This is a genomic window from Campylobacter sp. LMG 17559 (assembly GCF_024723605.1).
Classification (GTDB): Bacteria; Campylobacterota; Campylobacteria; order Campylobacterales; family Campylobacteraceae; genus Campylobacter_D.
On record NZ_JANQCZ010000003.1, the window covers coordinates 57,672 to 148,156 of the forward strand.

Consider the following 90,485-nt stretch of genomic DNA (forward strand, 5'->3'; position numbering starts at 1 on the left):
TTTTTAAGTCTTTTTTCATTGAAATTTCTAAGCAAAAATAATGAAAAAATTTCCATTAAAGCAAATATTCCTTATTTTGCTTTGTGGTTTTTATTTGCTTGTGGTATTAGCTCACTTGAAATATTAAATACCGATTTTGCACTTAACTATATAAAACCAAGCATACAAACCATAGACACGCTTTTACTTTCTATGGCCATGGTAGCTTTGGGAGTGAATATCCATAAAAATATTTTAAAAAATGCAGGTTTTAAACCATTTTTGATGGCATTTTTTCTTTTTATATGGTTAATCTTTATATCAATTAGCTTAATTTTCCTATTAAATTTATAATATGTTTCATTATGAAACATATTATAGTATTTTATACTTTTTTATTAATTTAATATTTATTTTTTCTACTTTATATTTAAATAATATTATAATTATATTGTAATAAACATCCAAAAAGGAGCTAACATGTTTACGCCTAAAACTAAATGTGAATTAGTTGCTCTTGTTAGAGAAGAGCTTATTGCCTTAGATGAAATCGATGTAAGCTTAATTACGGATATGTCTTATTTATTCTATTATTCCACTAGAACTAACTTTGATGGTATAGAAAAATGGGATGTATCAAATGTTAAAGATATGTCTTATATGTTTTATTGCTGCAAAAGCTTTAATCATGATATTTCTAAATGGAATGTTAAAAATGTTGAAAACATGGAAGGAATGTTTTTTGATTGTGAATCTTTTGATCAAGACTTATCTTATTGGAATATGTCAAATGTAAAAGATACTAAATATATGTTTTGTAATTGTCTTAAATTTAACCATAAAGTAGAAAATTGGGATGTGCATAATGCCATTACAATGGCACATATGTTTGAAAATTGCAAACAATTTGATCAAGATTTGTCAAGATGGGATGTACATAATGCTAAAACAATGGCATTTTTATTGCATAATTGTACTAATTTTCATCATGATGTTAAAAAATTAGATATTAATAAAAATTGCAATATCCAAAAAATACTAGGACATGAAGAAATACAAAATAAATATGCTATAAAACATTAATCACAAGGTAAGCTATTGCTTACCTACTTGATTAATCCAAAGTCCCATAGCAATCACAACAATAACCTGCCCTAAAAATCCTTGAAATACGCTAAATAATCTTAGCAAAGAACTAACCGGCGTTACATCACCAAAGCCTATCGTTAGCATAGTAACTCCACTAAAATAATAACAATCAACCAAACCTTTTATTCTATTTTGAATTTGAGGTTTTAACTCATCATCTAAAGACCAAAAATTATGAATTCCTCTTATAGGGGTTTGAAATTGTACTTCTATGATTTTTTCTTGCAAATCCGCAATATCTAAATTTTCATTTTTTTGAGTAGCAATTAACATTCTATTGTAATTATCTACATCACAAGAAAAATAATACAAATTCCCATACGCAAACCATATCAAAACATAAGCATATAAAATAATAAAAAATTTTTCTTTAATATTAATCTTACTACTAAAAGCAGCCCAAATACTAATAAGCAAAAACATCATCAATGCTATAGCTACCATAATAGGAATAATATTTAAAATTAAAAATAAAATTTCAGAAGTAATTTTACCTGTTGCATAAATAGCAAGCTCATCAAATAAAAAACTACAAAATAAAGGCACTACAGCAAGCAAAGTCCAAACAAAAAGAAATCGTTTGGTACTTTTATGATAAATGCTAATATAGTGATTTAAAAGCCTATGATGTAACATTAGCGAATCAACAATAAAGGTTTTTTAGCCTTAGTTAAAATATCATTTGTCAAACTACCAAATAAAATACTTTTTAACCAGTGATGTGAATAAGCCCCCATGATCAATAAATCTATATCATTTTGCTCACCAAAATCAAATAAAGCTTGAGTAATCTCTCCACTTAAATGCTGAGTTTGTACATTTAAATTTGCTTCTTTAAAAATTTGACTTACTTGAGCTAATAACTCACAAGAAGATTTTTCATCTTTAGATACATTTACCACATAACGCTTTGCTTCTTTAAAAATAGGTCTTTTAATGGCTTGCTCTATGGCCTTTTTAGCCAAATTACTCCCATCATAAGCCATCATCACACTTTTAATCTCTTTAAAGGCAGAATTTACAAGCAAAATAGGCACATTTAAAGCTCTTACTAGTTCTTCTGTATGAATGCCTATTTTATTTTTCTTACCTCCGCCTTTTAAACCTGCTATGGCTAACCTTATTTGATCATTGTATTCTTTTAAAACCTCTTCTAAATCTCCATCTCTTTGCACACTAAAGCATTCTTTTACGCCTTGTTCTTTTGCATAAGCACAAAATTCTTCTAAAATTCTTTGCCCTTTTTTGCAAAGATTTTCATTTTTTTGGCTTTGCTCTTCTACCAAATCTTCAATCACACACCCACTAGCACCTATGCCAAAACTACAAGCTAATTCAGCATTAGTAAAATTTGGTTCTATAGTGTATAAAAACATTAAAGGTAAATCTAGCTTTTTAGCTAAATACACCCCATAATACAAACTTTCCCTACAAGGCTCTAAAACATCCACACAAACTAGAATTTTTTCCATTTAATATCCTTTTGTAGTATTAATCTTGTGCTTTTTGTGCTATTAAAACACCTTCTATAATTTTTTTAATATCCCCATCTAAGATATTATCAACTTGCGAAAAAGCTTCATTTGAGCGCGTGTCTTTAACCTGTTGATAAGGAAAAAGCACATAAGAGCGGATTTGATGCCCCCAGCCTATCTCACTTTTTTCGCTTGAATTTGCTTCATCTTGTTGTTTCATAAGTTCAAGCTCATAAAGGCGTGATTTTAACATTTTAAAGGCTGTGGCTTTGTTTTTGTGTTGGCTTCTATCGTTTTGACATTGCACTACTATACCACTTGGCATATGAGTTATACGCACTGCTGATTCAGTTTTATTAACATGCTGTCCGCCTGCCCCGCTTGCTCTATAATAATCAATCCTTATATCTTTTTCTTCAATTTCTATTTCTATATCATCATCAAGTTCAGGAGAAACCATCACACTAGAAAAACTCGTATGGCGACGCCCTGCACTATCAAATGGAGAAGTTCTTACTAAACGATGAATGCCATTTTCAGCTTTTAAATACCCATAAGCATTTTCACCTTTTACTAAAAAGCTAACATCTTTAAGCCCTGCTTCTTCGCCTTCTTGAAAGTCAAGTGTTTCTACTTTAAAACCTTCTCTTTCACAAAATCTCAAATACATCCTATAAAGCATGCTAGCCCAGTCATTACTCTCCGTTCCACCTGCTCCTGGGTGAATAGAAACTATGGCATTTTTACCATCATTTTCCCCACTTAAAAGCATAGAAATTTCAAGATTTACAATAAGATCTTCTAGCTTATTTGCATCTTCAAATAAAGCTTCTATGGTGTCTAAATCATTTTCACTATTAGCAAGATCAAAAAGCTCGCTTGCATCATTTAAAGCATTATTTGCATTTTCATAATTTTTAAGCAAATTTGAAATTTTAGTTTTTTCTTTACCTATAACGCCTGCTTGTTTTACATCACTCCAAAAAGAAGGGGAATTTTCTAAATTTTCTATTTCTTTTAATCTTACTTTTATCTCTTCAGGCTTAATGATAGAAGCGATATTTCCAACTTTGTTTTTTAATTTTTTTAAAAGTTCGCTGTATTCGTAATTATCCATAAAAATTTTCTTTCTAATTTTGATATAATTTAATCTTATAATTTTAGCAAAAAATAAAACATTTAAAGTGAGAAATATGCCAAAACTTTTTTTAATGTCTTTAGGTTGTAATAAAAATTTAGTTGATAGTGAAATCATGCTTGGAAGATTAAGTGATTATGAAATTTGTGATGAGCCAAACTTAGCTGATGTTTTGATTGTAAATACCTGTGGTTTTATAGATAGCGCTAAAAAAGAAAGCATAAATGCGATTTTAGACTTACACGAGCAAAGAAAAAAGGACTCGTTGCTGGTTGTAACAGGATGTTTAATGCAGCGCTACCGCGAAGAATTAATGAAAGAACTACCTGAAGTTGATCTTTTTACCGGTGTGGGAGATTATGAAAAAATTGATGAAATGATACTTAAAAAAACTAATCTATTTTCAAATTCTACTTACTTACAAGATAAAAATACTAATCGTGTGATCACAGGATCAAACTATCATGCTTTTATCAAAATAGCTGAAGGGTGTAATCAAAAATGTTCATTTTGCGCTATACCAAGTTTTAAAGGTAAACTTAAATCAAGAAGCTTAGAAAGTATTATAAATGAAGTAAAAGAACTTGTTAAAAAAGGCTATAAAGACTTTTCTTTTATCGCTCAAGATACAAGTTCGTATTTGTTTGATCAAGGTCAAAAAGATGGACTTTTAAAGTTTATTGAAGCTATAGAAAATATCCAAGGTGTAAAGGCTGCTAGAATTTTATATCTATATCCAACAAGCATTAATAAAGAAGTGATAGAAAAAATCATTCAATCAAAAGTTTTTGTAAATTATTTTGATATGCCTTTGCAACACATCAGTGATAATATGCTTAAAATCATGAAACGCGGAGCTAATAAAGCTAAATTAATCGAGCTTTTAAATTTAATGAAACAAGCTCCAAATTCATTTTTACGCACAGGTTTTATAGTAGGACACCCTGGAGAGAGCGATGAGGACTTTGAAGAATTATGCACTTTTATAAAAGAATTTGGTTTTGATAGAATTAGTGTTTTTGCTTATTCTAAAGAAGAAGATACCGCAGCTTTTGAAATGGAGCAAATTCCTAGTAAAATCATCAATACAAGATTAAAAGTGATAGAAAAAATCGTCGATGAATGCATAGAAAAAAGCTTTAATCAACAAGTTGGCAAAAAGACTTTAGCATTTTGTGAAGGCCAAAGCTCTGAAGGAGAATTTTTCATCGGCGCGAAAGATTTGCGTTGGGATAGAAATATTGATGGAGAAATTCTCATCAATGAAAGTGATTGTGGTGATTTAGAAATGGGTGAGCTTTATGAGTGTGAAATCACACAGAGCTTAGATAAAAAACTCATTGCAAAAGCTTTAAGAAAGCTTGATGATTGATAGCAAATATTTAAATCATTTAAAGCAAGGGAAAAATCTTTTAGCATTTTCTCATGGGAGTGATTCTAGTGCTTTATTTTTCATGCTTTTAGAAAAAAATATAGATTTTGATCTTGCTTTTATAAACTACAAAACTCGCAAAAATAGTGATAAAGAAGAACAAAGTGCCAAAGAATTAGCCAAGCATTTTCATAAAAAAATTTATATCAAAACCACACCCAAGATAACAAAAAATTTCGAAGCCCATGCAAGAGCTTTGCGTTATGAGTTTTTTGAAGAACTTTGCAAAAATCACTCTTATGATAATCTTTTACTAGCTCATCATTTAAATGATAAACTAGAATGGTTTTTAATGCAATTTTCTAAAGGTGCAGGGCTTAGAGAATTACTTGGTTTTAAAGATATTGAAAAAAGAAAATATTTTACCATCATAAGACCCTTGCTTGAAATTCCAAAAGAAAAAATTTTAAATTACTTAAAAGAAAACAATATCACTTATTTTCATGATGAGAGCAATGATGATGAAAAATATTTTAGAAATTTTATACGCAAAAATTTTGCTAATGAGTTTTTAAAGCTTTATCCAAATGGAGTAAAAAAGAGCTTTAAATACCTAGAAAAAGACTTAAAAGAAGAAAATATTTGTGAATTTAAAAATATTTACATTACTCATAAAGATGAAAGTTTAATCGCAAAATGCTTTAAAAAACTTGGAGTACTTTTAAGTGCCAAACAAAGACAAGAAGCATTAAAAGGTGATGGGGTGATTTCGCATAAAATAGGCATTGTTTATATACAAGAAAAAGTTTTGATTTTTCCTTTTGTAAGTTGTGAGAAAATGCCAAAAGAATTTAAAGAAATTTATAGAAAAGCAAAAATCCCTAAACTCTTAAGAGCATATTTATACACAAAAAATATTGATGTAAAAGAGCTTATGCAAGCTCTTTTATGATTTCTTCGAAAAGTTCTTTTGCCCTTGCTTCTAAAAAGTCTTTAAATTCAGCACTTGTAGCTTCGGTGCGCATGATAAGATATGGACTTGTGTTAGAAGCACGCAAAAGTGCCCAGCCTTCTTTAAAGGTGATTCTAACTCCGTCAATTTCATTACAATCAAGCACATTTTCAAAAGCATTTGCTTTTACTTTTTCTTTAAATTTTTCTATGATTTGAAATTTATTTTCCTCACTAACCTTAAGCTTAATCTCTTCACTTGCATAAAGTTTTGGTAACTCTTTAACTAATTTTTCTATATCAAAACCATTTACTAAAAGCTCTAAGGTTCTTAAAAATGCATAAATTCCATCATCATAACCAAAATATCTATCTTTAAAGAAAATATGCCCACTAAGCTCTGCTGCTATGTCGATATTTTGCTCTTTCATCATTTTTTTAATGTTAGAATGCCCGGTCTTACCCATCATGATAAAACCAAATTTAGCTACCTCATCAAAGAGGTTTTTAGAGCATTTTACTTCACCTAAAACTCTAGGATTTTTTATATTTTTAGCAAATAAATAGCAAAGCTCATCGCCCTTAAATACATAGTCTTTACTTGCGACTACTAAACGATCTCCATCTCCATCAAAAGCAAAGCCCATTTTTGCATTTTCATTTTCTTTTAGCGCAACTTGCAATGCGTGTAAATTTTCAAGCTCTGTTGGATCGGGCGCGTGGTTTGGGAAATTTCCATCAGGATTTTCAAATAAAATTTGTGCATTAAGATTTAATTTTTCCACCAAAGGCTTTATAATCACTCCAGTAGCTCCATTTGCACAATCAATAATGATTTTTTCTTTATAATCTTTAAGATGTGAAAAATGTTTAGCTAAAAAGTCTATATATAAGCTTTTAACATCATAATTTTCATATCTTAAATCATCATTGATTTCAAGTTCTAAATACTCTTGCACTTTTAAAGAAAGCTTTTTCAAATCAGCACCAAAAAAACTTTCTTTGTTAATCGTGATTTTAAAGCCATTGTATTCTTTTGGATTATGCGAGCCTGTTATCATGATATTTGCATCAAAAATATCATCAAAAAACAAGCTAAAATATCCCATAGGAGTTGGTGCTAAGCCTATATTAAAAACTTGCATATTAGCTTTATTTAAACCGCTAATTAAATAGTTAAAAAGTTCATTTGCACTATATCTTGCATCATAGCCCACACTTACTTTCTCACAACCTCTTGATTTCATTTCTAAACCCAAAGCATAACCTATAGCTTTTACACTTTTTTCATTTAACTCACTTGGGTAAAGCCCTCTTATATCATACTCTCTAAAAATCAAATCTAACATTTTAATCCTTTTGTCTTCTAAGTTCTAATTTTACTTGTTTTAAACTTTCTTCTATGTTTTCATTTTTGCTTGATAAACAAAGTTTAATTTCTAATTTTGCATTTTGCTCTTTCAATTCAAAACTATATTTTTGCATAAAATTTTCAAGCATTTGAAGCTTACTTTGCACAAAGGCCATGTTTTCATTTTCAAATACAATGATAAAATAATCCTTATCATCTTTAAAAACCCTAGCGTGTAAAGCTTTTTTTAAAATCCTAGCAAACTCATACATTACAAACTCGCCCATTTTTGAGCCTTTTTGATGATAAATTTCATTGATATTTTTTACTTCAATCAAGGCTAAATGAAAATTTTCAAGTCCTTGTGCATATCTTCTTAAGGCTTTTAAATTTGGCAAATTGGTTAAAGTGTCAAAAAAGGCTATTTTATAAGCTTTATATGCTAAAAATCCTATCAACACTAAAGAAGCAAATTCATAATAACCCAAATCAACACTATTGTAAAATAAAAACTGCACACTCAAGCCCATATAAGCTAGTAAAAAATGAAAATCATTATTTTTAAAATAAGAAAATAATAAAAATATCATTCCCACCCAAAACACACAAAAGCTTAACTCACTAATAGGCTTAAAAAATTGTGTTGAAAGGCCAAAAATCTCACTTGTAATGCTTGCATTAAAATTAGTACTTGTGCTAAGTATTAACGCTACAAAACCCATGAAGGCTAAATATGCAAATTTAATGAGATTAATTCTTTCAAACACAAGTTTGCTATCTTGTAAAAACACAAAAAGCACAAAAGAAAAAGGTAAAAATACCGAGATAAACAAATGCGCTTGATATTCACTTGCTACTAAAGATAAAGCCCTAGCACATAAAATTAATAAAAGTAAGAAAAAAATCTTATTTTGCTTAAAAAAATAAGCTAAAAATAAAGCTAAGATATTAAAAACCAAAGTCATACTAGGCAATGTTTTTAACAATAAATACGAAAAATCCAAAATAATAAACCTTTTTTTGTTAAAATTATAGCAAAAATATTTTAAGGATATTAATGGTAGAAGTAAAAAATCTCACTATGCGTTTTGCAAACCAACTTTTATTTGAAGATGTAAATTTAAAATTAAACCGTGGTGAAAGATATGGACTTATAGGCGCAAATGGCGCAGGAAAATCAACCTTTTTAAAAATTCTCTCAGGCGAAATAGAATCAAGCAGTGGAGAAATTTGTATAGATCCAAATTTAAAAATCGCTGTATTAGGACAAGATCAATTTGCTTTTGAAAACTACACTATCAAAGATGCGGTAATGTGTGCAAATAAAAGATTATATGATGCACTAAAAGAAAAAGAAAAACTTTATATGAGTGAAGAATTTACCGATGAAATCAATGATAGATTAAGCGAGCTTGAAATCATAACAGCAGAAGAAGATCCAAACTATGATTGTGAACTTAGATGTGAAAAAATTCTTAGTTCTTTAAATATTAAAGATTTTAATGCTCTTATGAGTACTTTGCAAAGTGCGGATAAATTTAAAGTTTTATTAGCACAAGTATTATTTTTAGGTGCTGATGTATTATTTTTAGATGAGCCTACAAATAACCTTGACTTAGAAGCTATTTCTTGGCTTGAAAATGAACTTTTAAGACATGAGGGAACTTTAGTAGTAATTAGCCATGATAGACATTTTCTAAATAAAGTTTGTACAAGAATTTTAGATGTGGATTTTAAACAAATACGCGATTTTGCTGGAAATTATGATGATTGGTACATGGCTTCAACCTTACTTGCTAAGCAAGCTGAACTCAAACGCGATAAAACCTTAAAAGAAAGAGAAGAATTAGAAAATTTCATACGCCGTTTTAGTGCTAATGCTTCAAAAGCTAAGCAAGCTACAAGCAGGGCTAAAGCTTTAGAAAAACTTGAACTTGAAGAGATTAAAACTTCAAGCAGGCGTGATCCTAGCATAGTTTTTAGAACAAATAGAGAAATAGGAAATGAAGTTTTAGAATTAAAAGGTATTAGCAAAGCTTATGATAAAACTTTATTTGAGAATTTAGAATTAAAATTAGAAAAAGGTGATAAAATAGCCTTAATTGGCGCAAATGGTGTTGGAAAAAGTACTTTAGCTAAAATCATCGCATCAAAATTAGAACCTGATAGTGGTCATATTCACCTTGGTGCTACCATAGAAATGGGATATTTTTCACAAGATACAACGAATTTAATTAATGAAGATTTGAAACTTTATGAATGGCTAATGAGTGAAAAATTCAAAGATTTAGACGAAATTCGCAAATGTCTTGGTAGAATGCTCTTTAGCGGAAGCGATCAAGAAAAAATGGCTTCTAGTTTAAGTGGGGGCGAAAAACACCGCTTAATGCTTTCAAAATTAATGTTAGAGCGTGGAAATTTCTTGCTTTTAGATGAACCGGATAATCATTTAGATCTTGAAAGTATCATTGCATTAGGTGAAGCTTTGTATAATTTCAAAGGTTGTGTGATATGCATAAGCCACGATAGAGAGCTAATTAGCGCTTTTGCTAATCGTATATGGTTTTTAGAAGATGGAAAATTAACAGACTTTAAAGGAAGTTATGACGAATTTTTAGGAGGTTTAGAATGAATTCGTTTAAGATAAAATATGCAGCTGGTTTTGGACATTTTACTCAAAATCACAGAGGCTTTGGCCCAACTATTTATGTAGAAGAAAGTATTGATTTTCAAAGTGAAAAAGATTATTTTGACTATGTTGAATTTTATGAAAAATTCAGCAAAGAAGATGATACTTATTTTCACATTTCATTTTTAGAAGATCGCCCTTTAACTTCTCAAGAATTAGAAAGTAGAAATGCTTATAGAAAACTAAGAGATGAGCGCTGCAATAAAGCTAGAGAAGAGTTTATCAAAAACAATGAAATAGAAGCTGAATACTACCCAACTCATGGTGATTAAGGAATGATTTTTGCTTGTTTTTTCCTTGTAATATTTTGAAAGGAGAAAACATGCAAGTTAACCATGATAATTTATCGGTTAAAGAGTATGGATATGGTCAAAGTAGTGCTTATAAAAGCACTCAAGGAGCTAATGAAGACTTTATGTCTTTACTTAGTCAAAACAATAGTGAAAATTTAAACGAGCAAAGCATAAAACTTGATGAGCTTTTTTCAAAAGCTATGAGTCAAGATCAATTTAGCACAGGAATTTTTAGCTCAAATATGTCAAATATTTATAATTATCGTTTTAGAGGACAAAACGAAACTTCTATGCAAGCTAATATAGAAGAAAAACAAGAGCCACAAAAAGATATGGTAAAAGATCTTTTAAGTTCTTTATAAAAATGAAGTAAGCAAACGCTTACTTCCAAACAAGGCCGCTAAATTCGAACTCTTTTGCAAATTTTTTAAATTCCTCTTCTTCTTTTGCATTAACGCTTAAAATCAACTCAACATTTTCTTGAAATTTTTTTTCATATGAAATGTTATTTTTATTTAAAAAATGCTCAAATCTTGCATAAAGATGAAAAGGAATGTTTAAAATTAAAATATTTTTAGCTTCAAATTCTAAAAGCGTTGCGTTTAAAATAGCTTCGTTTGTAGCTTCACTATAAGCTCTTACAAGACCACCTGCACCAAGTTTAATCCCTCCAAAATAACGCACCACAATCACCGCACAATTAACAAGCAAAGCCCCTCTTAAGACATTCAAACAAGGCATGGCAGAAGTTCCTTTTGGCTCACCATCATCGCTTTTATCTTCTATGATTTGATCAAATTCGTTTAAGTACCTATAAGCATATACAAAATGCACGGCTTTTAAATGCTCATTTCTTAGCTTTTGCATTAAAGTTTGAAAATCTTCAAAAGGACATAAAAAAGACAAAAAAGTTGATTTTTTGATTTCTATTTTTGCTTGATAAATTTGATCAATGGTTTTCATATTTTCCTTAATTTAGCTATAATATTTAAATAAAATTATAATCAAAACAACTTATAAAAATTTAAGGATAAACTATGCTTCAAACTTGTATTTTTCCTGCAGCAGGTTATGGTACTAGATTTTTACCTGCTACAAAAACTCTACCTAAAGAAATGCTACCTATACTAACTAAGCCTTTAATTCATTATGGTGTAGATGAGGCTTTAGAAGCTGGTATGGAAACTATGGGTTTTGTTACAGGGCGTGGAAAAAGAGCTTTAGAGGATTATTTTGATATTTCTTATGAACTTGAGCATCAAATTGCGGGTACTAAAAAAGAATATCTTTTAAGTGAAATAAGAACACTCATAGATCGCTGCACTTTTACTTTTACAAGACAAAATGAAATGAAAGGCTTAGGAGATGCAGTTTTAAAAGCAAAGCCTTTAGTGCAAGATGAAGCTTTTGGGGTAATTTTGGCAGATGATTTATGTGTAAATGAAGATGGAGTAAATGTCCTAGCTCAGATGGTAAAAATTTATGAAAAATACCGCTGCTCTGTTATAGCCGTAATGGAAGTTGAAGCTGATCAAGTTTCAAACTATGGGGTTATAGCTGGAAATGCTGTGGAAGAGGATTTAATCATGGTAAATTCTATGGTAGAAAAACCTGATCCAAAAGATGCTCCAAGTAACTTAGCTATCATAGGAAGATACATTTTAACACCTGATATTTTTGGCATTTTAGAAAATACTAAAGCAGGTAAAAATGGAGAAATTCAACTAACCGATGCTTTACTTTCACAAGCAACTAATAATATGGTTTTAGCTTATAAATTTAAAGGAAAAAGATTTGATTGTGGAAGCGTAGAAGGCTTTGTGGAAGCGACAAATTATTTTTATGAGAAAAGTAAAAATGCTAAATAATACTTTATTTTTTAAAACCCAAGATTTTAAAAAAATCACTGCTTATGCAAATAGAATGAATGATGAGTTAGAAAGTGGCGATATAGGGTATTATCACTTAGTAGATACAAGCTTTGATTTAATCAAAGAAAGTAAAGAATTTATCGCCACTAAAACTCATATAGAAAATATCGTTTTAGTAGGTATGGGTGGATCAAGTTGTGGGGTTAAAGCTTTAAAAGAGCTTTTATTTGATCAAGTAGAAGAAAAAAAACTTTTCATTATAGATAATACCTCCTCACATACTTTTACCCAAACTATGCAAAAAATAAATCCCCAAAAAACACTTTTCATCATAGCAAGTAAATCAGGTACAACTATAGAGGTAATTTCTTTATTTAAACTTATCATTGCTCATTTTGGTTTTAAAAATGAAAATTTACACGAAAACTTTGTGTTTATTACTGATTTTGAATCAAAACTTCACAAACTAGGAGAAGAATTAAACATAAAATGCTTTTTTATACCTAAAAATGTTGGAGGTAGATTTAGTGTTTTATCTGCCATTGGTATTGTTCCTTTGAGCTTTTGTGGCTATGATACTAAAGCCTTATTAGAAGGTGCAAAAGCTTGTTATGTGGATTTTTTTGAGAAAAAATGTGATCAAATTTTGCAAAAGGCTTATCATTATTGCACGCATAAAAGTGCACATATTAATGTGCTTTTTTCTTATGGAGATGCTTTTAAGGGCTTTAATGAATGGTATATTCAACTAATTGCCGAAAGCTTAGGTAAAAAACAAGGCTTTAAACGCATAGGTTTAACTCCTATTGCTTTAATTGGCGCTAGAGATCAGCATAGCTTTTTACAACTTATCATGGATGGACCCAAAGATAAAACTGTTACTTTTTTAAAAATCAAAGATAGTCAAAAATCTCCTAGTATCCCAAATATAAGCTTTAATCATTTACAAAATTGTGATTTTACTAATGAAGTTAATTTACATGATCTTTTAAACGCACAATGCGATGCAACTATGCATGCTTTGATTGCTGAAAATTTAAGTGTTGATGTCATAGAGCTTGAAAAATTAGATGCTTATCACTGTGGGTATTTGATGTATTATTATGAGTTATTTACTTCTGCATGTGGCATTATGCTTGGAATTAACACTTATGATCAACCTGGCGTAGAGGTGGGAAAATTAATACTCAAAAATATATTAAGTAAATAAATTTGCTTTATTGTAAAAAAAGAGTATAATGAAAATATAATAATTATTAACATTAAAATTTATTAGATAATAATAATTATTATCTAAGAATTTTATGTTATAATTTTAAAAATAAAAAAGGAGATAACATGTCAGTAACAAAACAATTATTACAATTACAAGCGGATGCTCATAGTTTATGGATTAAATTTCATAATTATCACTGGAATGTAAAAGGTTTACAATTTTTCTCAATTCACGAATATACAGAAAAAGCTTATGAAGAAATGGCAGAACTTTTTGATGATTGCGCTGAGAGAGCTTTACAGCTAGGAGAAAAAGCTATCGTTTGCTCAAAAACATTACTAGAAAATGCAAACGCACCTAAAGCTCAAAAAGATTGCTTTACTCCAGTAGAAGTTTTAGAGCTTATTAGAGAAGATTATAAATATCTTTTGGGTGAATTTAAAAAGCTAAATGAAGAAGCTGAAAAAGCAAGCGATACTACAACAGCAGCATTTGCTCAAGAAAATATTGCAAAGTATGAAAAAGTTCTTTGGATGCTTAATTCAACTATCCAAAATACTTGCTCTATGTAAGAATTTATAATGTTTTTTGACTTGCAAAGCTTTATTGCTTTAAGTCAAAAAACAAATTTAACCTCTCAAGAAAAACTACTCTTATTAAAACTCCATACTCATTTTAAAAAAAAATATCGATTTATTGCAAAAATTATATGATTATAGTTTAGTAGCTTATTGTACTAATGTATATTTAAATCAAAGCTTGAAAAAAGAAGGTTTGCAAAAACACAAAGCCATTATAAAAGCTTTAACCAATCCTTTTTATAAAAAAGAAAAAATCCCCGTAGGTGGTTTAAACAATGCATTTTTAGCTTTAAAATTTGTAAAAAATTATGAAATACTTGAACACATCAATGAAGCACACCCTCAATCTAAAATGGGTTTTAGAGCTAGTTTTATTTATGATAAAAAAAGAAAAAACTATATTTTAGCCTTTGCAGGGAGTGATTTAAATCCTTTGTGTTTTGATTTTAAAGATCTTTATAGTGGTTTTTTGATTTTACTTAACAAAACTCCAAAAGGTCAAATTCAATCCATGCAGTATTTTTATAATCAACTCAAACAAAAATACACCATTGATAAAAATCTCATCATCATAGGGCATTCTTTAGGAGGATATCTAGCTCAAACTTTTGCAAGAACCTTTCCTAGCGCGATAAAAGAAGTCTATGCCTTTCAAGCACCTGGTTTAAACCAAAACTTTCAAAATCATTCTTGTATAAATTTTCATATAAATACCACCCATAATTTAAATTTCAAAACTTACAAATGGTGGAATTTTAATTTTGTACAAAAGCTTTATAAAAAAGATAGCAAAGAGATTTTACTACACATAGGAAGTATTAAACATCACCCTAGTGTGTGTATTTATAAGCTACATGAATTATTTAAAATTCTTAACCCATAAGGGCTAAGAATTAATGTAAATCTTCATTAAGTTTTACAGCCTTTTTATTAAAAGCTGCTATCATCACTCCACTTTGAGAATCTTGTCTAAAATGCAAGCCATTTAATCCTGCTAATTCTAAACCTTTATATATATCTTTATCAAATTTAAAATCAGGATTGATTTTTTGAAGTTCTTCTTTATTTTTTAAAGCAAATTTAGTCCCTTCTAAAACAGCAATACCCGCATCAACGATACAATTATCTCCTAAAGGAATCCCCGTAACCGAATTTGCACCCAAAAGACAAGCTTTACCAATGCTAATAGCATTACCACTTGTACCACTTAAAACACCAAGTATAGAAGCACCGCCTCCTACATCGCTACCTTCGCCCACAACAGCTGAAGAACTAATACGTCCTTCTACCATACAAGCTCCAGTTGTACCTGCATTAAAATTCACATAAGCAGCCCCTGGCATTATAGTAGTGCCTGCAGCTAAAACCGCACCCATTCTTACTTTAGAACTTTCTAAAATTCTAGTATTATCCTCAGGAATAACATGAGCTAAAAATCTTGGAAATTTATCTACATAATCAATCCTTGGATACCTTCCACTCATTTTTAAATCAATCTCATTTTCTCTTAAAAAGTCTAAATCAATAGGCTTATTATCGCTCCATGCAACATTTGGTAAAATCCCAAAAGCACCTGTTAAATTTAAACTTCTTAAAGGTACTTTTTTATTGGAAAGCAAATAAAGTTTTAAATATACACTTTCTAAACTTTTTGGCGCTTCATCTTCAAAAATACAAACAAAAGAAAAAGCATTTTCTCTAAAATTTTCCTTGGCTGCTTTAATTGCTTCTATATTTTTATGACCTTGCTCTTGCAAAAATGGCGCAAAACATTCAAGCGTAAAATCCAAATCTTCTTTAATCAAAGTAGCCACAAACTCACTTTCATTAAAATCAACATCAACCCCTCTTCTAAAAAAAGCTTCAAACATAACAGCTGCAGCAGCATAGTTTTGCTCAAAATTAATCACACCAAAATTAGCTTGAAGTTTTTTACTAGGATCAACTTGACTTAGATCAAGCCTTGCTATAGCAAAAGCTTTAGGCTTTTTATAATTAATCCTTTGTTCGATTTGCTTGATTAAATTTAAAAATTCTTCTTTACTTTCTATTGGCATATTTTCTCCTTATTGCGAGCACGCACTTTTGCCATTCATTACAGGTTGAATAGCTGAATTATCTACTTTACCTTCTTGATTAACCTTTTCTATAAATTCCCAGATTTTTTCAGCAGCTTGCAAATATCTTTTTGAACTTACACTCTCAGGCATATAAAAACTTACAGGCTTACCACTATCTCCACCTTCTCTTACACTCATTTCGATAGGAATTTGAGCTAAAACTTCACATTTATAAGCTTTTGCCATTTCTTCTGTGGTGCCTTTACCAAAGATATCATATTCTTTGCCATTATCAGGACATAAAAAGCCACTCATATTTTCTATAATACCTGCAACAGGAATGTGTAATTTTTCAAACATATCTAGTGCTCTTTTACTATCATCCAAAGACACTACTTGAGGAGTACTTACACACACACCTGCACTCACTGGCACACTTTGAGCTAGGGTAATTTGTGCATCACCAGTTCCTGGAGGCATATCAAGCAATAATACATCAAGTTCAGGCCAAAGCACATCAGCCAAAAGTTGCTCAATTGCTTTCATAATCATAGAACCACGCCACATCAAACCTTTACCTTCTTCTATTAGTACACCCATACTCATCATATAAACCCCATGAGATAAAATAGGACGAATTTTTTGACCTACAATTTCAGGTTTGCTTTTACTCTCACCTAGCATTCTTGGTATATTTGGCCCATAAATATCCGCATCTAAAAGCCCTACTCTTTTACCCATTTTAGCTAAAGAAATCGCTAAATTTAAAGTTGTAGTACTTTTACCTACCCCACCTTTACCGCTTGAAATCATAAGGAAATTTTTAATTTGTGGAGCGATATTTTTGCCACTTCTTGAATTGCTTTTTTCTTCAGGAATTTTTGGTTGAATGATTTCTAAATTAAGCTCTAAATTTAAATCTTTTAAAGCATTTGCGATGTTTAGTCTAAGCTCTTGTGCGATTTGAGCATTAGCTGAAACAATTTCAACTACTATATGAGCTTGATTTTCGTTTGATTCAATTTTTTTTACAAAACCAAAACTAACTATATCTTTTTTAAAGCCTGGATATATAACTTGTTTTAGTCTTTCTTCGATTTTTTCCTTCAATTTTTCTCCTTGTTATTTAAAATGATTAATTCTACTAACATAAATATAAATTTTGGCTTTTATGGTGTATAATATCGTAACATTAATAAGAAATTAAGGTGTAACAAATGTTAGATATTTCCTTGATTATGCTATCTGCTGGAGAATCATCAAGATTTAATACTCCAGTAAAAAAGCAGTTTTTACGACTAGGCGAACAACCTTTATGGCTTTATGCTACTAAAAATTTAAGTTCTTTTTATCCTTTTAAACAAATAGTTGTTACTTCTAGTAATATTTCTTATATGAAAAAATTTGCCCCTGAATATAAATTTGTCCAAGGTGGTACAACTAGAGCACAATCTTTACTCAATGCTTTAAATATGGTTGAGAGTGAATATGTTTTAGTTAGTGATGTTGCAAGGGTTTTAATTCCTAAAAACCTTTTTAACAATATCATAGAAAATCATGACAAAGCTGATTGTATTACACCTGTTTTAAAAGTAAGTGATACTACAATTTATGCTCAAGAAGCTATCGATAGAGATAAAATCAAACTCATACAAACCCCTCAACTTTCACGCACGAGTATGCTAAAAAAAGCTTTAGAGCAAAGCTCAAATTTCACTGATGATAGCACAGCTATACAAGCTATTGGTGGTAAAATTTGGTATGTACAAGGTGATGAGTTAGCTAAAAAAATTACCTTTAAAGAAGATTTAAAAAGCTTAAATTTACCAAAACCATCTTGGGATATTTTTAATGGAAATGGCTTTGATGTACATGAATTTGGAGAGCAAAGAGCCTTGCTTTTGGGTGGAGTAAAAGTGCATGAAAACATGGGTTTAAAAGCTCATTCTGATGGAGATGTATTAGCTCATGCGCTAATTGATGCGCTTTTGGGTGCAGCAGGGCTTGGAGATATTGGCGAACTTTTCCCAGATAATGATATGCAGTACAAAAACGCCGATTCTATGTTTTTATTGCAAAATGCTTATACTTTGGTGCAAAATTATGGTTTTGAGCTTGTAAATGCTGATATTACCATCATAGCCCAAACACCTAAAATGAAAGATTTTAAAGAAGCTATTGCTTTTAATATCGCTAAAACATTAAAAACCACACCAAATAAAATCAATATCAAAGCTACCACTACAGAACATCTAGGTTTTGTAGGAAGGAAAGAAGGGATTGCTGTTTTAGCAAGTGTAAATTTAAAATATTTTGATTGGATGAAATTATGAAAGTTTTAATAGTAGAAAATGAATTTTATTTAGCCCAAAGCATAGGATCAAAGCTTAATTCTATAGGTTATGATTGTGATATTATCGCAAATGTTAATGAGCTGACTCATCATGATTATGAAATCATTTTGCTTTCTACTAGTATGGCTAATTTTGAACATATTATAGAAATTTTTAAGCATAAAATCATTATTTTACTCATATCTTACATAAGTTCGGATACTGTTTTAGCTCCTTTAAAATCTGGTGCTAGTGATTACATACAAAAACCTTTCATGATAGAAGAATTAATGCGCAAGATTAAGCATTTTCAAGAATTTAAAAAAATCACCATGCTAAATAGCACCTATCAAGCATATTTAAAACATAAATTTGAAACAGCAAAACTACCAACTTTTGATTATAAAAAATTCAAATTACCTTTGATTTTAAAAACTAATAATCAAATTTTTGCTGATCATTTTGTATTTAATTATACTAACGAACACAACATCGCAAATGTTTATATAGATCTTTCACACCAGCAAAATTTAGATAAAATTTTCAAAGACAATTCTTTGTATTATTTGGTTAATTTTCAAACCCTAAAGCCTTTAGAAAAAGAAAAGGTGTTAAACCTTGCTTTAAAAAAGGCTGTTATTATACATACAAGTACGAATATTGAGCATAGCAATTTTCAAATTTTAGAGCTAGGTGAAGATGAAAAAAGTTTTGAAAGTAATGGAATTTTAACCATTGATGATTATGTTAAGCATATTATCATTAGTTATCAAAATATCTTTCCTGATACGGATTTATCCAAAAAATTAGGAATTTCAAGAAAATCTTTATGGGAAAAAAGGAAAAAATATGGCATTACAAAGAAAAAATAGCATTATAATCTCAGAAGAAGAATACGAAGTTTTATGTTTCATTAAAGAAGGAATTTTTGGTTCTTTTACAAAATTGATGAACGAACAAGAAAGAGATGAATTTTTAAAAAATGAAGCAATAAACGGATATAAATTTCCCTATGCCTTAACTTTTGCTCCACATAATGAAAACAAAAAAATCATAGAAAATGCCAAAGTTAAAGACAAAATAGATTTTGTATGTAATGATCAAATAGTAGGCCACATCATCTTAGAAAGTAAATTTAAAAACGATAAAAACATTAATGATATTTTTACACCTAATACATGCTTGATTGATGATTTTGGAGAAATTTGCATTAGTGGTGAATTTGAAATTTATCACAATCGTATCAAGGCTATAAAAGAAGATTTTGAAAAAATCAAAAAAAGATTAAACCCTTCTAATATCACTGCTATTGTTTCAAGCTTTGATCCTTTTCATAGAGCGCATGAGAGAATTTTAAGATGGGCTATAGAGCAATCTGATCTAGTAATTATTTTCCTTATAGAATCTTACGAAAGTAATGGTTTAAATCTAAAACTTAAAAAGCGTTGCTTTGATGTTTTTGCGCAAAATTATTTACCAGCCTCTAGAGTTTTACTCATACCTTTACATAATATCAAAATTTTTGCCTCGCATTTAAATCCGGTGCTTGAGTGTGCTTTGGCTAAAAGTTTTGATTGTAATAAACTTTTTGTAGGACAAAATCACGCAGGGCTTGGAATGTATTTTAATCAAAACAGAGCTTTTACTGTGCTTGATGATTTTGCAAAAGATTATAATATAGAAGTAACTATACTTCCTGAATTTGTATTTTGTGATGAGTGTAAAATGATAGTAAGCACCAAATCATGTCCACATGGAGCTCATCACCATATGAAATATCATGGCGATTCTTTAAAAAATTTACTCAGACTTGGTATCATTCCACCAGCAGTTTTTATAAGAAGAGAAATTTCTGCTTTGATTTTATCAGAGCTTTTTCCAAATCGTTTCCATAATAAACAAAATATCTATAGCAATCTTTTCCCTACGCACGGTATTTTAGAATATAGAGGCGATAAAGAATTTTATGAGCAACTTATAAAACTCCATCAAATGTCATATATGGTGTAATCATGCAAAAATTATTTTTAACTTTTTTTTATTCAGGTAGTGTTAATAAAGCTCCAGGAACTTTTGGTACAATAGCAGCGCTAATCCCTGCTTTTTTTATTTTAAGGTATTTGGGTATAGGAACTTTGATCTTACTTGCAATTTTGCTTTTTTTAATCTCTATAAAAATCATCGATCAATACGAAAAACAAACAGGTAAACATGATGATAAGCATATTGTAATAGATGAAGTTGTAGGAGTGTTCTTAGCTTTGGCAATTTGCGGGCAAAGTGTTTTTACTTTTTTACTTTCTTTTGTTTTATTTAGATTTTTTGATATCACAAAACCTTCTATCATAGGTAAAATTGACAAAAAAACCAAAGGCGGTTTGGGTGTAATGCTAGATGATGTTTTAGCAGGAATTTTCGCAGGATTATTTAGTGCTGTGATTTATGGAATTTTACTTAAATTTGATCTTTTATGGTTTGATATAAGTATTATGGAGATATTTTAATTTATATTTATTGTTCTATGTTTTTAAGATTTGCTATGTAGTTTTTCTAAAATATAGCTCAAAATAATTACAACTACAACTATGCAAAAGATTAATTTTATAAGTGCAGAAGCAATTACACCAAACAAAGAATCAAGTTTTGATAAGTTTCCACCTGATTTATAATTAGCACTTTGAATAAAATCATTATAAATAAAAGAAAATAAGTCAATCTCGTAAATAAAATCCATATGATAAGTAAAAACAAAGAAGATCTCCATAACAATTCCAAACTGTTATAATTTATTTTTTATTTTTACATCTTTGTAGTTTAAACTTTGATAAATTTAATTTTTCAAGAGCTATTAACCTTTGTCTATTGTAAAAATTTCTAACCTCATCTTGCATATTTATTATATCTCTTATAACACGATTATCTTCCTCTAATATTTTATTTCTATATTCGAAAGCATTATAACTATCAGATAGTCTTTCTTGCATTAAATCCATTGGAGACTTTATATTATTTCTAAGAATATTATTATGCACTCTGTCTAAGTCAATTTGCTCTTGTTGATCTAAATTTTGCATAGTAATTTTATATTCTAATATAGCTACTACATAATTATTTTGCTCATTATTGCAATTATCTGCATACATTATAGATAAAAATAACATAAAAATTACTATTCTCATTATATTTCCTTGTTATATATTCTCTTTTTCAAAGAATATTGCCTTATCTAGCACTTGAAAAAACGAATGATAAATTTCTGGATCTTCTACCAGAGTTGGAACTTGCATATTAGATCCATATTGAGCATTAGCTCTAATAGTTGATTTTTTATCTCCTTTTTCTCTTACAACCAATGTTATACGCATTGTTGCACCTTTTGATAATTTCGTTGCAGTAACTGCTCCTGTTTGTAAATCCGCTTTATCAATTACAAAACCAAGATCTTGTAATGCAGAAACACCAGCTTTTGCAACAATTTTTTTAGGATAATCATATTCTTTTGTTTGATATGTTCTAACTTGAAGCTGCTGAGTATTTTCAATAACCATTTGTCTAGAATTCGTACCACACCCAACAAAATACAAAGCCATTATAAATAATAATATTTTTTTCATAGTTCATTTGCCTCCAAAAACACTGATTTCGATAATTTTTCATAAAATTGTTGGTAAATTTCTGGTTCTCTTATACTTCCAACTTCATTAACAGAGCCCTCTTGATTTCTCACAATTCTTTGCATTGTAAACCTTACAAAAGTCTTTTTGATTTTATTATTTGTAGAGATAACTACGCTTGCCTTAATTTCTTGCGTATGATCTGACTGTTTTGAAGCAGCCATAGCTGCACCCGGAGATAAAAGCGCCAAGACAACAATCCCAGCTTGAGTAGAAACTTCTCTAGCATCTCTTGTTTTAGATGCACTTACTATTCCAAAATCTCTATTAATTTCATCTATATTAAATCCAAGATCTTGCAATGTTGCAATACTAGATGATAAAATTTTACTTGTATCAACAGTATTAAAACTTTTAGTCTGCAATTGCCTTTCTTGTGCTGTAGATGTTTCAATCTTCATCATCTCTTTAACACTGGTTGTTGCACAACCGCTAAAAATAAGTAAAAAAATAGGTATTATAAACTTCATATTTATACCTTAAAAACTTGAAGTGCGGTATGCCACATCTCTAACTTTTTGGTTATTATCAAATTTTATAATAACAGTTAAAGTTCGTTGCGTACTAACGTTACTACCACTATTTCCAGCAACTCCAGCCAAAATAATACTTATACCGCCAGATGAATTTTGATAAGCTCTTTGGGTACTAATCTTATCATATACCCAGACTTCTCTTCTTTGCTCATCAGTTGATATAATATTTGGAGATCCCATTATTTCTATGATTTCAGATGAGCTCATACCAATTTTTATATCTTTTTGAGCTTTTGCTACTGTTATTTTTTCATCTACTTGCGGATTATATAAAGTTTTATTACATGCAGTGAATGATAAAGCAATAACAAAAAGAAATGAAACTTTATGCATTAAATCTCCTTTAATTTATCCTATAGGATATATTTAAAAAAATTATATCTTTGTAAAGTTTAATTTCATATTAATCCTATAGGATAAAAAATGGAAGAGGACTTTAGCAATTCTAGCGAAGAAGAAATTTTAAATTTTTATAAAAAAGTATCATCAAATATAAGAAATTTTAGAGAAAAAAAAGGAATTTCTCAGCTTGAGTTAGCCTTAGATATAGGTATAAAATCCGTTGCATTTTATTCAAATTGTGAGTGTAATCGATATGGTAAACATTTTAACTTAGAGCACTTATATAAAATTTCTAAAAGTTTAGAAATTCCATTAAAAGATTTATTAGAATAAATACTACAATGCCAAAGGAAAAACCTTTAGCATTATTTTATAAATCCACTTGCAAGCACTAAATCTTTATCGTAAAATACCGCCATTTGTCCGCTAGCAAGCCCATAAACAGGTTCTTGTAAGATGATTTTTGCACTCTTATCTTCATTAATCAAAACTTTACATGGGGTTGATCTTGATCTATAGCGTATTTTTACTTCACAATCTAACTCTTTAGCATCGATAAATAAATTAATATTATCAAGGTTAAATTCACTTATCTTAAGTTCTTCTTTTTTACCTACTATGATTTCATTTTTTTTAGGATCAATTTTTAATACAAAATGTGGCTCATGAGCCCCGCGTACCTCAAAACCTCTTCTTTTACCTATAGTATAGTGCATATAACCTTCATGTTTTCCTACTTCTTTTCCACTACTATCTCTTACAATACCTGGAATTTTAGTATCCATAAACTGATCTAAAACTTGCACATAAGTATCTTCCACAAAACAAATCTCAGAACTTTCCTTTTGTGTTGCAAAAGATTTTAAAACATCAATGGTTGAAGCAAATTTTTTCACATCTTCTTTTTTCATCTCTCCAAGAGGAAAAATCAAATATCCCAAAGCCTCTTTCTCTGCATTTGCTAGAAAATAGCTTTGATCCTTACTCTCATCAACTGCAGTTTTAATCAAACCATTTTCTATCCTTGCATAATGACCTGTGGCTAATTTTTCACAACCCAAACTCTTAGCAAATTCTAAAAGCTTGCCGAGCTTGATAAAGCGATTACACAAAGCACAAGGATTTGGCGTCTTTCCTTCTTTGTAGGTATTAACAAAAGGCATATAAACTTGATTTTTAAAATCTTCTTGTAAGTCTAAAATATGATATTTAATGTCTAAAAATTTAGCAACTTTTTCAACTTTTTGTATATTTTCTTCATGATAATTAGCTTTTCCATGAAGCTTCATATAACAACCTATAATCTCATGTCCTGCTTGTTTTAACTTATAAGCAGTTACAGTACTATCTACACCCCCACTCATTGCAACAAGAATTTTCATCTTTTTCCTTTATCATTCTTATAATTTCATCCAAATCATCACTTATACTATACTTTAACTCATCATTTTTAGATATAGTTCCAAGTCCTAGTAAAGAAGTTTTGATAAATTCATCAAGAGGTTGCCAAAATTTTTGCCCAACTAAAATAATAGGAACATCTTTTTTAAAACTAAGTTGTTTAAGAGTAAGAATTTCAAAAAATTCATCTAATGTTCCAAAGCCGCCTGGGAAAATCACAAAAGCTAGACTCTTTTGAATAAGAGCCATTTTGCGAATGGCTAAGCTCTTAAAAGTGATATTATACTCTAAAAAGTCATTTGCTTTTTGCTCAAATGGTAAATGTATATTAAATCCAAAAGATTTTAAGTGTAAAGTTTGACTTTGCATAGCCCCATAATTTGCAGCTTGCATAATACCACCGCCACCACCACTGATGATACTATAACCAAGATCTGCTAACTTTTGGGCTAATTTTGAAGCCAAAATACAATACTCATTATCTTCTTTTAAGCGTGCAGAACCAAAAAAAGTTATGCCTTTTTGAATTTTTTCTAATTCTTTAAGATGAGCAACGTCCTCAATAATACATTCTTTCATCTTAGTTGTTCTAATCTTTCTTTTTTAGAGCCTATCTCAGTAATTTGCACTCCAAAGTTTCCATCTACGATAACTACTTCCCCATAAGCGATTTTTTTATCACCTATTAAAATCTCTAAAGGATCGTTTGCTAATTGATCAAGCTCGATAACCGAACCTATATCCATGGTTAAAACATCTTTTAAAAGCATTTTTTTACTACCTATACGCACTCTTATAGGTAAGCGTACATCCATGATCAAACCGATATTTCTTAGCTCTTCTACATTAGCTAAGGCCTTATGATCTTGCGTATGATCTTCATTTGTTGCTACGATTTCTTCTAAGTCAGTTTTGGTTAAAATCTTATAAATTTTTTCATCAAAAACCAAAGAAATTTTTTCTTCTAAATCAGCTATTTTTACATTGTATAAATATAGCTTATGAAAACCACCAAGTTCTAAGCTATCTGCAACAAATTCACAATTTTCTAGACTAAACTCCATTTTTGGAATTTCTTTTTGCGCGCCTAAGGTTGTAGAAAATGCTGAGATGATATTTTGTATAGCTTCTTTGGCTGCATCCATTTCATCTTCATTTAGCTCACTGTTTTTGGAGATTTCTTCTTCTCCCATCATCCACTCACCAATTGCACTCATTAAAACTGCACTGGCTAGGATTTTGATTTTCATTTCATTATTAACACTAAAAGTAGCGCTAACTAATGGTGGAGTCATAGAATCTTGAGAATTTACATCATACTCATAATACTCACTAAATTCAGCACTTTTTCCTGTTAAACCTTCTATTGTACTTACACATTCATTGACGAATATGCCTAAAAAATCATTGATCATCGTCTTCCTCTTCTAGTTCTTCATTATCATCATACGAATTTGCTTTTGCTCTTCTTTCATCTTCATATTTTTCAAGCATTTCTTTAATCTCATCTTTATCAGTTTTGATAAGTTCTAAGATTTTAATTGACTTTCTAAATCTATGAAGCCCCACTTGAGCTAAAAATACTTCTTTTTTATCAATAGCCACTATAGCTTTATCATCTGCACTTCTATCAAGCTTTAAAATATCTCCTTGTTTTAAATCTAAAAATTCATTTACATTGATAAAAGTTTTACCAAGCATAGCTTCATAAATTACCTCAGCACGACCGATCAAGGTTTTAAGTTCTTTATTTCTTGATTTTTTAGCCGAAGTTTCACCCATCATAATATCACGATTTGCCAAACGACTCAAAATACTTTCCAAATGCACAACCGGATAGCAAATATTTACCATACCACTTGAATTTCCGATGATAATCTCCATTACCACCATGATAACAATTTCATTTTGAGAAACAATTTGCACAACATTTGGGCTTGATTCTTTTGCTTCAACACTTGGATAAATTTCAGTAACATTCATCCAGCTTTCTTTAAGTCTTTGCATAATAATACGCAAAATAGAATCAAGCAAATTAAGCTCGATTTCTGTAAGCTCTCTTAAGGTATCAAAACTCTCTCCTTGACCACCTAAAAGTCTATCTATCATAGGAAAAGCAATGCTTGGATTAATCTCTAAAACGCAGTTTCCATCTAAAGGTTTAATTGAAAAAACGTTAAAGCTTGTTGGCGAAGGCAAAGACATTAAAAACTCACCATAAGTCATTTGATCCACCGAGTGAAGTTTAATCTCAACTATACTTCTCATCATAGATGAAATTTGCGAAGCAAGATTTCTTGCTAATTTATCATGAATCCCTTTAATAGAACGAAGTTGTTCTTTAGAAACCCTGTTTGGACGCTTAAAATCATATACTACTATATCTCTTTTATCTTCTAGCTCTTCTAATTTCGAAGAAGCTGCACTTTCATCACTATCATCATCAACAACTTCTAAAAGAGCATCAATTTCTTCTTGGGAAAGTATCTCAGCCATTAAACTAGCCTTTCTCGAATCTTCTTAAGCAAACGCTTATGAATTTGTGAAATTCTTGACTCGCTAATCTCTAAAATCTCTGCGATTTCTTTTAAATTTAATTCTTCATAATAATAAAGCTGTATTACAAGCTTCTCTCTTTCTTTGAATTCTTCCAAAACTGCATTGATTTTTTCTATTAATTCTTCTTTTTCTATTTGTTCTATAATATTACTATCATTAAAGCAATTTAGCTGTTCATCCAAAGGCATAACAAGCGATATAGCATGAGCCGCTCTTGCTTCTTTTACCTTTTCTACTTCTAAATTTAGTCTTTGTGCTAAATACTCATCATCAGGCTCTTTTTCATTTTCTTGATAAAACTCATCTATGATAGCATCAATATCTTTGATAATTTTTCTATTGCTTCTACTCATTACATCAAGACTTCTTAGATAATCAAGCATAGCTCCATTTACTCTTTTTCTTGCAAAGCCCCAGAAATTATCATTTTGTTCTTTATCATAACGGCGTGAGAGTTTGATCATTTCCTCTACACCAATACTGATTAAATCATTTACATCAATACTTGCAGGCAAACGCTCTTTAAGCCTAAAAGCCATAGCTCTTAATGCTGGCATATAAGAGATGACTAAATCATCTTGTTCTTTTTTTAGCGTAGAAGCATAGGCATTATGCGGCTGCATGTTTTACTTTTCTTTTTGAAGAGCTTTCAAGCTTTTTAAGGTCTTCGCGCTCTTCTTGAAGTTTTTCAAGCAAGTAATCCATTTTCTTTTCTCTTGCGGCTAATTCTGCTATAAAACTATTGTTTTCATTTTCATATTTTTCTTTATTAAAGCTTCTACCGCTAATTTTATTAACATCTACAAAGATCATAATTACTATATGGATTAACACATAAAATACAAAAGTAATCAAACAAGTATATACAACTATCTCTACTGCATCTTCTATATTAACTATGGTAAACATTAATCCTATAAAAAAACCACAAACAGTAAAAAAAGCAACAAAATTCTCTGGTCTCATCTTTTTCCCTCAATCTAAAAACGATCCAAAAGCTTTTTGAAAAAACTCATAATGCTTTTATCTCCCACATTATTAAGCACTTTTTGTTCCAACCTATATAAAAGCTTAGAAGCTATGGTTTTTAGCTCATCACTTGCATTAGTGTTATCATCACTAAATAAAGTTCTTTTTTTAATACTAGAACTAATATCTTTACTTTGACCTAAAAATCCTAAAAATTCTAAATTTAAACTATGCTTAATGTTAATATCTGCTACTTTTTTAATATTATCAAAAATTCTTAAAGCCTCATTTTCGTTTTTAACAACATTAAACACCATTAATAAATTCTCTTTAGTTTTTGAAGTAGTTTTTATAGTAGCATAAGCATCGGTAATCGCAGCAGGATCAGGCACAGTGATGACAATAACCTCATCAGACATTTCTAAGAAATTTCCTATATTACCACCTATACCTGCTCCTGTATCAATGATTAAAAAGTCTAAATCATCTAAAATACTTGTTTGATTTAAAAATCTCTCATAAATGTTTTTATCATTATATTTTAAAATTTCATCGCCACTTTCACCTGGGATAAGCCATAAATTTGGCTTTACCTCTATTAAAATATCTTCTAGCGAGCATTCACCTTTTAAAACATGTAAAAGGTTTTTTTCCACACGCACATTTAAAATCACATCTAAATTTGCAAGCCCTATATCTGCATCAAAAAGCCCTACTTTATAACCATTTTTAGCTAGGATGTTGCCCAAATTTGCGCTAAAAGTACTTTTTCCAACCCCACCTTTACCGCTAGTAACTGCGATAAAATGAGTATGTTTTACATTTGAGTTTTCATTTTTCACTAGATCTTTTAATTTTTCTGCTTGATTACTCATTTTCATCCCTTCTAAAACCTTCTAACACACAACGCACTAAAAAGTCACTATTAGCCACTTCTATATCATCAGGCACTTCTTGACCTATGGAAAAAAAGCTCATCGGAGTGCTAGTTTCATAAAGTAAAGAAAATACATTTCCAAATACTTTTGTTTCATCAAATTTGGTAATGATTAAAGTGTCTATATTTAAAAATGAAAAATTATTATAAGTTTCTAATAAATCTTCATATTTTGTATTTGCTGAAAGTACCAAATTTACATCAATTTGCGCATTAGAATGCGATAAAAATTCTTTTGTTTTTTCAAGTTTTGCTTTATCATACTGTGAATTTCCGGTTGTATCTACTAAAATAACCTCACAAGTATTTAAACTTCTAATCGCATCATCTAAGTCATTTGGCTCTATACTATCAATAATAGGAAGCTTCATCATCTTAGCATATTGGAAAAGTTGCTCTACTGCACCTATTCTATAAGTATCAAGAGTTATAATACCGGTTTTATAGCGTCTATCTCCATAAGCATAGCGAAAAGCAAGTTTAGCTAAAGTAGTAGTTTTACCCACTCCTGTTGGACCTACTAACATCATGATTTTTTGCTTTTTAATTTCACTTTCTAAACGACATGGAAGCATATTACGCAAAAGTGAGTAAAAATATCTTTGCACTGCTTCTTGATTTGCTTTCATAGTGCTTGGCATATTTTCAATAGTCGCTTTCATAATCGCTTCTAAATGCGCTTCTTGCATGCCACTTGCCTTAGCTTGCTTATAAATACTTGCAAACTCAGGTGGTATAGCTAATTCTTTGCGTAAATCTGCCTTATCATCCCACATCATATCCACAAGCAAATTCATTTTATCATTAAGCTTATTCATTTGCTTTTCAAAGGCTTCAATTTTTTTATCATAATTTGGATTTGGCATAGAAAAATCTTGATAGTTTGAAACCTTGCTAATTTCTGAACTAACTTGAGAAAGTTTGTTTTTTAAATTTAAAAAATTATCATCTTTTTTGCTTGTATTTAAATAAGGATTAATAGGTTTTTGCTTAGCTTTTGAAGAAAAATCAAGCACTACATCTTCTTCTTTTTTTTCATCTTCAAATTTTGGAGCTTGAATTTTAGCCTCAGGAAAACTTGCTGTGTTTGGTTTTTTCTTTGGTGGCATAGGTAAATTATTTTGTTTTAAATGCTCTTCATAATCAGCTTCTTCAATCGCTACTATAACCTCATATAAAGGTTTTTGATTGATAGTTTTTGGACGAATTTGCTTATTAGTTACTATCAAAGCCTTATCGCCATAATCTTGCTTAACCTTAGGTATAATCTCATCTGTGCTTTCAACTGTAAAAGTATGAATCAATTGTCCCATATTTTTCCTTATCTTAACAAGCCCAAAGGCAAAGTTACGCTAATTCTGTCATTTACCCCCACATGAGGCACTGTGCAATACTCATCTTTACGCGCTTTTTTTGAAAAATACAACAAATCCAAATCAAGCGTTCTAGGAGCATTTTTAAAAGTTCTTTTTCTTTTGAATTTAAACTCATAAAAAAACAAAACTTTTAAAAGTGCTCTTGCGTGCAAACTTGTGCTTACAACCATCACTGCATTAGTAAAGTCTTTTTGCTCTTCAAAGCCAAAAGCTTTATTAATCAAAAATGGCGATGTTTGCAATACTTGCAAGCGTTTATCTTGCATTAAAAGCCTAAATAAACTCCGAAAGCGTTTTTTTTCATCTTCTATATTGCTTCCAAGTCCTATAATGGCTATGTATTTTCCTTTTTTATCTGCCTTTGAATAAAAAGGAAAAAAACGAATTTTTTCTAACCTTCTAGCTCCTTTAATCAGCAAATTATAACACCACTGCCTTTTCTTTATCAAGATAGACCATGTCTTCTATTCTAATACCAAGTTTATCTTTGATATAAATTCCAGGTTCAATGGTAAATACCATACCCTCTTTTAACTCATAATCACTTCTTGGACTAATGTTTGGTAACTCATGTATATCAAGCCCCACTCCATGCCCTAAGCTGTGAATAAATTCTTTTTCAAAACCTGCATTTTTAATCACTTCTCTTGCGATAAAATCAAGCTCACTTGCCATCATACCAACGCGTGCTCTTTCTATAGCTTGAAGCTGAGCTTGCTTGACCACTTCATAAATTTGCATAATTTCTTTATCTTTAAAATTTGGCTTATTTTTATCAAATACTATACCACTCTCATCAAAACAAGCCGTTCTTGTACGATCAGAACAATACCTTTGATAAACCACACCCGCATCAACTAATAACAAATCTCCATATTCTAAACATTTATCACTAGGTAAAGCGTGTGCTTTAGCCGCATTTTCATTAATAGCTACAATAGGTGAAAAAGAAAGTCCTAAAGCGCCTTTTTTTTGAAAAATTTCACATGCTTTAAAATGTAATTCTTTTTCACTTTTTCCATAACCTTCTTGGCTGATAAAATTAGCAAATTCTTCAAAACATTCTTTACCAAAATTTACAGCCTTTTGCAGAAGTTGCAATTCCTTGGCATTTTTTATAATGCGTTTGTTTTTACTCAAGTCTAATTTTTCTTCAAAAACGATATTTGCACTTTTACTAAGTTCTTTAAATTCAAAATAGCTAAAGTCTTTTGGGTCAAAACATATTTTATCAATTTCTGCTTTTTCTAAAAGCTCTCTAGCACTAGCAAAAAGATCTTGTGCTAAAACTACCTTAGCATTTTTTATCATTTCGCTAGCTTCAAAGCTATATCTTGCATCAGTGATGAAAAAAGCTTCATCTTCAAGTTTTAAAAACAAAGCATTATCGCAAGAATAGCCACACTCATAAAAAAGTGCATTTTCGTTTTTTAAGATAAAATTCATTGATTTGCTTGTTGTGCTTTTGCTTGAGCTGCTTTATATGCATTGATTTGATCAAAAATTTGGAAAAGTCCCATTAAAGCCATATGATAACCAAAAGGACCAAAACCTACCACGCTACCTGCACAAACTGGTGCTATCATACTTTTTTGTCTAAATTCTTCTCTTCTATAAGTATTACTAATATGCACTTCAATTACAGGCATATTAATCGCTGCGATCGCATCGCGGATTGCTATAGAAGTGTGTGCGTAAGCAGCTGCATTGATAATCACTCCATCTACACTGCCTAAGCATTCTTGAATTTTATCAACTAACTCACCTTCAAAATTACTTTGAAAAAACTCAATCTCTACATTAGCTTGTTTTGCAGCTTGCTTCATTTGCTCATGGATATCTTCCATTTTCATATTGCCATAAATATGAGTTTCTCTCACACCAAGCATATTGATGTTTGGTCCTTGTATCACCATAACTTTCATAATCTAACCTTTATTTAGTAAAATTTACTATATTATAGCATTTTAAAGCTAAATTTTAGCTACAATTTCCCTTTTTAAAGGAGGTAAAATGTTTATAATAGCACCTAAAATCATCTTAACTTGCGATGATGATTTTAATATTTTAGAAAACAAAGCAGTTCTTTTTGATGATAATATTTTAGAAATTAATAGCTTAGAAAATTTACAAAAATCCTACCCACAAGCTAAGCTTATACCAACTCCAAAAGATACCTTACTTTTACCTGCTTTTATCAATCCACACACGCATTTAGAATTTAGTGCAAATAATGGAAATTTAGTCTTTGGGGACTTTTTAAAATGGCTTGATAGCGTTTTTAATAACCGCGAGCAATTAAACGAAAAAGCCAAAGAAAAATTAATCTCACAAAATATCCATAAAATGTTAAAAAGTGGCACTGCTACCATAGGAGAAATTTCAAGCTTTGGGAGTGATTTAAACCCTTGTGTCAATTCACAAGCTAGAGTGGTGTTTTTCAATGAAATTTTAGGTTCAAATGCAAATTTTATCCAAGCTAAAAAAGAAGAATTTTTAACTCGCTATGAAAAAAGTATGAGTTTTAAAACTTCTAAATTTATCCCTGCTATTTCAGTACATGCGCCCTACTCAACCCACCCAGAACTTGCCAAATTTGCTATAAAACTTGCTAGAGAAAATGATCATTTGCTAAGCACACATTTTCTTGAAAGTAATCATGAAAACAACTGGCTAAGGTTTAAAAAAGGTGGTTTTAAAAAAAGCTTGGCTAAATTTAGCAAAAATCCTATGCCATTTTACACTCCACAAAGCTTTTTAGAGCTTTTTAAAGATCAAAGGACTTTATTTACTCATTGTGTGTATTTTAAAGAATGGAATTTATTAGATAAAAATTTACACTCGATCACGCATTGTGCTTTTTCAAACAGACTTTTGAGTAAAAATACTTTTAAATTAAAACCTGCTTTAAAAAATAGTGTTAATATCCACCTAGGAACCGATGGCTTAAGCTCAAATACTTCTTTAAGTATGCTTGATGAAATGAGAGCAAATTTACTTATACATGATGATTTTGAGTTAGAAAATTTTGCTAAAATATTGCTTTTAATGGCGACAAATAAAGCCGCAAAAGCTTTAAATTTAAACCTAGGGCAAATTCAAAAAGGCAAAATCGCTGATTTTAGTCTTTTTGCTTTACCAAATAGCACAAATTTAAAACAACTTCCTTTGCAATTTATCTTACAAAGCAAAGAAGTGTTAAAACTTTTTATAGAAGGAAAAGAATGCAAATTATAAAATCATTTTTTAAAGGAATTGGAAAAATCATTTCTTATATCAACACTTATTTTAAAACCTTTGTGTTTTTATTTATCGTATTTTTAATCCTTGCTCCAAGCGGAGATAATGCTAAACTTTCTAATGCAAACTTAGCACAAATTAATCTTAAAGGTGAAATTAGCGATGCGAGTAATCTTTTAGAACAAATTTACAAAGTCAAAGAGGATAAAGCTATCAAAGGGGTTTTACTTTTTATAGATAGCCCTGGTGGAGCTTTTGCACCAAGCATGGAAATAGCTTTAGCTATACAAGATCTTAAAGCTAAAAAGCCTGTGGTAGTCTATGCAGGTGGAACTATAGCAAGTGGAAGCTACTTAAGTGCAGTAGGAGCTGATATGATCATCGCTAATCCTGCTAGCTTTGTAGGATCTATCGGGGTAATCATGCAAGGCTTTGAAGTAAGTGAGCTTGCACAAAAACTTGGTATAAATGAGCAAACTATCAAAGCAGGAAGCTATAAAGAAGCAGGAACTTTCATGCGCAAATGGAGCGAAGATGAAAAAGACTTTTTACAAAATTTAGCTAATCAAAGCTATGAGCTTTTCACACAATTTGTAGCTCAAAATCGCAAGCTAGACTTAAACCAAACAAACTCATGGGCTGATGCGAAAGTATTTTTAGCAAATGAGGCTTTAAAATTAAAACTCATTGATAAAATAGGCAATTACGAGCAAGCCAAAAAAGAAGTAGAAAAACTAGCCAAAGTGCAAAACCCTATCTGGCAAAAAGAAGATGCTATAGATAAGTTTTTAAAACGATTAGAAGAGCAAAGTGCTAGCTTTTTCGCTAACACTTTAGCACGATTTTTCACACAAGTAAGCTCACAAAAAATTTATTAAGATTTAATAATCTCATAAAATCCATAAGTATCATTTTCTAAAAAGCCTTTGTATAAAGGCTTTAGCTTTAAATCTAACTTAACATTTTCAAAGGTATTTAAATTCGAGTTTGAAAAAATCAAAAGCATATCTAGCTCATCTTTAAAGGCTTTTAAAAAATTCTCCCCACCCTCATACATGATAAATTTAGCCTCACTAGGAATGTTTGTAAAAATTTCTCTTTTAGGTACGCTAAATAAAGGAATGTTTGGATCAAAACTTTCTAAATTTTGATGGCTTAGTATGCATAAATTTGGTGCTTTAGCTTGAACTAACCTTGCATCTAAAATAGGCCTATCATGTCTTATAGTTTCTCCGCCCACTACAAGTAAATCAAGCTTTGAGCGTAATGTGTGAGCGTAAGTTCTACTTGCTTTAGAACTTACGATTTTACCATAAGCAGAGCCGTTTAAAGAAAGGGCTAGTTTAAAAAATTTAAAGCTTGATTTTTGCCATTTTAAAAAAGGTTTTAAAAGCTCTTTGGCTCTTTGCTCGCAAATTCCCAAGTAAACTTTTATGCCTTGATCTTTTAAAAACTCTGCTCCACCGCTTGCGAGCTTATGCTCATCCTTAGTAGCGATAAAAACTTCGCTAAAACCAAGTGTGCTAAAAAGTTTCGCACAAGGTGGGGTTTTGCCCTGATGATTGCAAGGCTCTAAGCTCACATAAGCACTAGCGCCTTTTAATAACCCCTGATGATTTTGACAAATAAACTCATGCAAATCATTTGCATTTTGTGGTAAATCTAAATTTGGATTAAGTGCTTTTAAGGCTTTGCTCACTGCTTTAAGCTCTGCATGAGCCTTACCTGCTTCTTTATGCGCTTCTATGCTTAAGATTTTGCCATTTTTATCTAAAATCACACAACCTACGGCTGGATTAGGGTAGGTTAAAAGCTGATATTTCCAAGCTTCATCTATGGCCAAATTCATATAAAATTCGTGATTCATACTACCTTCTATCGTTTTACTTTTAAAAATATAGCAAAATATATTAACCACTTATCAATAATTTAAAATTTAAGTATAATAAAATCATGAACATTTTAAAGGATAAAAAATGAATTTATTTTTATTTAATAAAAATCTAGAAGCCTTAAACAATAAAATATTAAAAGAAAAATTAGAAAATTTTAAACCTCAAAAATTCCAAATTCTACAAGGAAAAGATTCTCTAGATATTAATTTTATACACCATGAGGAAGGGTATACAGTATATAGCAATACTCTTAGTGAATTAAATGAGAAACTAAACTTATATAATGATAAATATCTTTTATATCCTGTGCTTTATTTTTATGGTTTTGGGAATGGAATTTTATATAAAGCTCTTTTACAAAACAAAAATAGACAAAAAATAATTATTTTTGAAAAAGAAATAGAATTTATTTATTTAAGTTTTCAATGTATAGATTTTAGTGAAGAATTAAAAGATCGCCGATTAGTTATTTTAGATATAGAATCAATTGATATTAACACATATAACAACATCTGTTCAAATAGTCCTTTTTTCAACTTTTTGCGTGTTTATTTTTTAGATATTCATTGTGATTATTATGAAAGATACCAAGAAGATATTATAAAAACAAATCAAAATATGCAAATACATATAAAACAAGCTATATTAGCAAAAGGAACCGACTCTCAAGACGCTCTCAAGGGTATAGAAAATTTTATTTACAACCTTCCGGATATTATTTCAAATTTTTCATTCAAAGAATTAATGCTTAAAAGAAAAGGTAGTTCCAAACACGCTATTATAGTTTCAACGGGTCCTTCTTTAATTAAACAACTTCCTTTGCTTAAAAAATATGCAGACAAAGCAACTATTTTTTGTGCTGATAGTGCTTATCCTATACTAGCAAAACATGACATAAAACCTGATTATGTTTTATCTTTAGAAAGAATTAAAGAAACTAGTGAATTTTTTAATAATGATTTTGGAGAATTTGATCAAGATATAATTTTTATTTTATCAAGTGTCACACATCTTAACACGGTCAAATATTTAAAACAAAATCATCGTAAATTTATATTTATCCAAAGAATGCTACCTTTGGATAAATATTTTCACTTAAAGCAATTTGAATATTCAACGGGATGCCCAAGTGTTGCAAATATGGCTTATTTTTTAGCACTAAAACTAGAATATAAAAATATCTTTTTAGTAGGACAGGATCTAGCTTATGGCAGTGATGGATCTTCACATCCAGAAGAATATCACTACGGAAAATATGATACCTATAATCCTCAAGAAATCCATTACAACTTAAAAATATTAGCTTATGGTGGCAAAAACCTTATTCCAACAACAAATACATGGATTATGTTTAAAACCGAATTGGAGAAAAAAATATTATATGCAAAAAATTTTCTTAATATAACGACATATAACTGCACCGAAGGTGGAGCTAGAATAGAGGAAACTATAGAAAAACCTTTTAAAGAAGTTTGTCAAAAAATTCTTGAAAAAGAACCAAAAAAATATTTTACCAAACTTGAAAAATCTAACCTTAATAAACAAATAGAACTTATGTTAAAGTCGTTTTACAAAGTTCATAAAGCTATAAAAATATGCAATATTTTAGAAAAAGAATGCACTCTCACTTTTAATACTTTGTATTTTTTAAGCAATGATGAGAAAAATTTTAATAATATTATAAACCAATTAGATATCTTCAAAGAAAAAATGCACAAAGTATTAATATTACGTTCTATTGCAGATTCTTTAAATGCTCAATTTGAACTCAATCTTGCTAGAATTTATATATTTAATCCAAAAACAAAAGAAGAGGCTTTCAATAAAAACCATCTTTGGATTAAAGAACACTTAGAATGGATACTCACAATAAATAGCCATATAAAAGTATTAAAAAATACTTTGAAAAAAAATATTATAAATATAGAAAATGAATTAAAAAATATGCATCTTCAAAAGTATATTTTAAAAATAGAAAAAACTAGATTACACTATCAATTTTAATACAAAAATAAAAATGCAAAAACTGCACTTTTATTTTCTCTAATTTTTGTTCTTACTCACTAAGAAATAAATACTTGCCAGTCTTAAATTTTTTGTAGAAAAAACAAAGACATTATTTTGCTTTAGGAAAGGATAAAATTCACACACTAAGAAAACAAATTCAATAATCAAAGCATCTTAAAAATTTTAAAACTAAGACATATATCTCATAATTTAAAAAATCAAATTTACTAAATATTTGTAAGGCTTTAATATATTAATTGTACTTTTTACTTTTTTCCAAAAATATCCTAAAAATTTTCATTTGAATTTTCTATTTGTGCTTGTATTTTATTTTCATTTAAAAAGTGAAATTCAACAATATTCATACTATTTCCCTTTAATCTGCAAATATAAAATTTTTATAGCTTTTTGTTTTTATGTTTAAATTCAATTATACAAAAGATGAGTAAAAATTTAGATTTCTAAATTTTTACCATTGTATGAAGGTTTTAGCTTTTCTTATATCGCTAAATTTTATAGTAGTTTTTTCTTGAGTTTCCAAATTTTCTAAAGTGATATTTTCATCATCTACGGCGATGATTTTTGCTTCGATTTTTTCTTTTTCACTAGTTGTGATTTTTACAAGTTCGTTAATGCTTTTTGCAAAATGCTCGATTTTGCTAAGTTTTCTCTCAAGCCCACAGCTTGATACTTCTAAAAAATACTCCCCACTCACAGGTGGTTCTACATCAAAAATAGGCGATAAAATTTCGCTAAGTCTAGCACAATCATCAAGATTTACCCCACCTTCTTTTTGCACATAAATTCTATAAATCTTTCTACCATTTTCACTTACTAGCTCATCATCATAAAAGCTAAGCCCTGCTTCTTTACAAAGTGCTTCAAGATTCATTTTGTTCCTTTTTTGATTTTCTCAAATAAAGCATCCATGTGGTTTTGATACTCTAATCTATCATCAAATTTAAAGTGAAAATTCGGACATCTATACCACCCTTGCTCACTCATGCAGTAATTTTGCAAAGCACGGGCGGCTTTTTTAAGTTGATTGAGTATGATTTCTTGCTCTTGGGTATTAAAAAACATTTTATCTAAATACACAAAAGCATCGTATCTGCCTTTTTTACACTCTACATCCACTACGCACAAATTTTTTAAAGCTTCGTTGTCTAAATTTGCTAAAGCTTCTGGTATAAGCTCTTTTAAAATACTTTCTGTGCGTAGCTTTTTGATTTCAGCTGGGTTCATAGGCTTACTTGTTCCTCAACTTCTTTGTAACTTTCTATATAATCCCCCACTCTCATATCATTACAACCTTCTATGCCTACACCGCATTCATAGCCTTTTGCAACTTCTCTTACATCATCTTTAAAGCGTTTGAGCGAGCTTACATTGCCTTCAAATACCACAACCCCATCTCTAATGAGTCTGATTTTCGCACCACGATTGATCGTGCCTTCTGTTACCATACAACCTGCGATTTGGCCTAGTTTTGGTACATTGATCACTTGGCGAATTTCAGCTTGACCAAGTTGTTCTTCAGAGATGATAGGACTCATCATACCGCCTAGTAAGGCTTTTACATCATCAAGCAAATTGTAAATAACATTATAAGTTTTTATCTCTACGCCTTTATCTTTAGCGCGTTCTTTGATCTCACCAGTTGGGCGTATATTAAAGCCTAAAACGATAGAGTTTTCACTAGCACTTGCAAGCTCTATATCACTTTGAGTAATCCCACCTACCCCACTATGGATGATATTAACCTTAATCTCATCGTTTTTAAGTTTTTCTAAACTCGCCTTAATCGCTTCAAGTGAACCTTGCACATCTGCTTTTAAGATCACAGGAAGGGCTTTTAAATTGCCTTCTTTGATTTTTGCACCAAGCTCATCTATACTTACTTTAGTGGATTTGCTTAGTTCTTTTTGGCGGTTGTATTCATGGCGTTTATTAGCGTATTCTCTTGCTTGTTTATCGCTATCTACAGCTATTAGCGTTTCTCCTGCATCAGCTACTTCACTAAGACCTATGATCACTCCGCACTCACCTGGGCCTATTTCTTTTAAAGCTTTGCCTTGATCATCACTCATAGCACGCACTTTACCATAAGCTTCCCCTGCTACGACAGTATTTCCTACTCTTAAAGTACCATTTTGCACGATGATAGTAGCCACAGGACCTCTACCTTTTTGCACTGAAGATTCTATAATACTTGCTTTAGCATGGGCTTTTGGATTTGCTTTAAGCTCTAAAATATCAGCTTGTAACAATACAATTTCAAGTAAATCCTCTATACCATCACCCTTTTTAGCTGAAACTGGCACAAACTCATGGCTTCCACCCCATTCTACTGGCATGATATCCATTTCTGCTAGCTGGGTTTTTACCATGTCAGGATTTGCGTTTTCTTTATCCATTTTATTAATAGCAATGATGATAGGCACATTAGCTGCTTTTGCATGATTAATCGCTTCTTTAGTTTGTGGTTTTACCCCATCATCTGCAGCTACTACGATAATAACAATATCCGTTATACTAGCTCCCCTTGCACGCATAGCAGTAAATGCCTCATGGCCTGGAGTATCGATAAAAGTGATTTTTCTACCATTTTTTTCCACCATATAAGCGCCCACATGCTGAGTAATCCCACCTGCTTCGCCACTTGCAATGCGTGATTTTCTTATATAATCAAGCAAAGAAGTCTTACCATGATCAACATGCCCCATAATAGTGATAACCGGGGCTCTTTGGCTTAAATTTTCTTCTGTTTGATTTTCATCATAATCTTTTACATAATCAAACTCATCAGCCTCATCAATGATATTAATCTCCACTCCAAATTCAGCAGCAAGAATTTCTATAGCATCTTCATCTAAAAAGTCATTTTTAGTCGTCATCATACCAAGCATAAAAAGTTTAGAGATAACTTCTCCAGTGTTTTTACCAAGTTTTTCAGCAAATTCATACACACGAATTTCTTTAGGTATGCTTACACTTGTTATAGCTTCACTTTCTTTTTTTTCTACCTTTTTAGGTGGCTTTTTACGACTTCTTCTTTGTATACCACCCTCGCCAAATGGATTGATAGAATTATTTAAAGATTGCTTTAAGATATTTGGTTGTTTTTTGTTTACTGGTTGTGCTGGTTTGTTTTCTTTTACACTAAAATCAGGTAAAACTACCATATCATCATCTTCTAAAGAGATATCAGCAAAGTCTTTATCTCCTAAAAGATCCATTTTAGTAGTGCTTTCTTTTTTGCTTGCTACAGGATGATTTTTCTTTTCTTTTTTCTTTCTTTTTAAATTCTCATCTGAATTTGAAAAAATCATACTAAGGCTTAAACCTTGAGTAGTTTGTATACTAAGTTTTTCTTCTTTGTTTATTTGAGTTTCTTTGCTTTCTTCTTTTTTCTTTTTAACGATGACCAAGCCTCTTCTTTTGGCTAAATTCAAATTAGAACCTAGCTTCTCATCGAATTTAATTTCTTCTTTTTTTTCTTCTAATACTTCATTTTTTATAGGATTTTCAGGTTGTTTTTCTTCTTTTTTTATTTCATCTTTTTTTTCACTTACTGCTTTAGTAGGGCTTTTACTTTCTTTTTTAATAGTAGTTTTTTTCTCTTCTTTTTTATTTTCTTCTTTTTTAGTTGAAGTTTTTTTTGCCGTACTTTCTTTTTTAGGTTTGGCTACTTTTTTTACCACATCTAGTATTTCACCGGATTGAACGTATTGATAAATCGCCTCTGCGATTTCAGAAGATACTTTTTTGTTAGGGGATTTGATATCTTCTAAGCCCATTTCATTGGCTTTTTCTATAATTTCTTTACTTGTATATCCTAACTCTTGAGCGATCTCGCTAATCTTTACATCTGCCATTAAAAAATATCTCCTTTAAATCCTGCTGATTTATATTACCATGAAAATTGCCTTTGCAAGCTCTCATAAAAGCCCTTTGCAATGTTTTTTCATCTTTATCAAAACATGAATTACAAATATACAAACTCCTACCAAATTCCACTTTAGTGATAATTTGAGAATTTTTTATTTGAAATTGTTGCAAACCTTGCTTTTCATAACGACCTTTGCAAACAATGCACATTCTAATGGGTATATGATTTTTCAAAATTATATCTTTTTTTTGGAATTTTTAGCAAATTTTAAAGCCCTCATCATCAAATTCTAAAAGCTCAACTCTAAATTTAGCAAATTTATTTTTGATTTTTTCTTTGATTTGTTTAGCATCATCTTTATAAGCTAGAGTAAAAAAACTCGAACCTGATCCTGAAAGTGTACTCATGAGAGCATTATTATCTAAAGCTAGTTTTTGCACTTCAAAAAGTTCTGGCAAAAGTTTCATTCTTTGATTTTGATGAAGTTTATCCAAACTTGCATATTTTAATAAATCATATTTTTTCTCTAAAAAGCAAGCGGTTAAAAATGAAGCATGGCAAAGATTAAAAACACCATCTTCTAGGTTGATTTTTTTGGCTAAAACTGCTCTTGATTTTTGAGTATTCATCGCTACATTTGGTATGGTTATAATAGCTTGTAAATCTTTATCTACTTCTTTTTTTATAGCTAAAACTTTTTCATTATGAGTTAATGCACACACAAAACCCCCAAGTGTTGCTGGAGCTATGTTATCTGGATGGTTTTCATATTTTAAAGCTTCATTTAAAATGGTATTTTTATCCGCTTTAAACCCACTCAATTCATAAGCACAAGCAATGGCTCCAACTATCACAGCAGAAGAACTTCCCATGCCTCTAGCTAAAGGGATATTATTTTGGAAAACAAAGCGGAAATTATCTTTTTTGCCACTAAGTCTTTGATAAATTTCATAAAAAATATTGACAAAACTATTGTTTTTTTTAAGATAGATATTATTTTCACCTTCTCCGTGTATGCTAATGCTAAAAAATTTAGATTTTTCAACTATGGTTTGATTAAAATATTTTAAACTCAAACCCAAACAATCAAAACCAGGACCTAAATTTGCACTTGTAGCAGGAACTAAAATCTTCATTTTTTACCTTAATTAATCGCATCTAAAACATAAAAAGGTGTATTTTCTTTACTGAAATTTAAACCTTTTAAACTTTGGGGCATAAAAAAACTTCCCGCTTGTGTCTTTTCTAAAACAATCTCATCATCATCTTTTTTTACAAAACATAAATGTTTATTTGCAGCTATAGGAGCGTTATTATTTAGCTCAAAAGCACTAATAGCTTTTAAAGGTATATTTTTAACTATAGCTAGGGTTTTAAAAGAAACATAAGAAATTTTTATACCCATGTAAGAGCCTGGTCCATGTACATAAATAAGCTTTTCAAACTCATATTGTGAAAGTAAATCTTGCAGTATTTTTGGCAAAACTTCACTAACTTTTAAATCGTTCTCAATGGTTTTTATCAATACATCATTTTCATAAATACCAAGCATTAAAGGTTTTGCTATGGCATTTAAAAGTAAAGTAACCTTTTTTATGCAAAAACCTTTTCATAAACTTTATATGCACTTTTTTCTAAACTTACCACTTCATAAGCACTAGGATCTTTTAAAAGTTCTTTGGTTAAAAGATGATTAAGTTTGTGCGAACCTGCATAAGAAGTATAGTCTCCAAAAACTCTACATCCAAGCAAGGTTAAATCACCTATGGCATCTAAAATTTTATGACGCACAAATTCATCTTTAAAACGCAAACCTTCAGGGTTTAAAATACGATTATCATCAATTACAACAGCATTTTCTAAGCTTCCACCAAGACCTAAATTCATAGCTCTTAAAGCTTGAACATCCTTTAAAAAGCCAAAGGTTCTTGCTCTTGCTATTTGCTCTATGTAGTTTTGTTTGCTAAATTCAAAACAATAATTTTGCTTACCTATAATAGGATTATCAAATTCGATTGTATAGTTTATAATAGGCATATCCGTAGGACTTAAACGCACAAATTTATTACCTTCTTTTACTTCTACAATTTTTTTAATCACTAAAATTTTTTTAGCCACGTCAAGCTCTTTTATGCCTGCTTCTTCAAGCATCATACAAAAGCCTATGCTACTACCATCCATTACAGGAGCTTCATTAGCATCTAAAACTATACGCACATTGTCAATACCATAAGCATTAATTGCACTCATTAAATGCTCTATAGTAGAAACATAACCCCTATGATCGCCTATTACAGTAGCCATTTGCGTATCGATGACATTTTCAGGCTTTGCTTCATAAGAAATTCCCAAATCACTTCTATAAAACACTATACCACTGCCAGCTTCTAATGGCTCTAATTTTATACTAATAGGCTCACCCTTGTGCAAACCTATGCCAACACCTTTAACTTCTTTTGCTATTGTTGTTTGATTCATTTTTATTCACTCAAAATTCTTTTTTTGCTTGATTCTAATACATTATAGATATTTTCTTTTATCCATTTTGCATCTTGCCATTGCTCAGGACGCACTTCAACTCCTTGCACCAAAACACCAAAATGCACATGATCTCCAAGTGCTAAACCTGTAGTGCCTGTAGTGCCTATAACATCACCTGCTCTAACTCTATCACCCACATTTACATCCACATTAGTACAGTGTCCATAAAGAGTATAAATCCCAAAGCCATGATAGATGATAATATTTAATCCATAAATTCCATTTTCTTGCACAAATACCACTTCACCATCGTTATTGCTAACAATAGGTGCTTCTTTTATGCTTGCTAAATCAAGCCCCATATGATAAGAGCTACTAAATGCTTGATTATTATAAGAATAAAATCTATGATCAGCATAATCAGCTACTTTTTGGCCATTTTTTAAAGGCTTGAAAAGATTAACTTTAAAATTATTAATCATAGTATCAGGAACTTTACTTGTAATATCATGAATAATAACTTCATTAGAAGCTCTCAAATCTTCATTCACAAATTTAAATTTTTCAAGCCTACTTAATTCTCTATCTTTTGGGGCATATTTTTGTGCTAAAAATTCAATCTTGCCATCTAAAAATCTATCACTTACTTTTATATTTGATACACGGTATTTTTTATTAGTAAAATAATATCTAATTCTTTGTTTGTTTACATTACCTGCTTTATCTACTGCCACCACATAAGCTCTAAAATGCTCATCAGTAGCCTCCCAAGGAATCAAAGCAGCATAATATCCTTCTTTCACATAAGGAGTTGCTTTAAAAATCTTATCTTTATCAGTTGTAATATAAACTTCTTGTAAATTCTCATCACTTGCTTTAAATACCACACTACCTACTCCACCTTGTTCGATTTGATAAGAGTTATCTAAAATTTCTACAAGTGGTTTTTTGGTGTCAATGATAACTTTTACTTCTTTAAGCGCTTGATTTCCTAAAAAGAAATTCCAAAAACTACCATCACTTGCTTCTATTACAAGTTTATAAGAATCAACTTTTTCTTTATAAGCTGGTTTTGGTAATTTTAAATCAAAATGAATGCTTTTTTTATTGCCTTTAACATGCTCATTTACAAGTATTTCGCCATTTAATTCATTTGCCTTAAATAAAGTAACTTTTATATCTTTTAAAGCACTTTCATCGCTTATTTCTATGGATATAGGATCTGTTAGATTACTATAAATTACATCTGATTTTGTTTGAATCAACGGAGGATTTTTTTCAAACAACTTTGTATTTAAAACAAACACCACAAAGGCTAAAAGTATTAAAAAAACTACAAAAATCCATTTTTTATTTGATCTTTTACGCGCAAAAACCATATTTTCACTTTCAATCTATATTTTTTAAAAATATATTATTCTTTAGCAAATTAAGAGTAAATTATAAAAAATTTTATAAAATTTCTCTTAATTTATTTGCACTTTTAATCCAAGTTTCAAGCTCATTTATATCACATTTTTCTATCATTTTTTTACATTCTTGTAGTTCTTTTTGAAATAAATCAATAGAATTTAATAAATTTTGTTTATTTTGCTCAAAAATACCACTCCACATTTGAGGGTTTGATTTGGCAATCCTACACATATCTTTAAAAGAAGGACCTCCTAGGTGAGCTATATTTTTTTTATTTTCTTCTTTCATCACAAAATTTGCCAAAGAAAAACTAATCACATGCGGTAAGTGTGAAATGATAGAAGCATGATGATCATGCGCAATACTGTCCATAAATACAAGCTTCATTCCTAAATCTGAAAAAATTTCTATAGCCCTTTTTTGATGAATATGATCAGCATTTTGCACATCGCACAAAACACAAACTGCATTTTTGTATAAATCTTTTATAGCTGCATTTGGGCCACTATTTTCAGTTCCTGCCATAGGATGAGCTGCGATAAATTGACTTTTCAAATAAGGAGGTAAATTTTTAATAATTTCCTCTTTTGTACTTCCAAGCTCAATGATAGTGCAATCTTTAGAAAAATCTTGAAATTCTTTTAAGATTTTTACAATAGCTCTTACAGGAATAGCTAAAAAAATCACATCACATTTTTTCAACTCTTCAAAAGAAACAATTTTATCTATTAATTTTCGCTCTAGCGCGATTTGTTCAAATTCTTTGTTTATATCATATCCACAAACTAAATCTATTAATTTATTCTCTCTTAGGCTAAGACCCAAAGATCCACCTATTAAGCCAAGTCCGACTATACCTACTTTCATAAATTTTCCTTAAAAAGCATTAGTTAAAAATATTTTGGTATTATAACGATTTTGTATATAAAAATTTAGGTAGATTTGATGAAAAAATGGTTTGTTTTCTTTGCACTCTCAAGTTCTTTATGTGCAGCTACGATTAAAGATATAAAATTTGAAGGCTTATCGCAACTTTCTAAAGAAAGCGCTATTGCGATTTCTAAATTAAAAATAGGACAAAAAATTGATCCTGCTAGTATAGATACAGCGATTAAAAATCTTTTTGATAGAAATTATTTTAAAGACATAGTAGTAGAAGAAAAAAATGGGGTGCTGATTTTTAAAGTAGTAGAAAAACCTTCCATTGGAAAAATAGATATTCAAGGTATAGCAAGTAATGATAGAAAACAAATAGAAAGCCTTGTTGGCTTAAAACCTGGAATTTTATATGATGAAAATTCAGCCAAAGATGCAGCCGAAAAAATCAAACTTTTTTATCAAGCCAAAGGTTTTTATGATACTGTTGTAGAAATCAAAGATGAAAAATTAAGTAATTCAAGCTCATTAAAACTTACTTTTGTTGTAAATCGTGGGGAAAATATCATCATAGAAAAAGTGCATTTAAGTGGTGCAAAAAATTTAAGCTATTCAGATATTGAACCTGCGGTAGCAAATAAACAAAGAGAAGCCCTAGGCTGGATGTGGGGCTTTAATGATGGTAAGCTTAAAATCTTTGATTTAGCAAATGATAGCTCAAGAATTTCAGATGTATATTTAAAAGAAGGTTATCTTGATGTGAGCGTATCTCCTGCTTTTTTAAATACTTACACAGATACTTATCAAGCTGATTTAACTTATTTTATCAACGAGGGTGAGGTTTATAAAGTCAAAGGGGTTAAAATTTTTAATCCAATTTTTAGTGATGAAGAAAATGAAGCTTTGGCAAATGATTTAAAATTAAGTGTTGGAAAAATAGTTAATATAGAAAAACTAAGAGAAGATATAAAGACTATAGAAACTAAAACAGCTGATTTGGGCTATGCTTTTGTACAAGTTATACCTGATATACAAAAAGATAAAGAAAATCATGAAGCTATGATTATTTTTAAAGTCATACCTAATGAAAAAGTATATGTTAGAAATGTTGAAATTTCAGGCAATACCAAAACAGTTGATAGAGTTATTCGTAGAGAGCTTTACCTAACAGAAGGTAATCTTTACAATAGAACTGATTTAATAGACTCAAGAAATGCCTTAAGAAGAACTGCGTATTTTGAAAATGTAGATATTAAAGAACAAAGAGTAGATGATACGCATATTGATTTGATAGTAGAAGTCAAGGAAGCTTCAACTGGAGCCATTTCAGGTGGTATTGGCTATGGAACTAGTGATGGAATTTTACTTAGCGCTTCATTATCTGATGCAAATATCTTAGGCTCTGGTATGAAAGGAAGTGTGAGTATAGACAAAGGTGATGATACACTTTCTGGTAGAGTATCTTTAAGAAATCCTAGAGTAAATGATAGTGATTATTCTCTTGGAGGATCATTATATTCAGATCGTTTAGAATGGGATAGCTATGATGAGAGAAACTATGGTTTTGACATAAGCGTTGGTAAAACTTTAGGAAGATATACAAGTGTTGATTTAACTTATAATCTTGAACAAAGTGATATTTATCATTTAAGTGATCGCTTAATCGCTCAAGGATATAAACTTGGAAAAACTTATAAAAGTTCCATCACTCCTTCGATAGTGTTTAACAATACAGATGATTATTATTTGCCAAGATCAGGTTTTATCGCCTCAACTTCGCTTGAATATGCAGGCTTAGGTGGGGATCAAGAATTTATAAGCTCTACTACTAAATTTAATTATTATCAAGGCTTGGAAGAGTTTATAGGTTGGGATTTGATTTATCGTTATAAAGCAAGTTTTTATAAGGTATGGGATCAAGGTTATTTACCTATCAATGAAAAATTATATCTTGGTGGTATAGGAACTATTAGAGGTTTTGATAGAAGAAGCGTGAGTCCTAAAAATGAATGGGGTGATGAAACAGGTGGTACAGTGGCTTTTGCAAATTCTGTAGAACTTAGCTTTCCAATCTTTGATAGAATCAAACTTAGAGGTAGTGTATTTTTTGATTATGGTGCTATAGGAGAGAGTTCTTTAAGTCAAATTCAAAGATGGAGTACAGGCGTTGGCTTTGAGTGGTTAACCCCACTAGGTGCTTTAAATTTAGTTTTTGCTAAACCATTTAATACTAGCTCAAAAGACGATTTGAGCAAATTTGAGTTTATGTTGGGTGCAAGATTTTAAAAGCAATAAAATCTTGCTATAATTTTGAAATTTTATTTTAGGTAGAGATAATGAATTTTTTAGATATTTTTTCTAGTATAAGACGCAAGCAAGCCGCTCCAAGTGAAGCTCCAAATCACTGGGTAAAATGTAATTCTTGTCATGCGTTAATGTATTATAAAGAAATAGAAACTTGTTATAATGTTTGTCCTAAATGTAATTTTCATATGAGATTAAACCCTCTAAAACGCATTGAATTACTTAGCGATGAAGGCTCTTTTGTGGAAATGGATAAAGACTTACATGCAATCGATCCACTTAAATTTGTAGATAGCAAATCGTATAAAAAAAGATTAGCAGAAAATGAAGAAAAAACAGGTAGAAAAAGCGCCATAATAAGCGGAGAATGCACCATAGATGGGATAAAAACTCAATTAGTTGTTTTTGATTTTTCTTTCATGGGTGGAAGCTTAGGCTCAGTAGAAGGTGAAAAAATTCTTAGAGCTATTGAAAGAGCTATTGAGAAAAAAACTCCTGTTGTTATAGTGAGTGCAAGTGGTGGAGCTAGAATGCAAGAAAGCACTTATTCTTTAATGCAAATGAGCAAAACAAGTGCAGCGTTAAAACTATTAGCAGAAGAAAAACTTCCTTATATTTCAGTCTTAACTGATCCGACCATGGGTGGAGTGAGCGCGTCCTTTGCTTGGCTTGGAGATATCATCATGGCTGAACCTGGTGCTTTAGTAGGCTTTGCAGGAGCTAGGGTTATTAAACAAACCATAGGAGCTGATTTACCAGAAGGCTTTCAAAAGGCTGAATTTTTACTTGAACATGGGTTGATTGATGCGATTGTAGAAAGAAATGAACATAAAAAATTTATAGCAGACTTTTTAAGATTTTTTTCTAAAAACTAAAAATGCAAATTAATCTTTTGAGCATTCAAAAAAATAATAATGATGAATTTAACAAGATAGATGAGCATTATACTAAGCTTATTAAGAAATTTTGTAGTTTTAATGATATATATGTTTTTAATAACAAAATTAATCAAGCACAAAATACTAACGCCATAGAAGCAAAAAAATCTTATACAAATGCACTAAGTCCTTATAAAAAAGGTTTTTGTATAGCATTAGACGAAAAGGGTAAAGAATTTACAAGTGTAGAATTTGCAAAATTATTGCAAGATAAAAATGAAATTACATTTTTTATAGGCGGTGCTTATGGATTTGAGCAAGAATTTATTGCACAAATGCATATAAGTATAGCTCTTAGCAAAATGACCTTGGTACATAAATTTGCTAAAACTATGCTTTTAGAGCAAATTTATCGTGCTTTTTGCATTAATACAAATCACCCATATCACAAATAGGAGCGTTTATGCAAGAATTAAATCTTGAAGAATTTAAAAATATATTACTTCAAAGACAAAAAGAAATTTTACAAGAACTTCAAGGTAATATAGACAACATCCATAATCTACAAGATAGTGAACCTAGAGATGAAGTTGATTTACAGCAAATTGACAATAGCTCTCATATCGACTTTAAAATCAATGAAAATTTAAAAGCTGAACTAGAAGAAATTAAACATTCATTAAGCAAAATAGATAACAATACTTATGGTATTTGTGAATATTGTGAAGATGATATTCATCCTGAAAGACTTAAGGTTAAACCTCACGCAAAATATTGCATAAATTGTCGTGAAAATTTAGAAAAAAGGAAAGAGCTATGAAAATTAGATTATTTTTCTTTGCAAGTTTAGTTTATCTTCTAATCATCGCAGCCTTAGTTTATAATCTAAATTTAGGAAATTATACTTTTACATTTTCCACTTTTGAATTAAATTTGCCTATTAGCTTATGGGTTGTTTTACCTGCTTTACTTTTGATGATACTAGCTTTAGCACATATGAGTTTTTATGGCTTTTTAAAACATTTACAATATAAAAATCTAATTAAAGATAGTAAAAATTATGAAAATTTTATTATTGATATTTTTTTAAAAAAAATAAGCAGGGTTAAATTCAAAACTCAAGAATTTCAAAACATTGCAAAAGATACGCAAGCTCTTTGTTTTAAAGAAAAAATTCAAAATCCCAAAATAGATGAAATTATTGATATTTTTGAACACTTAGATAAAAAAGAATTTGTGGAATTAAAAAAATATAAATTAGATTCAAATAATGAAATTTTCATTTTAAATGAAAAAAATCGCTTTCAAAATGATAGCAATTATGCTTTTTCTTTTATCAAAAACAAAGATACCTTAGCTAGTGAGCTAGAAATTTTTGCTTATAAAATGGTATTAGAAAATGCACCTTATAGTCAGATTAAAACACTAAAAGTTCAAAAAAACCAAGATGATATTTTATTGCTTTTGGATAGATTTGAAAAAGAAAACTTAGAATTAAATCACGCTGAAATCGAAGTTTTACTTAGTATGAATACTTTAGATGATAAGTCATATTTACGCTGTGCTAAAATACTTTGTAAAAAAATAGAACCTCAAGTTTTAATTGCTTTATTTAAAAAGTTAAAAGATAATTATTCTCAAGCTTTAAGAGCTTATCTTTATACTTTGGCAGAATTTGGGATGTATGATGAATTGCTTAATGAATTAGGAAATGATCAAAATGAACATAAAGACTTTAGACTCTTGCTCTTTTTAAGAGAACATAATAAAAAAATAGAACTTGAAAAATTAATACAATGATAGATTTTAGCAAAAAGCCTTTATTTTTAGCTCCTATGGCAGGTTTTTCAGACTTGCCTTTGAGAAATTTAGTTAAACAATTTGGGGCTGATGTAACTATTAGTGAAATGATAAGTTCTAATGCCTTAGTTTATGAGAGCTCAAAAACTCTTAAAATGCTAGAAAAAGCTGAACTTGAAAATCCTTACATAGTTCAAATTGCAGGCTCAGATGAAAGTGTAATTTGCAAAGCGGTAGAAATTTTAAATCGTTTTGATTTTATAGATGGGATTGATTTTAATTGTGGTTGTCCTGTAAATAAGGTTATAAAACAATGCGCAGGCAGTGCTCTTTTACAAGATCTTGATAAATTACAAAGAATTTTAGAACTTATCAAAAAAACAAGCAACAAAAAACTAACTAGTGTCAAAGTAAGATTAGGATTTGATAAAAAAGATCCCATCGCCATCGCTAAAGCGTGTGAAAATGCTGGAGTAGATTTTATCAGTATGCATGGTCGCACTAGAAAACAAATGTATAGTGGAAATGCTGATTATGAAGCCATAGCTTTAGCCAAAGAAAATATCAAAATTCCTTTAGTTGCAAATGGTGATATTAGCGAAGATAATGCCAAAGAAGTGTTTAAAATAACAAATTGTGATGCTTTAATGATAGGGCGTGCAAGTGTAGGAAAACCTTGGATATTTTATGAGATAAAAACTGGTAAAAAAATCGAAAAGGCTATGAAAAATAAAATCATTTTTGCACATTTTGAAGAAATGTTAAAGCATTATAAAGAACAAGGTATAAGTATCTTTAGAAAACACTTACATGAGTATTCTAAGGGCTATGATGATGCTTCTAATTTTAGAGATTGTGTTAATCGCATTAATGATGCGGAAATTATGCGAAAATATATTCAAGAATTTTTCAATAAGGAATGATTTTTGCTTGTAAACTATCAAGCAATATGAATGAAGAGATACCATAAAACAAGGAAGGTTCATGGCAGCTCATATCAATTCAAAAGGGATTTACAAAGCATTAGGTGGCATTAGAACAAGTGCAAATAATTTAGCAGCACATGCTTCAAAGCTTAACAATCAAAGTTTAAATTTCGAGCAAGTTTTACAACAAACCCAACCAAAATGTATAAAAACTTGTTTACAAAATTCTCAAAAAGAACTTGAAAATTTGCTTGAAAATATTAAAAATAGCCAAGATACTATCACAAAAAATATACACAAAGATAGTGCAAATATCATTGCAAGATTAAGACAAGAAGTCATTATGATGTATGATATTACCCTTAAAAACCCTCTTTGATAATTTTATATAAATTATCAATATATTCATCGCTAAAATGCGATGAATTAAAACTCCTATATAATTTTACAAGATCTTTAGCATTAAACTCATAACCAAAAGCACATTTTTTATGAGCGGGCAAAAAAGCTCTTACTAGTACAACATTTTTTTGAATATGCTCATCACAATAAAAACATACAAAACTTTTATGCAAACGCCCTTCAAAATCTAAAATTTTTAAATAAGCATCCACTATAACACGTTTGCAATCTTGCTTTTCAAAACGCTTAGCACAGTCTTCTAAAAGTTCAAAGTAAAAACTATCAATTTCCTCAACGTCTTTTAAATGCCAATAAAAAAGTCTAATAAATTCCTGCCAAAAAAACATTCTCTCTCTATCTAAAATCCAAGAAAAACCAATATGTAAAACATCTTTTAAACGTGGTAAAAATCTCGAACTTTCTTCAAGCTCAAAATCAATCTTATACCCACTTAGTATATTAGAATGACGCATGCCATAAAATCTATAACTTTTAATAACTTTTTTAGTACTTAAAAGATAAACGATTAAATCCTCATCTTTTACACTCTGAGTGTGTAAAATATACCCTTGCATTTTATAAAAGTTTTATGCCATAAGCTTGCAAAATTTCATATGCACTATTTTCCAAAGACTTACTAAAACTCGCTGTTGCATTTTTATGTAATATAATTTTTGAGTTAATGCTAGCGCTTTGAGCTAAAATAATATTACTAAATACACAAATATGTGAAACAAGACCACAAAATTCTATACTTTCATAATAATTTTGTTTTAAAAAATTGGCTAATTCTAAGCTACCAAAAGCATTCTTATAAAATATTTTTTTTGCATTTTTTAAATACACATCAAAATCACTTGGCATTTGCCAACCTAAAGTATCTCTAATGCAATGATAAGTAGGTAAATTTTTTCCTTCTTGAGTTTTTAAATAATTTTCATTATGCGTATCAAAAGTAAAAACAATATCACCTTGATGATTTTTTAAAAGAGCAAGAATATTATCTTTTATCTTGGTAGCTTCTTCAAAGCCCAAGCTGCCATCGATAAAATCATTTTGATAATCAACAACAACTAAAAGATTAGCCATTATCCTTGACCATAAAAAAGCTATCTGTGTGGATATTTTCAAATGCAGTTTTTAAACTTGTAAATAATTTTGGATTTTCTTTTTCTAAATTTGCTAAAAGCTGCTTAGCTTCTTCTCTTGCATGAGGAAATTTTACATTTTTTTCACTTAATTTCATGCCAGGACAAAATTCATTACCAATTACTTCTAATTCATTATTAATAGCATTTTCTCTTAATTGTCTTTCTCTTACAAAAATCAAAGGACGAATAACCTCTACACCTCTTTTGCTTTTATACTTGGGAGCTAGACTCCTAAGAGAACCATTATAAATAAAATTCATAAAAAAACTCTCTACCGCATCATCTAAATGGTGAGCTATAGCTAATTTATTAAAACCATTTTCCAAAGCATAAGTATATAAAGCACCGCGCCTCATTCTTGAAAAATAGCTACAAAAACTTGAATTTTTTCTAATCGTATCACCTGAAATTTCATAAATATTAGAATCAATCACTTCATGATCAATATCATGTTCTTTGCAGTGATTATGAAGTTTAGTATAATCTTCACCCATGCCATAGCTTAAAGTTACTGCTTTAAGTTCAAATTTAAAAGGCGCATGTGCTTGCATACGCTTTAAAAGATGTGCTAAGGCAAGCGAATCTTTTCCACCGCTAAGCCCTAATAAAACTTTATCATTGTCTCCTATTAAAGAAAATTTAGCATTAGCTTTAGCTACTTCTCTGATTAGTTTTTTACTAAGATTTATCATAATTTCTCACAAATTTTTAAAACAAAATTAGCTGAAATTTTGGCTGATTTTTCTACAAACTCATCAAAGTCAAATTCAGCTTTCTCACCTGCTTTATCACTCATAGATCTTAAAATCAAACATGGAATTTTTAAAGCATCACACACCAAAGCCACACTAGCTCCTTCCATTTCACAAGCATCTGCATTAAAAATTTCTCTAATTTTTGCTTTTTTATTCTCATCACAAATAAACTCATCACCCGTAGCGATAACACCTGATTGTAATTTAATACCAAGTTCTTTAGCAACTTCTATGGCAAGATTATTTAGCTTATCATCTGTTTTTATAAAAATTTCATTACCAGGAACATAGCCAAGCGGATGCCCAAAAGCTGTGATATCTAAATCATATTGAGCTAATTTTGTAGCATAGATTAAATCCCCTATTTCTAAACTAGGATTAAAAGCACCAGCCACACCCGTAAAGAGTAAAAGCTCGGCTTTAAATTTTTCTATCATAATAGTCGCACTAAGGGTAGAATTGACTTTCCCTATCTTAGAATAAGCAATAATTAATTCATGATTTTTATATTTTGCAAGATAATAAGTATTATTTGCATATTCTATTGCTTGATACTCTTTTAATGTTTCTAGTAAAGGAGTAACCTCTTCAGGCATAGCTCCTAAAATAGCTATTTTCATTTAATTACCTTTAAAATTTCATCAATGTCTTCTATTTTACTTAAAGTATAAGTTTCTTTTTGAGTGATTTTTTTATTTAAACCCTTTAATACACTTGCACCAAATTCTATGTAAAAATCTACTTCTTCATCTATTGCCTTAATGCTTTGTTTATAAAGAACAGGCTTAATAAGTTGCTCGCTTAAAAGCGTTAGAGCTTGATTTTTATCATTATACACTTTTGCATTGACATTTGATACTACGCTTTTAAAACTCTCTTTTAAAATAGGTTCTAATTCTTTTGTAAGTTTCAAAGACGCATTTTTTAATAATGGACAATGGCTTGCAACACTCATGTTCAAAAGCATAGCTCTTTTAGCTCCTGCATTTTTAAACTCACTCTCATAAGAAGCTAAATCGGACTTTAAACCTGCTACTACAATTTGCCCATCACAATTATAATTAGCAGCAAAAATGCTTTTTTCTTCACTTAATGCCTTTTGACAAAGTTCTTCTACCACTTTATCTTCAAGCCCTAAAACCACCATCATACCAGCTTCGATTTTAGAACAATCTTCTTGCATAAACTTACCGCGTTTATTAACAAGCGCTATTACATCTAAAAAATCAAATGCACCTTGAGTTGCTAAAGCACTAAATTCTCCTAATGAATGACCCAAGCTATACTTAGCTTCTATATCAACTTGCTCTTTTAAAGCTTCATAGGCCATTAGCGAGTTTAGTACTATAGCCATTTGCGTAAATTCGCTTTTGTTTAAATTTTCATTTTCTTTAAAAAGCAAATTTTTAAAATCAATTTTACAAAAATCACTAGCATTGTCTAACAATTCTTTTGCTTTTTTAGAATTATCATAAAAACTCAAACCCATGCCAACACTCTGAGAGCCTTGACCTGGGAAAATAAATGCACTATTCATTAATGACCACCGCAGCAGCCACCGCCACCATGCCCATGGCCTCCACAACATCCACCACCGCCATGTCCGTGATGATGATCATGGTGATGTCCTCCACCACCACATCCACAACTTCTACTACCCGCAATAATTCCTGTTAAAATTTCATCTTCACTTGCAGCTCTAACATCTACGATATTGATTGAAAACAACAAGTCTTTTCCCGCATAAGCATGATTGTAATCAATAGTAACTTCATTTTCAGTAATTTCTCTAACAATTACTCTTACTGTATTGCCATCTTCACCTTCGCCAAAAAGCTCCATACCAACTTGTAAATCAATCCCCGCAAACTGCTCTTTTGGTAAAGTTTGCAAAGCATTCGCATCATATTCACCTAAAGCATTTTCTTTTTTTATCACAATATCAGCATTACATGGGGCATTAAGCTTTTGAATTTCTTCCTCTAATCCTTCTAAAATTTGACCTTTACCCAAAATAAAAGAAATAGGTTCAGCATAAATATTTGATTCTAAAACTTCATTAGTATTTGCATCTTTTAACTCATAAAACATTGAAACTACACTATTTTTTTCTATAGCCATTTTATCTCCTTTGTTATTTTCTATCTGGTGAAACTTTTGCTTCAGGACTATCAGGATAAGCTGTCTTTAAAGCTTTATAAAATTTATTAGCACTTTTTGGATCTCCAACCTTATCTAAGCTAATAGCTGTATGATAAAGCAATTTTGGCACATAATCGCCTTTAGTGCTTATAGCAGAGCTTTTCTTATAAAATCCCAAAGCACCTGCGTAATCTTGCTGTTTATATCTTATCTCTCCAAGCCAAAAAGTAGATCTAGCAGGTTTATAGTGAATACTTATTAGATGTTCAAATTTTTCTTTTGCATCTTCAAATTGATTTTTATTAGTTTCATCAATTGCTTTTTTCAAAATTTCACTAGATTGTAATTTTTTCCAACTATCATCTTTTACTTCAATCACTTCTTCTTGAGTTTCATTTTCATCTTGAATGATTTCTTCGGTTTTATTATCATCACTTACAATAGGAACGACAGGGGTTACTTTTGTCTGATTTTGCACTCTAGCTATTTCAGATTGAAAGAAAGTTATAGTTTTATTCATATCTTCTTTTGAGATATAATCATCATTAATTTTATTAATCAAAGTTGTAATTTCGCTTAAAACTTTTTGAATCTCTTGATGATTTTTTTCTTGAATTTGTCTATTCTCTTCAACATAAGCTCTTAAATTTTGAATTTCTTGAGTAATATTTGCATCAAAATTTTGATAGTTTTCTTCCAATGAAAGCAATTTTGTATTAGCTTTTGAATACTGAGCATTTAAGCCTTCAGTTACACTTTGCAAGCCTTCTATGTTTTCTATGGCTGTATTTATTTTACTTGTTAAATTTGTATAATATTCATTTAAAGCTTTTAAGCGTTCTTGATTTTCATATTGTAATTTTTCATTTTGAGTCAAACCATAAGGTGTTTTTGTATCTACTTTTCCTGCATCAAATGCTGAAATTTCAGCGTGTAAAAAAGTAGCTCCTAAAAGAGCTACTGATAATAATTTTAATTTCATTTATTTAAAACTTATTTTGATAATTTAAATTCTGCACGGCGATTTTGAGCATCGCAAGCTTTTGTTCTTTCAGTACATACAGGATTAGTTTCTCCATAGCTTTTTACGCTAATTCTATCTGCGCTAACACCTTGAGCTACTAAAGATTCTTTTACTGCTTTAGCTCTTTTTAAACCTAAAGCTTGATTATACTCATCAGTCCCCCACTCATCGCAGTTTCCTTCAACTACGATTGCAGCATTAGCAGCTTCTTTATTGAAGATTTCAGCATTATTTGCAATAACCTTTTGCATATCTGATCTAACATTAAATTTATCAAAATCAAAATATACATTTGCTACAGAATTTAAAGATTCAAGATTTTCAAATCTATCAGATCCACCGCTACCTTTTGAGCCATCTACACTACTTGAACTACTAACGCTAGTGTTTTTAGTAGCACAACCACTTACAATAACAGCAAATGCAGTAATTGAAGCAAAAATGATTTTTTTCATTGATTTCCCCTTTTGTTTATTTAAAAATCATAATTTAATTATAACAAAAAAAATATGATTTTAGTATTTTACCAATCAATTGATTGAATTTTACCCACTTTTAAGCCATAATGAAAAGCTTTATTTGCATTAATTCGAATAACACCTAAAGCACTTTGAGAGCCTAAGTACTTAATAAACACAACACTTTCTCCATCACTTGAAAATCTTGGAAAAAGATTTTTACCATTTGCAGTGAGTTGTCTTATGTAATCGCTTTGGGTTGACATCAAATAAAGATTAAAAACTCCGCTTTGATTTACTTCTCTACTAGAATAAACCATGTAGTGTTTATAAGTAGAAACCGAAGAATTATTTTTACCATGAAAAACAACTTGTTCTGTTAAATTTGAATCTAAATTTTGCATAAAAATATTTGGATAACCCAAACGATCAGATACAAATACAATTTTTTTATCATCATCAACAAAATTGCCATTTACATCAATACCCATGTAATTTGTAATTTGTGTCAGATTTTTTGAATCTACATCATACAAATACACATCAGGTTGGTCTTTTGGAGCCATGGTAAGTAAAATTTTTTTACCATCATCACTCACATCAGAAGCAACCATCATACCTTTACTAGCGATAATTTTTGTTATATTTTTATTTTTCATGTTATATTTATAAAGAGTTGGAATCTCATCTTCATAGGCAGTAAAATAAAATGCATTTTGTTCTTTATTTGCCCATTTAGGAAACAAATTTAAACCTTTTGAAATCAATACTTTTTGATAAGTTAAAGTATAATCTGCTAATAAAATATCACTTTGCTTATTACCTTGTGTTCTAGCTATTAAAATTTTATGATCCATCCAATCAACCGGTGCAAAACCTAATTTTCTATTCATTTGAGCGACACTTCTATGTGACAAAAATGGATACTCTTCAATAGATAGAATTTGTTCATAAAATCTTGTTTTAGTTTCATTTGCGGCTAAAATTTCAACATCGATATCTAAAAGTTTGCCATTTTTATTTAATATATAAGAAAAAATATAATCGCCTTGTTTTTCATCTTGAGTTATCTCAAAATTTGAACTTACTTTTATATCATTAACAAGCATATTGTAAAAACTTTTTTTAAGATCTAAGTCATTCAATTTAGACTGATCTTTAATATAAATTTTAGGCAATTGCATACCTTTATTGACAACAGATATTGTCGCATCTTGTCCAAATAATACTGAACAAAAAAATAAAAATACTAGTATTTTTTTCATTGTCTCTCCGTTTTAAACTCAATTATATCACTAAGTTGCATTTTGATTTTTCTTATTTTACCATTTGGAGGTAAAGTTATGTATTTTCCTTCTAAATTTTGTAAAAATTCTTTTGCTTTTTTATCAAAATTATCACTATGTGCGCTAGTAGCACTTAGTAAATAAAAATAACCATTATTATCAATTACAAATTCTACCTCTATACTTAAATTACCGCTAGGATTGTAAATTCTCCATCTATCTTCAAGGTATTTTCTCACAGCACCTAAAAATTGATCATAAACCCCTACTTTTTGCTCTATAACAGATTGTCCTAATTCTTGATTAATTTGCAAATTTTCATTGAGTTGCTTAGAAAAATCATTGATTTTTTCTCTTTGGGCAAAAGTAGGTTTTTTTGAAGGCATAGAAGATTGCACTTTAGTCGTTTTTTCTTCTTGATAGTCTTCTATTTTACCAAACAGCTCATTAAAAACACTTGCTTGTTGTTCTATATTTTGTGTATTGACACTTTTGTTAGTGGTGTATTTTTGTAAAAGATTTTCTTCAAATAAGCTTTGCAAATTTTCTTTTTGCAATTCTTGTATCATATTTACTTGATTTTGATTTATACTATCGCCAAGTTCTATATTAATAAAACTATTAGGATCATCAGTATATTCAATAGCTTTTGGCTTATATTCAATTAATTTAAAAAAAACTAAGAAAACAACAAAAAAATAAACTAAAATTGCATAAATAATGGATTTAAAATTATGTATAGAATTTTCTTCCATTTTCTACTCAGTTTGCAAAGCAACTTTTTGGAAACCTAAATGTTTCATTGTTCTTAAAACACTCATTACATCATCATATTTTAAATTCTTATCTGCTCTTATGAAAACTGTCTCTTGGGTATTATATTGAACTTTTAAAGCATTCATATTGTCTGCAAAACTTACAAAATTAAATTTATCTTTTCCTATAAAAATTTCTTTTTTTGCATTAATTGTTACAATTAAACTTTTAATATTTGGCGCACTTGAAGTTTTTTGTGAGCCTTGAGGAAGTTGCACTTTTTCCTCATATGTGATACTTGGTGCAGTTACCATCAAAATAGCAAGCAACACAAGCATAATATCAACTAAAGGTGTAATATTTAATTCGGGTTTTTCTTCTAAAAACATAAATTAAGCCTTTATAGAACTTACCAGCACCTTGATTTCACTATCTAAGATATTAATCAACTCATAAGCTTTGCGTTTAATAATCAAATGAAAACTGTATGCAGGGATTGCCACTAAAATTCCACAACCTGTAGCCACTAAAGCTTCACTGATTTTAGGAGCTATAATGCTTAAAGAATTTTGCATCTCTAAGCCACCAAAAGTTTCAAGTATAGAAATAACCGTGCCAAAAAGACCTATAAAAGGAGAGGTTGAAGCGATAATACTAAGCCAAGTTAATCCTATTGTGGCTTTTTTTTCTACAGAATTTTTATAAATATTCATCTTTGTTTCATCAACTTCAACACATTTTTTTAAAATTGATGCACTTTGACTTAAATCTTTTTCGCCTCTCATTAAAGCTTCTAAAGCTTGGCTTTCATTTTGAGTCCATTTATTAATAAGCATCAACCTTGAAAATAATATACTAAAACTAAGTATAAAATACACCGAAAGCCAAGCTAATACTATATAAGTGATTAAGCTTGTATTTTCAAAAAAATGAAAAATTGCTTGAAAATCCACTATTTTTGCCTTACATTATTATCCATTTTAGCAAAAGTAGAAGCAAGTGCAATACTATCACTGCTCATAGATTTAATTAAATCTTTTGCTTCTTCTAATCTTTTTGCTATTTCACTATCACTATTTCCTCCAACCCATACAGCGCCTTTTGCTAAAACACTCACTTTAGTTTCAGAAACTTTTGCATGACCTGAATCAATAGCAACTAATTCATGAGTTGAATCTGATTTTTCTATATCTATAATTCCTGCTTTTAAAGAAGAGATTAAAGATGCATGTCCTTTTAAAACACCAAATTCACCCTCGCTTCCAGGAAGAACTACCAATCTTGCATCCCCTTGATAAATCATACCAAGAGGTGTAATGATTTCTAAAGATATTAAATCTTGCATAAATTAACCTTTTTTAGCCTTATCCACTTTACAATTATCTAAACAAACGTCTTTTCTGCTAACTTCTTTAAGTGTTTCAGCTTTTGCTATAGCTTCATCTATATTACCAACCATATAAAAAGCATTTTCTGGTAAATCATCATATTTACCTTCTAAAATACCTTTAAATCCTGCAATTGTATCTTCTAAGCTGATATATTTTCCAGGGCTACCTGTGAAAACTTCAGCAACGAAGAATGGTTGAGATAGGAATTTTTCAATTTTTCTTGCTCTTTCAACAATCAATTTATCTTCTTCGCTTAACTCATCCATACCCAAAATAGCAATAATATCTTGCAAATCTTTATATTTTTGTAATACTGATTGTACTCCACGTGCTACTTTATAGTGCTCTTCACCAATAATTTGTGGATCAAGCATTCTTGAAGTAGAATCAAGTGGATCAACAGCTGGATAAATACCTTTTTCAGCAATTGATCTATTTAAAACTGTTGTTGCATCCAAGTGTGCAAAAACTGTTGCTGGTGCAGGGTCTGTTAAGTCATCTGCTGGTACATAAACTGCTTGAACTGAAGTAATAGATCCTTTTTTGGTTGAAGTAATTCTTTCTTGGAACTTACCCATTTCGCTAGCTAGGGTTGGCTGATAACCAACAGCTGAAGGAATTCTTCCTAAAAGCGCTGACATTTCTGAACCTGATTGAGAAAATCTAAAAATATTATCAATAAACATTAAAACATCAAGTCCCATTTCATCTCTAAAATACTCAGCCATAGTAAGACCTGTTAACGCAATACGATTTCTTGCCCCTGGTGGTTCATTCATTTGACCATAGCACAATGCAACTTTATCCAATACGTTACTTTCTTTCATTTCATTATAAAGGTCATTACCCTCACGAGTTCTTTCGCCAACACCTGCAAAAACCGAATATCCGCTGTGTTTAAATGCAACGTTGTGAATTAATTCCATAATAATAACGGTTTTGCCAACACCTGCACCACCAAAAAGACCAACTTTACCACCCTTAGCATAAGGAGCTAACAAATCAACAACCTTTATACCTGTTTCAAAGATTTCACTTTTTGTACTTTGCTCTTCAAATGGAGGCGGATCTCTATGAATTGACCAGTGTTTATCAAAATTGATTTCTTCACCCTCATCAATCAAATCACCCGTTACATTAAAAATTCTTCCAAGAACTTTTTCGCCTACTGGAACGCTAATTGGATTTCCAGTTGCGACAGCTGTTAAACCTCTAACAAGACCATCCGTCATATCCATAGCGATGGTTCTTACTTTATTATCGCCTAAATGCGCAGCTACTTCAAGAACTAGCTTGCATTCTTTTCCTTCTAATTCATAATTAACAATAATAGCTTCATTAATTTGTGGAAGATAGTCTTTAAATTCAACATCAACCACTGGTCCTAAAACTTGAGAAATAAAACCTTGCATCATCACTCCTAAATTTATTTCATTGACTCAACACCGCTGATGATTTCTATCAACTCGGTGGTAATAGATTCTTGTCTTGCTTTATTATAAGCTAGATTAAGCTGCTTAACTCTAGCTTTTGCATTGTTGGTTGCATTATCCATGGCTTGCATTCTAGCACTATGTTCAGCTGCCAAAGAATCAACTAAAGAAAAGTACATGTTATATTCAAAATAAGTTTTTAACAAATCGTTTAAAATTTCTTCATCTTCTGGTTCTAAGTCCATTAAAGATTCAGACTTTTGTTCTTCTTTACCAACAATAGCTTCTACTGGCAACAACTCATTAATACGAATTTCTTGTGAAATCATATTTTTATAACCATTATGAATAATTACAATTTTATCTGTCACGCCATTTACAAAATCATCAACAGCTTTTTGGATAATAGCACAAGTCTTATCATAATCTGGACTTGAACTTATATCTAAATATTTTTCCAAAATTTCTATATTTTGAAAATTAAAATATTCTATACCTGTTTTACCAATAGCTCTTAATCTTACCTTGATTTTTTTTGTTTTGCAATCTTCAAGCATTTCATTTACGGCTTTAATGGTTTTAATATTAAATCCACCACACAAACCCTTATCGGCTGTGACAAAAATAATATCCATTTTTTCTATATTATCTTTTTTTCTAAAAAATGGAAGTTTGTCATCAAGCCCATCGTATTGATTGATCTTGAACGCAATTTCTGATAAAACTTCATCGATTTTTTGAGCAAAAACCTTTGATTTTTTAGCTGCCTCTTCTGCTTTTCTTAGTTTAGCAGTAGAGACAAGCTTCATCGCATTGGTTGTCTTTTGTGTATTGTGAACACTTTTTATTTTTCTTTTAATTTCTTTTAAATTAGACATTTAAAAACCTTATATATGGTTTGCTTTAAACTCACTCAATGCTTTAGCTAGTTTTTCTTCTAAATCTTTATCTAAAGCTTTTTTAGTTCTAATTTGCTCAAAAATTTCTGGATACTTAGCCTCAATAAATGGATATAAAGCTGCTTCAAATTCTCCAATTTTCGAAACTGCAACATCATCTAAATAACCTTTAGTGCCTGCAAAAATAATCACAACTTGATTTTCTGGTGAAAGTGGAGAATATGGAGGTTGCTTTAAAACTTCAACCATTCTTTGTCCACGCTCAAGTTGTTTTCTACTAGCTTCATCCAAATCACTTGCAAATTGTGCAAAAGCTTGCAATTCTCTATACTGAGCTAAATCAAGTCTTAATGTACCTGAAACTTGTTTTGTTGCTTTAATTTGCGCAGCACCACCAACACGAGATACAGATAAACCAACATTAATCGCAGGACGAATACCTGAGTTAAATAAATCTGTTTCTAAGAAAATTTGACCATCTGTAATTGAAATAACATTGGTTGGAATATAAGCCGAAACATCCCCTGCTTGAGTTTCAATAATAGGAAGTGCAGTCAAGCTTCCCGCGCCAAGCTCATCGCTTAACTTACTTGCTCTTTCAAGCAATCGTGAATGTAGATAGAACACATCACCAGGATAAGCCTCACGACCTGGAGGACGACGTAAAATCAAAGACATTTCACGGTATGCAACAGCATGTTTACTTAAATCATCATAAACGATCAATGCATGTCTTGAATTATCTCTAAAATATTCACCCATAGTTACCCCAGCATATGGCGCAAGATACTGTAACGCAGCAGGATCTGATGCACCCGCATTTACCACTATAGTATAATCCATTGCACCATATTCTTCAAGCTTTTTAACTACTTGAGCTACAGTACTTTGTTTTTGACCAATTGCAACATAAATACAAATAACATCCTTACCTTTTTGACTAATAATTGTATCAATTGCTACAGTTGTTTTACCTGTTTGTCTATCACCGATGATTAATTCTCTTTGTCCTCTACCGATTGGAACTAAAGCATCAATCGCCTTAATACCTGTGTGCAATGGCTCATGAACGCTTTTTCTAGCCATAATACCTTTTGCTTTTTCTTCTACAAAACGATATTCGCTCGCTTCAATTACGCCTTTAGCATCAATTGGCTCTCCTAAAGCATTTACAACACGTCCTATTAACGCATCTCCAACTGGAACTTTTAAAAGTTTTTTTAATCTTTTTACAGAACTTCCTTCTTTAAGTCCAAGTCCTTTACCTAAGATAACAATACCAACACTTGATTCTTCAAGGTTAAGAACCATTCCTTTTTCGCCATTTTCAAATTCAACCATCTCTCCAGCCATAGCATTTTTAAGGCCATATACCTTAGCAACACCATCGGCAACTGAAATAATTTTACCAGTTTCTTCTATTTCAAGATTAAAGTCAAATTTTTCAATTCTTTCTTTTATAATAGAACTAATTTCATCTGCTTTAAATTTCATCAAATCTCCTTAAATTGCTTTTAATATATATTCATTCATCTTAGCTTTTAAGCTTTGCATTGAAAATGAAATTTCATACCCAAGTCCGTCTAAGCTAATTTTCACACTGTCATTATCACTTATTTTACTATCTAATCTAATTTTTGCATTAAATTTAAGACTAAGTTTTTCCTCTAAATTTTTAATTTCTTCTTCGCTTAATTTTTCTTTTGAGTAAACTTGTCCTAAAAATGTATTTTCTTTTGATGCTTTTTGTTCACTTAACTCTTTAGTGATTTCTGGAATTAACATTTCTCTTTTATTATCCACAATCAAATTTATAAAATTTTTAAAAGCATCACTTGGATTATTCAATAATGAAAGTATTAACTCTAGTTTTTTGTCTTGTTTTATTTCGTATGAATTTAAAATATCTATAAATTTATTAGATGCAAAAGCTGAGCTTAACTCTAACAAATTAGAATAAAAATTTTCAAAATCATTTCTTTCTAATATTGCCTTTGCATATGTTTTAGCAATTACTTTTTCCATCAAGACACCTTTTTCATCATGATATTTAAAATTTCTTTTTGTTGTAGCTGTAAATTTTGATCTTCAAAAATTTCTTCTAAAACTGCTTGCACAACTTCTTTTTCCATTTTTCTTATTTCATATTCTTTGTGCTCTTCGTAAGTTTTTTCTAGAGCTTTAATTTCCATTTTTGTTTCATTCTCGATTTTTTCAGTAATAATTTCTGCCTCTTTTTTTGCAAGAGCAACTGCATTAACAGCTTCTTGTTTGGCTAAATCTAATTTTTTCATCATTTCTAATTTATGATTTTTACTTGCAATAAGTTTTTCTTGAATTTCATTCATTCTAGATGCAATCTTTGCAATTCTACCATTGTAGAAATTTTTCAAAGGTGTTGCTATGAAATAATACAAAATAGCAGCAAATAAAACAAAATTAACCGCTCTTGGAATAATATCATACTCACCACTTCCATTACCTGCTGCAAAAGCATAAAAAGGAAGTATTGATAATAATGTAATTTTTTTCAACATTTATCTTCCTTAAATTTTACTCAAGCTATTTTTAAAGCTTTGTTTAAATTCTGGCATTTTTAAACGCATTTCTTCTTTTAATTCTTTTTCTTTTTCTCTTAGACTTTTAAGAAAAACAAGCATTTGATCTTCTAATTCTCTTTTTCTTGTTGATAATTCTTTTTCTTGTTTTATTTTAGCTTCTTCTATTGCTTTTGCTTTGATTTGATTGATTTCATCTCTTGTTTGGATATGAATTTTTTCTAATTCACTTTCTACATTTGAAACATCATCAGAATTTTTTTTCATTTTTTCTTCATCATTTTTTATAGTTAAATCCCTAGAATCCATAAATTTAATCAAAGGTTTATAGAGCATAGAATTTAAAATCGCTATCATAAGCAAAAAAATGACACCAGTGGCTATCATGATGGAAAAGTGTACATCATTAAACATTAATACTCCTAAATAAATCTAAATAAAACGCGAAATTATAGCAAAACATACCTAAAAACATATTTAATTTAATGTCTTTAGAAATTCCCTAACCTCATCTTCATTTTCAAAATTTATAGTAATTTTTAAATCTTTTGCATTTACTTTTAAGCCTAAAGATTCAATTTTTTCTTTTAAATTTATTATAGATTGATATTGTTTGTTTGAAGTTGCGTTTTTTTCTAATTGGTTTGTGTTTTTAAAATTTTTAATTAACTTTTCGGTATCTCTTACATTGAGTTTTTGCCCTATGATAGTATCAACTATCATTTTTTCTTCTTCTTTTTCAAGTCCCACTAAAACTTTTGCATGCCCTTGTGAGATTTTACCTTCTATAATGAAATTTTGCGTTTGCTCGTTTAAATTTAAAAGTCTTAAAGTATTAGCAATTTGAGGTCTTGATTTGTGAATAAGATCGGCTAATTTTTCTTGAGTGATATCATGAATTTCTAATAACTCTTTATAAGAATGTGCTAATTCTATAGGGTTTAAATTTTCTCTTTGAATATTTTCTATTAAAGCAAGCTCACGTAATTTTATATCATCTACATTTAAAACTACAGCTTTAATCTGTTCTTTTTCTAAAAGCTTACATGCTCTAAATCTTCTCTCACCTGCTATTAAAATATAATCAAATTCATCTTTTTTAAAAACCACAACAGGCTGAATCAAACCATATTCTTTGATAGAACCTGCAAGTTCTTCTAGAGCTTGGGTATCAAAATTTTTTCTTGGTTGATAAGGGTTTGGGCTAATTAAATCTATATCAATTTCTTCTATTCTGCCTTCATTAGAGCCTAATTCTTTTTCATAAACCTCATCAATATCAGCCAAAATACTACTTAAACCTCTTCCTAATGCACTTTTTTTTGCCATTTTTTATCCTAATATAGAATGTGCTAAATTTTGATATGCCACCGAACCTGGGGATTTTATATCATAAAGTATAATAGGCTTTCCATAGCTTGGACTTTCAGCAAGTTTTACATTTCTTGGTATGATGATGAAATCATCTTCATTATCACCTGTTCTAAATAACTTTTGTTTGAAATTTTGCTTTAAATCTTCCACAGTATCTTTTGAAAGATTATTTTGTGAGCTATACATAGTTGGCAAAAAGCCTTTTATTTTTAGTTTTGGATTGATAGTTTTTTTCACAAACTTAATAGTGTTTAAAACCATCGCAACGCCCTCAAGTGCATAAAACTCACATTGTATAGGGATAATAACACTATCACTTGCTGCAAAAGCATTCACTGTAATGCTTCCAAGCGCAGGAGGTGAGTCAATGATAATAAAATCATAATCTTTAGCAATTTCTTTGATTTTTTCTCTTAAAATCGTTCTATATTCTCCACTTTCTTTTACTACTTCTTGCTCAATTCCAACCAAAGAAATATTTGATGGAGCTAAGTATAATTGCGGAAGCTCAGTTTTTAAAATAATCTCAGAAAGTTTTTTCCTACCTATAAAAACATGATAAATATTATATTCATAATTACTTCTATTAAAACCAAGTCCTGTTGTAGCATTAGCTTGTGGATCAATATCTATCAAAAGAACCTTTTTTTCAGCTACTGCCAAAGAAGCCGCTAGATTAATAGCGGTAGTAGTTTTACCCACCCCGCCTTTTTGATTTGCAATAGTTATTATCTCACTCATCTTAAACTATATATCCTTTTATTATCTAACAATATAGAACCATCTTTATACAATAAAGCATCTTTTAAAGATAAAATCTTACCTTCATTATGTATAAAAAAATTTCTTGATTTTTCAAATTCTAGCATATACTTGCTAAAAATATTCTTCCATAAAATTTTCTCATCTACATAAGAAAAATACTCATTTAAAAGTTTTGCTATATCCACTTCTATATCTAAAATTTCAGCATTAAATGGGGCGTATTTAAGATTAATCCCCATTCCTACAACCAAAAAATCATTGATTTTAGAACTCATCAATCCGCCTATTTTTTTATCTTCTATATAAAAATCATTAGGCCATTTAATCCATACTTTTGAATTTTGTCTTTGCAATACTTCTTTCATTAAAAATGCAAAGTATATACTAGCAGAAGCCAAAGGAAGATCTTGTGTTAATTCTTGAGTTTTTATGCAAAAAGATACATGCAAATTTCCTTGCTTACTTTGCCAAGTATTATCTCTACTGCCTATACCAGCACTTTGAATAAAAGCACAAATGGCTGTATTGTTAGTAATTTCTCCACTGCGAATTTTATCACTTAAATAAACTTGAGTTGATTCAAGCTCATCAAAATAAACTATCTCCAAGTTTTAACCTTTTTCCATTTAAATAAGTCTTAGCATCTAAAGCTTTTTTTCCACTTTCTTGTAAAGTTTTAATCCTTAAAATACCTTTTGCACACGAAAGCAAAAAGCTTTCCTTTTCTACTTGCAAAATCACACCTGGTTTTTGAGTTTTTTCACTATCAACTAATTCTATGTCTAAAAATTTCAAACCATTTTCTAAAAAAATTCCAGGCCAAGGTGCAAAAGCTAGAAATTTTTGATAGATTTCACTTGCATTATTTAAAGCAATCAAGCCATCTTCTTTTTTAATTTTTTTACAATGTGTAACTAAACTTTCATCTTGCTTTTTTGGGATAATTTTTTCAAAATTCAAAAGTGTAGAAATAGTAAGCTTGGCTGCTAAATTGGAAAGCATGGTAAAAACCTCAGCTGAATTTTTACCTTCTATACCACATTCTATGCTTTCTAAGATTGCACCACTATCAAGCCCTTCTTCCATAAGCATAGTGCAAACCCCGCTTATTTTATCCCCATTTAAAATAGCACTTTGTATAGGCGAAGCGCCACGATATTTAGGAAGCAAAGAAGCATGTAAATTGATACAAGGAGTAATATCTAAAATTTCTTTTGGTAAAATCTTCCCATAAGCAGCAACAACTATAAAGTCAGGTTTTAGATTTTTTATTTCATTGATTATATTTTCATCTTTTAAGCTTTTTGGAGTGAAAATTTCTATATTTAAATTATTTTCTAAAACAAACTTTTTAGTATCACTTGGAGTTAAAATTTGCTTTCTTCCCACAGGTTTATCAGGTTGAGTAAATAAGGCTTGGACATTAAATCCTTTATCGACAAGCTCTTTTAAAATACATGTTGCATAAGAGGGAGTTCCCATAAAAATGATATTTTTCATAGTGCCGCTATCCTTTTTTGATAAGTTTTTATAGCTTTTTGATATGAAAGCTCAAGATAATCTTTAAAAATTTCAAAATTTTTTCTTGAAGGATTGTTAATACAAATATATCCCATATAAGCATAAATTGGATGAGGCATGATAAGATCAAGCATAGAAAAATCATAATTTAAACTAACAATCTCACCCTTTAAAGCTTTTTTAGGTTTTTGACCAAAAAGATTTTGGTAATCTTGATCACAAAGAGAACAACTTAGACGAAACACACCTTCTCTATTTAAATTCGAAGCTTTATCATTTATGCCATCATTTTCTTTAATAGTACAAAAATAAACTCCGTTTTTTAAAACCTTATCGGGATTATAAAAAAAGCTATGTTCTTTATAGGTAAATTTATATACCAAACCTTTAAAATTGGACTTGATATATTCTTGGATAAAATCTATAGTTAAATTTTCACTCATCAAAGATTATTTTGACTTCTAATTTTTTTAACTTCTTCTAAAAGCATAAATTTAAGCTCTTTAAGTCCAGTTTTTTCAAGGCTTGATACTTTAATAAAAAAGCTTTGTGGATTATTTTGACTTTGTAAATAAGCTTTTAACTCATTATAATCATCTTCCATTTTTTGTGCAAATTCCTCACCTAAATTTACACTATCACTTTTTGAAAGCATTAAGCCAAAATTTCTTGCATAAAGCTTGCTTGAAAATTTTTCCAATTCTTTTCTTAAAATGCAAAATTGCTCTTTTAAACTCATATCTCTTAATGGATCAAGTACAAAAAGTAAAAAAGAAGTTCTTTCTATGTGTCTTAAAAACTCAAGTCCCAAACCCCTACCATCGCTTGCACCTTCTATAATACCTGGAATGTCTGCCATTACAAAAGAATTATAATCATCTACTTCAACCATACCAAGTTTTGGAGTTAAAGTAGTAAATTCATAATTAGCTATTTCAGGTCTTGCATTAGACACTACGCTTATAAGAGTGGATTTTCCTACATTTGGAAAGCCTACAAGCCCAACATCTGCTATGAGTTTTAACTCTAAACGCACGCTTAAGGTTTTTCCTGCCACGCCTGGTTGGGCATAATCTGGGCGCTGATTAGTAGAGTTTTTAAAGTGAGTATTACCAAGACCACCTTTACCACCTTTTAAAAAGAGTTCTTTTTGACCTTCTACTAACATATCAAGTAAAACTTCCCCACTTTGTGCATCAATTACTTGGGTGCCTTGAGGGACAATCAACTCTAAACTTTCCCCTCTTTTGCCATTTTTGTTACGGCCCAAACCCGGCTGGCCATTTTGTGCTTTAAGTTCTTTTTTACCTTTAAAGTGCGCTAGGGTATGAGTATTATTATCGCATATAAAATACACATCGCCACCATTTCCACCATCGCCACCATCAGGTCCACCAAGTGGAACATGTTTTTCACGGCGAAAACTCACAGCACCTTTGCCACCATTACCTGAACTTAAAACTAATTTTACATTATCTATAAACATACAATCACCAAAGTATAAATTTTTAAAATGATATTATATTTTTTTTAATATATTAAGATTAAAAAGAAGAAAAAGGCTACAAAGTAGCCTTTAAATTATGCAGGATAAACAGAAACTTTTTTTCTATTTTTATCTTTTCTTTCAAATTTTACAAAACCATCAATTAAAGCAAAAATTGTATGGTCTTTTCCCATGCCTACGTTATTACCTGCATGAGTTGCTGTTCCTCTTTGGCGAATGATGATGTTGCCAGCGCGAACAAATTCTCCACCAAATTTTTTAACACCTAGACGACGACCTATAGAATCACGATTATTCTGAGTTGAACCTTGACCTTTCTTGTGTGCCATTCTTTACTCCTTAAGCTTTAATATCTACTACTCTAACGCGAGTAAATTGTCTTCTAAAACCGCGTTTTAATTTTGAGTCTTTTCTACGTCTTTTTTTATAAATCACAACTTTTTTGTCTTTTCCATGAGCAATCACTTCTAAAACAACTTTTGCACCCGCAACAAACGGCGCACCTACCTTTAATTCTTTATCACATACAGCAAGAACTTCACTTACTTCTACGCTTGATTTTACTTCAGCTTCAAAACGATCTAGTTTAAGCTCATCACCTTGGCTTACTCTGTATTGTTTTCCACTGTGTTTTATAATAGCATACATACAGCTATCCTTTCTTAAAATATTTTGGTAGCACCATAAAGCATTATGCATAAAACATAAATTTAAAAAGCTTTAGTGGTTAAAACTTGAGATTATACTCAAAATAATTTTAAATTTAGGTTAATTACCAACCTAAATTTACCGTACCATTTGGATTTACACTATGTTGTTTTTCCACGCCCATATTAGCTTCATCTAAAGGCCTACAAACATCATCTTTTTTAACACTTCCTTCAAGAATTTTAGCATATGATAGTTTTGGTGTTGAGCGGATAATTTGAACCTTTCCACTTTTTGTTTCTATTCTTGCTGTATTTTCTTTAGTATAAGCATCCTTTATCACTTCACCTAAAGAATAACACTCATAGATTTCATCATTACTCAAAGTTTGCGAGAAGACTACTTCATTATTACTAACTTGTGCAACTTTTAAAGGATAAATAGCATTTAAAATATCATCTGAAATTTTCTTTGCAATTTTTTCACTTAGCTTTTCACTAGCTACTAAAGAATCACCTTTAACAAAGGCTGACATGGTTAAAGTATTTGAAAATTTAATTTGTCTGGTGGCAAATAAAAGCACGCGATAATCCACCACAACATCTATTTTATTTTTATTTCCTTTGGTTTTAAGATCTACTCCACCTACATGAAATAACAAAATATAATCAGTAGCTAAAACATTCTTAAGTTTGTAAATTTCATCTTTATGCGTATTAGATGAATTTATCAAAGCTTTCTCCATTTCATAATAACCTTTAGAATCTCTATCTAAAACATTAAATTTCCTACTTTGAAGTAAATCTGTGATAATTTTTTGCTGTAAAATATTTCCAAGCTCTTGGTATTTAGAAGAGGTATTAAATACCGTAATACTTCTTCTACTATCTGGCTTATAACCTGGTATTTGATATTTTTTATGAGTAGTAGTTTTAAAAATGGTTACATTTGCTATGTATTTATCGTTTTCTTGAACCACACTATCAATTTCATATGCATCAACTCTGCCTTTTGTAGCTTTTATGATTTGCTCTTTATAGCTATCTTCCATATTAGTCTTTTTATTATTTGAATTTACCCCGACAAAAGACTGCTTGGTTGAGTCAATATTAACACCATTTAATTTACCAATAGCTTCTATTATGGCATCATTTATTGCCTCTTCTCTGCTAGCTCCTATACCCTCGCCTGTACTTGAATTGGTAGTGCTTGTGGTGATTATTTTGGCATATAAACTCAAATGAAAACATAAAATCAAAATACAAATTTGTAATATCTTCATAAATTTTTCCTAAAAATCATCTATATCATTTACAACATTAGAACTTCTTTGTATATTAGAAGACTTTTTAGGTTCAGTTTTTGGGACACTAGTGTTTGAATTTGATTTTAAAGCTTCGTTAATATTTGCCACATTATCATAAGAATAAAATCTTACAACACCTACATGTTCTATACCATTTTCGCTTGTATAATTCCATCTTTTAAGTGTTCCTATGCCTTTGATTTTTCCGCTAGCACTTGCTTTTATTTTTGTATTGATTTTTTCTACAATATTTGTGAAATCTTGAATTTGTTCTTGAGTAGTGTTGTCATTGATATTTAAGCTTTGCTTGATGATTTCTTCATAACTTTCACCTGTAGTTTTTTCATCTTTTAAACTTAAATTTGTATTGATAAATTCAATTATAGCTGCATCAGCCATAGTTGAAGCTGTATCTTTAGCCCTATCTTCTAATATATTTGTCTTCTTGGCATTATTTGCATCAGCAATATAACCCCAATTTCCATAGCTTAAAATAACCGGTGAACCTTTTTCATCATAAACTAAGCGAATGCCATATTCATTAAGAAAGCTTTTATTGTCTTTTGGTAAATACTCGTTGATATTTTTTCCTTTACCTTTGATCTTGCTTTGACGCGCTAAAGACATATCTTTAGCAAGTTGACGAGTTTTTTTAGAAACAACTGCAATTACACCAATATCATATTACCCTCTTCTTTGCGTAACTATAGTTTGCACAGGAATTAAACCGCTCATTGAGCCAACTGCACTAGTAATTGTTTTATTAAGAAACTCTTCTTTTAATAAAATCTTCTTTCTTTCCTCTGTTAAACCTTCTACATTAATACCCAAATCTCTCAAAGCTTTATCTAATTTTGCACCACTTAATTGAACCAGTTTATCAAAAATTTGCCCTACAACACTTCCTTTTGGCAGTTCTTCAAATTCTTTTGCATTAGTAGAATTATCAGCTTCGTAATTTTGAATTTTACTCACTGCCATTCTTCCAAAGGCATCTTCAATAAAATCAGACTGTAAATTAAGCATAGCTTTTTGGTAAGCATTTTGCAAAGCTTGAGCAAATTGAGGATCGCTATCGCTTAGCGCAACTACACTTCTACCCGTATAAAAGGTTTTTCCATCTTTTGTAATACCATATTCTATACCAAAATTATCTGCAAATTCTTCAAAAAAATCATCTAAAGATTTTGGAGTAATATCTTTAGAGCTAGCATCTGACATTTCATTTTGAATTTTAATATCTTCTTGAGTAATTTCAACTTGTGGAGTTGCTTGAGCATAAAGAAAACTCGCTACCAATAATGATCCAATAACAAATCTTTTTTTCATCATATCTTTCCTTGTTGTTTTATATTACCAGCTTACAGTTTTACTAGATCCTAGTTTATTGATTCTATTAGTTTTTTGCCATACTACCAAACCACTGCCCTTTTCAGCTAATTTCATAACAAAAAAGTATTCAACTTGGGTTTTACCGTTGCTTAATTTTATATTTTGCTGACCAATTCTTCCTTGTAAAGTCAAAGAAGCACTAATTTGCGTATGATTTTTAGATACTGTAGCTTTATCATATCTATCATCATCTTTATCGCTCGTTACATCATCCATATTATTTTGAGTAGCACTATCATTGCCTTGAGTAGCTGAAGCTGCAAATTTACCTGAATTTATAAGTTCTTCTACCATCAAATCAGTCAAATTTCTAGTATCTATTCTTAAAGCCGTATCATTTACCACATCATAAACTGCCACAATAGCCTTACCTGAATTTCCTATTTTATTCACAACATAACTTGAATTAAACAAACTATTTAACATTTCTTTAGCTGTATTGTCAAAATCTTCACCAGTTAAAGCCATGCTTAAAGAATCGCCTTGTTTTACTTTTGTCGCAGTTCCATCTACATAAATAGGTTGTTGCATACACGCACTAAATAAAACACCTATAACCACTACACTTGTTAAAATTTTAATTTTTTGCATTTTTTATCCTTTTTTATTTAATATATATTTTATATTTTTTTGCTTCCTTATTGCTAGCTATATTTTGTATAATATATTCTTGTTTAGCTAACAATCTTATATTTTTATAGTTTTTATCAATAGTATTTTTTATAACAAACCCATCCTTATCAAACCATTCTATTTTATAAGAAAGCTTTTTATCAACAGAACTATAAAAAGTAATCTGCACTTCTAATAATCCTGCATTATTTATTCTTTCTTTTATACTTTTTACATTTGTATGTTTAAAATTTGCATCAAAAGTATCTTGCGAAACCAATAACATACAATTTAATAACAATAAAAAAATTATCTTTTTCATTTTTCTATGATATTTATACTTGGAGCAATATTAGGTGCAAAAGAACGCACTACAACCAATGCATTTTTCTTTGGATTAATCTGTCTTTCAAATAACACATCATCACTTGGAGTTTTAATAATAATTTTACCTGTATTTTTAATCATAACAACTCCTATGCTTTGTGGCAATCCTCTCCAAGATCTAACATCAGCTTGAGTAGTTGCTGCATTCATGATACCACTAGCAAGACTTAAAAAACCTCCCGTTGAGTCATTGTTAGCTACTGCTACATTGATAGTAGTTTTTAAAATAGCTGAAACTATTGCTTTGGTAACTATTGATGGTTGCTCGAACTTAAACTCGCTTGCTACAACATTATCCAAATCAACTAATTTTGTAGTATTAGTATCATTTACACTTAAATACTCAAAAGACTGGCTTCTTTTTTTTAGCTTAGGTAGAGCAATAGAAGTTGTCGTAAGAGTGTCATTTAAAATCAAAGGCAGAGTTAATTTAAACTCATCCTTTACCACACCAAAACCATTCTCATAAACAATAAAAACATATTTATTTTTTGATTTAGCGTCGCTAATTGCTTTCCACTCTTTATTAATTTCTTTATTTTTTGGGTTTAAAATCTTTATTTCTTTAAATAAATCTTTAGCCAAAGTATAATCTTTGCTCATATAATAAAAAATCGAAGCTAAGTAAGTTGCATAAGGATTGGTAAAATTTTTACTTGTTGAAAATTCTTCAAACAAAACTTCATATTGAGCATTTATTTGTTTTGTTGATTCACTAAAATTTTTATTAAAATTTGGATCTTCTTTTTTGGCCTTTTCTAATTCTGCTTTATTTTTAGCAATTTGAGCTTTAAAATAATCTTTTGCTCTATCTTGACGCAATAAAGCTCTTTTAAACTCCACTCTTGCGTTGTTATAATCACCCTCACTCATAAAATTTAAACCCTTATATGTATTTACCATTATTCTTTCATATAAAGAGCCATCATAGTCTAATATAGAATCATTTATTAATGTAGTTGCAGCTGTTTTAGTAATTTTTTGAGCGCCACTTCTTAAATCCACATCAACTTGATAAGATTCCTCAACCTTATCAAAAAATTCATTACTAAGATTAAAATCTCCACAATTTTTTGCGATTAAACCTGCATTTAATCCTACATATACTGGATCATCTTTTTTATCTACCTTAGTCATTTCTTGGGCAAAAAATTCATCAGAACATATCTTTTGGGTTAACTTTTGCTCTAATTCATTGTTTACTTTTGCATGATTAGCACACGCACTAAATAAAATAGCTGTTAATGCAATCACACTAAATAAAATTTTATTTTTCATAGCCAATTCTTAATTAAAAATTAAGAATGTATTATATATAAAAAATAAATAAAAAACAACATTCCCCAAAGAAATATCTTTGGGGAAAATTTGATTAAAGCTCTGGTTTTGGAGTTTTTTCAGTTGCTTTTGGAAGCTGAGGATAAGTAATACTTGGTTTTTTACCTGTTAGAGCATGTAAGAAAGTTTCTATAGAAGCTGCTTCTTTGTCAGAAATTTCTATGCCAAGTTGCACGCTACCCATTTCTTTGATTGCTTCTTGTAAAGACCAAATAGCACCATTGTGGAAGTATGGAGCTGTTTCAGCAATATTTCTTAAGGTTGGAGTTTTAACTAAACCATTTGCATCGCCTTTAAAATCTCCTACATTTGCAAATTTATATTTAGCTGCTACTTGGAAAGCCTGCATACTACCACCTAAATTTACTCCTGTATGGCAAGCCGTACAGCCTTTATCGATGAAAGTTTTCAAACCTTCTTTTTCTTTTTTACTTAATGCTTTTGTGTCACCTTCTAAGAATTTATCAAATTTAGATGGAGTTAAAAGTGTTCTTTCAAATGTAGCAATAGCATCTGCGATATTGTCAAAAGTCACTCCACTACTTCCATAAACTTTTTTAAATTCTTTTACATATTCTGGCATAGAAGAAATTTTTTCAACAGCTAGTTTTGCCGGGGTTGCCATTTCAGGTTCTGCTTCGATTGGTCCTTTTGCTTGATCTGCTAAAGTACCTGCTCTACCATCCCAAAATTGAGTTGAATTTAAAACTGAGTTATAAACTGTTGGCGAATTTAAATGATGAGGATTAGCTGTCCATTTGTGTCCTACAGCAGCTGCTATACCATCAGCACCACCCATACCTAAATTATGACAGGTATTACAAGAAATCAAACCACTTTTAGAAAGTCTTGGCTCAAAATACAGCTTTTTACCAAGATTAGCTTTTTCTTTAGAGAATTTGCTAGCCTTAACTCCCATTTCTTTTAATAGTTTTTCAACACCTGCTTGATCCTTTGGTAAAGGTGCTAAACCTGCAGCTTTTGCTTCATCTAGTAAAGCTTTATCGTTAGCAAAAGCAGTTGATGCAACTAATAATGATGATGCAACTAATAATGAAATTTTTTTCATTATCTACTCCTAAATAAGATAAAATAAAGCCTATTTAAAATAAACTTATTGAAAATATATCTATAATTTTCTTTAAACAAAATAAAAAATTTCTATTTAACAATAAAAATTATTATAGGATAAAATATATCTTAAATATTTATTTCAGGGTTTTTTGCTATCATTTTATAAAGTTTTATATAATCAGGATAAAAAGTAAATGGAAAATTTAATAATCTATCTTTTAGCTTATCTTATAGGTGCTATACCTTTTGGTCTTTTACTAGCTCAAATTTTTGCCAAAACAAATATCAAAAATGCAGGCAGTAAAAGCATAGGTGCTACCAATGTTTTAAGAGTAGTAAAAGAAAGCGATCCTAAGCTTGCCAAAACACTTGCTGTTGCAACAATTGTCTTAGATGCACTTAAAGGAATTGCACCTATATTAGTAGCAAAAATTTTAGGCTATGATGAAAATATCTTATGGACTATGGCGGTTTTAGCAGTATTTGGCCATTGTTTTTCTCCTTATTTAAAATTTGAAGGTGGCAAAGGAGTAGCTACTGGAGCTGGGGTTTTAGCAGTATTTTTACCTTTTGAGATTATATGTGCACTTTTGGCTTGGTTTATTATAGGTAAGGTATTTAAAATTTCAAGCTTGGCCTCACTTGGAGCTTTAATTGTTTTAATTGCAACTTCTTTTATATTTCATTATGATATGCCTGTGATTAATACCCATGCGCCGATATTTATCATCGCTTTTATAGTAGTTTATAAACACATACCAAATATTTTAAGACTTATTGGAAAACAAGAATGCAAAGTCATATAAAAGTTAGCTTAGAATTTAAATGCATTATAGGGCTTTTGGATTTTGAAAGAATCCAAGAGCAAAAAGTCCTAATAGAATTAGAAGCTAAAAGTAAGAAATTTTTAGATTATGCAAAATTATGCACTAGAATAGAAAAAATCTATAAAAAGAAAAAATTTAAGACTATAGAAAAATCTTTAAAATATATATGCAAAGATATCAAAAAACATCATAAAAAACTTCAATTTATAAATATTACTTGTTATAAGCCCGATATCATCAAAAATGCGTGCGTTGGAGCTAGTTTAAGCAAAAAATATTAAAAATTTTTTAAAGAATTTTGAACATTTGCTTAATTTGTGTTATACTTTTGCACTAAAACTATCTTCAAAGGAATAAAATGCGTATTTTAGTTGTAGAAGATGAAGCATCGCTTAATAAAACCTTATCAAACACTTTAAATGAGTTTGGCTACCAAAGCGACACTTCAGAAAATTTTAAAGACGCTGAGTATTTTATAGGTATTAGACATTATGATTTAGTATTATCAAATTGGACTATAGGCAATAATGATGCAAGCGATTTGATCAATGCTATCAAACAAAAATCTCCAAGAACTGCTATAGTAACAATGTGTACAAAAGCAGATAAAGAAAATGAAATCAAAGCTTTAAAAGCTGGAGCAGATGATTATATAAAAAAACCTTTGGATTTTGAAATTTTAATGGCAAGAATCGAAGCTAGACTTAGATTTGGCGGGACAAATGTGATTAAGATTGATGATTTAGTGATTGATCCTGATGAAGAAAAAATCACTTATCAAGGAAAAGACATAGAGTTAAAAGGAAAGCCTTTTGAAGTTTTAACTCACCTTGCTAGACACTCTGATCAAATCGTATCAAAAGAACAACTTTTAGATGCTATTTGGGAAGAACCTGAACTTGTAACTCCAAATGTTATAGAAGTTGCAATCAATCAAATAAGACAAAAAATGGATAAACCTCTTAATATTTCCACTATAGAAACTGTGCGCCGCAGAGGATATCGCTTTTGTTTTCCTAAAAAAACTAACTAAAAATTTTTAGAATGATTTAATCATTCTAAAAATTAAATATTTTTATCTCTTTTTAAATTAGCTATAAGTTTTTATATAGTATAAGTTTGCTTTATTATCAATAAAAGGAAAAGTATGTCACTTTTAATCACTAGAGAATGTATATCCTGTGATGCATGCAGAGAAGAATGCCCAGATGAAGCTATTTATGATAATGATCCAATCTATGTCATAGATCCTGATTTATGTACTGAATGTGTGAATGAATTTTCAGAACCAGCCTGTATAGTGGCCTGTCCAGTAGATTGTATCATACCTGATCCTGATAATGTAGAAAGTATTGATGAGCTTCGCTTAAAACATAAAAATAAAGATATTTAATGGCTAAAAAAACAGCAGTAATTGATCTTGGCTCTAACTCCGTTCGTATGGTTGTTTTTGAAAGAACCTCAAGATATGGTTTTTTTATTTGCAGTGAACACAAAAAGAAAGTAAGACTTGGAGAAAATGCTTATAATAACAACAAAATCCTCCAAGAAGAAGCCATGTTTAAGGCCGAGAAGGCACTAGCTTATTTTAAAGAAAAAGCTGTAAAAGAAAAATGTAGGAAAATTATTGCTGTTGGAACTTCTGCGCTAAGAGATGCGCCTAATGCAAAAGAATTTATTACTAGAATATCAAAAAATGTGGGTTTAAACATAAAATGCATTAATGGTAAAACAGAATCATTTTTAGGTGGTCTTGCTGCATTAAATTTACTATCAAATATTCAAAATGCCACCACCATAGACATAGGTGGAGGATCAACCGAGCTTTGCTTGATTAAAGAAGGTAAAATTATAGATTGTATTTCGCTTGATCTAGGAACCGTAAGATTAAAAGAGATTTTTTATGATACTAAAAGATTAAATGCTCTAGATCAATTCATACAAGAAGCTCTAATGCAAGTTCCAAAACATTTTCAAAGTGAAAATATTATTGCCATAGGTGGAAGCTTAAGAGCATTGTCAAATTCTATAATGAAAAAAAATTCCTATCCTTTAAAAATAATCCATAATTTCAGCTACAGCTTTGAAAGAGAAAAAAATTATATAGAAAAAATTCAAAATGCAAAAAATTTAACAGATTTTGATATCAAAAAAGATCGTTTTGATACTATAAAAGAAGGTTGTGTCATATTTTTAGCCTTAGCTAAAAAACTCAAAGCTAAAAATATCATCACTTCTGCAGTAGGTGTTAGAGAAGGCGTGTTTTTATCTAATCTTTTTCAAAAATATGCCAAAATAAAAAACGACACTAATGACTTTTCGCAATTTAATGCCAAATTTCCGCCAAATTTCAACCCAAGTTTAAAATCCTTACAAGATCGCTTTGGTGTTGATTATAAAGATAAAAGTGCTTATTTTGCAAGTAAATTATTTGACGTACTTTCACCTATTCACAAAATAAGTTCAGATTTTAAAAAAGATCTTTTAAGCGCTGCTAAATTAGCCCATATAGGTGAAAAAATTAATTTTTATTTTGCTAATGAACATAGCGCCTATATGGCAATGAGTGGCTTAAACTTTGGCTTTTCACACAAAGAAATTTTGCTTATTGCAACTCTTTTAAAAGCCAATGGTAAAAAAATAAATCCCCTTGCTATAGAACATGTTAAAGAATTATTACCAAATAACCATATATTAGCTTGGCTTAATTTTATTCTAGCACTAGCAAAAAAACTTGCTAAAGATAGTGATGAAAATCTTGATTTTACATTAAAAAATCATACCTTATATATTTATTCAACAAAAAAACAAATTTATTTTTCAAGAGAAGAAATCAAAAAAATTTCAAAGCCAAAACTTATTGTTTTAGCTTTTAATCAATCTAATTAAGCATTTTGTTTTAAAAGTAAATTTTGCAATCTTTGTTTATTTTCTTCAAAATAAGAATCAAAGTCTTTTTCTTTTGGTTTTTGGGATGTTTTGTTTTGTTCCTCATTTTTCATCATAGCTTCACTTGTTTCTAATACCACATTAGAATTTCCTATGATCATAGTATAGCGTTTTAAGCCATACTCAAAGACTACAAGTTGGTTATGTCTATCAAGTGGTCTTTGAAAAATCAAAGTAAAATTTCTATCTAAAGGATGTTTTTGTCTTAAATACATTTTTAAAAACCAAAGTCCAACAAGCAAAAGTATCAAAACACTTACAACTAAAATATAATTTGTAAAATCATACTCTTGCATTTTTATCTCCTCATTTTTTTCTTCTAAGCTATTTTTAGTTGCTAAATTCATACCTTCTTTTTGAGCGCGCAGTCTTAAGCCATATTCACCAATCGTATCTGCATTAATTTGTATCTTATCACCAACACTTAAGGCTATAAAAGTTTTTTTACCTTCTGAAAAAATTTTTATTTTTTTAATTATATTAGAATTTAATGTCTTATCTTCTTCTTTAACACTTTGAGCATTTAGTGTAAAGATAGTAATATCGCCTTTTCTCTTTTGACTAATGCCTTCTTTATAGGGAATATCAAATGAAAAAGTAATATCCACCCTATCTTCTCTAGGATAGATATTATAATCAAGAATTTTTGCCCCAAAAAGAGGCAAAGCAAGTAGTAAAATCCAAATAAATCTCATTGCAATTCTTTTTTAAAATACTGCAATACTGATTTAGAATCTAAAATCTCATTAATTCTTATGGCAAGGTTTTTTTCATACACCATCACCTCACCTTTACCAAAAATTCTTTTATTCAAGTAAAGCTCCACACTTTCGCCTGCTGGCTTTTCAAGATCTATCACAGAACCAACTTCTAGCTTTAAGAGTTCTCTCACACTCATATTAGTCGTGCCAAGCTCACTGACAAAATCAACACTAATGTCTAAAATATCTTCATAAGATTGCAATAATCCTAAATGATCTTCTATCATATTTTTTTATAACCTATTCTAAAGGAAGCATTTTTTACTTCATAAGTAAATTTTTCTTTGAGTTTAATTTTTGAAAATCCATCAATACGCCCTAAATACTCAGGAACACCTAAACGATACTCATCTTTTCCATTAGTATCATTAAGTAGCTTTTTAGCATAGCCTATGATTTGATTAGCCACTTCTTTAACTAAATCTGCCAATCCATCTTCTTTTAATTCTTCATGTAATAAAAATTGTGCAATTTCATTTAAAGCTTGTTTTTGAAAAAACAAATAAAAACTATATTCCTCATCTTTAAAATACAAAGGTATAGAAGCCCCATAAAGTTCGCCTCTAATCACGCTTTTTTGTGAAATTTTTAATTTTAAAATATGCTCAAAAAAATGATAAATCGAATACTCAAGTGTTTTAGTCATAACTTTTCCTTAATAAACTTATAATAAATTTATTTTACTAAATAAACCTTTAATCATAATTAATAATTAAAATATAAAATACTATAATTTTGATTTGCTAAAAGGCTTTTAATGTTTATAGAAAATTTTAATTTAGATAAAAAAGTTTTTATCATCGCCGAGCTTTCAGCTAACCATGCAAACAGCCTTGAAGTGGCCTTAAAAACCATACAAACAGCTAAAAAAGCAGGAGCTGATGCTATAAAAATTCAAACCTATACCCCAGATAGTCTAACACTAAATTCAAACAAAAAAGATTTTATTATCGAAGGTGGTTTGTGGCATGGACGTAAACTATACGAATTATACGAAGAAGCTAAAACGCCTTATGAGTGGCATGAAAAACTTTTTGAATGCGCCAAAAACGAAGGGCTAATCTGCTTTTCTAGTCCTTTCTCTAAAGAGGATGTGAATTTTTTAAAACAATTTAATCCCCCAGCTTATAAAATCGCTTCTTTTGAAGTAAATGATTATGATTTTGTGCGTTATGTGGCAAAAGAAAACAAACCTACTTTGGTTTCTACAGGTATAGCTTATGAAGAAGAGCTTGAAATGGTTGTTAAAATTTTCCAAGAAGAAAACAACCCAAATCTAATTTTGCTTAAATGCACTTCGGCTTATCCTTCACAAATTTGTGATTTAAATCTAAACGCCATCAAAACTTTACAAGAAAAATTTAAAACCATAGTAGGCTTAAGCGATCATAGCGAGGGTTTTTTAGCACCTACTTTAGCAGTAGCTCTTGGAGCAAAAGTCATAGAAAAACATTTTATATTAGATAAAAGCTTAAATAGTGCTGATGCTAAATTTAGTCTTGATTATGAAGAGTTTAAACAAATGTGTTCTATGGTACGCTTGAGCGAGCAAGCACTAGGTAAATCTAGCTTAATAATAGATGATAAAACCTTAAAAAATCGTCATTTTGCAAGAAGCTTATATGCGAGTAAAGATATAAAAAAAGGTGAAATTTTTACACAAGATAATGTAAAAAGCATAAGACCAAGCCTGGGCTTACATCCTAAATTTTTACCTATCATACTTGGTAAAAAAGCAAGTTGCGATATAGAATTTGGACAAGCGTTAAAAAAAGAAGATTTTTTGGAGTAATTATGCAAGAAAATATTTTTAATAAAAATTTAAAAGCTCTAAGTAATAAAGATTTAAAAGAAAAACTAACAAATTTCAAGCAAAATAATTTTAAAATAAAACAAGGATCTGATCCTTTAGATATTAATTTTATTCATCATAAAAGAGAACAAGCGTTGTATAATAATACACTTGATGAGTTAAACGAAAAAATAAATCTATACAATGATAAATATTTATTATATCCAATATTATATTTTTTTGGTTTTGGCAACGGAATTTTGTATAAAATTCTCTTGCAAAACAAAAATAGACAAAAAATTGTTATTTTTGAAAAAGAAATAGAATTTATTTATCTGAGTTTTCATCTTTTAGATTTTAGTGAAGAGTTAAAAGACTGTCGACTAATTATTTTAGATATAAACAATATAAACTATACACATTTTCAAATTTTATGCAATAGCTCGCCGTTTTTTAATTTCTTAAGAACTTATTTTTTAGATATCCATTGTGATTATTATGAAAAATTTCACAATGATATTTTAAAAACAAACGAAACTATGCAAACTTATATAAAAAAATCTATTTTAAAATTTGGCAATTCTTCAAAAGATGCTTTAAAAGGTATAGAAAATTTTATTTATAACCTACCAGATCTTTTTTTAAATCATTCTTTTAAAGAATTATTATCAAAACGAAAAAACACCTACCAAAACGCTATTATAGTTTCAACAGGTCCTTCTTTAATCAAACAACTCCCTCTGCTTAAAAAATATGCAAATAAAGCAACTATCTTTTGCGCTGATAGCGCTTATCCTATACTAGCAAAACATAATATAAAACCTGATTATGTTTTATCTTTAGAGAGAATAGAAAAAACAAGTGAATTTTTTAATAATAATTTTGGAGATTTTGATAAAGATATATTATTCATCTTAACTGAAATTGTATATAAAAACACCCCTAAATATTTAAAAGAAAACAATAGGGATTTTATTTTTATACAAAAAATAGGTGATTTTAGTAAACTTTTTCATTTAAAAGACCTGGATAGCTTAATAAATACTCCAAGCGTGGCAAATATGGCTTATTTCATAGCATCTTGCTTACAACACAAAAATATCATTTTAATAGGACAAGATTTAGCTTATTCTGATGATGGATTTTCACATCCTCAAGATTATCATTATAAGGCAGACTGCGAAAGTCATTATGAACATATTCAAACTTTGGGTTATGGTGGTAACAGCATGGTGAAAACACACGAAATATGGATGGTGTTTAAACATTATCTAGAAGAAGCTATTGCTGATAATAAAAAACAAAACATCCAAACTTATAATGCCACTGAAGGTGGAGCAAGGATAGAAGGAACCATAGAAAAGCCTTTTAAAGAGCTTTGTGAATCTTTATTTGAAAGCACCACACCAAAATCATTCATACAACTTGATAAAATCACACAAAATAAAAAAAATGAACTCATGCTTAAAACATTTTATAAAACACAACAAGCCATCAAGCTTTGTGAGTTTTTGCATAAAGAAAATTTATATATACTCAATCGTATTTGTTTTTTAATGAGTGATGAAAAAAATTTTATTAGTTTAATACAAGAAATTGAAAATTATAAAACAAAACTTATCAAAGTAGATATTTTAAAAGAGCTAACAAGCGCTATTAGTGTTCAATTTGAGCTTAATTTAGCAAGAATTCAAGTGCTTAACCCTAAAACGCAAGAAGATAATTTTAACAAAATGCTTCTTTGGATTAAAGAATACTTATCTTTTATTGAAATTATTAACGAACATATTATTGCATTAAAAATAACCTTAGAAACAAATATATTAAATTTAGAAAATTTTCTGATCAAAAATAACTTTGAAAAATATGTAAATAAAATAAAAGCAACAAAACTACAAAGCTGTTGATTAATATAAAGTACATTCAATATAATTTTGTTATAATTAAAATAAAAATGGATATTAATGAATAAAGAATTATTTTTAAAAAACACTCAAGCCCTTTTTGAAGTTGATCAAATATTAGCTTATGAATTAAGAAAATTAACTAACACTCAACGGTTTCAACTTATAGAAAATAAAATTTATGATACACACAATCAAATACTTTTAGATGAAAATCACTCTTTTGACTTTGAAAAATTTGAGCTATATCCAGTATTGTTTTTTTACGGATTTGGTGATGGAAAATTTTTCTTAGAACTTTTAAAAAATCAACACTTAAAACACATCGTAATCTTTGAAGATGAATTAGAAATTTTATATTTAGCCTTTCATATGATTGATTTTTCTGCATTTTTAAGAAAGGAAAAATTGATTTTATTTTTTACACCAAATATTAACACCGCTCAAATCAAAGTTTTATTTAATTATCCAAACATCAAACATACATTAAAAATTTTTAACTTTCATTTTTATAATGAATTTTACACCAATTTTTACTCATCTAACGCCCAAAATATAATGCAAACTTTACTAAATATAATCAAAACACTCATGCTTGCTCGAGGAAATGACCCAAAAGATGCTTTAATAGGAATAAAACATAATGTTATAAACCTAGAAAAAATCATCACCCACACTCCTTTTAAAAGTCTAATAAAAGACAGAAAAGCAAAGGCAAAAAATGCTATAATAGTTTCAACAGGCCCTTCTTTAATCAAACAACTTCCTCTTTTAAAAAAATACCAAGAAAATGCTGTTATTTTTAGTGCTGATAGCTCTTATGCGATTTTAGCAAAAGAAGGGATCAAACCTGATTATGTTTTTTCGCTAGAAAGAGTAGACTTTACAAGTGAATTTTTTAATAATGATTTTGGAGATTTTGATAAAGATATATTATTTATAATTGCTTCTTTAACCCATCCTAAAACCATAGAGTATTTAGAAAAAAATAATAGAAATTATATGCTTGTTTTAAGACCTTTATTTTTTGAAAGCAAGCTTGGCTTAAATGAGTATGGCTTTTTAGGAAATGCTATGAGTGTTGCCAATATGGCTTATGAATTAGCTGGTGCTTTAAGATTTGAAAATATCATTTTAATAGGACAAGACTTAGCCTATAGTGATGATGGCAAATCACACCCAAAAGAGCATCTATATGGTGATCAAGGAGATGAGGAAGTAGTCTATAAAGAAATAACCGCTTATGGTGGCAACGGAAAGGTTAAAACACAACTCACTTGGTATTTGTTTTTAAAAAGTTTTGAAAAAGATATTGCTCTTGCAAAAAATATCCTAAATATAAAAACATACAATGCTACAGAAGGCGGAGCTAGGATAGAAGAAACTATAGAAAAGCCTTTTAAAGAAGTTTGTGAAGAAATGTTAAAAGAAAAAATTGACAAAAACATCGCTTTAACAAAACCAAAAAATCCTCAAAAAAAAATCAAACAATGCAAAGAAAAACTTATCAAACAAACAAAACAATGCGAAATATTTATTAATGAATGCAAAAAAGCTATTAAAGAAAAAAACTTAGAAAAACTAGAAAAACTGAGATTAAAACTACCAAAAAGTGATTTTTTTTCAGATATTGTGCAAGCTAGGTGTTTTCAAAACGAATGTGAAGTTTTAAAACACAAAGTTACGAAAGTCAAAGATTTAGAATTTTTCTTAGCTCAGCAAATTGACTTTTTTGAGGAAATCATTTTATACCTAGAAAAATACAATGAGACTATTAAGGAAAATCTTGATAATAAATAACCAACATATTTAAAATTTTTATTTTCTAAGCAAAAAAACTACACTATTTTTATTTGAAAAAATGACGATTTTCTTTAAGTGAAAGGGTAATATGAAAACAGAAATTTTTAAAAAAAATATCAAAGCTTTAAAAGGAAGCGAACACCAGAGCTTAAAAAGAAAATTAGGTAAAATCAAAGAAGCAAAAGATTATATTTACGTTTTTGATAAAGATCCTTTAAACTGCAATATTTGTTATAAAAATCTAAAAAACATATATAAAGATCCACTAAAAGAATTACAAGAGCAAATAGAAATTTTTAATAAAAAATACCTAAGATACCCTGTGTTATTTTTTTATGGCTTAGGTAATGGAATTTTTTATAAAAATTTATTAACCAATAAAACCCATGAAAGGGTTATTGTTTATGAAAAAGATATAGAGCTTATATTTTTAGTCTTTAATATGATTGATTTTTCCAAAGAGCTTTTAGAGGGAAAATTAATTGTCGTTCATACTAAAGAATTAAATTATGTTAAAGCGGATTTAATTTGTAGTTTATTAGGTTTGTTTTTAAGAACTTATGATTTGCATATTCACTCATATTTTTATGAAGATCAAAAAAAAGAAATTCAATACATCAACACCTTAAATTCCAAAGTAATCAAAAATATAGCCTTACGAAAAGGAAATGACCCAGTAGATGCTATGCAAGGAGTGGAGCAATTTGTTTTAAACTTACCCAAAATGCTAACACACCCAAGTTTTAAAGAGTTAAAACAAAAAAGAAGTCATAAAAGCAAAAACGCTATATTAGTAGCAACTGGACCATCACTACAAAAACAACTTCCTTTGCTTAAGAAATATGCAAATAAAGCAACTATCTTTTGCGCTGATAGTGCTTATCCTATCTTAGCAAAAGCAGGTATAAAACCTGATTATGTTTGCATGCTTGAAAGAGATGATATAGTAGCTAAATGTTTTGATAATGATTTTGGTGATTTTGATAAAGATATAACTTTTATTTTAGCTTCTTTAGTTCATCAAGATAGTGTTAATTTTTTAGAAAAAAATAAAAGAAAATATATTTTAGTTTCTAGAGCCTATGCGTTTGCCTATTCTTTGGGTTTGCATGATTTTGGTTATGTTAGTGGAGGGATGAGTGTTGCTCATTTAAATTATGAGCTAGCTCAATTATTAGGGCATGAAAATATCATTTTAATAGGACAAGACTTAGCCTATGCTAATGATGGCAAAACACACAGTGATGGATTTTTATATGAAAGCTATCATGAAGGAGATTTTGAGCGCGATCATGGTAAATATGAAACCCTAGCATATGGTGGAAAAGGCTATGTGCAAAGCTCTGAAATATGGCTTATTTTTAAACAAATTTTTGAAAATTTATTCCACAAACAAACAAAAGTAAAAATTTATAATGCTACAGAGGGTGGAGCTAGGATAGAAGGAACCATAGAAAAACCTTTTAAAGAACTTTGCAAAAATTTACTTACTAATGAAATCAAAAAGCCTTTTCCAAAAATACAAAAACCAAAACGCAAAGATAGCAACGATCTTATGTTACAAGCTTATAAAAAAATCAAACAACACATCAAAGCAAGTGATAAATTTTTTAAAGAGTGTAAAAGATTACACAAAGCACTTAATAATCAAAGCAAGATCCGCTACACTCCTCAAGAATTAAGCGCTCAAATAGACACTCTCAAAGCAACACTAGAAAGTCAAAAATATATTTTTTTAAGAGAAGTTATCTCTCCTTCTTTATTTCATTTAGAAAGTACTATTTCTCAAATTTATGTTACTCCTATACATAATGAAAGTGATAAACAAAACAAACTTACAGCTTGGATACTAGCACATAAAACTTGGCTTGAAGACATTGCAGAATTAACCTTGATTCAAGAAAAAGCTTTGAAAATAGCTATTATGCCTTTACAAGATATCTTAGAAAAAAGAAATTTAATATAAAGTGGGCAAAAACCCACTTTGGATTTATTGTAAAAGTTTTAGAACATTTTGCTGTACAGCATTAGCCTGACTCATAGCATAAGATCCACTTTGAGCTAAGATGTTATACTTAGAAAAGTTTGCACTTTCTGCTGCAAAGTCTACATCTCTGATGTTTGATTCAGCTGATTTGATATTTACTTGAGTTACACTGATGTTGTTAAGTGTAGCTGTGATTTGATTTTGCACTGCACCAATGTCAGCTCTGATAGCATCAAGATTTGCTGTAGCAGTTTCAACTATATCCATCATAGCCATAGCGCCTTTAAGTGTAGTAACACCTGGAGTTTGATCATTCGCT

105 protein-coding genes and 1 pseudogene (1 of these 106 only partly in view) are annotated in these 90,485 nt (G+C 29.8%); 35 read left to right on the forward strand and 71 right to left on the reverse strand.

Annotated features, from left to right (window positions below):
* Positions 1 to 333 carry the final stretch of a YeiH family protein gene (locus CAMP5082_RS02110; RefSeq protein ID WP_337205785.1) on the forward strand. Its footprint begins 705 nt before the window's first position, so the window shows 333 of its 1,038 coding nt (coding positions 706–1,038); the start codon falls outside the window, past its left edge; it ends in the stop codon at positions 331 to 333.
* Between the two features lie 126 nt (positions 334 to 459).
* Complete coding sequence (locus CAMP5082_RS02115) at positions 460 to 1,062, forward strand: BspA family leucine-rich repeat surface protein (RefSeq protein WP_337205786.1); 603 nt, start codon at positions 460 to 462, stop codon at positions 1,060 to 1,062.
* 12 nt (positions 1,063 to 1,074) lie between these two features.
* On the opposite strand, the gene CAMP5082_RS02120 is transcribed toward CAMP5082_RS02115, so the two are convergent.
* The 3 genes from CAMP5082_RS02120 to prfB are packed head-to-tail and all read right to left on the reverse strand — an operon-like array spanning position 1,075 to position 3,720.
* Complete coding sequence (locus tag CAMP5082_RS02120; RefSeq protein ID WP_337205787.1) at positions 1,075 to 1,764, reverse strand: potassium channel family protein; 690 nt, start codon at positions 1,762 to 1,764, stop codon at positions 1,075 to 1,077.
* Positions 1,764 to 2,600 (reverse strand): universal stress protein, encoded by an 837-nt coding sequence (locus CAMP5082_RS02125; protein ID WP_337205788.1) that lies wholly within the window; start codon positions 2,598 to 2,600, stop codon positions 1,764 to 1,766. Before CAMP5082_RS02125 ends, CAMP5082_RS02120 begins: the two co-directional genes overlap by 1 nt.
* Before the next feature lie 19 nt (positions 2,601 to 2,619).
* A complete protein-coding gene (prfB, locus tag CAMP5082_RS02130) occupies positions 2,620 to 3,720 on the reverse strand; it encodes a peptide chain release factor 2 (RefSeq protein WP_337205789.1) in 1,101 nt (366 codons plus the stop codon).
* Positions 3,721 to 3,796: 76 nt separating this feature from the next.
* Between prfB and rimO the strand changes: the two genes are divergently transcribed.
* Complete coding sequence (gene rimO / locus CAMP5082_RS02135; RefSeq protein WP_337205790.1) at positions 3,797 to 5,113, forward strand: 30S ribosomal protein S12 methylthiotransferase RimO; 1,317 nt, start codon at positions 3,797 to 3,799, stop codon at positions 5,111 to 5,113.
* Complete coding sequence (tilS, locus tag CAMP5082_RS02140) at positions 5,103 to 6,065, forward strand: tRNA lysidine(34) synthetase TilS (protein ID WP_337205791.1); 963 nt, start codon at positions 5,103 to 5,105, stop codon at positions 6,063 to 6,065. The genes rimO and tilS overlap by 11 nt, the downstream gene beginning before the upstream one ends.
* On the opposite strand, the gene CAMP5082_RS02145 is transcribed toward tilS, so the two are convergent.
* Complete coding sequence (locus tag CAMP5082_RS02145) at positions 6,046 to 7,413, reverse strand: phosphomannomutase/phosphoglucomutase (protein ID WP_047207959.1); 1,368 nt, start codon at positions 7,411 to 7,413, stop codon at positions 6,046 to 6,048. The two genes, tilS and CAMP5082_RS02145, sit on opposite strands and share 20 nt — an antisense overlap.
* Before the next feature lies 1 nt (position 7,414).
* Complete coding sequence (locus tag CAMP5082_RS02150) at positions 7,415 to 8,419, reverse strand: diguanylate cyclase domain-containing protein (protein WP_047207958.1); 1,005 nt, start codon at positions 8,417 to 8,419, stop codon at positions 7,415 to 7,417.
* 53 nt (positions 8,420 to 8,472) lie between these two features.
* Between CAMP5082_RS02150 and CAMP5082_RS02155 the strand changes: the two genes are divergently transcribed.
* From CAMP5082_RS02155 to CAMP5082_RS02165, 3 genes are read left to right on the forward strand one after another with little or no spacing between them, the layout of a single operon-like run.
* The gene (locus tag CAMP5082_RS02155; RefSeq protein ID WP_047207957.1) at positions 8,473 to 10,047 is read left to right on the forward strand and encodes an ABC-F family ATP-binding cassette domain-containing protein; all 1,575 of its coding nucleotides are present in this window, start codon (positions 8,473 to 8,475) and stop codon (positions 10,045 to 10,047) included.
* On the forward strand, positions 10,044 to 10,376 hold the full coding sequence (locus tag CAMP5082_RS02160) for a hypothetical protein (protein WP_039617462.1): 333 nt from the start codon (positions 10,044 to 10,046) through the stop codon (positions 10,374 to 10,376). The genes CAMP5082_RS02155 and CAMP5082_RS02160 overlap by 4 nt, the downstream gene beginning before the upstream one ends.
* Positions 10,377 to 10,426: 50 nt before the next feature.
* Positions 10,427 to 10,759 carry a hypothetical protein gene (locus CAMP5082_RS02165; RefSeq protein ID WP_337205792.1) on the forward strand — a complete coding sequence of 111 codons (333 nt, stop codon included), beginning with the start codon at positions 10,427 to 10,429 and terminating at the stop codon, positions 10,757 to 10,759.
* 19 nt (positions 10,760 to 10,778) lie between these two features.
* Here the strand turns inward: CAMP5082_RS02165 and CAMP5082_RS02170 are convergent, their stop codons facing one another.
* A complete protein-coding gene (locus CAMP5082_RS02170) occupies positions 10,779 to 11,360 on the reverse strand; it encodes an IMPACT family protein (protein ID WP_337205793.1) in 582 nt (193 codons plus the stop codon).
* Positions 11,361 to 11,434: 74 nt separating this feature from the next.
* Here CAMP5082_RS02170 and galU point away from each other — a divergent pair, with 74 nt between their 5' ends.
* The 4 genes from galU (at position 11,435) to CAMP5082_RS02190 (ending at position 14,948) form a co-directional block, all read left to right on the forward strand.
* The gene (gene galU / locus CAMP5082_RS02175; RefSeq protein ID WP_039667975.1) at positions 11,435 to 12,265 is read left to right on the forward strand and encodes a UTP--glucose-1-phosphate uridylyltransferase GalU; all 831 of its coding nucleotides are present in this window, start codon (positions 11,435 to 11,437) and stop codon (positions 12,263 to 12,265) included.
* Positions 12,255 to 13,478: a glucose-6-phosphate isomerase gene (locus CAMP5082_RS02180; protein ID WP_337205834.1), complete on the forward strand. Its 1,224-nt coding sequence runs from the start codon at positions 12,255 to 12,257 to the stop codon at positions 13,476 to 13,478. Before galU ends, CAMP5082_RS02180 begins: the two co-directional genes overlap by 11 nt.
* A 128-nt stretch (positions 13,479 to 13,606) precedes the next feature.
* A complete protein-coding gene (locus tag CAMP5082_RS02185) occupies positions 13,607 to 14,056 on the forward strand; it encodes a Dps family protein (RefSeq protein WP_337205794.1) in 450 nt (149 codons plus the stop codon).
* Between the two features lie 124 nt (positions 14,057 to 14,180).
* Positions 14,181 to 14,948 (forward strand): alpha/beta fold hydrolase, encoded by a 768-nt coding sequence (locus CAMP5082_RS02190; protein ID WP_337205795.1) that lies wholly within the window; start codon positions 14,181 to 14,183, stop codon positions 14,946 to 14,948.
* 10 nt (positions 14,949 to 14,958) lie between these two features.
* Here the strand turns inward: CAMP5082_RS02190 and CAMP5082_RS02195 are convergent, their stop codons facing one another.
* Entirely contained in the window at positions 14,959 to 16,122 is a 1,164-nt protein-coding gene (locus CAMP5082_RS02195; protein ID WP_337205796.1) for a tetrahydrodipicolinate N-succinyltransferase N-terminal domain-containing protein, read from the reverse strand.
* A gap of 9 nt (positions 16,123 to 16,131) precedes the next feature.
* Positions 16,132 to 17,235 (reverse strand): Mrp/NBP35 family ATP-binding protein, encoded by a 1,104-nt coding sequence (locus CAMP5082_RS02200; RefSeq protein ID WP_039627878.1) that lies wholly within the window; start codon positions 17,233 to 17,235, stop codon positions 16,132 to 16,134.
* A gap of 107 nt (positions 17,236 to 17,342) precedes the next feature.
* Between CAMP5082_RS02200 and CAMP5082_RS02205 the strand changes: the two genes are divergently transcribed.
* The 4 genes from CAMP5082_RS02205 to CAMP5082_RS02220 are packed head-to-tail and all read left to right on the forward strand — an operon-like array spanning position 17,343 to position 20,962.
* Positions 17,343 to 18,458 (forward strand): bifunctional 2-C-methyl-D-erythritol 4-phosphate cytidylyltransferase/2-C-methyl-D-erythritol 2,4-cyclodiphosphate synthase, encoded by a 1,116-nt coding sequence (locus CAMP5082_RS02205; RefSeq protein WP_337205797.1) that lies wholly within the window; start codon positions 17,343 to 17,345, stop codon positions 18,456 to 18,458.
* A complete protein-coding gene (locus tag CAMP5082_RS02210; protein ID WP_039667971.1) occupies positions 18,455 to 19,330 on the forward strand; it encodes a response regulator transcription factor in 876 nt (291 codons plus the stop codon). The genes CAMP5082_RS02205 and CAMP5082_RS02210 overlap by 4 nt, the downstream gene beginning before the upstream one ends.
* A complete protein-coding gene (locus CAMP5082_RS02215; protein ID WP_337205798.1) occupies positions 19,308 to 20,468 on the forward strand; it encodes a sulfate adenylyltransferase in 1,161 nt (386 codons plus the stop codon). Before CAMP5082_RS02210 ends, CAMP5082_RS02215 begins: the two co-directional genes overlap by 23 nt.
* 2 nt (positions 20,469 to 20,470) lie before the next feature.
* A complete protein-coding gene (locus tag CAMP5082_RS02220; protein WP_039617442.1) occupies positions 20,471 to 20,962 on the forward strand; it encodes a phosphatidylglycerophosphatase A family protein in 492 nt (163 codons plus the stop codon).
* Between the two features lie 23 nt (positions 20,963 to 20,985).
* On the opposite strand, the gene CAMP5082_RS02225 is transcribed toward CAMP5082_RS02220, so the two are convergent.
* Genes CAMP5082_RS02225 through bamE form a run of 5 tightly spaced genes read right to left on the reverse strand, consistent with a single transcriptional unit; the run spans position 20,986 to position 23,001 of the window.
* Positions 20,986 to 21,222, reverse strand: a complete 237-nt coding sequence (locus CAMP5082_RS02225) for a hypothetical protein (protein WP_337205799.1) — start codon at positions 21,220 to 21,222, stop codon at positions 20,986 to 20,988.
* A 22-nt stretch (positions 21,223 to 21,244) separates the two neighbouring features.
* On the reverse strand, positions 21,245 to 21,637 hold the full coding sequence (locus CAMP5082_RS02230; RefSeq protein WP_337205800.1) for a hypothetical protein: 393 nt from the start codon (positions 21,635 to 21,637) through the stop codon (positions 21,245 to 21,247).
* A 12-nt stretch (positions 21,638 to 21,649) separates the two neighbouring features.
* Positions 21,650 to 22,072 (reverse strand): hypothetical protein, encoded by a 423-nt coding sequence (locus CAMP5082_RS02235; RefSeq protein ID WP_039640727.1) that lies wholly within the window; start codon positions 22,070 to 22,072, stop codon positions 21,650 to 21,652.
* Positions 22,069 to 22,602: a hypothetical protein gene (locus tag CAMP5082_RS02240; RefSeq protein ID WP_263663587.1), complete on the reverse strand. Its 534-nt coding sequence runs from the start codon at positions 22,600 to 22,602 to the stop codon at positions 22,069 to 22,071. The genes CAMP5082_RS02235 and CAMP5082_RS02240 overlap by 4 nt, the downstream gene beginning before the upstream one ends.
* Positions 22,603 to 22,611: 9 nt before the next feature.
* Complete coding sequence (bamE, locus tag CAMP5082_RS02245) at positions 22,612 to 23,001, reverse strand: outer membrane protein assembly factor BamE domain-containing protein (RefSeq protein WP_337205801.1); 390 nt, start codon at positions 22,999 to 23,001, stop codon at positions 22,612 to 22,614.
* Positions 23,002 to 23,091: 90 nt separating this feature from the next.
* Here bamE and CAMP5082_RS02250 point away from each other — a divergent pair, with 90 nt between their 5' ends.
* The gene (locus CAMP5082_RS02250; RefSeq protein ID WP_039640720.1) at positions 23,092 to 23,343 is read left to right on the forward strand and encodes a helix-turn-helix domain-containing protein; all 252 of its coding nucleotides are present in this window, start codon (positions 23,092 to 23,094) and stop codon (positions 23,341 to 23,343) included.
* 32 nt (positions 23,344 to 23,375) lie between these two features.
* Here the strand turns inward: CAMP5082_RS02250 and mnmA are convergent, their stop codons facing one another.
* Genes mnmA through aroQ form a run of 11 tightly spaced genes read right to left on the reverse strand, consistent with a single transcriptional unit; the run spans position 23,376 to position 32,177 of the window.
* Positions 23,376 to 24,392, reverse strand: coding sequence for a tRNA 2-thiouridine(34) synthase MnmA (gene mnmA / locus CAMP5082_RS02255; protein ID WP_337205802.1), 1,017 nt, complete (start codon positions 24,390 to 24,392; stop codon positions 23,376 to 23,378).
* On the reverse strand, positions 24,355 to 24,990 hold the full coding sequence (locus CAMP5082_RS02260) for a TIGR00730 family Rossman fold protein (protein ID WP_263663584.1): 636 nt from the start codon (positions 24,988 to 24,990) through the stop codon (positions 24,355 to 24,357). Before CAMP5082_RS02260 ends, mnmA begins: the two co-directional genes overlap by 38 nt.
* Positions 24,987 to 25,826, reverse strand: a complete 840-nt coding sequence (fliY, locus tag CAMP5082_RS02265; protein ID WP_039617433.1) for a flagellar motor switch protein FliY — start codon at positions 25,824 to 25,826, stop codon at positions 24,987 to 24,989. The genes CAMP5082_RS02260 and fliY overlap by 4 nt, the downstream gene beginning before the upstream one ends.
* Positions 25,816 to 26,907, reverse strand: a complete 1,092-nt coding sequence (gene fliM, locus CAMP5082_RS02270; RefSeq protein ID WP_039667962.1) for a flagellar motor switch protein FliM — start codon at positions 26,905 to 26,907, stop codon at positions 25,816 to 25,818. The genes fliY and fliM overlap by 11 nt, the downstream gene beginning before the upstream one ends.
* Positions 26,907 to 27,593 (reverse strand): RNA polymerase sigma factor FliA, encoded by a 687-nt coding sequence (locus tag CAMP5082_RS02275; protein ID WP_039627867.1) that lies wholly within the window; start codon positions 27,591 to 27,593, stop codon positions 26,907 to 26,909. Before CAMP5082_RS02275 ends, fliM begins: the two co-directional genes overlap by 1 nt.
* Positions 27,580 to 27,936 (reverse strand): hypothetical protein, encoded by a 357-nt coding sequence (locus tag CAMP5082_RS02280; RefSeq protein ID WP_039617428.1) that lies wholly within the window; start codon positions 27,934 to 27,936, stop codon positions 27,580 to 27,582. The genes CAMP5082_RS02275 and CAMP5082_RS02280 overlap by 14 nt, the downstream gene beginning before the upstream one ends.
* Before the next feature lie 14 nt (positions 27,937 to 27,950).
* Complete coding sequence (flhG, locus tag CAMP5082_RS02285) at positions 27,951 to 28,814, reverse strand: flagella biosynthesis ATPase FlhG (RefSeq protein WP_337205803.1); 864 nt, start codon at positions 28,812 to 28,814, stop codon at positions 27,951 to 27,953.
* Entirely contained in the window at positions 28,807 to 30,189 is a 1,383-nt protein-coding gene (flhF, locus tag CAMP5082_RS02290; RefSeq protein ID WP_039617425.1) for a flagellar biosynthesis protein FlhF, read from the reverse strand. The genes flhG and flhF overlap by 8 nt, the downstream gene beginning before the upstream one ends.
* 8 nt (positions 30,190 to 30,197) lie before the next feature.
* Positions 30,198 to 30,671, reverse strand: coding sequence for a 2-amino-4-hydroxy-6-hydroxymethyldihydropteridine diphosphokinase (gene folK, locus CAMP5082_RS02295; protein ID WP_039617423.1), 474 nt, complete (start codon positions 30,669 to 30,671; stop codon positions 30,198 to 30,200).
* A gap of 1 nt (position 30,672) precedes the next feature.
* Complete coding sequence (locus CAMP5082_RS02300) at positions 30,673 to 31,698, reverse strand: M24 family metallopeptidase (protein WP_337205804.1); 1,026 nt, start codon at positions 31,696 to 31,698, stop codon at positions 30,673 to 30,675.
* Positions 31,695 to 32,177 carry a type II 3-dehydroquinate dehydratase gene (gene aroQ / locus CAMP5082_RS02305; protein WP_039625266.1) on the reverse strand — a complete coding sequence of 161 codons (483 nt, stop codon included), beginning with the start codon at positions 32,175 to 32,177 and terminating at the stop codon, positions 31,695 to 31,697. The genes CAMP5082_RS02300 and aroQ overlap by 4 nt, the downstream gene beginning before the upstream one ends.
* Positions 32,178 to 32,265: 88 nt before the next feature.
* Here aroQ and mqnF point away from each other — a divergent pair, with 88 nt between their 5' ends.
* Positions 32,266 to 33,489: an aminofutalosine deaminase family hydrolase gene (mqnF, locus tag CAMP5082_RS02310; protein WP_337205805.1), complete on the forward strand. Its 1,224-nt coding sequence runs from the start codon at positions 32,266 to 32,268 to the stop codon at positions 33,487 to 33,489.
* The gene (gene sppA, locus CAMP5082_RS02315) at positions 33,477 to 34,370 is read left to right on the forward strand and encodes a signal peptide peptidase SppA (protein ID WP_337205806.1); all 894 of its coding nucleotides are present in this window, start codon (positions 33,477 to 33,479) and stop codon (positions 34,368 to 34,370) included. Before mqnF ends, sppA begins: the two co-directional genes overlap by 13 nt.
* On the opposite strand, the gene ribD is transcribed toward sppA, so the two are convergent.
* Positions 34,367 to 35,359, reverse strand: coding sequence for a bifunctional diaminohydroxyphosphoribosylaminopyrimidine deaminase/5-amino-6-(5-phosphoribosylamino)uracil reductase RibD (ribD, locus tag CAMP5082_RS02320; RefSeq protein WP_337205807.1), 993 nt, complete (start codon positions 35,357 to 35,359; stop codon positions 34,367 to 34,369). The genes sppA and ribD overlap by 4 nt on opposite strands.
* A 109-nt stretch (positions 35,360 to 35,468) precedes the next feature.
* Between ribD and CAMP5082_RS02325 the strand changes: the two genes are divergently transcribed.
* On the forward strand, positions 35,469 to 37,391 hold the full coding sequence (locus tag CAMP5082_RS02325; RefSeq protein ID WP_263663577.1) for a motility associated factor glycosyltransferase family protein: 1,923 nt from the start codon (positions 35,469 to 35,471) through the stop codon (positions 37,389 to 37,391).
* A gap of 472 nt (positions 37,392 to 37,863) precedes the next feature.
* On the opposite strand, the gene rimP is transcribed toward CAMP5082_RS02325, so the two are convergent.
* From rimP to CAMP5082_RS02370, 9 genes are all read right to left on the reverse strand, one after another.
* Positions 37,864 to 38,286 (reverse strand): ribosome maturation factor RimP, encoded by a 423-nt coding sequence (gene rimP, locus CAMP5082_RS02330; RefSeq protein ID WP_039617408.1) that lies wholly within the window; start codon positions 38,284 to 38,286, stop codon positions 37,864 to 37,866.
* A complete protein-coding gene (rbfA, locus tag CAMP5082_RS02335) occupies positions 38,283 to 38,639 on the reverse strand; it encodes a 30S ribosome-binding factor RbfA (RefSeq protein ID WP_220524167.1) in 357 nt (118 codons plus the stop codon). Before rbfA ends, rimP begins: the two co-directional genes overlap by 4 nt.
* The gene (gene infB / locus CAMP5082_RS02340) at positions 38,636 to 41,272 is read right to left on the reverse strand and encodes a translation initiation factor IF-2 (protein WP_337205808.1); all 2,637 of its coding nucleotides are present in this window, start codon (positions 41,270 to 41,272) and stop codon (positions 38,636 to 38,638) included. Before infB ends, rbfA begins: the two co-directional genes overlap by 4 nt.
* Positions 41,253 to 41,519, reverse strand: coding sequence for a hypothetical protein (locus tag CAMP5082_RS02345; RefSeq protein ID WP_263708291.1), 267 nt, complete (start codon positions 41,517 to 41,519; stop codon positions 41,253 to 41,255). The genes infB and CAMP5082_RS02345 overlap by 20 nt, the downstream gene beginning before the upstream one ends.
* 24 nt (positions 41,520 to 41,543) lie before the next feature.
* Complete coding sequence (gene thrB / locus CAMP5082_RS02350; protein ID WP_263724706.1) at positions 41,544 to 42,422, reverse strand: homoserine kinase; 879 nt, start codon at positions 42,420 to 42,422, stop codon at positions 41,544 to 41,546.
* A gap of 8 nt (positions 42,423 to 42,430) precedes the next feature.
* Positions 42,431 to 42,838, reverse strand: coding sequence for a tRNA threonylcarbamoyladenosine biosynthesis protein TsaB (locus tag CAMP5082_RS02355; protein ID WP_263678416.1), 408 nt, complete (start codon positions 42,836 to 42,838; stop codon positions 42,431 to 42,433).
* A gap of 41 nt (positions 42,839 to 42,879) precedes the next feature.
* Complete coding sequence (lpxC, locus tag CAMP5082_RS02360; protein WP_263702708.1) at positions 42,880 to 43,764, reverse strand: UDP-3-O-acyl-N-acetylglucosamine deacetylase; 885 nt, start codon at positions 43,762 to 43,764, stop codon at positions 42,880 to 42,882.
* 2 nt (positions 43,765 to 43,766) lie between these two features.
* On the reverse strand, positions 43,767 to 45,146 hold the full coding sequence (locus CAMP5082_RS02365; RefSeq protein ID WP_337205809.1) for a M23 family metallopeptidase: 1,380 nt from the start codon (positions 45,144 to 45,146) through the stop codon (positions 43,767 to 43,769).
* Positions 45,147 to 45,219: 73 nt separating this feature from the next.
* Positions 45,220 to 46,047: a prephenate dehydrogenase gene (locus CAMP5082_RS02370; protein WP_115644948.1), complete on the reverse strand. Its 828-nt coding sequence runs from the start codon at positions 46,045 to 46,047 to the stop codon at positions 45,220 to 45,222.
* A 78-nt stretch (positions 46,048 to 46,125) separates the two neighbouring features.
* Between CAMP5082_RS02370 and bamA the strand changes: the two genes are divergently transcribed.
* The 7 genes from bamA to CAMP5082_RS02405 all read left to right on the forward strand — a co-directional run bounded on the left by bamA (position 46,126) and on the right by CAMP5082_RS02405 (position 52,343).
* A complete protein-coding gene (gene bamA, locus CAMP5082_RS02375; protein WP_337205810.1) occupies positions 46,126 to 48,342 on the forward strand; it encodes an outer membrane protein assembly factor BamA in 2,217 nt (738 codons plus the stop codon).
* A 50-nt stretch (positions 48,343 to 48,392) separates the two neighbouring features.
* Positions 48,393 to 49,235, forward strand: coding sequence for an acetyl-CoA carboxylase, carboxyltransferase subunit beta (accD, locus tag CAMP5082_RS02380; RefSeq protein WP_263663562.1), 843 nt, complete (start codon positions 48,393 to 48,395; stop codon positions 49,233 to 49,235).
* A 2-nt stretch (positions 49,236 to 49,237) separates the two neighbouring features.
* Positions 49,238 to 49,693: a 23S rRNA (pseudouridine(1915)-N(3))-methyltransferase RlmH gene (locus tag CAMP5082_RS02385; RefSeq protein WP_337205811.1), complete on the forward strand. Its 456-nt coding sequence runs from the start codon at positions 49,238 to 49,240 to the stop codon at positions 49,691 to 49,693.
* 8 nt (positions 49,694 to 49,701) lie between these two features.
* A complete protein-coding gene (dksA, locus tag CAMP5082_RS02390) occupies positions 49,702 to 50,058 on the forward strand; it encodes an RNA polymerase-binding protein DksA (RefSeq protein ID WP_012660959.1) in 357 nt (118 codons plus the stop codon).
* Complete coding sequence (locus tag CAMP5082_RS02395) at positions 50,055 to 51,038, forward strand: hypothetical protein (RefSeq protein ID WP_337205812.1); 984 nt, start codon at positions 50,055 to 50,057, stop codon at positions 51,036 to 51,038. The genes dksA and CAMP5082_RS02395 overlap by 4 nt, the downstream gene beginning before the upstream one ends.
* The gene (locus CAMP5082_RS02400) at positions 51,035 to 51,961 is read left to right on the forward strand and encodes a tRNA dihydrouridine synthase (RefSeq protein WP_337205813.1); all 927 of its coding nucleotides are present in this window, start codon (positions 51,035 to 51,037) and stop codon (positions 51,959 to 51,961) included. Before CAMP5082_RS02395 ends, CAMP5082_RS02400 begins: the two co-directional genes overlap by 4 nt.
* Positions 51,962 to 52,022: 61 nt before the next feature.
* A complete protein-coding gene (locus tag CAMP5082_RS02405; RefSeq protein ID WP_070256278.1) occupies positions 52,023 to 52,343 on the forward strand; it encodes a hypothetical protein in 321 nt (106 codons plus the stop codon).
* Here CAMP5082_RS02405 and recO read toward each other — a convergent pair.
* From recO to CAMP5082_RS02570, 33 genes and pseudogenes are all read right to left on the reverse strand, one after another.
* The gene (gene recO / locus CAMP5082_RS02410; protein WP_263663556.1) at positions 52,327 to 52,941 is read right to left on the reverse strand and encodes a recombination protein RecO; all 615 of its coding nucleotides are present in this window, start codon (positions 52,939 to 52,941) and stop codon (positions 52,327 to 52,329) included. The two genes, CAMP5082_RS02405 and recO, sit on opposite strands and share 17 nt — an antisense overlap.
* A 1-nt stretch (position 52,942) precedes the next feature.
* A complete protein-coding gene (locus CAMP5082_RS02415; RefSeq protein ID WP_337205814.1) occupies positions 52,943 to 53,455 on the reverse strand; it encodes a cysteine hydrolase family protein in 513 nt (170 codons plus the stop codon).
* Positions 53,448 to 54,209: an ATP-binding protein gene (locus tag CAMP5082_RS02420; protein WP_263678398.1), complete on the reverse strand. Its 762-nt coding sequence runs from the start codon at positions 54,207 to 54,209 to the stop codon at positions 53,448 to 53,450. Before CAMP5082_RS02420 ends, CAMP5082_RS02415 begins: the two co-directional genes overlap by 8 nt.
* Entirely contained in the window at positions 54,206 to 54,892 is a 687-nt protein-coding gene (locus CAMP5082_RS02425) for a 5'-methylthioadenosine/adenosylhomocysteine nucleosidase (protein ID WP_337205815.1), read from the reverse strand. The genes CAMP5082_RS02420 and CAMP5082_RS02425 overlap by 4 nt, the downstream gene beginning before the upstream one ends.
* On the reverse strand, positions 54,889 to 55,809 hold the full coding sequence (gene fabD, locus CAMP5082_RS02430; RefSeq protein ID WP_337205816.1) for an ACP S-malonyltransferase: 921 nt from the start codon (positions 55,807 to 55,809) through the stop codon (positions 54,889 to 54,891). The genes CAMP5082_RS02425 and fabD overlap by 4 nt, the downstream gene beginning before the upstream one ends.
* Positions 55,809 to 56,393 (reverse strand): FKBP-type peptidyl-prolyl cis-trans isomerase, encoded by a 585-nt coding sequence (locus CAMP5082_RS02435; RefSeq protein WP_039617371.1) that lies wholly within the window; start codon positions 56,391 to 56,393, stop codon positions 55,809 to 55,811. The genes fabD and CAMP5082_RS02435 overlap by 1 nt, the downstream gene beginning before the upstream one ends.
* A 13-nt stretch (positions 56,394 to 56,406) precedes the next feature.
* On the reverse strand, positions 56,407 to 57,396 hold the full coding sequence (locus CAMP5082_RS02440; RefSeq protein WP_337205817.1) for a tetratricopeptide repeat protein: 990 nt from the start codon (positions 57,394 to 57,396) through the stop codon (positions 56,407 to 56,409).
* An 11-nt stretch (positions 57,397 to 57,407) separates the two neighbouring features.
* Positions 57,408 to 57,893: a peptidoglycan-associated lipoprotein Pal gene (pal, locus tag CAMP5082_RS02445; protein ID WP_012660948.1), complete on the reverse strand. Its 486-nt coding sequence runs from the start codon at positions 57,891 to 57,893 to the stop codon at positions 57,408 to 57,410.
* 68 nt (positions 57,894 to 57,961) lie between these two features.
* A complete protein-coding gene (tolB, locus tag CAMP5082_RS02450; protein WP_214135611.1) occupies positions 57,962 to 59,161 on the reverse strand; it encodes a Tol-Pal system protein TolB in 1,200 nt (399 codons plus the stop codon).
* Positions 59,158 to 59,937 carry a TonB C-terminal domain-containing protein gene (locus CAMP5082_RS02455; RefSeq protein ID WP_337205818.1) on the reverse strand — a complete coding sequence of 260 codons (780 nt, stop codon included), beginning with the start codon at positions 59,935 to 59,937 and terminating at the stop codon, positions 59,158 to 59,160. Before CAMP5082_RS02455 ends, tolB begins: the two co-directional genes overlap by 4 nt.
* 3 nt (positions 59,938 to 59,940) lie before the next feature.
* Complete coding sequence (locus tag CAMP5082_RS02460) at positions 59,941 to 60,327, reverse strand: ExbD/TolR family protein (protein WP_263674844.1); 387 nt, start codon at positions 60,325 to 60,327, stop codon at positions 59,941 to 59,943.
* Positions 60,328 to 60,330: 3 nt separating this feature from the next.
* Positions 60,331 to 60,891, reverse strand: coding sequence for a MotA/TolQ/ExbB proton channel family protein (locus CAMP5082_RS02465; RefSeq protein WP_263682553.1), 561 nt, complete (start codon positions 60,889 to 60,891; stop codon positions 60,331 to 60,333).
* On the reverse strand, positions 60,891 to 61,283 hold the full coding sequence (atpC, locus tag CAMP5082_RS02470) for an ATP synthase F1 subunit epsilon (RefSeq protein ID WP_012660943.1): 393 nt from the start codon (positions 61,281 to 61,283) through the stop codon (positions 60,891 to 60,893). Before atpC ends, CAMP5082_RS02465 begins: the two co-directional genes overlap by 1 nt.
* 3 nt (positions 61,284 to 61,286) lie before the next feature.
* Complete coding sequence (gene atpD / locus CAMP5082_RS02475; protein WP_039667925.1) at positions 61,287 to 62,741, reverse strand: F0F1 ATP synthase subunit beta; 1,455 nt, start codon at positions 62,739 to 62,741, stop codon at positions 61,287 to 61,289.
* Between the two features lie 14 nt (positions 62,742 to 62,755).
* Complete coding sequence (gene atpG, locus CAMP5082_RS02480; protein WP_337205819.1) at positions 62,756 to 63,640, reverse strand: ATP synthase F1 subunit gamma; 885 nt, start codon at positions 63,638 to 63,640, stop codon at positions 62,756 to 62,758.
* Between the two features lie 9 nt (positions 63,641 to 63,649).
* Entirely contained in the window at positions 63,650 to 65,155 is a 1,506-nt protein-coding gene (gene atpA / locus CAMP5082_RS02485) for a F0F1 ATP synthase subunit alpha (RefSeq protein ID WP_012660940.1), read from the reverse strand.
* A 9-nt stretch (positions 65,156 to 65,164) separates the two neighbouring features.
* Positions 65,165 to 65,686: a F0F1 ATP synthase subunit delta gene (locus CAMP5082_RS02490; RefSeq protein ID WP_263682551.1), complete on the reverse strand. Its 522-nt coding sequence runs from the start codon at positions 65,684 to 65,686 to the stop codon at positions 65,165 to 65,167.
* Positions 65,686 to 66,198: a F0F1 ATP synthase subunit B gene (locus CAMP5082_RS02495; protein ID WP_263663540.1), complete on the reverse strand. Its 513-nt coding sequence runs from the start codon at positions 66,196 to 66,198 to the stop codon at positions 65,686 to 65,688. The genes CAMP5082_RS02490 and CAMP5082_RS02495 overlap by 1 nt, the downstream gene beginning before the upstream one ends.
* 9 nt (positions 66,199 to 66,207) lie before the next feature.
* Positions 66,208 to 66,633, reverse strand: a complete 426-nt coding sequence (locus CAMP5082_RS02500; RefSeq protein WP_039627807.1) for a FoF1 ATP synthase subunit B' — start codon at positions 66,631 to 66,633, stop codon at positions 66,208 to 66,210.
* Positions 66,634 to 66,696: 63 nt separating this feature from the next.
* On the reverse strand, positions 66,697 to 67,548 hold the full coding sequence (locus tag CAMP5082_RS02505; RefSeq protein WP_173787083.1) for a ParB/RepB/Spo0J family partition protein: 852 nt from the start codon (positions 67,546 to 67,548) through the stop codon (positions 66,697 to 66,699).
* Positions 67,549 to 67,551: 3 nt separating this feature from the next.
* On the reverse strand, positions 67,552 to 68,334 hold the full coding sequence (locus CAMP5082_RS02510) for a ParA family protein (protein WP_012660935.1): 783 nt from the start codon (positions 68,332 to 68,334) through the stop codon (positions 67,552 to 67,554).
* Positions 68,331 to 68,966: a biotin--[acetyl-CoA-carboxylase] ligase gene (locus CAMP5082_RS02515; protein WP_263702730.1), complete on the reverse strand. Its 636-nt coding sequence runs from the start codon at positions 68,964 to 68,966 to the stop codon at positions 68,331 to 68,333. The genes CAMP5082_RS02510 and CAMP5082_RS02515 overlap by 4 nt, the downstream gene beginning before the upstream one ends.
* Positions 68,947 to 69,858, reverse strand: coding sequence for a methionyl-tRNA formyltransferase (fmt, locus tag CAMP5082_RS02520; protein ID WP_337205820.1), 912 nt, complete (start codon positions 69,856 to 69,858; stop codon positions 68,947 to 68,949). Before fmt ends, CAMP5082_RS02515 begins: the two co-directional genes overlap by 20 nt.
* Positions 69,855 to 70,322, reverse strand: a complete 468-nt coding sequence (locus CAMP5082_RS02525; protein ID WP_039627800.1) for a DUF6194 family protein — start codon at positions 70,320 to 70,322, stop codon at positions 69,855 to 69,857. The genes fmt and CAMP5082_RS02525 overlap by 4 nt, the downstream gene beginning before the upstream one ends.
* On the reverse strand, positions 70,322 to 71,365 hold the full coding sequence (gene obgE, locus CAMP5082_RS02530) for a GTPase ObgE (RefSeq protein ID WP_087685080.1): 1,044 nt from the start codon (positions 71,363 to 71,365) through the stop codon (positions 70,322 to 70,324). The genes CAMP5082_RS02525 and obgE overlap by 1 nt, the downstream gene beginning before the upstream one ends.
* Before the next feature lie 95 nt (positions 71,366 to 71,460).
* Positions 71,461 to 71,715 carry a 50S ribosomal protein L27 gene (gene rpmA, locus CAMP5082_RS02535; RefSeq protein WP_002862355.1) on the reverse strand — a complete coding sequence of 85 codons (255 nt, stop codon included), beginning with the start codon at positions 71,713 to 71,715 and terminating at the stop codon, positions 71,461 to 71,463.
* 10 nt (positions 71,716 to 71,725) lie between these two features.
* The gene (rplU, locus tag CAMP5082_RS02540; protein ID WP_012660931.1) at positions 71,726 to 72,034 is read right to left on the reverse strand and encodes a 50S ribosomal protein L21; all 309 of its coding nucleotides are present in this window, start codon (positions 72,032 to 72,034) and stop codon (positions 71,726 to 71,728) included.
* A 124-nt stretch (positions 72,035 to 72,158) separates the two neighbouring features.
* Positions 72,159 to 73,316 carry a hypothetical protein gene (locus CAMP5082_RS02545; protein ID WP_337205821.1) on the reverse strand — a complete coding sequence of 386 codons (1,158 nt, stop codon included), beginning with the start codon at positions 73,314 to 73,316 and terminating at the stop codon, positions 72,159 to 72,161.
* Between the two features lie 9 nt (positions 73,317 to 73,325).
* Positions 73,326 to 74,669: pseudogene (locus tag CAMP5082_RS02550) on the reverse strand (DUF6844 domain-containing protein).
* A gap of 24 nt (positions 74,670 to 74,693) precedes the next feature.
* Positions 74,694 to 75,323, reverse strand: coding sequence for a penicillin-binding protein activator LpoB (locus tag CAMP5082_RS02555; protein WP_337205822.1), 630 nt, complete (start codon positions 75,321 to 75,323; stop codon positions 74,694 to 74,696).
* Between the two features lie 13 nt (positions 75,324 to 75,336).
* Entirely contained in the window at positions 75,337 to 75,666 is a 330-nt protein-coding gene (locus CAMP5082_RS02560; protein WP_337205823.1) for a YcfL family protein, read from the reverse strand.
* Complete coding sequence (locus CAMP5082_RS02565) at positions 75,663 to 77,009, reverse strand: COG3014 family protein (protein ID WP_337205824.1); 1,347 nt, start codon at positions 77,007 to 77,009, stop codon at positions 75,663 to 75,665. Before CAMP5082_RS02565 ends, CAMP5082_RS02560 begins: the two co-directional genes overlap by 4 nt.
* A gap of 94 nt (positions 77,010 to 77,103) precedes the next feature.
* On the reverse strand, positions 77,104 to 78,138 hold the full coding sequence (locus CAMP5082_RS02570; protein ID WP_337205825.1) for a cytochrome-c peroxidase: 1,035 nt from the start codon (positions 78,136 to 78,138) through the stop codon (positions 77,104 to 77,106).
* Between the two features lie 199 nt (positions 78,139 to 78,337).
* Between CAMP5082_RS02570 and plsY the strand changes: the two genes are divergently transcribed.
* The 5 genes from plsY (at position 78,338) to CAMP5082_RS02595 (ending at position 81,859) form a co-directional block, all read left to right on the forward strand.
* On the forward strand, positions 78,338 to 78,949 hold the full coding sequence (plsY, locus tag CAMP5082_RS02575; protein ID WP_263678371.1) for a glycerol-3-phosphate 1-O-acyltransferase PlsY: 612 nt from the start codon (positions 78,338 to 78,340) through the stop codon (positions 78,947 to 78,949).
* A complete protein-coding gene (locus tag CAMP5082_RS02580) occupies positions 78,934 to 79,251 on the forward strand; it encodes a dihydroneopterin aldolase (RefSeq protein WP_173787072.1) in 318 nt (105 codons plus the stop codon). Before plsY ends, CAMP5082_RS02580 begins: the two co-directional genes overlap by 16 nt.
* A 77-nt stretch (positions 79,252 to 79,328) precedes the next feature.
* Positions 79,329 to 80,003 (forward strand): homeostatic response regulator transcription factor HsrA, encoded by a 675-nt coding sequence (gene hsrA / locus CAMP5082_RS02585; protein ID WP_039667907.1) that lies wholly within the window; start codon positions 79,329 to 79,331, stop codon positions 80,001 to 80,003.
* A 114-nt stretch (positions 80,004 to 80,117) separates the two neighbouring features.
* The gene (locus tag CAMP5082_RS02590) at positions 80,118 to 80,363 is read left to right on the forward strand and encodes a YfhL family 4Fe-4S dicluster ferredoxin (protein WP_012660922.1); all 246 of its coding nucleotides are present in this window, start codon (positions 80,118 to 80,120) and stop codon (positions 80,361 to 80,363) included.
* Complete coding sequence (locus CAMP5082_RS02595; protein ID WP_337205826.1) at positions 80,363 to 81,859, forward strand: Ppx/GppA phosphatase family protein; 1,497 nt, start codon at positions 80,363 to 80,365, stop codon at positions 81,857 to 81,859. Before CAMP5082_RS02590 ends, CAMP5082_RS02595 begins: the two co-directional genes overlap by 1 nt.
* On the opposite strand, the gene CAMP5082_RS02600 is transcribed toward CAMP5082_RS02595, so the two are convergent.
* Genes CAMP5082_RS02600 through CAMP5082_RS02610 form a run of 3 tightly spaced genes read right to left on the reverse strand, consistent with a single transcriptional unit; the run spans position 81,856 to position 83,326 of the window.
* A complete protein-coding gene (locus tag CAMP5082_RS02600) occupies positions 81,856 to 82,614 on the reverse strand; it encodes a hypothetical protein (RefSeq protein WP_337205827.1) in 759 nt (252 codons plus the stop codon). The two genes, CAMP5082_RS02595 and CAMP5082_RS02600, sit on opposite strands and share 4 nt — an antisense overlap.
* Positions 82,611 to 82,907, reverse strand: coding sequence for a flagellar motor switch protein FliN (fliN, locus tag CAMP5082_RS02605; protein WP_012660919.1), 297 nt, complete (start codon positions 82,905 to 82,907; stop codon positions 82,611 to 82,613). Before fliN ends, CAMP5082_RS02600 begins: the two co-directional genes overlap by 4 nt.
* Positions 82,904 to 83,326, reverse strand: a complete 423-nt coding sequence (locus CAMP5082_RS02610) for a hypothetical protein (RefSeq protein WP_012660918.1) — start codon at positions 83,324 to 83,326, stop codon at positions 82,904 to 82,906. The genes fliN and CAMP5082_RS02610 overlap by 4 nt, the downstream gene beginning before the upstream one ends.
* 111 nt (positions 83,327 to 83,437) lie before the next feature.
* Between CAMP5082_RS02610 and pseI the strand changes: the two genes are divergently transcribed.
* The 4 genes from pseI (at position 83,438) to CAMP5082_RS02630 (ending at position 90,145) form a co-directional block, all read left to right on the forward strand.
* Positions 83,438 to 84,472 carry a pseudaminic acid synthase gene (pseI, locus tag CAMP5082_RS02615; RefSeq protein ID WP_337205828.1) on the forward strand — a complete coding sequence of 345 codons (1,035 nt, stop codon included), beginning with the start codon at positions 83,438 to 83,440 and terminating at the stop codon, positions 84,470 to 84,472.
* Positions 84,473 to 84,474: 2 nt separating this feature from the next.
* On the forward strand, positions 84,475 to 86,379 hold the full coding sequence (locus tag CAMP5082_RS02620; protein ID WP_337205829.1) for a motility associated factor glycosyltransferase family protein: 1,905 nt from the start codon (positions 84,475 to 84,477) through the stop codon (positions 86,377 to 86,379).
* A 57-nt stretch (positions 86,380 to 86,436) separates the two neighbouring features.
* Positions 86,437 to 88,176 carry a motility associated factor glycosyltransferase family protein gene (locus CAMP5082_RS02625; RefSeq protein WP_337205830.1) on the forward strand — a complete coding sequence of 580 codons (1,740 nt, stop codon included), beginning with the start codon at positions 86,437 to 86,439 and terminating at the stop codon, positions 88,174 to 88,176.
* Between the two features lie 91 nt (positions 88,177 to 88,267).
* Positions 88,268 to 90,145, forward strand: coding sequence for a motility associated factor glycosyltransferase family protein (locus CAMP5082_RS02630; RefSeq protein WP_337205831.1), 1,878 nt, complete (start codon positions 88,268 to 88,270; stop codon positions 90,143 to 90,145).
* A gap of 24 nt (positions 90,146 to 90,169) precedes the next feature.
* On the opposite strand, the gene CAMP5082_RS02635 is transcribed toward CAMP5082_RS02630, so the two are convergent.
* Positions 90,170 to 90,485 (reverse strand): flagellin (locus CAMP5082_RS02635; protein WP_337205832.1); only part of this gene is annotated, 316 nt, incomplete at its 5' end.

What these genes read in the sequence shown, in the direction of transcription:
- CAMP5082_RS02115 (WP_337205786.1), top strand. Translation starts at nt 460, where the DNA reads ATGTTTACGCCTAAAACTAAATGTGAATTAGTTGCTCTTGTTAGAGAA.
- CAMP5082_RS02120 (WP_337205787.1), bottom strand. Translation starts at nt 1,764, where the DNA reads ATGTTACATCATAGGCTTTTAAATCACTATATTAGCATTTATCATAAA.
- CAMP5082_RS02125 (WP_337205788.1), bottom strand. Translation starts at nt 2,600, where the DNA reads ATGGAAAAAATTCTAGTTTGTGTGGATGTTTTAGAGCCTTGTAGGGAA.
- prfB (WP_337205789.1), bottom strand. Translation starts at nt 3,720, where the DNA reads ATGGATAATTACGAATACAGCGAACTTTTAAAAAAATTAAAAAACAAA.
- rimO (WP_337205790.1), top strand. Translation starts at nt 3,797, where the DNA reads ATGCCAAAACTTTTTTTAATGTCTTTAGGTTGTAATAAAAATTTAGTT.
- CAMP5082_RS02145 (WP_047207959.1), bottom strand. Translation starts at nt 7,413, where the DNA reads ATGTTAGATTTGATTTTTAGAGAGTATGATATAAGAGGGCTTTACCCA.
- CAMP5082_RS02155 (WP_047207957.1), top strand. Translation starts at nt 8,473, where the DNA reads ATGGTAGAAGTAAAAAATCTCACTATGCGTTTTGCAAACCAACTTTTA.
- CAMP5082_RS02160 (WP_039617462.1), top strand. Translation starts at nt 10,044, where the DNA reads ATGAATTCGTTTAAGATAAAATATGCAGCTGGTTTTGGACATTTTACT.
- CAMP5082_RS02165 (WP_337205792.1), top strand. Translation starts at nt 10,427, where the DNA reads ATGCAAGTTAACCATGATAATTTATCGGTTAAAGAGTATGGATATGGT.
- CAMP5082_RS02170 (WP_337205793.1), bottom strand. Translation starts at nt 11,360, where the DNA reads ATGAAAACCATTGATCAAATTTATCAAGCAAAAATAGAAATCAAAAAA.
- galU (WP_039667975.1), top strand. Translation starts at nt 11,435, where the DNA reads ATGCTTCAAACTTGTATTTTTCCTGCAGCAGGTTATGGTACTAGATTT.
- CAMP5082_RS02180 (WP_337205834.1), top strand. Translation starts at nt 12,255, where the DNA reads ATGCTAAATAATACTTTATTTTTTAAAACCCAAGATTTTAAAAAAATC.
- CAMP5082_RS02185 (WP_337205794.1), top strand. Translation starts at nt 13,607, where the DNA reads ATGTCAGTAACAAAACAATTATTACAATTACAAGCGGATGCTCATAGT.
- CAMP5082_RS02195 (WP_337205796.1), bottom strand. Translation starts at nt 16,122, where the DNA reads ATGCCAATAGAAAGTAAAGAAGAATTTTTAAATTTAATCAAGCAAATC.
- CAMP5082_RS02205 (WP_337205797.1), top strand. Translation starts at nt 17,343, where the DNA reads ATGTTAGATATTTCCTTGATTATGCTATCTGCTGGAGAATCATCAAGA.
- CAMP5082_RS02210 (WP_039667971.1), top strand. Translation starts at nt 18,455, where the DNA reads ATGAAAGTTTTAATAGTAGAAAATGAATTTTATTTAGCCCAAAGCATA.
- CAMP5082_RS02215 (WP_337205798.1), top strand. Translation starts at nt 19,308, where the DNA reads ATGGCATTACAAAGAAAAAATAGCATTATAATCTCAGAAGAAGAATAC.
- CAMP5082_RS02220 (WP_039617442.1), top strand. Translation starts at nt 20,471, where the DNA reads ATGCAAAAATTATTTTTAACTTTTTTTTATTCAGGTAGTGTTAATAAA.
- CAMP5082_RS02225 (WP_337205799.1), bottom strand. Translation starts at nt 21,222, where the DNA reads ATGGAGATCTTCTTTGTTTTTACTTATCATATGGATTTTATTTACGAG.
- CAMP5082_RS02230 (WP_337205800.1), bottom strand. Translation starts at nt 21,637, where the DNA reads ATGAGAATAGTAATTTTTATGTTATTTTTATCTATAATGTATGCAGAT.
- CAMP5082_RS02235 (WP_039640727.1), bottom strand. Translation starts at nt 22,072, where the DNA reads ATGAAAAAAATATTATTATTTATAATGGCTTTGTATTTTGTTGGGTGT.
- CAMP5082_RS02240 (WP_263663587.1), bottom strand. Translation starts at nt 22,602, where the DNA reads ATGAAGTTTATAATACCTATTTTTTTACTTATTTTTAGCGGTTGTGCA.
- bamE (WP_337205801.1), bottom strand. Translation starts at nt 23,001, where the DNA reads ATGCATAAAGTTTCATTTCTTTTTGTTATTGCTTTATCATTCACTGCA.
- CAMP5082_RS02250 (WP_039640720.1), top strand. Translation starts at nt 23,092, where the DNA reads ATGGAAGAGGACTTTAGCAATTCTAGCGAAGAAGAAATTTTAAATTTT.
- mnmA (WP_337205802.1), bottom strand. Translation starts at nt 24,392, where the DNA reads ATGAAAATTCTTGTTGCAATGAGTGGGGGTGTAGATAGTACTGTAACT.
- CAMP5082_RS02260 (WP_263663584.1), bottom strand. Translation starts at nt 24,990, where the DNA reads ATGAAAGAATGTATTATTGAGGACGTTGCTCATCTTAAAGAATTAGAA.
- fliY (WP_039617433.1), bottom strand. Translation starts at nt 25,826, where the DNA reads ATGATCAATGATTTTTTAGGCATATTCGTCAATGAATGTGTAAGTACA.
- fliM (WP_039667962.1), bottom strand. Translation starts at nt 26,907, where the DNA reads ATGGCTGAGATACTTTCCCAAGAAGAAATTGATGCTCTTTTAGAAGTT.
- CAMP5082_RS02275 (WP_039627867.1), bottom strand. Translation starts at nt 27,593, where the DNA reads ATGCAGCCGCATAATGCCTATGCTTCTACGCTAAAAAAAGAACAAGAT.
- CAMP5082_RS02280 (WP_039617428.1), bottom strand. Translation starts at nt 27,936, where the DNA reads ATGAGACCAGAGAATTTTGTTGCTTTTTTTACTGTTTGTGGTTTTTTT.
- flhG (WP_337205803.1), bottom strand. Translation starts at nt 28,814, where the DNA reads ATGAGTAATCAAGCAGAAAAATTAAAAGATCTAGTGAAAAATGAAAAC.
- flhF (WP_039617425.1), bottom strand. Translation starts at nt 30,189, where the DNA reads ATGGGACAATTGATTCATACTTTTACAGTTGAAAGCACAGATGAGATT.
- CAMP5082_RS02300 (WP_337205804.1), bottom strand. Translation starts at nt 31,698, where the DNA reads ATGAATTTTATCTTAAAAAACGAAAATGCACTTTTTTATGAGTGTGGC.
- aroQ (WP_039625266.1), bottom strand. Translation starts at nt 32,177, where the DNA reads ATGAAAGTTATGGTGATACAAGGACCAAACATCAATATGCTTGGTGTG.
- mqnF (WP_337205805.1), top strand. Translation starts at nt 32,266, where the DNA reads ATGTTTATAATAGCACCTAAAATCATCTTAACTTGCGATGATGATTTT.
- sppA (WP_337205806.1), top strand. Translation starts at nt 33,477, where the DNA reads ATGCAAATTATAAAATCATTTTTTAAAGGAATTGGAAAAATCATTTCT.
- ribD (WP_337205807.1), bottom strand. Translation starts at nt 35,359, where the DNA reads ATGAATCACGAATTTTATATGAATTTGGCCATAGATGAAGCTTGGAAA.
- CAMP5082_RS02325 (WP_263663577.1), top strand. Translation starts at nt 35,469, where the DNA reads ATGAATTTATTTTTATTTAATAAAAATCTAGAAGCCTTAAACAATAAA.
- rimP (WP_039617408.1), bottom strand. Translation starts at nt 38,286, where the DNA reads ATGAATCTTGAAGCACTTTGTAAAGAAGCAGGGCTTAGCTTTTATGAT.
- rbfA (WP_220524167.1), bottom strand. Translation starts at nt 38,639, where the DNA reads ATGAACCCAGCTGAAATCAAAAAGCTACGCACAGAAAGTATTTTAAAA.
- infB (WP_337205808.1), bottom strand. Translation starts at nt 41,272, where the DNA reads ATGGCAGATGTAAAGATTAGCGAGATCGCTCAAGAGTTAGGATATACA.
- thrB (WP_263724706.1), bottom strand. Translation starts at nt 42,422, where the DNA reads ATGAAGATTTTAGTTCCTGCTACAAGTGCAAATTTAGGTCCTGGTTTT.
- CAMP5082_RS02355 (WP_263678416.1), bottom strand. Translation starts at nt 42,838, where the DNA reads ATGCTTGGTATTTATGAAAATGATGTATTGATAAAAACCATTGAGAAC.
- lpxC (WP_263702708.1), bottom strand. Translation starts at nt 43,764, where the DNA reads ATGAATCAAACAACAATAGCAAAAGAAGTTAAAGGTGTTGGCATAGGT.
- CAMP5082_RS02365 (WP_337205809.1), bottom strand. Translation starts at nt 45,146, where the DNA reads ATGGTTTTTGCGCGTAAAAGATCAAATAAAAAATGGATTTTTGTAGTT.
- CAMP5082_RS02370 (WP_115644948.1), bottom strand. Translation starts at nt 46,047, where the DNA reads ATGAAAGTAGGTATAGTCGGACTTGGCTTAATAGGTGGATCTTTGGGT.
- bamA (WP_337205810.1), top strand. Translation starts at nt 46,126, where the DNA reads ATGAAAAAATGGTTTGTTTTCTTTGCACTCTCAAGTTCTTTATGTGCA.
- accD (WP_263663562.1), top strand. Translation starts at nt 48,393, where the DNA reads ATGAATTTTTTAGATATTTTTTCTAGTATAAGACGCAAGCAAGCCGCT.
- CAMP5082_RS02385 (WP_337205811.1), top strand. Translation starts at nt 49,238, where the DNA reads ATGCAAATTAATCTTTTGAGCATTCAAAAAAATAATAATGATGAATTT.
- dksA (WP_012660959.1), top strand. Translation starts at nt 49,702, where the DNA reads ATGCAAGAATTAAATCTTGAAGAATTTAAAAATATATTACTTCAAAGA.
- CAMP5082_RS02395 (WP_337205812.1), top strand. Translation starts at nt 50,055, where the DNA reads ATGAAAATTAGATTATTTTTCTTTGCAAGTTTAGTTTATCTTCTAATC.
- CAMP5082_RS02400 (WP_337205813.1), top strand. Translation starts at nt 51,035, where the DNA reads ATGATAGATTTTAGCAAAAAGCCTTTATTTTTAGCTCCTATGGCAGGT.
- CAMP5082_RS02405 (WP_070256278.1), top strand. Translation starts at nt 52,023, where the DNA reads ATGGCAGCTCATATCAATTCAAAAGGGATTTACAAAGCATTAGGTGGC.
- recO (WP_263663556.1), bottom strand. Translation starts at nt 52,941, where the DNA reads ATGCAAGGGTATATTTTACACACTCAGAGTGTAAAAGATGAGGATTTA.
- CAMP5082_RS02415 (WP_337205814.1), bottom strand. Translation starts at nt 53,455, where the DNA reads ATGGCTAATCTTTTAGTTGTTGTTGATTATCAAAATGATTTTATCGAT.
- CAMP5082_RS02420 (WP_263678398.1), bottom strand. Translation starts at nt 54,209, where the DNA reads ATGATAAATCTTAGTAAAAAACTAATCAGAGAAGTAGCTAAAGCTAAT.
- CAMP5082_RS02425 (WP_337205815.1), bottom strand. Translation starts at nt 54,892, where the DNA reads ATGAAAATAGCTATTTTAGGAGCTATGCCTGAAGAGGTTACTCCTTTA.
- fabD (WP_337205816.1), bottom strand. Translation starts at nt 55,809, where the DNA reads ATGAATAGTGCATTTATTTTCCCAGGTCAAGGCTCTCAGAGTGTTGGC.
- CAMP5082_RS02435 (WP_039617371.1), bottom strand. Translation starts at nt 56,393, where the DNA reads ATGGCTATAGAAAAAAATAGTGTAGTTTCAATGTTTTATGAGTTAAAA.
- CAMP5082_RS02440 (WP_337205817.1), bottom strand. Translation starts at nt 57,396, where the DNA reads ATGAAATTAAAATTATTATCAGTAGCTCTTTTAGGAGCTACTTTTTTA.
- pal (WP_012660948.1), bottom strand. Translation starts at nt 57,893, where the DNA reads ATGAAAAAAATCATTTTTGCTTCAATTACTGCATTTGCTGTTATTGTA.
- tolB (WP_214135611.1), bottom strand. Translation starts at nt 59,161, where the DNA reads ATGAAAAAAATACTAGTATTTTTATTTTTTTGTTCAGTATTATTTGGA.
- CAMP5082_RS02455 (WP_337205818.1), bottom strand. Translation starts at nt 59,937, where the DNA reads ATGGAAGAAAATTCTATACATAATTTTAAATCCATTATTTATGCAATT.
- CAMP5082_RS02460 (WP_263674844.1), bottom strand. Translation starts at nt 60,327, where the DNA reads ATGTTTTTAGAAGAAAAACCCGAATTAAATATTACACCTTTAGTTGAT.
- atpC (WP_012660943.1), bottom strand. Translation starts at nt 61,283, where the DNA reads ATGCAAGATTTAATATCTTTAGAAATCATTACACCTCTTGGTATGATT.
- atpD (WP_039667925.1), bottom strand. Translation starts at nt 62,741, where the DNA reads ATGCAAGGTTTTATTTCTCAAGTTTTAGGACCAGTGGTTGATGTTGAA.
- atpG (WP_337205819.1), bottom strand. Translation starts at nt 63,640, where the DNA reads ATGTCTAATTTAAAAGAAATTAAAAGAAAAATAAAAAGTGTTCACAAT.
- atpA (WP_012660940.1), bottom strand. Translation starts at nt 65,155, where the DNA reads ATGAAATTTAAAGCAGATGAAATTAGTTCTATTATAAAAGAAAGAATT.
- CAMP5082_RS02490 (WP_263682551.1), bottom strand. Translation starts at nt 65,686, where the DNA reads ATGGAAAAAGTAATTGCTAAAACATATGCAAAGGCAATATTAGAAAGA.
- CAMP5082_RS02495 (WP_263663540.1), bottom strand. Translation starts at nt 66,198, where the DNA reads ATGTTGAAAAAAATTACATTATTATCAATACTTCCTTTTTATGCTTTT.
- CAMP5082_RS02500 (WP_039627807.1), bottom strand. Translation starts at nt 66,633, where the DNA reads ATGTTTAATGATGTACACTTTTCCATCATGATAGCCACTGGTGTCATT.
- CAMP5082_RS02505 (WP_173787083.1), bottom strand. Translation starts at nt 67,548, where the DNA reads ATGGCAAAAAAAAGTGCATTAGGAAGAGGTTTAAGTAGTATTTTGGCT.
- CAMP5082_RS02510 (WP_012660935.1), bottom strand. Translation starts at nt 68,334, where the DNA reads ATGAGTGAGATAATAACTATTGCAAATCAAAAAGGCGGGGTGGGTAAA.
- fmt (WP_337205820.1), bottom strand. Translation starts at nt 69,858, where the DNA reads ATGAAAAATATCATTTTTATGGGAACTCCCTCTTATGCAACATGTATT.
- CAMP5082_RS02525 (WP_039627800.1), bottom strand. Translation starts at nt 70,322, where the DNA reads ATGAGTGAAAATTTAACTATAGATTTTATCCAAGAATATATCAAGTCC.
- obgE (WP_087685080.1), bottom strand. Translation starts at nt 71,365, where the DNA reads ATGTTTATAGATAATGTAAAATTAGTTTTAAGTTCAGGTAATGGTGGC.
- rpmA (WP_002862355.1), bottom strand. Translation starts at nt 71,715, where the DNA reads ATGGCACACAAGAAAGGTCAAGGTTCAACTCAGAATAATCGTGATTCT.
- rplU (WP_012660931.1), bottom strand. Translation starts at nt 72,034, where the DNA reads ATGTATGCTATTATAAAACACAGTGGAAAACAATACAGAGTAAGCCAA.
- CAMP5082_RS02545 (WP_337205821.1), bottom strand. Translation starts at nt 73,316, where the DNA reads ATGAAGATATTACAAATTTGTATTTTGATTTTATGTTTTCATTTGAGT.
- CAMP5082_RS02555 (WP_337205822.1), bottom strand. Translation starts at nt 75,323, where the DNA reads ATGCAAAAAATTAAAATTTTAACAAGTGTAGTGGTTATAGGTGTTTTA.
- CAMP5082_RS02560 (WP_337205823.1), bottom strand. Translation starts at nt 75,666, where the DNA reads ATGAAAAAGATAATTTTTTTATTGTTATTAAATTGTATGTTATTGGTT.
- CAMP5082_RS02565 (WP_337205824.1), bottom strand. Translation starts at nt 77,009, where the DNA reads ATGAAAAATAAAATTTTATTTAGTGTGATTGCATTAACAGCTATTTTA.
- CAMP5082_RS02570 (WP_337205825.1), bottom strand. Translation starts at nt 78,138, where the DNA reads ATGAAAAAAATTTCATTATTAGTTGCATCATCATTATTAGTTGCATCA.
- plsY (WP_263678371.1), top strand. Translation starts at nt 78,338, where the DNA reads ATGGAAAATTTAATAATCTATCTTTTAGCTTATCTTATAGGTGCTATA.
- CAMP5082_RS02580 (WP_173787072.1), top strand. Translation starts at nt 78,934, where the DNA reads ATGCAAAGTCATATAAAAGTTAGCTTAGAATTTAAATGCATTATAGGG.
- hsrA (WP_039667907.1), top strand. Translation starts at nt 79,329, where the DNA reads ATGCGTATTTTAGTTGTAGAAGATGAAGCATCGCTTAATAAAACCTTA.
- CAMP5082_RS02590 (WP_012660922.1), top strand. Translation starts at nt 80,118, where the DNA reads ATGTCACTTTTAATCACTAGAGAATGTATATCCTGTGATGCATGCAGA.
- CAMP5082_RS02595 (WP_337205826.1), top strand. Translation starts at nt 80,363, where the DNA reads ATGGCTAAAAAAACAGCAGTAATTGATCTTGGCTCTAACTCCGTTCGT.
- CAMP5082_RS02600 (WP_337205827.1), bottom strand. Translation starts at nt 82,614, where the DNA reads ATGAGATTTATTTGGATTTTACTACTTGCTTTGCCTCTTTTTGGGGCA.
- fliN (WP_012660919.1), bottom strand. Translation starts at nt 82,907, where the DNA reads ATGATAGAAGATCATTTAGGATTATTGCAATCTTATGAAGATATTTTA.
- CAMP5082_RS02610 (WP_012660918.1), bottom strand. Translation starts at nt 83,326, where the DNA reads ATGACTAAAACACTTGAGTATTCGATTTATCATTTTTTTGAGCATATT.
- pseI (WP_337205828.1), top strand. Translation starts at nt 83,438, where the DNA reads ATGTTTATAGAAAATTTTAATTTAGATAAAAAAGTTTTTATCATCGCC.
- CAMP5082_RS02620 (WP_337205829.1), top strand. Translation starts at nt 84,475, where the DNA reads ATGCAAGAAAATATTTTTAATAAAAATTTAAAAGCTCTAAGTAATAAA.
- CAMP5082_RS02625 (WP_337205830.1), top strand. Translation starts at nt 86,437, where the DNA reads ATGAATAAAGAATTATTTTTAAAAAACACTCAAGCCCTTTTTGAAGTT.
- CAMP5082_RS02630 (WP_337205831.1), top strand. Translation starts at nt 88,268, where the DNA reads ATGAAAACAGAAATTTTTAAAAAAAATATCAAAGCTTTAAAAGGAAGC.